General features: G+C 69.3%; 111 protein-coding genes, 5 tRNA genes, 1 pseudogene and 1 riboswitch (2 of these 118 running past the window's edge). Of the genes and pseudogenes, 54 read left to right on the top strand and 63 right to left on the bottom strand.

The window, feature by feature from the left end; genetic code table 11:
• The 3 genes in view from hpnE to hpnC are tightly spaced (at most 12 nt apart) and all read right to left on the bottom strand, a layout consistent with a single transcriptional unit that may run on beyond the window.
• Window positions 1-1,154: the 5' portion of a hydroxysqualene dehydroxylase HpnE gene (gene hpnE, locus ACRWK7_RS12200; RefSeq protein ID WP_431856488.1), read on the bottom strand. Its footprint begins 184 nt before the window's first position; 1,154 of the gene's 1,338 nt are visible here — the first part of the coding sequence; its start codon is at window positions 1,152-1,154; its stop codon lies off the left edge, out of view.
• Window positions 1,103-1,984 carry a presqualene diphosphate synthase HpnD gene (hpnD, locus tag ACRWK7_RS12195; protein WP_431856487.1) on the bottom strand — a complete coding sequence of 294 codons (882 nt, stop codon included), beginning with the start codon at window positions 1,982-1,984 and terminating at the stop codon, window positions 1,103-1,105. The genes hpnE and hpnD overlap by 52 nt, the downstream gene beginning before the upstream one ends.
• Before the next feature lie 12 nt (window positions 1,985-1,996).
• Entirely contained in the window at window positions 1,997-2,866 is an 870-nt protein-coding gene (gene hpnC / locus ACRWK7_RS12190) for a squalene synthase HpnC (protein WP_431856486.1), read from the bottom strand.
• A 125-nt stretch (window positions 2,867-2,991) separates the two neighbouring features.
• Here hpnC and ACRWK7_RS12185 point away from each other — a divergent pair, with 125 nt between their 5' ends.
• The gene (locus tag ACRWK7_RS12185; RefSeq protein ID WP_431856485.1) at window positions 2,992-3,846 is read left to right on the top strand and encodes a phytoene/squalene synthase family protein; all 855 of its coding nucleotides are present in this window, start codon (window positions 2,992-2,994) and stop codon (window positions 3,844-3,846) included.
• Between the two features lie 194 nt (window positions 3,847-4,040).
• Here the strand turns inward: ACRWK7_RS12185 and ACRWK7_RS12180 are convergent, their stop codons facing one another.
• The 5 genes from ACRWK7_RS12180 to uvrA form a co-directional block, all read right to left on the bottom strand.
• Entirely contained in the window at window positions 4,041-6,053 is a 2,013-nt protein-coding gene (locus ACRWK7_RS12180; RefSeq protein WP_431856484.1) for a methyl-accepting chemotaxis protein, read from the bottom strand.
• A 92-nt stretch (window positions 6,054-6,145) separates the two neighbouring features.
• The gene (trmFO, locus tag ACRWK7_RS12175) at window positions 6,146-7,504 is read right to left on the bottom strand and encodes a methylenetetrahydrofolate--tRNA-(uracil(54)-C(5))-methyltransferase (FADH(2)-oxidizing) TrmFO (RefSeq protein ID WP_431856483.1); all 1,359 of its coding nucleotides are present in this window, start codon (window positions 7,502-7,504) and stop codon (window positions 6,146-6,148) included.
• Window positions 7,505-7,639: 135 nt separating this feature from the next.
• Window positions 7,640-7,831, bottom strand: coding sequence for a hypothetical protein (locus ACRWK7_RS12170; protein WP_431856482.1), 192 nt, complete (start codon window positions 7,829-7,831; stop codon window positions 7,640-7,642).
• Window positions 7,832-7,914: 83 nt separating this feature from the next.
• Entirely contained in the window at window positions 7,915-8,136 is a 222-nt protein-coding gene (locus tag ACRWK7_RS12165; RefSeq protein ID WP_431856481.1) for a hypothetical protein, read from the bottom strand.
• Between the two features lie 62 nt (window positions 8,137-8,198).
• Window positions 8,199-11,051: an excinuclease ABC subunit UvrA gene (uvrA, locus tag ACRWK7_RS12160; protein ID WP_431856480.1), complete on the bottom strand. Its 2,853-nt coding sequence runs from the start codon at window positions 11,049-11,051 to the stop codon at window positions 8,199-8,201.
• Between the two features lie 432 nt (window positions 11,052-11,483).
• Between uvrA and ACRWK7_RS12155 the strand changes: the two genes are divergently transcribed.
• Window positions 11,484-11,930, top strand: a complete 447-nt coding sequence (locus ACRWK7_RS12155) for a single-stranded DNA-binding protein (RefSeq protein ID WP_431856479.1) — start codon at window positions 11,484-11,486, stop codon at window positions 11,928-11,930.
• Between the two features lie 47 nt (window positions 11,931-11,977).
• On the opposite strand, the gene ACRWK7_RS12150 is transcribed toward ACRWK7_RS12155, so the two are convergent.
• Genes ACRWK7_RS12150 through ACRWK7_RS12140 form a run of 3 tightly spaced genes read right to left on the bottom strand, consistent with a single transcriptional unit; the run spans window position 11,978 to window position 12,875 of the window.
• Window positions 11,978-12,520, bottom strand: coding sequence for a phosphatase PAP2 family protein (locus tag ACRWK7_RS12150; RefSeq protein ID WP_431856478.1), 543 nt, complete (start codon window positions 12,518-12,520; stop codon window positions 11,978-11,980).
• Between the two features lie 7 nt (window positions 12,521-12,527).
• Window positions 12,528-12,710 (bottom strand): hypothetical protein, encoded by a 183-nt coding sequence (locus ACRWK7_RS12145; protein ID WP_431856476.1) that lies wholly within the window; start codon window positions 12,708-12,710, stop codon window positions 12,528-12,530.
• Between the two features lie 12 nt (window positions 12,711-12,722).
• Window positions 12,723-12,875: an entericidin A/B family lipoprotein gene (locus ACRWK7_RS12140; RefSeq protein ID WP_431856475.1), complete on the bottom strand. Its 153-nt coding sequence runs from the start codon at window positions 12,873-12,875 to the stop codon at window positions 12,723-12,725.
• Window positions 12,876-13,033: 158 nt separating this feature from the next.
• Between ACRWK7_RS12140 and ACRWK7_RS12135 the strand changes: the two genes are divergently transcribed.
• From ACRWK7_RS12135 to ACRWK7_RS12115, 5 genes are all read left to right on the top strand, one after another.
• Entirely contained in the window at window positions 13,034-14,395 is a 1,362-nt protein-coding gene (locus tag ACRWK7_RS12135) for an MATE family efflux transporter (protein ID WP_431856474.1), read from the top strand.
• A 147-nt stretch (window positions 14,396-14,542) separates the two neighbouring features.
• Entirely contained in the window at window positions 14,543-17,305 is a 2,763-nt protein-coding gene (gyrA, locus tag ACRWK7_RS12130) for a DNA gyrase subunit A (protein ID WP_431856473.1), read from the top strand.
• A gap of 36 nt (window positions 17,306-17,341) precedes the next feature.
• Entirely contained in the window at window positions 17,342-17,881 is a 540-nt protein-coding gene (gene coaD, locus ACRWK7_RS12125) for a pantetheine-phosphate adenylyltransferase (protein WP_431856472.1), read from the top strand.
• A 106-nt stretch (window positions 17,882-17,987) separates the two neighbouring features.
• Window positions 17,988-18,063: transfer RNA gene (locus tag ACRWK7_RS12120), tRNA-Lys, on the top strand.
• Between the two features lie 313 nt (window positions 18,064-18,376).
• On the top strand, window positions 18,377-18,724 hold the full coding sequence (locus tag ACRWK7_RS12115) for a glycoside hydrolase family protein (protein WP_431856471.1): 348 nt from the start codon (window positions 18,377-18,379) through the stop codon (window positions 18,722-18,724).
• Between the two features lie 196 nt (window positions 18,725-18,920).
• On the opposite strand, the gene ACRWK7_RS12110 is transcribed toward ACRWK7_RS12115, so the two are convergent.
• Together ACRWK7_RS12110 and ACRWK7_RS12105 are read right to left on the bottom strand one after the other, a co-directional pair.
• The gene (locus ACRWK7_RS12110) at window positions 18,921-19,091 is read right to left on the bottom strand and encodes a hypothetical protein (RefSeq protein ID WP_431856470.1); all 171 of its coding nucleotides are present in this window, start codon (window positions 19,089-19,091) and stop codon (window positions 18,921-18,923) included.
• Between the two features lie 266 nt (window positions 19,092-19,357).
• Window positions 19,358-19,792, bottom strand: a complete 435-nt coding sequence (locus ACRWK7_RS12105; protein ID WP_431856469.1) for a hypothetical protein — start codon at window positions 19,790-19,792, stop codon at window positions 19,358-19,360.
• A gap of 214 nt (window positions 19,793-20,006) precedes the next feature.
• On the opposite strand from ACRWK7_RS12105, the gene ACRWK7_RS12100 reads away from it, so the two are divergent.
• The 5 genes from ACRWK7_RS12100 to ACRWK7_RS12080 all read left to right on the top strand — a co-directional run bounded on the left by ACRWK7_RS12100 (window position 20,007) and on the right by ACRWK7_RS12080 (window position 25,858).
• Complete coding sequence (locus tag ACRWK7_RS12100; protein WP_431856468.1) at window positions 20,007-20,711, top strand: hypothetical protein; 705 nt, start codon at window positions 20,007-20,009, stop codon at window positions 20,709-20,711.
• Complete coding sequence (locus ACRWK7_RS12095; protein WP_431856467.1) at window positions 20,663-21,394, top strand: TylF/MycF/NovP-related O-methyltransferase; 732 nt, start codon at window positions 20,663-20,665, stop codon at window positions 21,392-21,394. The genes ACRWK7_RS12100 and ACRWK7_RS12095 overlap by 49 nt, the downstream gene beginning before the upstream one ends.
• A gap of 110 nt (window positions 21,395-21,504) precedes the next feature.
• Window positions 21,505-22,092, top strand: coding sequence for a hypothetical protein (locus tag ACRWK7_RS12090; protein WP_431856466.1), 588 nt, complete (start codon window positions 21,505-21,507; stop codon window positions 22,090-22,092).
• A gap of 352 nt (window positions 22,093-22,444) precedes the next feature.
• Window positions 22,445-23,266: a calcium-binding protein gene (locus tag ACRWK7_RS12085; RefSeq protein WP_431856465.1), complete on the top strand. Its 822-nt coding sequence runs from the start codon at window positions 22,445-22,447 to the stop codon at window positions 23,264-23,266.
• Between the two features lie 438 nt (window positions 23,267-23,704).
• Complete coding sequence (locus ACRWK7_RS12080) at window positions 23,705-25,858, top strand: putative bifunctional diguanylate cyclase/phosphodiesterase (RefSeq protein WP_431856464.1); 2,154 nt, start codon at window positions 23,705-23,707, stop codon at window positions 25,856-25,858.
• Here ACRWK7_RS12080 and ACRWK7_RS12075 read toward each other — a convergent pair.
• Window positions 25,855-27,684 (bottom strand): potassium/proton antiporter, encoded by a 1,830-nt coding sequence (locus ACRWK7_RS12075; RefSeq protein ID WP_431856463.1) that lies wholly within the window; start codon window positions 27,682-27,684, stop codon window positions 25,855-25,857. The genes ACRWK7_RS12080 and ACRWK7_RS12075 overlap by 4 nt on opposite strands.
• Window positions 27,685-27,726: 42 nt before the next feature.
• Complete coding sequence (locus ACRWK7_RS12070; protein WP_431856462.1) at window positions 27,727-28,209, bottom strand: RT0821/Lpp0805 family surface protein; 483 nt, start codon at window positions 28,207-28,209, stop codon at window positions 27,727-27,729.
• Window positions 28,210-28,380: 171 nt separating this feature from the next.
• Between ACRWK7_RS12070 and ACRWK7_RS12065 the strand changes: the two genes are divergently transcribed.
• Window positions 28,381-28,563 (top strand): hypothetical protein, encoded by a 183-nt coding sequence (locus tag ACRWK7_RS12065; RefSeq protein WP_431856461.1) that lies wholly within the window; start codon window positions 28,381-28,383, stop codon window positions 28,561-28,563.
• Window positions 28,564-28,584: 21 nt separating this feature from the next.
• On the opposite strand, the gene ACRWK7_RS12060 is transcribed toward ACRWK7_RS12065, so the two are convergent.
• Complete coding sequence (locus tag ACRWK7_RS12060) at window positions 28,585-29,556, bottom strand: patatin-like phospholipase family protein (protein ID WP_431856460.1); 972 nt, start codon at window positions 29,554-29,556, stop codon at window positions 28,585-28,587.
• 134 nt (window positions 29,557-29,690) lie between these two features.
• Between ACRWK7_RS12060 and ACRWK7_RS12055 the strand changes: the two genes are divergently transcribed.
• A complete protein-coding gene (locus tag ACRWK7_RS12055) occupies window positions 29,691-31,505 on the top strand; it encodes an ABC transporter ATP-binding protein (protein WP_431856459.1) in 1,815 nt (604 codons plus the stop codon).
• 65 nt (window positions 31,506-31,570) lie between these two features.
• Here the strand turns inward: ACRWK7_RS12055 and ACRWK7_RS12050 are convergent, their stop codons facing one another.
• The 11 genes and pseudogenes from ACRWK7_RS12050 to ACRWK7_RS12000 form a co-directional block, all read right to left on the bottom strand.
• Complete coding sequence (locus ACRWK7_RS12050; RefSeq protein WP_431856458.1) at window positions 31,571-32,293, bottom strand: fused DSP-PTPase phosphatase/NAD kinase-like protein; 723 nt, start codon at window positions 32,291-32,293, stop codon at window positions 31,571-31,573.
• A 74-nt stretch (window positions 32,294-32,367) separates the two neighbouring features.
• Window positions 32,368-33,876 (bottom strand): bifunctional metallophosphatase/5'-nucleotidase, encoded by a 1,509-nt coding sequence (locus tag ACRWK7_RS12045; protein WP_431856457.1) that lies wholly within the window; start codon window positions 33,874-33,876, stop codon window positions 32,368-32,370.
• 86 nt (window positions 33,877-33,962) lie between these two features.
• Complete coding sequence (locus ACRWK7_RS12040) at window positions 33,963-34,292, bottom strand: cupin domain-containing protein (protein ID WP_431856456.1); 330 nt, start codon at window positions 34,290-34,292, stop codon at window positions 33,963-33,965.
• Entirely contained in the window at window positions 34,289-35,908 is a 1,620-nt protein-coding gene (locus ACRWK7_RS12035) for an NTP transferase domain-containing protein (RefSeq protein WP_431856454.1), read from the bottom strand. The genes ACRWK7_RS12040 and ACRWK7_RS12035 overlap by 4 nt, the downstream gene beginning before the upstream one ends.
• A 34-nt stretch (window positions 35,909-35,942) precedes the next feature.
• Complete coding sequence (locus ACRWK7_RS12030) at window positions 35,943-36,662, bottom strand: XdhC family protein (RefSeq protein WP_431856548.1); 720 nt, start codon at window positions 36,660-36,662, stop codon at window positions 35,943-35,945.
• Window positions 36,663-36,677: 15 nt separating this feature from the next.
• A pseudogene (locus ACRWK7_RS12025) lies at window positions 36,678-36,986 on the bottom strand (XdhC family protein); the annotation flags it as partial.
• A 26-nt stretch (window positions 36,987-37,012) separates the two neighbouring features.
• Window positions 37,013-38,236, bottom strand: coding sequence for a vWA domain-containing protein (locus tag ACRWK7_RS12020; protein ID WP_431856453.1), 1,224 nt, complete (start codon window positions 38,234-38,236; stop codon window positions 37,013-37,015).
• Window positions 38,233-39,156 carry an AAA family ATPase gene (locus ACRWK7_RS12015; protein WP_431856452.1) on the bottom strand — a complete coding sequence of 308 codons (924 nt, stop codon included), beginning with the start codon at window positions 39,154-39,156 and terminating at the stop codon, window positions 38,233-38,235. Before ACRWK7_RS12015 ends, ACRWK7_RS12020 begins: the two co-directional genes overlap by 4 nt.
• Before the next feature lie 161 nt (window positions 39,157-39,317).
• Window positions 39,318-40,112, bottom strand: coding sequence for an FAD binding domain-containing protein (locus tag ACRWK7_RS12010; protein WP_431856451.1), 795 nt, complete (start codon window positions 40,110-40,112; stop codon window positions 39,318-39,320).
• Window positions 40,113-40,124: 12 nt separating this feature from the next.
• Window positions 40,125-42,515 carry a xanthine dehydrogenase family protein molybdopterin-binding subunit gene (locus tag ACRWK7_RS12005; protein WP_431856450.1) on the bottom strand — a complete coding sequence of 797 codons (2,391 nt, stop codon included), beginning with the start codon at window positions 42,513-42,515 and terminating at the stop codon, window positions 40,125-40,127.
• A 31-nt stretch (window positions 42,516-42,546) separates the two neighbouring features.
• On the bottom strand, window positions 42,547-43,047 hold the full coding sequence (locus ACRWK7_RS12000; RefSeq protein WP_431856449.1) for a (2Fe-2S)-binding protein: 501 nt from the start codon (window positions 43,045-43,047) through the stop codon (window positions 42,547-42,549).
• A gap of 207 nt (window positions 43,048-43,254) precedes the next feature.
• Between ACRWK7_RS12000 and ACRWK7_RS11995 the strand changes: the two genes are divergently transcribed.
• The 4 genes from ACRWK7_RS11995 (at window position 43,255) to ACRWK7_RS11980 (ending at window position 48,208) form a co-directional block, all read left to right on the top strand.
• Window positions 43,255-44,196 carry a TAXI family TRAP transporter solute-binding subunit gene (locus ACRWK7_RS11995; RefSeq protein ID WP_431856448.1) on the top strand — a complete coding sequence of 314 codons (942 nt, stop codon included), beginning with the start codon at window positions 43,255-43,257 and terminating at the stop codon, window positions 44,194-44,196.
• A 25-nt stretch (window positions 44,197-44,221) separates the two neighbouring features.
• Entirely contained in the window at window positions 44,222-46,321 is a 2,100-nt protein-coding gene (locus tag ACRWK7_RS11990) for a TRAP transporter permease (protein WP_431856447.1), read from the top strand.
• A complete protein-coding gene (locus ACRWK7_RS11985; protein WP_431856446.1) occupies window positions 46,318-46,695 on the top strand; it encodes a DUF1850 domain-containing protein in 378 nt (125 codons plus the stop codon). The genes ACRWK7_RS11990 and ACRWK7_RS11985 overlap by 4 nt, the downstream gene beginning before the upstream one ends.
• A 67-nt stretch (window positions 46,696-46,762) precedes the next feature.
• A complete protein-coding gene (locus tag ACRWK7_RS11980) occupies window positions 46,763-48,208 on the top strand; it encodes a sodium:proton antiporter (protein ID WP_431856445.1) in 1,446 nt (481 codons plus the stop codon).
• Between the two features lie 185 nt (window positions 48,209-48,393).
• Here ACRWK7_RS11980 and ACRWK7_RS11975 read toward each other — a convergent pair whose 3' ends face one another.
• From ACRWK7_RS11975 to ACRWK7_RS11955, 5 genes are all read right to left on the bottom strand, one after another.
• Entirely contained in the window at window positions 48,394-49,212 is an 819-nt protein-coding gene (locus ACRWK7_RS11975) for a universal stress protein (RefSeq protein WP_431856444.1), read from the bottom strand.
• 76 nt (window positions 49,213-49,288) lie between these two features.
• A complete protein-coding gene (locus tag ACRWK7_RS11970) occupies window positions 49,289-50,230 on the bottom strand; it encodes an ABC transporter substrate-binding protein (RefSeq protein WP_431856443.1) in 942 nt (313 codons plus the stop codon).
• Window positions 50,231-50,233: 3 nt separating this feature from the next.
• Window positions 50,234-50,995, bottom strand: coding sequence for an ABC transporter permease (locus tag ACRWK7_RS11965; protein WP_431856442.1), 762 nt, complete (start codon window positions 50,993-50,995; stop codon window positions 50,234-50,236).
• A gap of 184 nt (window positions 50,996-51,179) precedes the next feature.
• Window positions 51,180-51,941, bottom strand: coding sequence for an ABC transporter ATP-binding protein (locus tag ACRWK7_RS11960; protein WP_431856441.1), 762 nt, complete (start codon window positions 51,939-51,941; stop codon window positions 51,180-51,182).
• A riboswitch (TPP riboswitch) is annotated at window positions 51,934-52,041 on the bottom strand. (Overlaps the previous gene by 8 nt.)
• Before the next feature lie 7 nt (window positions 52,042-52,048).
• Window positions 52,049-52,810 (bottom strand): DUF1194 domain-containing protein, encoded by a 762-nt coding sequence (locus ACRWK7_RS11955; protein WP_431856440.1) that lies wholly within the window; start codon window positions 52,808-52,810, stop codon window positions 52,049-52,051.
• Window positions 52,811-52,900: 90 nt separating this feature from the next.
• On the opposite strand from ACRWK7_RS11955, the gene ACRWK7_RS11950 reads away from it, so the two are divergent.
• From ACRWK7_RS11950 to ACRWK7_RS11905, 10 genes are all read left to right on the top strand, one after another.
• Window positions 52,901-54,013, top strand: coding sequence for an acetoin utilization protein AcuC (locus ACRWK7_RS11950; RefSeq protein ID WP_431856439.1), 1,113 nt, complete (start codon window positions 52,901-52,903; stop codon window positions 54,011-54,013).
• A 127-nt stretch (window positions 54,014-54,140) separates the two neighbouring features.
• Window positions 54,141-54,743 carry a hypothetical protein gene (locus ACRWK7_RS11945; RefSeq protein WP_431856438.1) on the top strand — a complete coding sequence of 201 codons (603 nt, stop codon included), beginning with the start codon at window positions 54,141-54,143 and terminating at the stop codon, window positions 54,741-54,743.
• A complete protein-coding gene (locus tag ACRWK7_RS11940) occupies window positions 54,740-55,303 on the top strand; it encodes a hypothetical protein (RefSeq protein ID WP_431856437.1) in 564 nt (187 codons plus the stop codon). The genes ACRWK7_RS11945 and ACRWK7_RS11940 overlap by 4 nt, the downstream gene beginning before the upstream one ends.
• Before the next feature lie 68 nt (window positions 55,304-55,371).
• On the top strand, window positions 55,372-55,848 hold the full coding sequence (locus tag ACRWK7_RS11935; RefSeq protein WP_431856436.1) for a DUF192 domain-containing protein: 477 nt from the start codon (window positions 55,372-55,374) through the stop codon (window positions 55,846-55,848).
• 74 nt (window positions 55,849-55,922) lie between these two features.
• Window positions 55,923-57,548, top strand: a complete 1,626-nt coding sequence (locus ACRWK7_RS11930) for an efflux RND transporter periplasmic adaptor subunit (RefSeq protein WP_431856435.1) — start codon at window positions 55,923-55,925, stop codon at window positions 57,546-57,548.
• Entirely contained in the window at window positions 57,538-58,266 is a 729-nt protein-coding gene (locus ACRWK7_RS11925; RefSeq protein WP_431856434.1) for an ABC transporter ATP-binding protein, read from the top strand. Before ACRWK7_RS11930 ends, ACRWK7_RS11925 begins: the two co-directional genes overlap by 11 nt.
• The gene (locus ACRWK7_RS11920; protein WP_431856433.1) at window positions 58,263-59,495 is read left to right on the top strand and encodes an ABC transporter permease; all 1,233 of its coding nucleotides are present in this window, start codon (window positions 58,263-58,265) and stop codon (window positions 59,493-59,495) included. Before ACRWK7_RS11925 ends, ACRWK7_RS11920 begins: the two co-directional genes overlap by 4 nt.
• Before the next feature lie 64 nt (window positions 59,496-59,559).
• Window positions 59,560-59,636 (top strand) — tRNA-Pro (locus ACRWK7_RS11915).
• A 50-nt stretch (window positions 59,637-59,686) separates the two neighbouring features.
• The gene (locus tag ACRWK7_RS11910) at window positions 59,687-59,983 is read left to right on the top strand and encodes an ETC complex I subunit (RefSeq protein ID WP_109117328.1); all 297 of its coding nucleotides are present in this window, start codon (window positions 59,687-59,689) and stop codon (window positions 59,981-59,983) included.
• Between the two features lie 28 nt (window positions 59,984-60,011).
• Window positions 60,012-60,088 (top strand) — tRNA-Arg (locus tag ACRWK7_RS11905).
• Between the two features lie 324 nt (window positions 60,089-60,412).
• Here the strand turns inward: ACRWK7_RS11905 and ACRWK7_RS11900 are convergent.
• The gene (locus ACRWK7_RS11900) at window positions 60,413-60,619 is read right to left on the bottom strand and encodes a hypothetical protein (RefSeq protein WP_431856432.1); all 207 of its coding nucleotides are present in this window, start codon (window positions 60,617-60,619) and stop codon (window positions 60,413-60,415) included.
• 127 nt (window positions 60,620-60,746) lie between these two features.
• Between ACRWK7_RS11900 and ACRWK7_RS11895 the strand changes: the two genes are divergently transcribed.
• Entirely contained in the window at window positions 60,747-60,989 is a 243-nt protein-coding gene (locus ACRWK7_RS11895; protein ID WP_431856431.1) for a hypothetical protein, read from the top strand.
• 453 nt (window positions 60,990-61,442) lie between these two features.
• On the opposite strand, the gene hisI is transcribed toward ACRWK7_RS11895, so the two are convergent.
• Window positions 61,443-61,853 (bottom strand): phosphoribosyl-AMP cyclohydrolase, encoded by a 411-nt coding sequence (gene hisI / locus ACRWK7_RS11890; protein ID WP_431856430.1) that lies wholly within the window; start codon window positions 61,851-61,853, stop codon window positions 61,443-61,445.
• An 11-nt stretch (window positions 61,854-61,864) separates the two neighbouring features.
• Window positions 61,865-63,049 (bottom strand): cystathionine beta-lyase, encoded by a 1,185-nt coding sequence (metC, locus tag ACRWK7_RS11885; protein ID WP_431856429.1) that lies wholly within the window; start codon window positions 63,047-63,049, stop codon window positions 61,865-61,867.
• A 223-nt stretch (window positions 63,050-63,272) separates the two neighbouring features.
• On the opposite strand from metC, the gene ACRWK7_RS11880 reads away from it, so the two are divergent.
• The 6 genes from ACRWK7_RS11880 (at window position 63,273) to ACRWK7_RS11855 (ending at window position 69,002) form a co-directional block, all read left to right on the top strand.
• Window positions 63,273-64,295: an amino acid ABC transporter substrate-binding protein gene (locus tag ACRWK7_RS11880; RefSeq protein WP_431856428.1), complete on the top strand. Its 1,023-nt coding sequence runs from the start codon at window positions 63,273-63,275 to the stop codon at window positions 64,293-64,295.
• A gap of 90 nt (window positions 64,296-64,385) precedes the next feature.
• Window positions 64,386-65,576 carry an amino acid ABC transporter permease gene (locus ACRWK7_RS11875; protein WP_431856427.1) on the top strand — a complete coding sequence of 397 codons (1,191 nt, stop codon included), beginning with the start codon at window positions 64,386-64,388 and terminating at the stop codon, window positions 65,574-65,576.
• 3 nt (window positions 65,577-65,579) lie between these two features.
• A complete protein-coding gene (locus ACRWK7_RS11870; RefSeq protein WP_431856426.1) occupies window positions 65,580-66,686 on the top strand; it encodes an ABC transporter permease subunit in 1,107 nt (368 codons plus the stop codon).
• Window positions 66,687-66,701: 15 nt separating this feature from the next.
• Complete coding sequence (locus ACRWK7_RS11865) at window positions 66,702-67,475, top strand: amino acid ABC transporter ATP-binding protein (RefSeq protein ID WP_431856425.1); 774 nt, start codon at window positions 66,702-66,704, stop codon at window positions 67,473-67,475.
• 110 nt (window positions 67,476-67,585) lie between these two features.
• Window positions 67,586-68,671: a histidinol-phosphate transaminase gene (gene hisC / locus ACRWK7_RS11860; RefSeq protein ID WP_431856424.1), complete on the top strand. Its 1,086-nt coding sequence runs from the start codon at window positions 67,586-67,588 to the stop codon at window positions 68,669-68,671.
• Between the two features lie 10 nt (window positions 68,672-68,681).
• The gene (locus ACRWK7_RS11855; protein WP_431856423.1) at window positions 68,682-69,002 is read left to right on the top strand and encodes an antibiotic biosynthesis monooxygenase family protein; all 321 of its coding nucleotides are present in this window, start codon (window positions 68,682-68,684) and stop codon (window positions 69,000-69,002) included.
• Window positions 69,003-69,050: 48 nt separating this feature from the next.
• Here the strand turns inward: ACRWK7_RS11855 and ACRWK7_RS11850 are convergent, their stop codons facing one another.
• The 10 genes from ACRWK7_RS11850 to ACRWK7_RS11805 all read right to left on the bottom strand — a co-directional run bounded on the left by ACRWK7_RS11850 (window position 69,051) and on the right by ACRWK7_RS11805 (window position 76,366).
• Window positions 69,051-69,512 carry a DUF2852 domain-containing protein gene (locus tag ACRWK7_RS11850; protein WP_431856422.1) on the bottom strand — a complete coding sequence of 154 codons (462 nt, stop codon included), beginning with the start codon at window positions 69,510-69,512 and terminating at the stop codon, window positions 69,051-69,053.
• 72 nt (window positions 69,513-69,584) lie between these two features.
• Window positions 69,585-70,211, bottom strand: a complete 627-nt coding sequence (locus ACRWK7_RS11845) for a glutathione S-transferase family protein (protein WP_431856421.1) — start codon at window positions 70,209-70,211, stop codon at window positions 69,585-69,587.
• A gap of 49 nt (window positions 70,212-70,260) precedes the next feature.
• Entirely contained in the window at window positions 70,261-70,890 is a 630-nt protein-coding gene (locus tag ACRWK7_RS11840; protein WP_431856420.1) for a TetR/AcrR family transcriptional regulator, read from the bottom strand.
• A gap of 48 nt (window positions 70,891-70,938) precedes the next feature.
• The gene (locus ACRWK7_RS11835) at window positions 70,939-71,559 is read right to left on the bottom strand and encodes a GNAT family N-acetyltransferase (RefSeq protein WP_431856418.1); all 621 of its coding nucleotides are present in this window, start codon (window positions 71,557-71,559) and stop codon (window positions 70,939-70,941) included.
• Window positions 71,538-71,966 carry a GNAT family acetyltransferase gene (locus ACRWK7_RS11830; protein WP_431856417.1) on the bottom strand — a complete coding sequence of 143 codons (429 nt, stop codon included), beginning with the start codon at window positions 71,964-71,966 and terminating at the stop codon, window positions 71,538-71,540. The genes ACRWK7_RS11835 and ACRWK7_RS11830 overlap by 22 nt, the downstream gene beginning before the upstream one ends.
• Complete coding sequence (locus tag ACRWK7_RS11825) at window positions 71,963-72,826, bottom strand: sulfurtransferase (protein ID WP_431856416.1); 864 nt, start codon at window positions 72,824-72,826, stop codon at window positions 71,963-71,965. Before ACRWK7_RS11825 ends, ACRWK7_RS11830 begins: the two co-directional genes overlap by 4 nt.
• 11 nt (window positions 72,827-72,837) lie before the next feature.
• Window positions 72,838-73,545, bottom strand: coding sequence for an alanyl-tRNA editing protein (locus ACRWK7_RS11820; protein ID WP_431856414.1), 708 nt, complete (start codon window positions 73,543-73,545; stop codon window positions 72,838-72,840).
• Window positions 73,546-73,591: 46 nt separating this feature from the next.
• A complete protein-coding gene (locus tag ACRWK7_RS11815) occupies window positions 73,592-74,590 on the bottom strand; it encodes a cysteine synthase A (RefSeq protein WP_431856413.1) in 999 nt (332 codons plus the stop codon).
• Window positions 74,591-74,701: 111 nt separating this feature from the next.
• Window positions 74,702-75,310 (bottom strand): NUDIX domain-containing protein, encoded by a 609-nt coding sequence (locus tag ACRWK7_RS11810; RefSeq protein ID WP_431856412.1) that lies wholly within the window; start codon window positions 75,308-75,310, stop codon window positions 74,702-74,704.
• Window positions 75,311-75,367: 57 nt separating this feature from the next.
• Complete coding sequence (locus ACRWK7_RS11805; RefSeq protein WP_431856411.1) at window positions 75,368-76,366, bottom strand: S1C family serine protease; 999 nt, start codon at window positions 76,364-76,366, stop codon at window positions 75,368-75,370.
• A gap of 121 nt (window positions 76,367-76,487) precedes the next feature.
• Here ACRWK7_RS11805 and ACRWK7_RS11800 point away from each other — a divergent pair, with 121 nt between their 5' ends.
• Together ACRWK7_RS11800 and ACRWK7_RS11795 are read left to right on the top strand one after the other, a co-directional pair.
• On the top strand, window positions 76,488-76,676 hold the full coding sequence (locus ACRWK7_RS11800) for a hypothetical protein (protein ID WP_431856410.1): 189 nt from the start codon (window positions 76,488-76,490) through the stop codon (window positions 76,674-76,676).
• A gap of 70 nt (window positions 76,677-76,746) precedes the next feature.
• On the top strand, window positions 76,747-76,983 hold the full coding sequence (locus ACRWK7_RS11795) for a hypothetical protein (RefSeq protein ID WP_431856409.1): 237 nt from the start codon (window positions 76,747-76,749) through the stop codon (window positions 76,981-76,983).
• Between the two features lie 7 nt (window positions 76,984-76,990).
• Here ACRWK7_RS11795 and ACRWK7_RS11790 read toward each other — a convergent pair whose 3' ends face one another.
• The 3 genes from ACRWK7_RS11790 to ACRWK7_RS11780 all read right to left on the bottom strand — a co-directional run bounded on the left by ACRWK7_RS11790 (window position 76,991) and on the right by ACRWK7_RS11780 (window position 77,618).
• Window positions 76,991-77,185, bottom strand: a complete 195-nt coding sequence (locus ACRWK7_RS11790; RefSeq protein WP_431856408.1) for a hypothetical protein — start codon at window positions 77,183-77,185, stop codon at window positions 76,991-76,993.
• 197 nt (window positions 77,186-77,382) lie between these two features.
• Window positions 77,383-77,457, bottom strand: a tRNA-Asn gene (locus ACRWK7_RS11785).
• 87 nt (window positions 77,458-77,544) lie between these two features.
• A tRNA-Cys gene (locus ACRWK7_RS11780) sits at window positions 77,545-77,618 on the bottom strand.
• A gap of 220 nt (window positions 77,619-77,838) precedes the next feature.
• On the opposite strand from ACRWK7_RS11780, the gene ACRWK7_RS11775 reads away from it, so the two are divergent.
• The 13 genes from ACRWK7_RS11775 (at window position 77,839) to ACRWK7_RS11715 (ending at window position 92,149) form a co-directional block, all read left to right on the top strand.
• Complete coding sequence (locus ACRWK7_RS11775; protein WP_431856407.1) at window positions 77,839-78,495, top strand: protein-L-isoaspartate O-methyltransferase family protein; 657 nt, start codon at window positions 77,839-77,841, stop codon at window positions 78,493-78,495.
• A 122-nt stretch (window positions 78,496-78,617) separates the two neighbouring features.
• The gene (locus tag ACRWK7_RS11770; protein ID WP_431856406.1) at window positions 78,618-80,033 is read left to right on the top strand and encodes a TolC family outer membrane protein; all 1,416 of its coding nucleotides are present in this window, start codon (window positions 78,618-78,620) and stop codon (window positions 80,031-80,033) included.
• A gap of 141 nt (window positions 80,034-80,174) precedes the next feature.
• Window positions 80,175-80,837: a DUF2497 domain-containing protein gene (locus tag ACRWK7_RS11765; protein WP_431856404.1), complete on the top strand. Its 663-nt coding sequence runs from the start codon at window positions 80,175-80,177 to the stop codon at window positions 80,835-80,837.
• 34 nt (window positions 80,838-80,871) lie between these two features.
• Entirely contained in the window at window positions 80,872-83,517 is a 2,646-nt protein-coding gene (locus ACRWK7_RS11760; protein ID WP_431856403.1) for a valine--tRNA ligase, read from the top strand.
• A gap of 96 nt (window positions 83,518-83,613) precedes the next feature.
• Window positions 83,614-84,453, top strand: a complete 840-nt coding sequence (locus ACRWK7_RS11755) for a YdcF family protein (RefSeq protein WP_431856402.1) — start codon at window positions 83,614-83,616, stop codon at window positions 84,451-84,453.
• Between the two features lie 107 nt (window positions 84,454-84,560).
• Complete coding sequence (locus ACRWK7_RS11750; RefSeq protein ID WP_431856401.1) at window positions 84,561-85,502, top strand: septal ring lytic transglycosylase RlpA family protein; 942 nt, start codon at window positions 84,561-84,563, stop codon at window positions 85,500-85,502.
• Between the two features lie 46 nt (window positions 85,503-85,548).
• On the top strand, window positions 85,549-86,703 hold the full coding sequence (locus ACRWK7_RS11745) for a D-alanyl-D-alanine carboxypeptidase family protein (protein ID WP_431856400.1): 1,155 nt from the start codon (window positions 85,549-85,551) through the stop codon (window positions 86,701-86,703).
• On the top strand, window positions 86,700-87,335 hold the full coding sequence (gene tmk / locus ACRWK7_RS11740; protein WP_431856399.1) for a dTMP kinase: 636 nt from the start codon (window positions 86,700-86,702) through the stop codon (window positions 87,333-87,335). Before ACRWK7_RS11745 ends, tmk begins: the two co-directional genes overlap by 4 nt.
• A 30-nt stretch (window positions 87,336-87,365) precedes the next feature.
• Entirely contained in the window at window positions 87,366-87,812 is a 447-nt protein-coding gene (locus ACRWK7_RS11735; protein ID WP_431856398.1) for a DUF2147 domain-containing protein, read from the top strand.
• Between the two features lie 70 nt (window positions 87,813-87,882).
• On the top strand, window positions 87,883-89,001 hold the full coding sequence (locus ACRWK7_RS11730) for a DNA polymerase III subunit delta' (protein ID WP_431856397.1): 1,119 nt from the start codon (window positions 87,883-87,885) through the stop codon (window positions 88,999-89,001).
• Between the two features lie 33 nt (window positions 89,002-89,034).
• A complete protein-coding gene (gene metG, locus ACRWK7_RS11725; RefSeq protein WP_431856396.1) occupies window positions 89,035-90,585 on the top strand; it encodes a methionine--tRNA ligase in 1,551 nt (516 codons plus the stop codon).
• Window positions 90,585-91,382: a TatD family hydrolase gene (locus ACRWK7_RS11720; protein ID WP_431856395.1), complete on the top strand. Its 798-nt coding sequence runs from the start codon at window positions 90,585-90,587 to the stop codon at window positions 91,380-91,382. Before metG ends, ACRWK7_RS11720 begins: the two co-directional genes overlap by 1 nt.
• The gene (locus tag ACRWK7_RS11715) at window positions 91,382-92,149 is read left to right on the top strand and encodes an MBL fold metallo-hydrolase (protein WP_431856394.1); all 768 of its coding nucleotides are present in this window, start codon (window positions 91,382-91,384) and stop codon (window positions 92,147-92,149) included. Before ACRWK7_RS11720 ends, ACRWK7_RS11715 begins: the two co-directional genes overlap by 1 nt.
• A gap of 3 nt (window positions 92,150-92,152) precedes the next feature.
• On the opposite strand, the gene ACRWK7_RS11710 is transcribed toward ACRWK7_RS11715, so the two are convergent.
• Window positions 92,153-93,277, bottom strand: coding sequence for a lysozyme inhibitor LprI family protein (locus ACRWK7_RS11710; protein ID WP_431856393.1), 1,125 nt, complete (start codon window positions 93,275-93,277; stop codon window positions 92,153-92,155).
• A gap of 285 nt (window positions 93,278-93,562) precedes the next feature.
• Here ACRWK7_RS11710 and mazG point away from each other — a divergent pair, with 285 nt between their 5' ends.
• Together mazG and ACRWK7_RS11700 are read left to right on the top strand one after the other, a co-directional pair.
• A complete protein-coding gene (gene mazG, locus ACRWK7_RS11705) occupies window positions 93,563-94,369 on the top strand; it encodes a nucleoside triphosphate pyrophosphohydrolase (protein ID WP_431856392.1) in 807 nt (268 codons plus the stop codon).
• Between the two features lie 12 nt (window positions 94,370-94,381).
• Window positions 94,382-94,711 (top strand): YnfA family protein, encoded by a 330-nt coding sequence (locus ACRWK7_RS11700; protein ID WP_431856391.1) that lies wholly within the window; start codon window positions 94,382-94,384, stop codon window positions 94,709-94,711.
• Window positions 94,712-94,716: 5 nt separating this feature from the next.
• Here ACRWK7_RS11700 and ACRWK7_RS11695 read toward each other — a convergent pair whose 3' ends face one another.
• The 12 genes from ACRWK7_RS11695 to ACRWK7_RS11640 form a co-directional block, all read right to left on the bottom strand.
• Entirely contained in the window at window positions 94,717-95,529 is an 813-nt protein-coding gene (locus ACRWK7_RS11695; RefSeq protein ID WP_431856390.1) for an inositol monophosphatase family protein, read from the bottom strand.
• On the bottom strand, window positions 95,526-96,074 hold the full coding sequence (locus tag ACRWK7_RS11690) for a hypothetical protein (protein WP_431856389.1): 549 nt from the start codon (window positions 96,072-96,074) through the stop codon (window positions 95,526-95,528). Before ACRWK7_RS11690 ends, ACRWK7_RS11695 begins: the two co-directional genes overlap by 4 nt.
• A 138-nt stretch (window positions 96,075-96,212) precedes the next feature.
• A complete protein-coding gene (gene hflX / locus ACRWK7_RS11685; RefSeq protein ID WP_431856547.1) occupies window positions 96,213-97,475 on the bottom strand; it encodes a GTPase HflX in 1,263 nt (420 codons plus the stop codon).
• Window positions 97,476-97,539: 64 nt separating this feature from the next.
• Complete coding sequence (hfq, locus tag ACRWK7_RS11680; protein WP_109117366.1) at window positions 97,540-97,788, bottom strand: RNA chaperone Hfq; 249 nt, start codon at window positions 97,786-97,788, stop codon at window positions 97,540-97,542.
• Between the two features lie 72 nt (window positions 97,789-97,860).
• Window positions 97,861-98,574, bottom strand: a complete 714-nt coding sequence (locus ACRWK7_RS11675) for an HAD family hydrolase (protein ID WP_431856388.1) — start codon at window positions 98,572-98,574, stop codon at window positions 97,861-97,863.
• A complete protein-coding gene (locus ACRWK7_RS11670) occupies window positions 98,571-99,431 on the bottom strand; it encodes a D-amino-acid transaminase (protein WP_431856387.1) in 861 nt (286 codons plus the stop codon). The genes ACRWK7_RS11675 and ACRWK7_RS11670 overlap by 4 nt, the downstream gene beginning before the upstream one ends.
• 129 nt (window positions 99,432-99,560) lie before the next feature.
• Entirely contained in the window at window positions 99,561-100,961 is a 1,401-nt protein-coding gene (locus ACRWK7_RS11665; RefSeq protein WP_431856386.1) for a sigma-54-dependent transcriptional regulator, read from the bottom strand.
• On the bottom strand, window positions 100,951-103,281 hold the full coding sequence (locus tag ACRWK7_RS11660; protein WP_431856385.1) for an ATP-binding protein: 2,331 nt from the start codon (window positions 103,279-103,281) through the stop codon (window positions 100,951-100,953). Before ACRWK7_RS11660 ends, ACRWK7_RS11665 begins: the two co-directional genes overlap by 11 nt.
• Window positions 103,282-103,439: 158 nt before the next feature.
• Window positions 103,440-104,882: a nitrogen regulation protein NR(I) gene (ntrC, locus tag ACRWK7_RS11655; protein WP_431856384.1), complete on the bottom strand. Its 1,443-nt coding sequence runs from the start codon at window positions 104,880-104,882 to the stop codon at window positions 103,440-103,442.
• Window positions 104,882-106,063 carry a two-component system sensor histidine kinase NtrB gene (locus ACRWK7_RS11650; protein WP_431856383.1) on the bottom strand — a complete coding sequence of 394 codons (1,182 nt, stop codon included), beginning with the start codon at window positions 106,061-106,063 and terminating at the stop codon, window positions 104,882-104,884. The genes ntrC and ACRWK7_RS11650 overlap by 1 nt, the downstream gene beginning before the upstream one ends.
• Window positions 106,063-107,049 carry a tRNA dihydrouridine synthase DusB gene (dusB, locus tag ACRWK7_RS11645; RefSeq protein WP_431856382.1) on the bottom strand — a complete coding sequence of 329 codons (987 nt, stop codon included), beginning with the start codon at window positions 107,047-107,049 and terminating at the stop codon, window positions 106,063-106,065. Before dusB ends, ACRWK7_RS11650 begins: the two co-directional genes overlap by 1 nt.
• Before the next feature lie 122 nt (window positions 107,050-107,171).
• Window positions 107,172-107,987, bottom strand: a complete 816-nt coding sequence (locus ACRWK7_RS11640; RefSeq protein WP_431856381.1) for a cytochrome C assembly family protein — start codon at window positions 107,985-107,987, stop codon at window positions 107,172-107,174.
• A gap of 98 nt (window positions 107,988-108,085) precedes the next feature.
• Here ACRWK7_RS11640 and ACRWK7_RS11635 point away from each other — a divergent pair, with 98 nt between their 5' ends.
• Together ACRWK7_RS11635 and ACRWK7_RS11630 are read left to right on the top strand one after the other, a co-directional pair.
• Window positions 108,086-109,234 carry a bifunctional 2-C-methyl-D-erythritol 4-phosphate cytidylyltransferase/2-C-methyl-D-erythritol 2,4-cyclodiphosphate synthase gene (locus ACRWK7_RS11635; protein ID WP_431856380.1) on the top strand — a complete coding sequence of 383 codons (1,149 nt, stop codon included), beginning with the start codon at window positions 108,086-108,088 and terminating at the stop codon, window positions 109,232-109,234.
• Between the two features lie 28 nt (window positions 109,235-109,262).
• Complete coding sequence (locus ACRWK7_RS11630) at window positions 109,263-109,760, top strand: CinA family protein (protein WP_431856379.1); 498 nt, start codon at window positions 109,263-109,265, stop codon at window positions 109,758-109,760.
• 1 nt (window position 109,761) lies between these two features.
• Here the strand turns inward: ACRWK7_RS11630 and ACRWK7_RS11625 are convergent, their stop codons facing one another.
• A complete protein-coding gene (locus ACRWK7_RS11625; protein ID WP_431856378.1) occupies window positions 109,762-110,226 on the bottom strand; it encodes a type II toxin-antitoxin system RatA family toxin in 465 nt (154 codons plus the stop codon).
• 19 nt (window positions 110,227-110,245) lie between these two features.
• On the bottom strand, window positions 110,246-111,021 hold the 3' portion of the coding sequence (gene lipA, locus ACRWK7_RS11620; protein ID WP_431856377.1) for a lipoyl synthase. Its footprint extends 181 nt past the window's final position; only the last 776 of its 957 coding nucleotides appear in the window; the start codon falls outside the window, past its right edge — the gene reads right to left on this strand; the stop codon is at window positions 110,246-110,248.

Genomic DNA, 111,021 nt, shown 5'->3' with positions numbered 1-111,021 from the left:
CGCGCCGGGGGGCGGCCGGCGGCGTGCGCCGGACTCTGATCGACGGTGGCGCGCCGTTCCTTGACGACTCGGTACGGGGGCAGGGCGGCGGCGATGCCCAGCGCCCGTGCCGCCTCCGCCCATAGCCGGGCGGCGATCTCCTCCGCCGGCGATTCGGCGAGCGCATCGGCGGCGCTGACCGTCACCGACAGCACGTCGCCGCGGGCGAACAGCCACTCGGCCGTGCCGCCGACCAGCGCCAGGAAGGGCAGGCCGCCGGGCAGGGTGACGGGACGGTCCAGCCGGAAATGCGCGTTGACGATGGTCGGGCCCGGCGGCGGCGGCGCCACCTCCGGCAGCAGCTTCTCCACGCCCCAGGCCGGCAGCGCCAGGACCAGCGGCTCACCGGCGCCGAGGTCCACCCGCGCACCGGCGGCACGGAAGCCGGCGGGGTCCACCGCCTCGACCCGGGCGTTGAGGTGCAGGGTGGCGCCGAGCGCCCTCAGGCGCGCGACGACGGGCTCGATGAAGGCGTGCGACAGCCCTTCCGGTGCGATCTGCGGGCGGCAGGCCGACTCGCCGCGCAGCAGCGTCTCGCGCAGGATGGCGGCGAACAGCCGTGCCGACGCCCGCTCGTAGGGCATGTTGAGGCCGGAGACCACCAGCGGCGCCCACAGCCGCTCGTGCAGCGGCCCGTCGGGCGGCAGCACGTCGGCGACCGTGGCCGTCCCGCCGGCGCCCAGCAGCGCCAGTGCCGCGAGGTAGTCGCGCGCCCGGCTGCCCGGCACCCGGCGCGCCTCGTCGAACAGCCACAGGCCGCCGGGGCGCAGGGTCCAGGTCCGGCCGTTGCAGAGGTCGTGGAAGGGAAAGGCGGCGGGGCGGACCTCGGTCAGCCGGTCGCGGGCGCCGACGCGCTCCAGCAGGCCGAGCAGCGCCCGGTTGCCGCTCAGCACGAGGTGGCTGCCATTGTCGATCACGCGGTCGAGCGTGGCGTCGTGGAAGGAACGGCAGCGGCCGCCGGCCTGCGGGGCGGCCTCATAGACGACGACGCGGCGGCCGGCCTCGGCAAGGCGCAGGGCGCAGGCGAGCCCGGCGAGCCCGGCGCCGGCGATGTGGGTGGTGGTCACGCGGACGGAGCCCGCCCGACGGCGCAGCGCAGCGTCACCCAGGCGCACTCGCGCTTCCTGATGCGCACGCCGCGTGACAGGTCGCTCCAACCGCGGGCCTTCAGCCGCTCCAGCAGGCGGCGGTACAGCAGCATCATGGCCTCGGCCGCCCACAGTCGGCGGCGGTTGCAGCGGGAAAGCGCCAGCCTCGCCTCGGCGAAGCGCGTCTCGGCGCGCAGGGCGAGCGCCTCGCAGGCGCGCGGCAGGTTGGGGTGGGCGAGCACGTCGGCGGGGTCGATGGAGAAGATGCCGGCACCCATCAGCACCTCGCGTGGCAGGTAGAGCCGGCCGAGCGGCGCATCCTCGGCGAGGTCGCGCAGGATGTTGGTGAGCTGCAACGCTTCGCCCAGGGCGATGGCGAAGGCCTCGGTGTGGGCGTCGGCGCGGTCGAAGACGCGGATCGCCAGCAGCCCCACCGCTCCGGCCACCCGGCGGCAGTAGACGCCCAGCGTGTTCATGTCGGGCGCGCGCATGGCGCCGGAGAGATCCATGGCCATGCCGTCGATCACCGCCTCCAGCTCGGCGCGCGGCAGGCCGTAGCGCTCGATGGCGCCCTTCAGGGCGGCGGCCATCGGGCTGGACGGCGCCCCGCCGGCATAGAGGTTGCGGATCTCCTGCCGCCACGCGTGCAGGGACTGGTGCTTGGCCTTCGGGTCGCCCGGTTCGTCGACGATGTCGTCGATGTGGCGGCAGTAGGCGTAGATGGCGAACATCGCCGCGCGTTTGGAGCGCGGCAGCAGCAGCATCGGCCAGTAGAAGGTGCTGCCCGAGCGCCCTGCCACCGCCGCCGGCGTGTCGCCGGGAGCGTCCGGCGCGATATCCGACAGCGGTGCGGTCATCCGGTCATCCTGCTATTGCGTGATCCCTCGCGCGATGCCGCGGGCCAGGGCGAACACCTTCTGGTGCGCCGCCAGCTCAACGCGCTTCTTCATGGGATCGCGCACCCGGAGCCGGGACGCAAGCGATTCCGCAAGGCTGAGGATCACAGCCGCCTCCATGCGCAGGCCGCGGTGCTTGATCAGGCCGGGCAGCCCCGAGGCGCGTTCGAGCAGACGGTCGGTGTGATCGAGCAGGCGGTCGAAGATGGCGCGCAGCTTGGGATCGGATTCGCTCTCGACCAGACGCTCGACGCTGACGCCGGACTCGTCGAACCACGCCAGCGGCACGTAGCAGCGGCCGAGCGCCGTCCAGTCGTCCCGGACATCCTGGAGGTGGTTGAGCACTTGCAGGGCCGAGCACAGCGCGTCCGCCGCCGGACCGGCTTCCGGCCCCTCGCCGTGCAGTTCCAGCAGGTAGCGGCCGACGGGGTTCGCCGAGAATCGGCAGTACAGCAGCAGGTCGCTCCAGGTGTGGCAGCGCGCCCCCACGGAGTCGCGGCGGAAGGCGCGCAGCACCTGCCGGGCGTGGCGGTCGGACACGCCGGTCGCCTGCAGGCTGGCGCGCAGGTCGAGCGCCGGCTTCAGGTAGGCGTGCTTGGCCTGGCCCGAGGTCAGCGCCCGTTCCAGAGCGTCGAGGTAGGCGAGCTTGCTCTCCGCCTCGAGATCCGGGTCGTCGGCGATGTCGTCGGCCAGCCGCACGAACTTGTAGAACGCCAGCACATGCGGGCGCAGGTGGCGCGGGATCAGCCGCGAGGCCACCGGGAAGTTCTCGCTGCGCGCATCCTTGCGCGCGAAGGGACCAGGCTTGGGGGTGGTGGTCGGGACGACGTTGAAATCGGCCATCGCTCGCCTGCTCCTGCTGCCAATCGGGGCTGGCGCGCCGCCCCCTGGACCTTAATATAATCGCCGTCCGGGCCTTGGCCCGTCCCAACGATGCGTCCACCCCTATTTTTCCGGACCGGCCCCTGATGGCGAATGAAGCAGCCGACCTGTCCTATTGCGGACAGGAGGTTCGGCGATACGACAACGACCGTTTTCTGACCTGCCTATTCGCTCCGGCGGAGCGGCGCGAGGCGCTGTTCGCCCTGTACGCCTTCAACGTCGAGATCGCCAAGACCCGCGAGGTGGTCAGCGAGCCGATGCTCGGCCAGATGCGGCTGCAATGGTGGCGCGACGCGGTGGAGGCCGCCTACGAGGGCGGCGCGGTGCCGGTGCACGCGGTGACGCGGCCACTGGCGGAGGCGATCCAGAAGCACGGGCTGACCCGCGGCCACGTCGACCGCCTGATCGACGCCCGCGAGTCCGACCTGGACGACGAGCCGCCGGCCAGCCTGGACTGTCTGGTCAACTACGCCGAGGTGACGTCGGCGCCGCTGGCGCTGCTGGCGCTGGAGGTGCTCGGCGTGCGCGACGCCGCGGCGGCCGAGGCGGGGCGCCACGCGGCCATCGCCTACGCGCTTGCCGGGCTGCTGCGGGCGGTGCCGCACCTCGCCCGGCAGAACCGCGTGCTGCTGCCGGCGGACCGGCTCGCCGCACACGGGGTGCGGGTGCGGGACGTGATCGAAGGCAAGGCCGGGGACAAGCTGCGGCCCGTGGTGCGCGAGGTGGCGGAGCGGGCGCGCGAGCATCTGGCCAAGGCGCGGGCGGCGCGGCGGGCGGTGCCGCGCCCGGCGGTGCCGGCGCTGCTGGGGGCGACGCTGGCCGACACCACCCTGGGCGTGCTGGCGCGGGAGGACCATGAGGTGCTGGCGGCCCGGGTGCAGATGCCGCACCCGATGCGCCAGCTCAAGCTGGCCTGGGCGGCGATGCGGGGGCGGTATTAGAGAGGTGCCTGCGTTGCGCCCCCCTCCTAACCTCCCCCCACTGCGCGGGGGGAGGAACTCCGTCGCCAGCCTCAAAAGCCCTCCGCCGCTCTCTGCGGATCCAGAGGATCCGCTTGCCGCGTCAGGCGGATCGAAGATCCGCCGAGAGCGAAGTGGGGGAGGGTTGGGTGGGGGCTCAGCGCGGGAACCTCGCCCTACGCTCCGCGCACCTGCCGAATGAACCGCTCCACCTCGCCGGACAGGCGCTCCGACTGCTCCGACAGGGCGCGGGCGGCGTGCAGGACCTCGCCGGCGGCGGAGCCGGTGCCGGTGGCGGCCTGCTGGACCTGCCCGATGGTGGACGAGATGTCCTGCGTGCCGACCGCCGCCTGCTGGACGTTGCGGGCGATCTCGCGGGTCGCGGCGTCCTGCTGCTCGACGGCGGCGGCGATGGTGGTGGCGATCTGGTTGATCTCGGCGATGGTCTGGACGATGTCGACGATGGCCTCCACCGCGCTGCCGGTCGCTCCCTGCATGGCCGCGATCTGCTGGCCGATGTCCTCGGTCGCCCGGGCGGTCTGGGTCGCGAGGTTCTTCACCTCGGACGCGACCACGGCGAACCCCTTGCCCGCCTCGCCGGCCCGCGCCGCCTCGATGGTGGCGTTGAGGGCCAGCAGGTTGGTCTGGCTGGCGATGTCGTTGATCAGGTTCACCACCTCGCCGATGGTGCGGGCCTGATCGGCGAGCGCGCGGACCGTGGTGCTGGTGACCTGGGCGCGGTCCTGGGCGCGCTGCGCGATGGCGGCGGACTGGCCGACCTGCCGGGTGATCTCGCCGATGGAGCTGGTCATCTCCTCGGCCGACGCCGCCACGGTCTGCACGTTGGCGGCGGTCTGCTGCGCCGAGCTGGCGACCACGGCGGCCTGCCCGCGGCTCTGCTCGGCGGTGGCCGACAGGCGTTGCGCGTTGGATTCGAGCTGCGTGGCCGAGGCCGAGACGCCCTCCACCACCGTGCGCACGCTGGCCTCGAAGCTGTCGGCGAGCTGCGCCATGGCGCGGCGCTTCTCCGCCTCGGCGCGGTGCTCCTGCTGCACCTGCTCCTCGCGCATGCGCTCCATGGCCTGGGCGTTGTCCTTGAACACCTGGACCGCCTGCGCCATCTCGCCGATCTCGTCGTGGCGGCCGCGATGCGGCACCTCGGTGCCCAGTTCCCCCTTGGCGAGCCGGTCCATGGCGCCGGTCATGGCGTGGATCGGCTTGGTGATGCCGCGGCCGATCCACCACGCGGCGAGCATGCCGAGCAGGACCGCCAGCACGGTGAGGACGATGGAGCGCCATTCCGTGGCCTGCGCGGCGTCGGTGGCTTCGCGCTCGATCACGCCCTGGTCGGCCTTGACCGAGGTGCGGATGGCGCCGGCCTTCTCGGCGATCTGGGCGCCGATGCGGTCGAGCGTCCCGGTGCGCACGCGCTCGCTCTCGCCGACCACGGCGACCAGAGTCTCCATGGAGGACTCGAAGCGCGGGACGCTGGCCATGGCGCCGGCCAGCAGCTCGCTGTGGTGGACCTCCTTGACCTGCTTGTCCAGTTCGGCGATGGCCGCGGCGAGTTCCTTCAGCTTGGACAGAGCGTAGACCGACTCCGTCTGGGCGTGGGTGTCCAGGTACTTCATGGCGTGGGTCTGCGCCGTCAGCAGCTTCTCCTGCGCCGAGGCGGCGAGGTAGGCGATGCGGTGCTCGCCGTCGGTCGCGGCGGATTCCGCCAGCTCGCCGAGCTTGGTGCGCATGTTGTTGGTGCTGCGGGCGAGCGGGCCGTCCACCACCTCGGTGCGCTTGGCGGTCAGCTCGCCGAGGCGGGCGAGCGCCGCGCGGTAGGCGTCGGCCTGCCCGGCGATGTCCTGGATGAGCGGCGAGCGGGTGGGGTGGTTGACCTCCCGCTGCGCCTCGGCGACGGTGCGGGCGAACGCCTCGAAGGCGCGCTCGGCCTGCTGGAGCGCCTCCGGCGCGCGCGACACCAGGAAGGCGTTGGTGTGGCGCTGCAGGGTGGCGGCGCCCAATTCCAACTCGTCCACCGCGGTGGCGTCGTGCGCCATGTCGGCGAAGGCATCGAACTTTCCGCGCACCGCGTCCAGCCCGAGCACCGCGATGACGTTCAGCACGATCACCAGCGCCTGGACGATGGCGAATCCGGCGAAGATCCGGCCGCCGATCCGGAGTTTGCCCACACTCATCAGCTCAGTCCCTTTCCCGCCGGTCTGCGCCGGTTGGTATGACCATAGCGCCCGTGTGGCGGTAAAGGAAATATGCTTTACGTTTAGGTCAATTATTGGGCAGATGCCGTTTCGGTGGTCATCCAGCCCGTCAGATCCTCCAGCGCGCGCTGTGTGTAGGCGCGCTTGCGCTCCCGGCCGCGGATGCGGTCATCGACCGGCGGGAACAGGCCGAAGTTGACGTTCATCGGTTGGAAGGTCTCGGCTTCGGCCCCGCCGGTGATGTGTCCGAGCAGCGCGCCGAGCGCCGTGGTGACGGGCGGTGCGGGCTGCTCGCGTCCCAGCCGCTCGGCCGCGGTGAACAGGCCGGCGAGCAGGCCGACGGCCGCGCTCTCCACATAGCCCTCGCAGCCGGTGACCTGCCCCGCGAAGCGCAGGCGCGGCTGTCCCTTGAGGCGCAGCGTCCTGTCCAGCAGGCGCGGGCTGTTCAGGAAGGTGTTGCGGTGCATGCCGCCGAGCCGCGCGAACTCCGCCTTCTCAAGACCGGGGATCATGCGGAAGATGCGGACCTGCTCGGCGTGCTTCAGCTTGGTCTGGAAGCCGACGAGGTTGTAGAGCGTGCCCAGCGCGTTGTCCTGGCGCAGCTGCACCACGGCGTAGGGGCGGCGCTCCGGCTTGTGCGGGTTGGTCAGGCCGACCGGCTTCATCGGGCCGTAGCGCAGGGTGTCGACGCCGCGCTCTGCCATCACCTCGATGGGCAGGCAGCCCTCGAAGTAAGGCGTGTTCTTCTCCCAGTCCTTGAAGTCGGCCTTCTCGCCGGCGATGAGGGCGTCGATGAAGGCGCGGTACTCGTCCTTCTCGAAGGCGCAGTTGATGTAGTCCTTGCCGGTGCCGCCGGGACCGGGCTTGTCGTAGCGCGACTGGAACCACGCCTTGGAGAGGTCGATGCTCTCCAGGTAGACGATGGGCGCGATGGCGTCGAAGAAGGCCAGCGACTCCTCGCCGGTGAAGGCGCGCACCGCCTCGGCCAGGGCGGGGGAGGTGAGCGGGCCGGTGGCGACGATGACGCTGTCCCAGTCCTCCGGCGGCAGGCCGGCGACCTCCTCGCGCACGACGGTGACGAGGGGGTGGGAGGTCAGCGCCTCGGTGACGGCGCCGGCGAAGCCGTCGCGGTCCATGGCCAGCGCGCCGCCGGCCGGCACCTTGTGCGCGTCGGCGCAGCGCAGGATCAGCGAGCCGCAGCGGCGCATCTCCTCGTGCAGCAGCCCGACCGCGTTGTACTCCGCGTCGTCCGAGCGGAAGGAGTTGGAGCACACCAGCTCGGCGAACCGGTCGGTGTGGTGGGCCTCGGTGGCGCGGACCGGGCGCATCTCGTGCAGAACGACGGGAACGCCGGCCGAGGCGAGCTGCCACGCGGCTTCCGAACCGGCGAGGCCGCCGCCGATGACGTGGACGGGACGGGGAGTGGTCATGGAACTGGGCTCTACTGCGATTTGAGCCTGTCAGTTAGCGGCTTCGCGCCCGGACGACAAGCCTTTGAGGCCCTGAAACGAAGACGGCCCCTCCCGCTGGGGAGGGGCCGGCGTCGTGGACCGGTGGCGGACCGGTCAGTACGTCTTGGTCGTGGTGTTGCGCTCGATCGTCGTGCCCGGCGCCGGCGTGACGACGGTGGACGAGCCGGCGCTCGGCGTCGTGGTCGTCGTCGTCGTCGACGTCGTCCGGGTCTCGTCGGAGCCGCAGGCGGCAACGAGCAGGGTGGCGCCGAGCGCCAGGGCGATGCCGGTCAGGGTGCGCTTCATCGTGGTTCCTCCTCACGATTGGAAACAATGGCGCCTCAACGCCAGAGACGGGGCGTTTGTTTCCTTCGGGGGTATGCGTCCGGTCAGTAGGTGCGGGTGGTCGTCGTGCTGCGCTCGATGACCTGGCCCGGCGCCGGGCTCACGGTGGTGGTGGAGGAGCCGGCCAGCGGCGCCGTGGTCGTGGTGGTGGTCTGGCTGGTCGTCGGCGCCGGCACGGCCACCGTGGCAGGCTCGCGCTCAACATAGGTGCAGGCGGAGGCCAGCAGGGCGGCACCGGCGGCAAGCGCCAGGGAAACGGTCTTCATGGGAGAACCCCTCGTTTCGTTGCGAATGCCTCGAAAACGCGGGATCCCCCAGGAAGGTTTCATCAGGCCCTCTTTCGGGCCTTCGTCCGCTGCTTGAGGTACGGCGCCAGATATTGGCCCGTGTAGCTGCGCTCGACCCGCGCCACGTCCTCCGGCGTGCCGGCCGCGACGATCTCGCCGCCGCCGGTGCCGCCCTCGGGGCCGAGGTCGATGATCCAGTCGGCGGTCTTGATGACCTCCAGATTGTGCTCGATCACCAGCACGGTGTTGCCCTGGTCGACCAGCGCATGCAGCACCTCCATCAACTTCTCCACGTCGGCGAAGTGCAGCCCCGTGGTCGGCTCGTCGAGGATGTAGAGGGTGCGGCCGGTGGCGCGGCGGCTCAGCTCCTTCGACAGCTTGACGCGCTGCGCCTCGCCGCCGGACAGCGTGGTCGCCGGCTGGCCGATGTGGATGTAGCCCAGGCCGACGCGCTGCAGCGTGTCCATCTTGTCGCGGATCGACGGCACCGCCTTGAAGAACTCCGCGCCCTCCTCGACCGTCATGTCCAGCACGTCGGCGATGGACTTGTCGCGGTACAGGACCTCCAGCGTCTCGCGGTTGTAGCGCTTGCCGTGGCAGACGTCGCAGGTGACGTAGACGTCGGGCAGGAAGTGCATCTCGATCTTGATGACGCCGTCGCCCTGGCAGGCCTCGCAGCGCCCGCCCTTGACGTTGAACGAGAAGCGGCCGGGGCCGTAGCCGCGCGCCTTGGCCTCCGGCAGGCCGGCGAACCAGTCGCGGATCGGCGTGAAGGCGCCGGTGTAGGTCGCCGGGTTGGAGCGCGGCGTGCGGCCGATCGGCGACTGGTCGATGTCGATGACCTTGTCCAGGTGCTCCAGCCCGCGCACGTCGTCGTGCTCGGCCGGGTGCTCGCGCGCGCCCATCAGGCGGCGGGCGACGGCCTTGTACAGCGTCTCGATGACCAGCGTCGACTTGCCGCCGCCGGACACGCCGGTGACGCAGGTGAAGGTGCCCAGCGGGATCTTGGCGGAGACGTTCTGCAGGTTGTTCGCGCGGGCGCCGATCACCTCCAGGAACTGGCCCTTGTGGCCGGGGCGGCGGCGGTCCGGCACCGGGATGGCGCGGGTGCCGTTGAGGTAGGCGGCGGTGATGCTCTCCGGGTTCTTCTGCACTTCGGCCGGCGTGCCGTGGGCGATGACGTTGCCGCCGTGCGACCCGGCGCCCGGCCCCATGTCCACCAGATAGTCGGCGGAGCGGATGGCGTCCTCGTCGTGCTCGACCACGATGACGGTGTTGCCGATGTCGCGGAGCCTCTTCAGCGTCGCCAGCAGCCGGTCGTTGTCGCGCTGGTGCAGGCCGATGGAGGGTTCGTCCAGCACGTACAGCACGCCGGTCAGGCCGGAGCCGATCTGCGAGGCGAGGCGGATGCGCTGGCTTTCGCCGCCGGACAGCGAGCCGGAGCCGCGGCTCAGGGTCAGGTACTCCAGCCCCACCGCGTTGAGGAAGCCCAGGCGCTCGTTGATCTCCTTGAGGATGCGGACGGCGATCTCGCGGTCCTTGGGGCGCAGGTGCTCGTTCAGGCCGGCGAACCAGCGGCCGGCGTCGGCGATGGACAGCTCGGCGGCCTCGGAGACGTGCTTGCCGGCGACCTTCACCGCCAGCGCCTCCGGCTTCAGGCGGGCGCCCTTGCAGGTGTCGCAGGGCTGGGAGCTCTGGTACTTCGACAGCTCCTCGCGCGTCCAGGCGCTGTCCGTTTCCTTGTACCGGCGCTCCAGGTTGTTGACGATGCCCTCGAACGCCTTGTGCGTCTGATAGCTGCGCAGGCCGTCGTCGTAGGTCATGGTGATGGCCTGACCCTTGGAGCCGAACAGGATCAGGTCGCGCACGGCCTCCGGCAGGTCCGCCCACGGCGTCGTCATGCTGACGCCGAAGTGCTGGCAGATGCTGAGCAGGGTCTGGTCGTAGTACTTGGAGGAGGAGCCGGCCCACGGCGCGATGGCGCCCTTGCCGAGGCTGAGACGCTCGTCCGGCACCACCAGCATCGGGTCGAAGTAGATCTTGGAGCCCAGGCCGTCGCACGCCGGGCAGGCGCCGAACGGGTTGTTGAAGGAGAACAGCCGCGGCTCGATCTCCGGGATGGTGAAGCCGGAGACCGGGCAGGCGAACTTCTGCGAGAACACCGTCTGCTCGTGGGTGTCGGCGTTCTCGACGAACACGATGCCGTCGGCGAGGTTCAGCGCCGTCTCCAGCGAATCGGCCAGCCGGCCGCCGAGCCCCTCGCGCACGACGATGCGGTCGACCACCACCTCGATGTCGTGCTTCAGCTTCTTGTTGAGCGCCGGGACCGAGTCGATCTCGTGCATCTCGCCATCGACCCGCACGCGCTGGAAGCCGCGCTTGCGCAGATCCTGGATCTCCTTCTTGTACTCGCCCTTGCGACCGCGCACAAAGGGGGCGAGCAGCAGCAGGCGGGTGCCCTCCGGCATCTCCAGGATGCGGTCGACCATCTGGCTGACCGTCTGGCTCTCGATGGGCAGGCCGGTGGCCGGCGAGTAGGGGATGCCGACGCGCGCCCACAGCAGGCGCATGTAGTCGTAGATCTCCGTCACCGTGCCGACAGTGGAGCGCGGATTCTTCGAGGTGGTCTTCTGCTCGATGGAGATGGCCGGCGACAGCCCCTCGATGGACTCGACGTCCGGCTTCTGCATCAGCTCCAGGAACTGCCGCGCGTAGGCGGACAGGCTTTCGACGTAGCGGCGCTGCCCCTCGGCGTAGATGGTGTCGAACGCCAGCGAGGACTTGCCCGAGCCGGACAGGCCGGTGATCACGACCAGCTGATCGCGCGGCAGATCCACGTCGATGTTCTTCAGGTTGTGCTCGCGGGCGCCGCGGACGCTGATGTATTTGTTCATGGAGTGTTCTTAGCCGAAAGCCGTAGGGAATGCCACCCAGAATGGAGCCGCACAGATATGTGCGGGGGAGGGGGAGATTACCACCCGGAGCGCGGCCGTCGAGTCGCCGCAGGAAGGCATTTCCAAACCCGGCCGGCTCTGCTATATTTGTTCTTGGAACGTTCTCTCCAGCGGCGCGGGTGCGTGGCGCGGCCGGGCAGGTGGGAACGGGCCAAGGCGGCGATTGACCGCGTGGCTCCGCTCGTGCTTGGTTGGCGCGGCGCGGGGCATGCGGACGCAACATATCCGGCCCTGCGAACAGGAACCCTCGACATCTGGACGCCCCGCCGCCGGGCGGCCGATCGGGCCGGTAGAGGTGTCGGGACACGCGCGTCGGAGGATCTGGCAATGAATGTGTGGACGTTTACGGGGCGGCTCGGCGCGGATGCGGAATTGCGCACCACGCAGAGCGGCGAGAAGGTGCTGGGCTTTCGCGTCGCCAACGATGTGGGCTTCGGCGAGCGCAAGACGACGCAGTGGGTGGACTGCTCGATCTGGGGCCGCCGCGCGGAGTCGCTGGCCCCGCACCTGACCAAGGGCAAGGGCGTGGTGGTCTCCGGCGAGGTGACCCTGCGCGAGTACGAGAAGCGCGACGGCACCCGCGGCGCGCAGATGTCGGTGCGCGTCGCCGAGATCGACTTCATGGGCGGCGACCGCGGCGCTGAAGGCGGTGGCGGCGGCTACGGCGGCGGCGGCGGCGGGTACGAGTCGCGCGGCGGCGGCGGCGGCGGTGGCGGTGGAGGCGGCTACGGCGGGGGTGGCGGCGGTGGCCGCGGTCCCGGCGGCGGCGGCGGCGCTCCGCCCCGGCACGACGACCTGGACGACGAGATCCCGTTCTGAGGAACGGCGGTCCGTACGGAATGCGGGGCCTCGCGGCCCCGCATTTTTTATGGCCGCTCCACGGTGAAGGGGGCTGTCAGCTTGGCGCAGGCGTAGCCGAGCAGAAGGCCGGCGATTCCGTCGGACGCCCAGTGCCGGTTCACCACGACGCGACTCGCGGCGGTGACAACGGCCAGCAGCATGCCCGCCGCCAGCACCACGTCGCTGTCCGTCGCCGCGGCGAGCGCGGTGGCCGTCGCCGCAACGTTCGCCGTGTGGCCGGACGGCATGGAGCGGTCGTTGGGCGGCCGGCCGGACCGCGGCGGGCGCCGTCGGCGGGCGATCATCTTGACGGCGGTGGCGGCCACCGCCTCGGCCGCCAGGGCCGCCACCACGGCCCGCCCCGCGGTGGCCACGCGACGGCGGCCGGACACATGGCCCAGCCGCCACGCGGCCAACGCCGCCGGCGCCAGCGTATAGCGCGACGTCAGGACGGCGAGCACCCGCGCCGCGGCGACGGACCGCGGTCCGCACGCCGGCAGCAGCCGGTCGCGCAGGGCTTCGTCGAATCCGACGATCTCCCTGACCGCCGGCAGTTCCGTTGCGTTCACGGGCCGTCTAGGCCGTGAACGGCCGCGGCGTGCCCGGCATCGGGTCGCCTTCGGGCGGGGTGATCTCCGGCGGGATGTCCGGATTCGGCGGCACGCGCGGTTCGGGCGACGGCGCGGGACGATCGGGCGATGGCGGGTTCGGGCCGCCGGGCGGCGGCACCTCGGGAGTCTGCGGGGTCGGATCGGCCATGGCTGGTCTCCCTCACTCGGCGGCGCGTTCGACGGCGCGGCCGCCGGCCTGCACGTCCTGGCCCAGGCCTGCGGCGGTGTTGCAGCCGGTGAGCAGCGCGGCCGACGACAGAAGGATGCCCAGCAGAAGGATCTGCGTGAGCGGCAGGCGGATGCTGCGCGTCATGGTCCCTCACTCTTCCAAGGAGACGGTGGTTTCCTGGAGAACGGGGCGCCAGCACCTTTGGTTCCGCGTTCCGCGCAAGGGTGCCCTGTGTGGCGGCGGTCGCGCTTGACCGGGCCTTCCGCAGCCACAAGATGTGTCCGCCCAACAAATGTGCAGCCATGACCGCCGACGCCATCGACAGACCCGCCACCCTGACCGGACGCCTGCGCGGCCACACCGCGGAACTGGTGCGGCTTGCCGCGCCGGTGATCGTGTCGCGCGCCGGGCTGATGGTGATGATGGCCGTGGACACCGCCATCGTCGGCCGTTACAGCGCCGAGCAACTGGCGTTCTTCGGGCTCGCCCACCTGCCCAGCAACATGATGATCGGCGTCGGCGTCGGCCTGCTGCTGGGCACGGTGGCGCTGGTGGCGCACGCGCTCGGCGCCGACCGGCCGGAGGAGTGCGGCTTGATCTGGCGCCGCTCGGTGCCGTACGCGCTGCTGATGGGCGGATTGATGGCGCTGGCGGCGGCGCTGCTCGGCGGGCCGCTGTTCCGCCTGACCGGCCAGGAGCCGCACGTCGCCGAGGGCGGCGCCCAGGTGCTGGCCGTGCTCGGCCTCGGGATGCCGGGGATGATGCTCTACACCACGACGGGCTTCTTTCTGGAGGGGCTGAAGCGGCCGGTGCCGGTGATGGTCGCCATGGTGGCCGGCAACCTGGTGAACCTCGGGCTGGCGTACGGGCTGGTGTGGGGCGCCTGGGGACTGCCGTCGCTGGGGGCGCTCGGTTCCGCGTGGGCGACGACGCTGATCCGCTGGGCCATGGGCCTGGGCTTGGTCGCGTATGTCTGGTGGTTGCGCGACCGCGACCGCTGGGGCGTGCGCGGCGGCTGGCAGGGCTGGTGGAGCGGCGCGGCCAAGCAGCGCGCCCTGGGCTACGCCGCCGGCCTGAGCATCGGCGTGGAGAGTTCGGCCTTCGCCGCGCTCGGCCTGCTCGCCGGGCTGATTTCGCCGCTGGCGCTCGGCGCCTACACGGTGGCGCTGAACCTGATCGCGCTGCCCTTCATGGCGGCGGTCGGGTTGGCCTCGGCTACCGGCGTGCGCGTCGCCGTGGCGCTCGGGCGCGGCGACCGGCTGGACATGGCGCTGGCGGGCTGGACGGGGCTCGCGGTCACCTCGGTGTTCCTGGCGCTGGTCGGCGTGGTGTACGCGGTTCTCCCGGGGCCGGTGGCGGGCATCTACAGCAACGACCCGGCCCTGCTGGAGCGCGTCGTCCCGCTGATCGCCTTCAGCGCCTGGATCCTGGTGGTGGACGGCGGCCAGACCGTCATGGCCAACGCGCTGCGCGGCCGGCACGACGTGTGGGTGCCGACCATGCTGCACTTCGTGTCCTACGCCGTGGTCATGCTGCCGGTCGCCGCGCTGTCGGCGTTCGCCCTTGGGCGCGAGGAGCAGGGGCTGTTCGACGGCATCCTGATCGCCAGCGTGGTGTCGGTGTCGATCCTGTCGCTGCGCTTCGCGAGTCTCAGCCACCGCTGACCCTTTTTTGGGTGGGGTGCGGTTGTGTGCACGTGCGAAACCTGCTAGGGAATACCATATATATGGTCCGGTTCGCTGGGCGTTTTGCCTAGGCCGTCCGGCGCGTGGTATGCACGCGTTTCCCAGACCCCGAGTCATGAGTTCCGCTTGAGCACGACCCCGCTTCCCCCCGCCTCCGACATCGCGCCGATCAATCTCGAAGACGAGATGCGCCGCTCGTACCTCGATTACGCCATGAGCGTGATCGTGAGCCGCGCGCTGCCCGACGTGCGCGACGGGCTGAAGCCCGTGCACCGCCGCATCCTCTACGCGATGAAGGAAGGCGGCTACGATTCGAGCAAGCCCTACAAGAAGTCGGCGCGCATCGTCGGCGACGTGATGGGTAAGTATCACCCGCACGGCGATTCGGCGATCTACGACGCCATGGTCCGCATGGCGCAGGACTTCTCCATGCGCCTGCCGCTGATCGACGGGCAGGGCAACTTCGGCTCGATGGACGGCGACCCGCCGGCGGCCATGCGCTACACCGAGGCGCGGCTGGCCAAGGCGGCCGAATCGCTGCTCGACGACATCGACAAGGACACGGTCGACTTCGGGCCGAACTACGACGATTCCGGCCGCGAGCCGCTGGTGGTGCCGGCGCGCTTCCCGAACCTGCTGGTGAACGGCGCCGGCGGCATCGCCGTGGGCATGGCGACCAACATCCCGACCCACAACCTGGGCGAGGTGATCGACGCCTGCTGCGCCTACATCGACAACAACGACATCACGCTGGACGAGCTGATGGAGTTCGTCCCCGGTCCGGACTTCCCGACGGGCGGCGTCATCCTCGGCCGTTCGGGCAGCCGTTCGGCGCTGCAGACCGGCCGCGGCTCGATTATCCTGCGCGCCAAGACCGAGATCGAGGAGATCCGCAAGGACCGCCTCGCCATCGTGGCGACGGAGATCCCGTACCAGGTCAACAAGTCCAAGCTGATGGAGCGCATCGGCGAGGTGGTCAACGACAAGACCATCGAGGGCATCTCCGACCTGCGCGACGAATCCGACCGCGACGGCGTGCGCGTGGTGGTCGAGCTGAAGCGCGACGCCGTGCCCGACGTGGTGCTGGCCCAGCTGTTCCGCCACACCCAGCTGCAGACCTCGTTCGGCGTCAACATGCTGGCGCTGAACGGCGGCCGGCCGGAGCTTCTGAACCTCAAGAAGGTCATCGAGGCGTTCGTCGCCTTCCGCGAGCAGGTCATCACCCGGCGCACCGAGTTCCTGCTGGGCAAGGCGCGCGAGCGTGCCCACACCTTGGTGGGCCTGGCGGTCGCGGTGGCGAACCTTGACGAGATGATCGCGCTGATCCGCCGCGCCCCCGATCCCGCGCACGCCCGCGAGGAAATGGTGGCCCGCGAGTGGCCGGCGCTGGACGTCGCGCCGCTGATCGAGCTGATCGACGAGCCGGGCCGCGGCGTGTCGGAGGCCGGCACCTACCGCCTGTCCGAGGATCAGGCCAAGGCCATCCTGGAGCTGCGCCTGCACCGCCTGACCGGCCTGGAGCGCGACAAGATCGGCGGCGAGCTGAAGGAGGTCACCGACCAGATCGCCGACTATCTGGAAACCCTGGCCGACCGCGTGAAGCTGCTGGGCATCCTGCGCGACGAACTGGTCGAGATGAAGGAGCGGTTCGGCACGCCGCGCCGCACCGAGATGCTGGACCTGGAGTTCGAGTCCGACATCGAGGACCTGATCCAGCGCGAGGACATGGTCGTCACCGTCAGCCAGTCCGGCTACGTCAAGCGCACGCCGCTGAGCACCTACCGCGCGCAGAAGCGCGGCGGCAAGGGACGCTCGGGCATGAGCACCAAGGCGGAGGACGCGGTCGCCGACCTGTTCGTGCTCAACACGCACACGCCGCTGCTGCTGTTCTCGACCCGAGGGGTGGTCTACAAGCTGAAGGTCTACCGCCTGCCGCTCGGCAACCCGCAGAGCCGCGGCAAGGCCTTCGTCAACCTGCTGCCGCTGGAGGACGGGGAGACCATCTCCACCGTCATGCCGATGCCGGAGGACGAGGCGACCTGGAGCGAACTGCACGTGATGTTCGCCACCTCCAAGGGCAACGTGCGCCGCAACAAGCTGTCGGACTTCCAGAACATCCGGTCCAACGGCCTGATCGCCATGAAGCTGGAGGAGGAGGGCGAACGGCTGATCGCCGTGCGCACCTGCTCGGAGGACGACGACGTCCTGCTGGCGACGCAGGGCGGCAAGTGCATCCGCTTCGCCATGTCGGACGTGCGCGTCTTTGCCGGCCGGACCTCGACCGGCGTTCGCGGCATCCGTCTGGCCGACGGGGACGAGGTCATCTCGATGTCGATCCTGCGCCACGTCGAGGCCTCGCCCGAGGATCGCGCCGCCTACCTCAAGCGCAAGCGCGAGGAAGGGCTCGACATGGAGGGCGAGGCGGCGCCGGAAGCCGAGGAGGTGCCGGCCGAGGCGGTCACGCTGAGCCAGGAACGCTACGAGGAACTGAAGCGGTTGGAGCAGTACGTGCTCACCGTGTCGGAGCGCGGTTTTGGAAAGCGCACCTCGTCGTACGAGTACCGCATCACCAACCGCGGCGGCCAGGGCATCTGGAACATGGAGATGGCGGAGCGCAACGGCGCCGTCGTCGCCGCGTTCCCGGTGGAGGAGTCGCATCAGGTGATGATGGTCACCAACGGCGGCCAGGTCATCCGCATGCCGATCCACGACGTGCGCGTCGCCGGCCGCAAGACGCTGGGCGTCACGCTGTTCCGCGTCGGCGCGGACGAGCGGGTGGTGTCGGTGGCCTCCATCGCGGAGGAGGAGAACGGAAACGGCGGGGACAACGCCGGAACGGCCAGCGACGAGGCTGGGGAGGACAACGGCCCGGAAGCCACGACGGACTGAGTGTGGCGGACTGACCCAGGCTAGAGGAACCATCCCATGTCCAAGCGGCGCATCGGCGTCTACCCCGGCACTTTCGACCCGATCACCAACGGGCACCTGGACATCATCCAGCGTGCCTCGCGGATGCTCGACACGCTGGTCGTGGGCGTCGCCCGCAACGCCGGCAAGGGTCCGCTGTTCTCCACCGACGAGCGGCTGCAGATGGTCCGCGAGGAGGTGGCGGCGCTGGACAAGAACGGCTGCGTCATCGAAGTGCGGGCGTTCGACACGCTGCTGATGCACTTCGCCATCGAGAACAACGCCTCGGTCATCATCCGCGGCCTGCGGGCGGTGTCCGACTTCGAGTACGAGTTCCAGATGGCGGGCATGAACGCCCGCCTGAACCCGAAGATCGAGACGATGTTCCTGATGGCCTCGGAGCGCCACCAGTTCATCTCCTCGCGCTTCGTGAAGGAGATCGGCCGGCTCGGCGGCGACATCACGCAGTTCGTCAGCCCGCGGGTGAACAAGCATCTGGCCGAGCGTTTCGCGCTGGATGACGACATCTCGAAGCGGATGCAGACGCTGAAACAGTGAGGCCGCGGGACCGGGAATGCGTCGGGGCGGTTGACCAGACCGCCCCGTCCCCCTATGGTGCCGCCCGCCCCGCCGCCCCATCTCTTCGAGAGGCGGCCACAGAGCTGATCCGGTAGCTCAGTCGGTAGAGCACGTGACTTTTAATCATGTGGTCGTGGGTTCGAGTCCCACCCGGATCACCATTTTCTCTTTTGCATTCAGCGGGTTGGATTTGCGGTAGGATGGTAGTGTCATCCACCGCCGGTCCGTGTACGGCTCCCGTACGGAAAATAGGCGTCAGCTAGCTATGATTGGCCGTCAGTTTTGGGTGCGGCTGCCGTCATGCGGATAACTCCTCTCCCTTCCTCCTCGAACTGCACCAGCGCGTCGGGGAAGATGTTCAGCACCGGAAGTGCCCGCTTTCCAGAAGCGTGATGAGAAACGTGACGATCAAAGAGCCAACTGAATGAAGTCGGAGTGGCTCCATGCCGATGCGGCGCTAGCGTCCATGGGCACATGGTCAGGCTCAAGGCTATACGACGCCTGGAAAGCCGCATTCCACGCGATCCCCGACCTGAACGCCGAGCTGGTCGGCATCGACGCGTGGCTTTTCCATCATCCTGGAGACCAGTCTCCACCCTACTGCGTGAGCTGAACGGGGGCGATTGCGACGGCGCCGCCGCGGAGTTCGGGAAGTGGATCTATGCCACCGTGAACGGGCAGAAGACGGTGCTGCAGGGGCTGGTGAAGCGCGGCACCGCCGGGGCGCTGGTGTTCCAGGGCCTGGACTGGAGGGCCGCGCTGGAGGACGGCTGCGCAGCAGCACCCGATGCCGCAGATGTTGCCCGAGCCCGAGGGCGATGAAGACGACCGGGTGCGCCGCATCCAGCGCGGTCGGGCCGAAGTCCGCGGCGAAGATGGGAATCGGCTGTGGACGCCCTGTCAAAGATCCTGCGCAGCGACGGCAGCCTTCCTACTTCCCGATGTTCCCGGCCACCGTCCGGCTGTTGTTGCTCGTCGCTCTGACCAGGTTGGTGGTCAGCTGGACAGCCTGCTGACGCTAGCTCATCAGGCTCTGCAGCTGGATCATGTTCAGCTCGCCAGAGGGCTGTGAGGCGGCAGCTGCCGGAAGGGTCGCACGGCTGCGCGCGGTCATGTTCCCGGCGGCCAGTGCCGGACTGGCGGCGGCACCAATCATGGCAAGCACGAGGACGGTTCGGGCGAGCATCATGGTTCTCCTGACGTGAGAGCGTTTCGTGCGCAGCGACCACGCGTTGAGCCGGCGTTCGAATGCTGTGCCCTTTTCCGGCCCCAATGCTGTGAGATGGGCAACACCGAGGCTGAGCTCCCTGAGTTGCTTGCCGATCTACGGTGCTCCTGCCGATTCGTGCCGGTCCTGCTGACAGGCTGAACCCGTTCTCTCATTCAGCCAACCGCGCGCATCAAGCTTTGTGCGTTTATAGGCAGTCCTCCTTACGGTTTTCCGACCGCAAGGCGTTAAGAGTTCTTTTCGCACTTGAACACGGCTGAGATTTCTCTTCCGGCTCCGGTTGGAAATGCCTCGACAGCGATGAACTTGGTGCTTTCGTCAGGTTTGCAATAATCGTTCAGCCGAATGACCCGGCTGACCTCGTCAATAGCAGGCATCCCCATATCACCTGTGCCGGTTCTGTAGGTTATTATGCTTCCAATAGTGCCATCTGGTAAAAGAAACGCGCGTGGACCATCTATTCCTCCGCACGAAAAAAGTAATAATAACAATAAAAATGCGATTGATTTCATAAAAATCCTCGTGTGTTGGCTTGCTGTTCCATCATAGCGCCATGCTCCGATAAAAGATTGTATCAATATAAGCGATGGCGCGCGAGGTTGTCGCGCCGTCCCCCGGTTTGCGAGTCTGCGCAAGATGACCAGCCAGAACACGATCAGCACCACGTTGACCAAGCCGAACCCGTTGCGACGCAAGGTTTCCGCCTCGTGATGAGGTGAACAGCCCGCCCGGACGCCGACTATCCGCTCAGCACCACCTGCGCCACCTGCCGATCCGTGCAGGTCCTGCCGTTTCGCGCTACTCCATTACCGACCTCCATCAACCCTGCTGCCCGGCCCCGCCGAGGCGGCTTTTTCGTGCCCAAAAGGAAGGACCATGCTCCCAGCCATCATCGCTGCTCTCGCCCCTATGCTGATCGGGGAAGTCGCCAAGCAGGCCATGGGCGATACGTCCGCCTCCGGAATGGTGGCGGACGCCGCCGTGTCCGTCGTCTCTCAAGTGGCGGACATCCCCATCACCGACGAAGGGTCAGCCAAGGCGGAGGCCGACGCCATCACCGCCGATCCCGCCAAGCTGGCCGAGGCGTACCGGCTCCAGGCCGAAAGCGTTATCACTCTGCTGCGGCTGGACAACGATGACCGGGCCGGCGCCCGCGACCAGACGGTTGCGCTCGTCCAGGCTGGCAGCCGCATCGCCTGGGGTGCCCCGGTCGTCTCGCTGGTGGTGCTGCTCACCTTCGGCTTGTTGCCTTGGGCTCGTCCCGACCAAGGGCGTCCCAACGGGGCAGGAGACGGCCGTCAGCCTCATGTTGGGCGCGCTCGCCGCCATGGCGACAGCGGTGGCGTCCTACTGGGTGGGGTCAAGCGCCGGCAGTGCGGCGAAGGGCAAGCTTTTCGCCTACCGCTGACTCCGGGACCTCCATCGCTGCCCGGGGCAGGCGTCGGAGGCGTGGGAGGTCGTTTCGGTATACATGGGGCCACCGCCCACCCTGCTTCAGGGCTGCCTTTCCGAATGACTTCGGAGAGGATATCGTGCCTTCAGATGGCTGGGCATCCCGTCCGTTCGACGGATCCCGATTAATGAAAGGGGCAGGCATGCTTAGCAAGGGGTTTTGCGACGTAGAAATCCATCGCAACCCGCTATGGAATCACACATTGGCCGACTCTCCGGATCTGAGAGGGCGCTTTCAAGCCATTTTGGATGCTAACCTCGTCGCCATGTCCTTCCATGAAGTGGTAAATCTTCATAGAATGGTAGAGCAAACAAGTCGCCTTCCTGGTGATATCGCTGAAGTTGGAGTGTTCCATGGTGGAAGTGCGCTGGTTATGGCGCTTGCAAACACTTCGATGAAGCGCATCCATTTGTTTGATACATTTTCCGGAATACCAGAGACAACAAAAGGGGTCGATCTGGTAAATGTTGGTGATGTGAGAGGTAGTGAGCTAAGTGAAATCAAGGAGATGCTTAAAAATTTCGAAAACATTATTGATTATCATGTTGGATTTTTTCCGGATACTGTATCAGAGTTGCCGGATGGAATCGGTTTTTCTTTAGTGAATCTTGATATGGATGTCTATGCAAGCACCAAGGCCGGCCTTGAGTATTTCTATCCGCGTATGGTGCGCGCAGGGGTTATTATTTGTCATGACTATTTTTCACAAAGTTGCCCCGGTGTCAAAAAGGCGGTGGATGAGTTCTTTCTAGAAAAGCCGGAAACATTGATCGGTCTTTGGCACACGCAGATAGCAATGGTGAAGCTGTAGCCCCTGATGCCGATGGAACGAGAACGCTTCTTCTGACGGCGCTTGGCTGAGTTTATGGGTGATCTGACTCAGGCGTCACCTTTCTCGCGTCGGAAGTCTGGGTCGCCGCTTTGCTGAAGGGTAAAGCGGCGGCTTTTTTGCGTTCAGGGCGCCTGTCGCTTCGCCTTCATGGCTGCGACTGTCTCCAGCAACTCTGGCTCGCCGTCCGGCCGAAGGCGGCGATCGTGGGTGACCTCGAACCCGGGGATCGCGTTCACCAGCAGGTTCGCCCGGCGTCCAACTCCCTCCACGCGTCGCATGCCTCGGGCGGACTGCTGCCCGGCGCGCACAGGTGGGTGCCGGAGTTCATGTGCTGGATGATGAAGGTGAACTGGCTGCTCGAGCCAAGTCTTCTGGCTGATGCGGCGCGAACCAAACGCGGCAACACCTCGCCACGTCAGCTGGATCCGCGCCCATCCGCGCTGCCCGCAGCCCTCGCAGCGCAGCCGGTCCTGCGGGTCGGTCAGCCGGGCGTTCGGCCCGACCGCCCGGGTCCGGCCCAACTCCATAGCGTCGAGTTCGCGCGCGCGGTGGCGGACCTGGCATCGGGCGACGCTCCGGCACGCCGGCTCGATGACGTGCCCCGCCGCCTACCTGACGTGGGGGCGGGTGGCCTACGTCACGGCCGGCTGGTGCGCGTGGTGGCCTGGGCCCGCTGAAAACCCATCGTGGTGGGTCGGGGTGGTGTCCGACCAGGTGGCGCCGCAGTGGAGCGAGGCGAAGGCCGGCCAGCGCCTGCTGGGGAGCCGGCCCACGATCCTCTGCCAGCCCCCCAGCGGCCGGCTTCGACGATCCACCGTACCGGGTGCTCAGGTTCTGTCGGGCGGGAGTGCTGCTGGAGCTGCCGGAGGTGAGCGCCATCGGAACCCATACCTTGCCGCAGTCAGGCGGTACCCAGTTCGTATTGTTCCATGCATGCGTGTTAATCAGCTCCGGTAGACGTACGTCCGCGTCGTTTTCTCCGTAAATTAGCGTCCTATCATGGAATAGATCATTCCATGGGAGGGGCAAATGGCAAGGATCAGGGGGACTCAGCGCAACGATACCCTGTATGGCACCGTCGGCGATGACACTCTGCTGGGGCTTGGAGGCGACGACGTCCTATACGCCTGGGACAAGCAGTTTCAAGGTGGCGGCAACGACGTCCTCGACGGCGGCAACGGAAACGACCGGCTGGAGGGCTGGCAGGGCGACGACCTCCTGCTTGGCGGGAACGGGAACGACTCGTTCGAGGGCGGCGACGGCAACGACACGCTCTGTGGTGGCAACGGCAACGACGTGATGCGCGGCGGCATGGGCGATGATCTGCTCATCGGCGGGGCCGGCTTCGACCTCATGGATGGCCGCCAAGGCAACGACACCCTGTGGGGCGGCGGAGGTGGCGACCGGCTGTTCGGCGATACCGGCGTTGACGTGCTTCATGGCGAGGCGGGCAATGACACGCTGTACGGCGGAGGAGACGGTGACGTGCTTTACGGCGAGTCCGGCAATGACGCGATTTTCGGCGATACCGGCAATGACCTGCTCCAAGGCAACGCTGGCAACGACACCCTCTTCGGCGATCCTGATCGCTACTCCGACCAGGGGGCGGACACGTTGACGGGCGGGGCCGGCGCCGACCTCTTCGGCTTCGGCGGCAACACGGGAGACGACGTCATCACAGATTTCAACTTCGCCGCGGGCGACCGCATCGGGATCACCGCGGGAACAACCTTCACGGTCGGACACAACGCGGTCGGCGAGGCGGTGATCACCGTCTCCAACTCGGGCAGCGTGACGTTGTTGGGGGTTGCGGACGAGCGGGTCACCTCCGCCTTTTTCGTGACACTCTGATCGAGAGGGGCTTGGCGCGCGGAGGTGCTCAGAGCTGCACGCAGCTCAGCACCGCCCGCCGCCCGCCGCCCGTTCGCCTGCCAGCCGAACGGGCGGCGGGCGGTGTCGAGGGCGGCCGTCGGATCGCTTGTCGGCATTGCCTGTCTCCCTGTCGCCTGCATAGGGGACATAGGCCTCCGCGCCCCCGAGGTGCGGCATTTTTGATCGTACGCAATGGAACCGGTTGCCCCGGCGCAGCACCCTCCTTATACCGGAGAGCCTACTCCGTTCGTACGGGCGCCGGCGGTGCACGTGCGGGCGAGCCGGTAGCATTCTTTCGTGTGCGAGCATCGAAGCCAACAGTCGCAACTCCCGAATTGTTGGAAATCGATGCAGGAACCGTCATAATTGCCGCCCGGCTTCCGGCCGGGCTCGCCTTTCAGGGAAGCAGGTACGGTCTTGTCGGTTGGCTCCGCGGCTGAACTCAAGGAACTGGAAGGCCCCGCGGCGGCCGGGCTTCCGCGTGGAAGCGAGTTCCTGGCCTCGCTCGCGGCGAGCCTGCTCGACCATTCGGCGTTCCCCCTGGTCTATGTCGGCGCCGACGGCCGCTGCCATCACGTGGCTTCCGGATTCGCCTCCCTTCTCGACACGACGCCGGAGGCGCTGGTCGGCCGCCGCCTGAGCGAGGTGGACCATCCGGCCGCCCGCAGCGTGGCCGCGGCGCTGGCGGGAGTGGCCGCGACCGGCGCGGCGGCGCCCGTGGATTGCATCGCCACGCGCGGCGACGGGCGGCGCCTCATGCTCACCGGCTGCGTCATCCCGCACCAGGGACCGGACGGCGAGGTGCCGGGCTTCCTCGGCGTGCTGCACGACATCGCCGACGAGGAGCGCATCGCCGACTTCGTGATGCGCCGCGACCCGTTCGTGGCGACCCTGCTCGACGCGGCGGTGGACGGCATCGTCATCACCGACCGGCGCGGCGTCATCCGCTCGATCAACCGCGCCTGTTGCCAGCAGTTCGGCTACGACGAGGCGGAGTTGCTGGGGCAGAACGTGACGGCCCTGATGCCGCCGCCGTTCTCGCGCGACCACGACCGCTTCATCCAGACCTATCTGCAGACCGACCGCGCCAAGATCATCGGCATCGGCCGCGAGTCGCTGGGCCGGCGCAAGGACGGCACCGTCTTCCCCATCCATCTCAGCGTCGGTCAGGCGCGGTTGGGCGAGGAGATCACCTTCGTCGCCATGATCCGCGACATCTCCGACCGCTTGGCGGCGGAGCAGCGCGCCTCCTACCTGGCGCGGCACGACGCGCTGACCGGGGTGCTGACCCGCACCGCCTTCCTGGATGAATGCGAGGCGGTGCTGGCGCGCGGCAGCGTGGACGGCGGCGGCGATGCCACGCCGTGCTTCGCGCTCTACTCGCTCGACGTCGACCAGTTCAGCGACATCAACGAGGCGTTCGGCTTCCACGTCGGCGACGCGGCGCTGAAGGCGCTGGTCAGCCGCGTCATCGAGGTGCTGCCGAAGGAGACCTACATCTGCCGAATCGCCGCCGACGAGTTCGCGGCGCTGTCGCGGGTGGAGGACCTGGACCAGGCGCGCACGCTGGCCGACGTGCTGCACGACCGGCTCACCGCCTCCATCTACGCCGACCGCCACTGGGTGCGGCTGCGCGTCTCCATCGGCGCCGCGGTGTTCGACCCGTCGGTGCAGCGCATGGAGGAGCTGAACGCCAAGGCGAAGCTGGCGCTGCAATCGGTGCAGCACAACGGCGGCAACGCGGTGTGCTTCTACACGCCGGAGATGGCGGCCGCGGCGACCCGGCGCATGCTGCTGACCATGCACCTCGCCCACGCCATCGAGCGGAACGAGCTGCACCTCGTCTACCAGCCGATCGTCGAGGCGAAGTCCGGCGAGGTGACCAGCACCGAGGCGCTGCTGCGCTGGACGCATCACACGCTGGGCGCCATCTCGCCGGGCGAGTTCATTCCGGTGGCCGAGGAGAGCGGGCTGATCGTCCCGATCACCGACTGGGTGCTGGCCACCGTGGTGCGGCAGATGGCCGAGTGGGACGGCCGGGGCGTGCTGCCGAAGCGGGTGTTCCTGAACATCTCCGGCCAGCAGTTCCTGCGCGGCAACCTGACCCACCGTCTGGTCGAGCTGCTGGAGGACCAGCCGCACCTGCGCGGCCATCTCGGCCTGGAGATCACGGAGCAGGCGGCGGTGCGCGACCTCAAGGTCGCGGTGCGGACGCTGAGCGATCTGGCCGACATCGGCGTGCAGGTGGCGATCGACGACTTCGGCTCGGGTTATTCCTCGCTCAGCTACGTGCAGCAGCTGCCGGTGGCGAAGCTGAAGATCGACCGCGCGTTCATCGTCGACGTGCCGGAGAACAGCCGCAACGCCGCGCTGGTGCGCGCCGCCGTCGGCATGGCGCACGGCCTGGGCCTCGTCACCGTCGCCGAGGGCGTGGAGACGGTGGAGCAGCAGGAGTTCCTGGCCTCCACCGGCTGCGACCAGCTCCAGGGCTACCTGTTCGGCCGGCCGATGATGCCCGACGCGCTGGCGGAGATGGTGCGCGAGCAGCGCGCGGCCAAGGCCGTCCGCTAACCCCGGCCGCGCCGCTGCCGTCCCTGCCACCGGCGGAACGCCGTGCGGCCCCACCACGTCTCGATGCGCTCGCGGATCTCGCCGGGGCGCAGCAGCAGCGGCAACCGGGTCTGGTTCGGCGTCGGCGGCTCCAGGTCGAGGCCGACCGAGGTGATCTCGCCCTCCTCGTCCAGGTCACGCACGATCAGTTCCACGCCGCCCATGCGGACGCGGTCGCCCAGCTCGAAGCCCTTCGGGAACTCGTGGTGGAACAGCGCGCGCAGCGTGCGGCTGGCGTTCTGCAGGGCCAGCGGCAGCCCGTACATCTCGGCGATCTGCTCCACGGTGGCGTCGGGGCTGAGCACGAGGTCGCCGTAGAACTCGCGGTCGCTCTGGTCGAGCGGACGGGTGCCGCCCATCAGCTTGTCGAGAAGTGGCAGGCGGTTCGGCGCCATGAACATGTAGACGCGGTCCCCGGCGCGGATCGGCCGCGCCTTGTGCAGCGGCACCACCCGCTCGTCGCGCACCACCAGCGACGGCCGGGCCCAGCGTGGCAGCGGCTGGCCGCGCGCAACGGCGCTCTTGGGATGGACGGTGTAGGCGACCAGCTCATGGCCGATGTCGCCGGGCAGTTCCAGTTCGACGCGCTCGACCGGGCCGGTGCGCGGCGGCACGATCAGGCGCAGCCAGCGCGCCATCGGCCCGATGGTCCAGCCCTGCACCAGCAGTGAGACGATCACCACGATGAACGCGGTGTTGAAGATGATCTGCCCGTTCGGCAGCTCGCCCAGGATCGGCACCAGGGCCAGCAGCATCGACACGGCGCCGCGCAGGCCCACCCAGCCGACGAAGGTCGTCTCGTTGGCGGTGAAGCGGAAGGGCAGCAGGCACAGCCACACCGCCAGCGGACGCGCCACCAGGATCAGCAGGAAGGCCAGCGCCACCGCGGGGACGGCGATGGCCTTGAAGCCGCTGGGCGTGGCGAGCAGGCCGAGCATCACGAACATGACGATCTGGCTGAGCCACGTGAGGCCGCTGTGGAAGCGCCGCAGGTTCTGCGAGCCCTGGAGGTGGACATTGCCGGCGACCAGGCCGGCGACGTAGACGGCCAGGAAGCCGCTGCCGCCAAGCGCCGCGGTGCCCGCGAAGACGAACAGCGCGATGGCCAGCGAGACCACGAGGTTTAGGCCGGATTCGAGCTTGGCGCCGTTGATCAGCGTCACCAGCAGCACGCCGCCGACCACCCCGCCGAGGACGCCGCCGCCCATCTCCCAGACGAACTCCAGCGCCGCGCGCGCGAGTTCGAAGTGGCCGATCTGCGCGGCCTCGACCAGCAGGATGGTCAGCAGGATCGCCATCGGGTCGTTGCTGCCCGATTCGATCTCCAGCGTCGAGCGGACCCGGTCGCGGATGGTGATGCCGCCGACGCGCAGAAGCAGGAACACCGCCGCGGCGTCGGTCGAGCTGACCACCGCGCCGATCAGCAGCGACTCGATCCACGGCAGCGCCAGCAGGACATGAGCCGCCACGCCGATCACGCCCGTGGTGATCGCCACGCCGAACGTCGCCAGCGTGAACGCCGGCCACGCGGCGGTGCGGTAGCTCTGGACTCGGGTGTCGAATCCGCTTTCGAACAGGATGACGGCCAGCGCCACCGAACCGATCAGGAAGGTGCCCGGCGCGTCGTTGAACCAGATGCCGCCGATGCCGTCCTGTCCCGCCGCCAGCCCGACGCCGAGGAAGATCAACAACAGCGGCGTGCCGAACCGCAGCGCCACCACGCTGGTCAGGATGCTGGCGATCAGCAGGGACGAACCGATCAGGATGATGGTGCTGGTTTCTTCCATGGCGCCGATCCTGCCGGTTCGGCGCCATGGGCGCAACCGGCGTCAGCTCACCAGTTTCCAGGTTCCGTCCGCTTGGCGGCAGGCGGTGCCCTGCGCCTGTTCCGCCTTGCCGCCGACGTAGATGGTGTGGGTGTATTCGCGGCAGGTCTGGCCGGTCGAACTCTGGTAGGTGCGCTGCGGCACGATCTCGCCGCGGTTGCCGGTCTCCGGGTTGTTCCAGGTGATCGGCGCGTTGCTGGCCACCGCGCGCTCCTCCGCGTCGGCGGCGCGGCGGCTGTCGTTGCCGGTGATGTAGCGGGCCGCCTCGCGGCCGGCCAGCGCGCCCAGGACCGTGCCGATGCCGATGGTCGCCACCTTGCCGGCCCCGCCGCCGAAACGCGAGCCGAGCAGCGCGCCGCCCAGGGCGCCGCCGACGGTGCCGACGGTCTCGCCGGTGTTCATGTTCTCGAACCCACCGCCCGGCGGCTGGCAGGCCGCCAGCGACAGCGCCAGCGCGGCGCAGGTCAGAGTCTTGCGGATGGTCATGCTGCCTCTCCCTTGTGCTGCCCGGAAAACCCTGGGGTCCGGGGTTGGTTCCCGGTGCCTCCCGCCAAGTCCTGATGCCGCCGCGGGGCCCTCGCCGAAAGGGGTGTGGAAGCAATTTGCCGCTTCGCGCGTTTATCCGCCATGACGTTGTTTGACGGGAGGGTTTTTGCGATGAAACGGATGCGCCTGATTGCGGCGGCGCTTGCCATGACGACGCTGCTGGCGGCCTGCAACACGGGCACTGTGCTTGGCGGAGGCGCCGGGGCGGCGGGTGGTTACGCGCTCGGCGGCAAGCGCGGGGCCATCATCGGCGGCTTGGGCGGCGCGGCCATCGGCACGGCGCTCGACAACTGACCGGGGACGGGCGGCGCGGCGTCAGACCCGCGCCGCCTCCCGCGCGCTGGCGCTGAACACGGCCAGCGCGTCGTGCAGTTCGGGCAGCGCGCGCTCGACCGCCAGTTCGCCCTCGCGGATGCAGTCGTCGGCGCGGTCGAACTCCAGCAGGCCGATCTGGCCGAGGCGCGGCGCCACGTGCACGTCCGGCGGCTCGCCGGCGAGGCGTGAGCGCGTGATGCGGTCGGTGATGATGCCGAGCGAGGACACCATCACGCCGAACACGCTGGGACCGTCGTAGTCGCGGCGGAAGATGCGGCGCGCCAGCGCGCCGATGGAGGACAGGCGCGGCGTTTCCGGCGCGTTCTCCCCGATCAGTCCCAGCAGGTCGAAGCCGGCCGCGGTGGGGATCGTGGCGCCCGGCTTGCGCGCCTTGCCCAGGATGTCGGCCGACAGGTTGACGGCGATGATCATCTGCGCGCCGAGCGCCCGGCAGCACGACACCGGCACCGGGTTGACCAGGGCTCCGTCCACCAGCCAGCGCCCGTCCAGCGGCACCGGCGGGAAGACGCCGGGCAGCGAGAAGGACGCGCGCAGGGCGTCCACCAGTTCGCCCTTCTGCAGCCACACCTCGTGTCCGGTGACCAGGTCGGTCGCGGTCGCCGTGAAGGGGACGGGCAGGTCCTCGATGCGGGTGGAACCGAGGTGCCGGCGCATCTCGGCCACCAGCTTGTCGCCGCCGATCAGGCCGCCGCCCTGGCGCAGCCGCAGGTCCAGATAGCCGGCGATCTTCAGCCGGTTGAGGCCGCGCGCCCACTCCTCCAGCGCGTCCAGCTTGCCGGCCAGCGCCACGCCGCCGACCAGCGCGCCCACCGACGAGCCGCAGACCACGTCCGGCTCGATTCCGTAGCGCTTCAGCGCGCGCAGCACGCCGATGTGAGCCCAGCCCCGCGCCACGCCGCCACCCAGGGCCAAGCCGATGCGGGGTTTCGTCCGTGCCGCGCCGCCGTCCATGGGACACCTCCGAAGGGGTACTCCTAATGGAGCGTGACATGCCCGACTCTAATGAGTGGTTAAGGCGCGCCGGTGGACAGGGCGGGCGGTTGTCCGCTATGGCTTCCCGCCATGTGTGAGCGAGGGCAGCGGCTGTGAGCGGCAAGAACACCATCGGCCTCAAAGGCGGCCCCAAAGGCGGCCCCAAAGGCGGCCTCGACGGCGGGACGCGCGCGCTGATGTGGCGCGTCTGGCGGGAGTGGGTGCGGCCGTACCGCGGGCGCCTGATGGTCGCCTTCGCGCTGATGGCGGTGCTGGCGGCGGCGACCGGCGCGTACCCGCTGCTGATCGACCGCTCCTACGCCATGTTCGAGGCGCAGGACCGCACGCAGATGGTGCTGGTGCCGCTGGCGATCATCGTGGTGTCGCTGGTCAAGGCGCTGTCCATGTACGCGCAGACCGTGGTGACGACGGACATCGTGCAGCGCATCCTCACCGACGTGCGCATGGCGATGTTCGGCCACCTGCTGGCCGCCGACATGGCCAGCCTGCACGCGGCGCCGACCGGCTCGCTGACCTCGCGCTTCATCAACGACGTGGACGTGGTGCGCAACGCGCTGTCGCGCACGGTGACCAACCTGGTGCGCGACATCCTGACGGTGATCGCGCTGGTCGGCTCCATGTTCTACCTGGACTGGGTGCTGTCGCTGATCACCTTCCTGGTCTACCCGCTGGCCGCCATGCCGATCGTCAACATCGGCAAGCGGCTGCGCCGCCTGTCCCGCCAGACGCAGGCGCAGATGGGCGACATGACCGCGCTGCTGACCGAGAGCCTGTCCGGCGCCCGCATGGTCAAGACCTACAACCTCGAAGACTACGAGCGCGGTCGCGCCGGCGCGGCGTTCGAGGACAACTACCGCCTGACCATGAAGGCGACGCGCCAGCGCTCCGCCGTCGATCCGATGATGGAGGTGTTGGGCGGCGTCGCGGTGGCCGGGGTGATCGGCTTCGCCGGCTGGCGCATCGCCGGCGGCAGCGGCACGGTGGGCGAGTTCACCGGCTTCATCGGCGCGCTGCTGATCGCGGCGCCGTCGGTGCGGGCGCTCGGCACGCTGAACACCGCGGTGCAGGAGGGCCTCGCCGCCGCGCAGCGCATCTTCGAGCTGATCGACCAGCGCCCGACCATCGTCGAGAAGCCCGGCGCCACGCCACTGGCCGTGGGCCGGGGCGCGGTGCGGCTCGATGGCGTGCGCTTCGCCTACGAGGCGGAGGGCAGCACGCTGAAGGACCTGGGCATCGACGTGGCGCCGGGCACCACGGTGGCGCTGGTCGGGCGCAGCGGGGCCGGCAAGTCCACGGTGTTCAACCTGATCCCGCGGCTCTACGACGTCACCGGCGGCCGGGTGCTGATCGACGGGCAGGACGTGCGCGACGTGACGCTGGCCAGCCTGCGCCGCGCGGTGGCGCTGGTCAGCCAGGACGCCGTGCTGTTCAACGACACGGTGCGCGCCAACATCGCCTTCGGCCGGCCGGGCGCCCCGCTGGACGACATCGTCGCGGCGGCGAAGGCGGCGGCGGCGCATGCCTTCATCGAGAAGCTGCCGGACGGCTACGACACGGTGATCGGCGATCGCGGCACCAAGCTGTCCGGCGGCGAGCGCCAGCGCGTGGCCCTGGCCCGCGCCTTCCTGAAGGACGCCCCGATCCTGCTGCTCGACGAGGCGACCAGCGCGCTCGATTCCGAATCCGAACGGCTGGTGCAGGAGGCGCTGGAGCGCCTGACCCGGGGCCGCACCACGCTGGTCATCGCCCACCGTCTGGCGACGGTGCGCACCGCGCACCAGATCTGCGTGATGGAGGACGGCCGCGTGGTCGAGCGCGGCACGCACGAGGAGCTTCTGGCCGCCGGCGGCACCTACGCGCGGCTGTGCGCGCTGCAGTTCGGCGAGGACGCGCCGGCGTCGGCGTAGCCGCTGTGTGCCCCCTCCACCGCGAAGCGGGGGAGGGATGGGGAGGGGGCAAATGCGTGGCGCGGTTACTCCCGCGCCAGCAGCTTATCGACCACCGTGTTCGCCCATTCCTTGGTGCGGAAGCTCTCCTTGGCGGCGGCCGGGTCGTACACCCGGTCCACCCATTCCCAGAAGTCGATGGGGTGGCGCTCGTTGTAGGCGCGGTACAGCTCGAAGAAATAGTCGAGGATGCCGGTCTTCGCCTGCTTGAAGTGGCCGTACTTCCAGTGCAGCTGCTTCACCGCCTCGTCCAGCGGCGCCTTCTCGTGCACGAACATGTAGAAGGCGGACATGAAGCCGGCGCGGTCGGCGCCCGACTTGCAGTGCATCAGCGCCGGGTACTCGATGCTCTCGAACATGCGCCGGGCGGCGTGCAGCCGGTCCTTGCGCGGCATGTCGCGGGAGTTGATCGGGAAGTCCACCAGGGCGATGCCGGCCTCGCGGCAGGCCTCGGCCTCCAGGATGTAGGAGGCGCAGTCGCGCGAGCCGCGCAGGTTGACGATGGTCTTCACGCCCTCCGCCGCCCAGCGCCGGATGTGCGAGGGCGAGGGCTGCGCCGCGCGCTGCATGTTGCGCGACATCTGGTAGCGGTTCGCGTAGATCAGGCGGAAGCAGGCGTGGTCGATGAACACGCTCTCGACATGGCCGAGCGTGCGCTGCCACGGAGTCTGCATCGTCGCTCGACTGCGCTTGATCTGGTCGGCCAGACCGGCGGCGTACCGGCGCAACAGCCACTTCTTCGCCAACACACACCTCATACCTGCAAGGCCGCCAACATAGGGGGCCCGCGGCCCGCGTCAAGACTTCCGACGCCGCAGGGCGGTCACGGCTTCGCGACGATGCGGCCCTCGACCTTGGGAGACACCGTCCCCAGGGCGGCGACGTACTCCATGGTGATGGTGGCGATCAGCACGGCGCCGGAGGGGTCGATGACCACCTTCGCCCGGGTGAAGGCCTGATAGCCGTCGCCGCCGCGCAGCAGGTAGTCGTTGGTGGCGACCTTGTACGTCGCCCTGGGATCGAGCGGCCTGCCGCCCACCTGCGCCTCGACGACGCGGGTGCCCGACGGCAGCTTCGGGTCGTAGGTGAAGCGGACGCCGGAGACCTGCGGGAAGCGCCCCGCCTTGTCCTCGACCTTGGAGACGCCGTTCTCCAGCACCGACAGCAGGTCGGCGCCGCTCATCTCCACCAGCACGCCGACGTTGCCGAAGGGGTTCTCGGCGAAGAAGTCGCGGCGGCGCAGGTCCGAGCCGGCGGGATACAGCGCGTCGCCGCGCAGCCCGCCGCCGTTGGTGATCGCCGCGTCGGCCTTCAGCGTCTCGCGGAGCGCGTCGGTGATGAGGTTGCCCATGGTCGCCTCGCGGGTGCGCACGGCCTCCTTGCGGCTGTCGAGGTCGGTCAGCGTCTTGCCGATGATGACGTTGAGGTCGTTGTCGAGGCGGTCGGTGTAGCCCTTCACCCGCGCCGCGACCTCCGCGTCCGGCGCCACGCCCGCGGTGGTGACGAGGCGCCACTCCGTCGGCTCGACGGTGGTGCCCGGGCCCTTGTCGGTGGCCTTGGTGGAGACCTTCAGGTCGATCACGCCCAGGAAATGCGCGTCGTAGCCGGCCTTGAGGATCAGCGTGCTGCCTTCGTAGAAGCTGATCGGGTCGTGGTCGTGGCCGCCGAGGATCAGGTCGATGCCCTTCACGTCGTAGGCCAGTTGCCGGTCTTCGGCGATGTCGAGGTGGGTGAGGGCGACGATGACGTGCGCCCCCTCCGCCTTCAGCTGCTTGATGGCCGCCTCGGCGGCGGGCTTCACGTCGGTGAAGGCGACGCCGTCGCCGGGGCTGGACAGCTTGGCGGTCAGCGGCGTCAGCACGCCGAAGAAGCCCACCTTCAGCTCGCCCGCCTGCTTGGTCCAGGTGGCGATCGAGCCGCCGAACGGCTTCCCGTCCTTCCCCAGCACGTTGGTGCCGAGCCAGACGAAACGGGACTCGCCGATGCGCTCGCGCGCCACGTCGGCGCCGAAGTCGAACTCGTGGTTGCCGAACACCGCCGCGTCGGTGCCGATGGCGTTGAACATGTCCACCATCTGCGCGCCCTTGGTCGTGCCCGACATCAGCGACGGCGACAGGAAATCGCCGCCCAGCGTGGTGATGGCCGCCGGGTTGCGCTCGCGCTCGCGCTTCAGCAGGGTCATCAGCTCGGCCATGCCGCCGCGGCCCTTCACCGGGGCGATCTCGTACACGTCGTTGACGTGCAGGAACGTCAGCGTGCCGCTCTGCGCCCACGCCAGGGCGGGCAACAGAGTGGCGACGACGGCGAGGGCGTGGACGAGGGGGCGGAGCATGCGGGCGGTGTCCTCGGTTGGCGGTCGCGCCGGACGGTGGCCGGCGGGTCATCATGCTCAACCCAGCTCCGCCGCACAACCTTCGGTCAGGCTTCCGCTTTCGGCGCTGGGTTGAGGTTGACTTCGACCAGCACGGTGTCGGTCTCGAACACCGCGCTGTGCCACGCGTCGGGGGCGAAGTGGAGCACCATGCCCGGCCGCAGCTCCACGGTGCCCAGCGCGCAGTCGAGCTTTCCGGTGCCCGACAGCACCTGCAGGAACTGCTCGTGCGTATGGCTGTGGCGGGCGGCGACGGTGCCGGCCGCCACGGTGATCATCTTCAGCGAGGCGCCGGCGCCGGCGATCTCCCGCCGCGCGGCGCCGTTGCCGGACTCGGCGGGGACGGCGTCCCAGGTGTAGACGGTGGCCGTGGTCATCGGGTGCCCTCCATGAGACGCGCCAGCCCGTCCGGCGTGTCGACGTCCTCCAGTACGCCGTTGCCGTCCACCTGGATTTCACAGACCTGATCCGCGTTCTCGCCGATCAGGTGCTTGGCGCCCGTGTCGCCGCTGACGCGGGCCATGTCGGCGAAGAAGCGGCGGTCCCACAGCACCGGGTTGCCGCGCCGGCCGTGCGCGACCGGCACGCAGATCGCGCGCCCCTCGGTCGGGTTGTAGGCGGCGATCAGGCGGTCGAGCACGCCGGGCGCCACCGCCGGCATGTCGCCCAGGCAGACCAGCGCGCCGTCCACGTCGGCGGGCAGCGCCGCCAGCCCGACGCGCAGCGAGGTGCTGAGTCCTTCCGCGAAGTCCGGGTTGTGCGCGACCGTCACCGGCCGATCGCCGAGCGCGGCGCGCACCGCGTCGGCCTGATGCCCGGTGACCACCACCACCGGCCGCGCCGAGGAGGCCAGCACCGCGTCGACCGTGCGGGCCAGCAGCGGCGTGCCGTGCACGTCGGCCAGCAATTTGTTGGGCCCGCCCATGCGGCTGGAGCGCCCGGCCGCCAGCACCAGCGCGGCGATGCGGGGTGCGCGCGGCGCCTCCGGCACGCCGGCGCGGGGCAGGCCGCGGGTGGGGATTTCCGCCAGCAGGCCACCGACACCCATGCGCATCACGTCCTCCCGCGAGACCGGCACGCCGGCCGCCATCCGCTGCAGCACCCAGTCGAAGCCGTTCAGCTTCGGCGACCGCGCGCAGCCCGGCAGGCCGAGCACCGGAGTGCTGTCCAGCGCCGCCAGCAGCAGCAGGTTGCCCGGGTCCACCGGCATGCCGAAGTGCTCCACCACGCCGCCGGCCCGCCCGATGGCGGCGGGCAGCACGTCGCGGCGGTCGGTGATGGCGGAGGCGCCGGCGATCAGCAGCAGGTCGAGGCCGAGCGGGCGCGCCGCCTCGATCAGCGCGGCCAGGGCGGCTTCCTCGTGCCGGCAGCGCGCCTCGTGCACCAGCGCGCCGCCCAGAGCCTCCAGCCGCTCGCGGGTGACCGCCACCGTCTTGTCGAGCATCGGCCCTTTGGTGCCGGCCAGCTCGGTCTGCAGCAGGCCGACGCGCATGGGACGGTAGGGAGCGACGCGCAGCGCGGCGCCACCGTCGGCCAGGGCGGCCTCGACCCGCTCGACCACGGCGCGCGGGGCGGCGAAGGGGATGATCTTGACGGTCGCCACCATCTGGCCCGGGGCCACTTGGGCGAAGGCGGGCAGGGTGGCGATGGTGACGGATTCGTCGGCGAGGTTCACCGCCTCCAGCCGCTCGCGGTCCAGCACCACGAGGCCGGCCGCCCCGGCGAACAGGTTGACGCGGCCGGTGAAGGCGGCGGCGGCGCTCAGGTTCTCGCCGCGCAGCGCGGCGGCGACGCGGGTGGCCGCCTCGTCCTCGCCGACGTCGGAAGGCTCCAGGCGGGCGACGGTGACCGTGGCGAAGCCGGCGGCGTCCAGCGCCACGACGTCCTCGGCGCTCAGCACCCGGCCCTTCTTCAGGATCAGGCAGCTCTTGCGCACCGAGTGCACGAGGATCGTACCGGCCGCCTCGGCGACCGGAACCGGGCCGAAATACATGCGCTCCCTCCCGAAACGGCGCTTCCCCTTTGATCTAGAGCGCGTTGCGGCGGGCCGCCACCACCTGGGCGATGATGGACACCGCGATCTCGGCCGGGGTCTCGGCGCCGATGTCGAGGCCGACCGGGGCGTGGATGCGCTTCAGCTCCGCCTCGGTCACTCCCTGTTCGGACAGGCGGTCGAGGCGCTTGGCGTGGGTGCGGTTGCTGCCCAGCGAGCCGACGTAGAACGCCGGCGAGCGCAGCGCCACCATCAGCGCCGGGTCGTCCAGCTTCGCGTCGTGGGTCAGCGTCACCACCGCGGTGCGCGCGTCGATGGCGAGCGCGGCCAGCGCCTCGTCGGGCCAGGAATGGACCAGCTCCACGCCGGGGAAGCGCGCCTCGGTGGCGAAGGCGGCGCGCGGGTCGACCACCGTCACCGCGTAGCCGGCGAGGGCGGCCATGCGCGTCACCAGCTGCGCGATGTGCACGGCGCCGACGACGATCAGGCGCAGCGGCGGGTTGTGGGCGTGCACGAACAGGCGCGGCCCCTCGCCCTCGTAGCCCTCGACGTCGGGAAACTCGACCAGCCCGCTGTGGTCCTGGCGCAGGCGGGCGCGGATCTCGGCGAGGTGGTGCTCCTCCAGGCCGAAGCCGCCGTGCACCGCGTCGTGGAACACCAGGCTCTGCATGCCGGAGGACAGGTCGGTGACCACCGCCACCGGCACCTTGTCCGCCCGCGCCTTCAGCAGGCGGTCCAGGGTGTCGCGCTTCATTCCCCCGTCTTGGGCCACCGCCTCGACGTAGACCTGCACCTTGCCGCCGCAGGCCAGCCCGACTTCCCACGCCATCTCGTCCGTGACGCCGAAGGAGAGCAGGCGCGGCTCGCCGTCCTCCATGGTCTTCTGCGCCTCGTGGACGACGGCGCCCTCGATGCAGCCGCCGGACACCGAGCCGGCCATGGCGCCCGCCTCGTCCACCGCCATGGTGCTTCCCACCGGCCGTGGCGAGGAGCCCCAGGTGGCCACCACCGTGGCCAGCGCCACCCGGCGCCCCTCGGCGCGCCAGCGCGCCGCCTGTTCGAGGATGTCGTCGCTCATGCCCGTTTCCTCAGCCCATTCTATTCTCAGGCCATTCCCTTCAACCACGCCCGCATGCCCCCGTGCCGGCGCGGGCCGGTGCGCTCCAGCGCCCCGGCGAGGTCCGCCAGACTGTTCAGGTTGTGCACCGGCCGGAAGTCATCGACGTGCGGCAACAGTGCCCGCACGCCGGACGATTTCGGCGCGAAGCCCTCCCAGCGCAGCAGCGGGTTCAGCCAGATCAGGCGGCGGCAGCTCTTGTGCAGCCGCTCCGCCTCCCGGCCGAGACCCTCGCCGGCGTCGCGGTCGAGCCCGTCGGTGATCAGCAGCACCACCGCCCCCTGGCCGAGCACGCGGCGCGCCCAGACGCGGTTGAACTCGTGCAGCGTGGCGCCGATCCGGGTTCCGCCGGACCAATCCTGGACGGCTCCCGCCACGGCGTCCAATGCCACGTCCACATCCCTGTGCCGCAGGTGGCGCGTGACGTGGGTGAGGCGCGTGCCGAAGACGAAGCTGTAGACCCGGTCGCGGTCGTTCGACAGCGCGTGCAGGAAGTGCAGCAGCATGCGTGAATACCGGCTCATGGAGCCCGAGATGTCGCACAGCACCACCAGCGGCGGCGGCCGGGTGCGGCGGCGCGAGCGCACCAGCTCCGCCACGTCGCCACCCTGGCGCAGCATGCGGCGCAGCGTGGCGCGTGGGTCGATGCGCGGGCCGGTGGGGTCGAGGCGGTGCCGGCGGGTGGCGGCCTCGGCGACCGGCAGCGCGATGCGGGCCATCAGGCGCTTGGCCTCCGCCAGCTCGTCGGCCGACATCTTCTCGAAGTCCTTGGCCTGCAACAGCTCCCGGTCGGAGACGGTGAAGGCGGCATCGACCTGGATCTCGGTCTTCTCCTGCTCCTCCCCGGCGGCGCCGGGGCCGCGCAGGGCGTCGGCGACGCGGCGCGACAGCTCCTTCTGGTCGGGGGAGGGCGGGACCCGCATGCCCGGCAGCATCATGCCGATCATGCGTTTCAGCAGGTCCGGGTTGCGCCAGAAGACGTGGAACGCCTGATCGAACACCGGCCGCTGGTCGCGTCGGTTGACGAACACAGAATGCAGCGCCCAGTAGAAGTCCCGCCGGTTGCCGAGGCCCACCGCCTCGACCGCCTCCAAGGCCTGCAACACCTTGCCCGGTCCGACCGGCAGGCCGGCGGCGCGCAGCGCGCGGGCGAAGTGCATGAGGTTGGCGGCGAGCCGCGCCTCGCCGATCGGGGAGGCGGGGGAGGTCATGGTGCGCGGGTGGCGGCCAGCTCGGTCTTGACCTGGGCGAGCAGCCGGGCCGCCTCGCTGCCCTGGATGCGGGCGATGTCGTCCTGGTACTTCAGCAGCGTGCCGAGCGTGTCGTTGATGACCGAGGGCTCCAGCTCCAGCTGGTTCAGCTCCACCAGCGCCTGCGCCCAGTCCAGCGTCTCGGCCACGCCCGGCGCCTTGTAGAGGTCCATGGCGCGCAGCCTCTGCACGAAACCCACGACCTGCGCCGCCAGCCGCGCGTCGGCGTTCGGCGCCTTGACGCGCAGGATCTCGCGCTCGCGCTCGGCCGAGGGGTAGTCGACCCAGTGGTAGAAGCAGCGCCGCTTCAGCGCGTCGTGGATCTCGCGCGTGCGGTTGGAGGTGAGGATAACGATGGGCGGCTCCGGCGCCCTGATGGTGCCGAACTCCGGGATCGTCACCTGGAAGTCGGAGAGCACCTCCAGCAGGTACGCCTCGAACGGCTCGTCGGTGCGGTCCAGCTCGTCGATCAGCAGGACGGGAGGGCCGGCGAGATCGGGCTCCAGCGCCTGGAGCAGCGGGCGCTTGATGAGGAACGCGTCGGAGAACAGGTCGGAGGCAAGCGCGTCGCGGTCCCGGTCGCCGGTGGCCTCGGCCAGCCGGATCTCCATCATCTGGCGGGCGTAGTTCCACTCGTAGACGGCGGACGCCACGTCCAGCCCCTCGTAGCATTGCAGGCGCAGCAGACGGCGGCCGAGCGTGCGGGAGAGCACCTTGGCGATCTCGGTCTTGCCGGTGCCGGCCTCGCCCTCCAGGAACAGCGGGCGCCGGAGCTTGAGCGCGAGGTACAGCGCCGTGGACAGCGCGCGGTCGGCGACGTAGTCGCCCCGGCTCAGCAGGTCGAGGGTGGCGTCGACGGAGGTGGGGAGGGGAATCGACATACGGTGATTATAGTGCGGTTGGCGTAAATGTCCCTCCCCTGCCTCCGGCGGGGGAGGGAGGGGACCCGCGAAGCGGGGAGGGTGGGGGCTACCGTCTTTCCAAGGCGCCGCTGCCCCCTCCTAACCTCCCCCGCCGGAGGCGGGGGAGGGACTGGCTTCCTTTACCCGCACGCCTCCACCGCGCGCTTCGCCATGACGGTGACGAGGTGTGCGCGGTACTCCGGGCTGGCGTGGATGTCGCCGTTGAGGCCGTTGGCGCTCACCGCCACGCCGGACAGCGCGTCGGCGCGGAAGTCCTTGGCCAACGCCGCTTCCATGTCCGTTGCGCGGAAGACGCTCGGCCCGGCGCCGGTCACCGCGACGCGGACCTCGCTCCCGAACCGCGCCACGAAGACGCCGACGATGGCGTAGCGGCTGGCCGGGTTGCGGAACTTGGCGTAGGCCGCCTTGTCCGGCGCCTGGAAGCGTACGCCGGCGATGACCTCGCCGGGGTTCAGCGCGGTCTCGAACATGCCGGTGAAGAAGTCGTCGCCGGCGATCTCGCGCTGGTCGGTCTTCACCGTGCCCTTGAGCGCCACCACGGCCGCGGGGTAGTCGGCCGCCGGGTCGGCGTTGGCGATCGAGCCGCCGAGCGTGCCCAGCGCCCGCACCTGCCGGTCGCCGATGTGCACGGCGAGGTCGGCGAGCGCCGGGATGCGGCGCTTCACCAGATCGCTGGCCGCCACCTCGGCGTGGCGGGCGAAGGCGCCGATGAACAGGGCGCTGCCGTCCTCGCTGATGCCCTTCAGCTCCGGCACCTTGGACAGGTCGATCAGCTCGGTCGGGCGGGCGAGCCGCTGCTTGAGCGTGGGCAGCAGCGTCTGGCCGCCGGCGAGGATCTTGCCCTCCTCGGCCTTGCCCAACAGGGACACCGCTTCCGCCAGCGAGGCCGGGCGGCGGTATTCGAAGGCGTACATGGTCTTTCCTCCTTATTCCGCCGCCATGGCCGGGCGGGACTGGTTGATGGCGCGCCAGACCTTCTCGGGCGTGGCGGGCATGTCCATGTGGGTGACGCCGTGCTCGGCCAGCGCGTCGACGACGGCGTTCATCACCGCCGCCGCGGCGCCGATGGTGCCGGCCTCGCCGCAGCCCTTCACGCCCAGCGGGTTGTGCGTGCAGGGCTGGTCCTCGTGCCAGCTCACCTGGAACGACGGCACGTCGTGGGCGCGCGGCATGCAGTAGTCCATGTAGGAGCCGGTGATCAGCTGTCCGGTGTCCTCGTCGTAGACGCAGTTCTCGAACAAGGCCTGCCCGATGCCCTGGACGATGCCGCCGTGCACCTGCCCCTCGACGATCAGCGGATTGATGACGCGGCCGAAATCGTCCACCGCGCTGAAGCTCTCCACCGACACCACGCCGGTGTCCGGGTCGATCTCCACCTCGCAGACGTGGCAGCCGTTGGGGTAGGTGAAGTTCTTCGGGTCGTAGAACGCCTGCTCGTCCAGCCCCGGCTCCAGCTCGTCGAGCGGGAAGTTGTGCGGGACGTAGGCGGCCAGCGCGATGTCGCCGATGCCGACGCTCTTGTCGGTGCCGGCGACGGTGAAGCGGCCGTCCTTCACCTCGATGTCGGCCTCGGCGGCCTCCATCAGGTGCGCGGCGATCTTGCGGGCCTTGCGCTCGACCTTGTCCATCGCCTTGACCAGCGCCGAGCCGCCGACCGCCAGCGAGCGCGAGCCGTAGGTGCCCATGCCGAACGGCACCTTGGCGGTGTCGCCGTGCACGATCTCGACGTTCTCGATGGGGATGCCGAAGCGCTCGGCGACGATCTGCGCGAAGGTCGTCTCGTGCCCCTGGCCGTGGCTGTGCGAGCCGGTGAACACCGTCACCGAGCCGGTGGGGTGGAAGCGCACCTCCGCGGACTCGTAGAGGCCGGCGCGGGCCCCCAGGGCGCCCGCCACGTTGGACGGGGCGATGCCGCAGGCCTCGATGTAGGTGGCGAAGCCGATGCCGCGCAGCTTGCCGCGCGTGGCGGCCTCGGCCTTGCGCCGGGCGAAGCCGGCGTAGTCCACCGCCGGCAGCGCCATGTCGAGGTTCTTGGCGAAGTCGCCGGTGTCGTACTGCAGCGCCACCGGCGTCTGGTAGGGCATGGCGTCGGCCGGCACGAAGTTGCGGCGGCGGATCTCCGTCTTGTCGATGCCCATCTCGCGCGCCGCGGTCTCGACCAGACGCTCGATCAGGTAGCACGCCTCGGGGCGGCCGGCGCCACGGTAGGCGTCGACCGGCGCGGTGTTGGTGAACAGCGCCTTCACCTCGGCGTAGATCGCCGGCGTCCTGTACTGGCCGGCCAGCAGCGTGGCGTACAGGTAGGTCGGGATCGAGGTCGAGAAGGTGGACAGGTACGCGCCCATGTTCGCCAGGGTCGACACCTTCAGCGCCAGGAAATTGCCGTCCTTGTCCAGCGCCAGCTCGGCGTGGGTGAGGTGGTCGCGGCCGTGCGCGTCGGACAGGAAGCTCTCCGAGCGCTCGGCGGTCCACTTCACCGGGCGGCCGACCTTCTTCGCCGCCCAGGTGACGATGGCCTCCTCGCCGTAGTGGAAGATCTTCGAGCCGAAGCCGCCGCCGACGTCCGGCGCCACCACGCGCAGCTTGTGTTCGGGGATGCCCAGCACGAAGGCGCCCATCAGCAGGCGGATCACGTGCGGGTTCTGCGAGGTGGTGGTCAGCGTGTAATCGCCGTTCGCCGCGTCGTACTCGCCGAGTGCCGCGCGCGGCTCCATGGCGTTGGGGACGAGGCGGTTGTTGACGAGGTCGAGCTTGGTGACGTGCGCGGCCTGCGCGAACGCGGCGTCCACCGCCGCGGCGTCGCCCAGGTGCCAGTCGTAGCACACGTTGTCCGGCACATCGTCGTGCACCGGTGCGGCGCTTCCGCCGGTGGCCTGCCGCAGCGAGACGACCGCCGGCAGGTCCTCGTAATCGACGTCGATCAGCTCGGCCGCGTCCTTGGCCTGCTCGCGGGTTTCGGCGATGACCACCGCGACGATGTCGCCGACGTAGCGCGCCTTGTCGCGGGCGATGGGGAAGTGCGGCGGCTCCTTCATCGGTGAGCCGTCCTTGGAGTGGATCAGCCAGCCGCAGGGCAGGGAGTTCACGTTGTCGGCGGCCATGTCGGCGCCGCTGAACACCGCCACCACGCCCGGCGCCTTCAGCGCTTCCGCCGCGTCGATGCCGCGGATGCGCGCGTGCGCGTAGGGCGAGCGCAGCATGTGGACGTGGGTCTGGTTCGGCCGCTTGATGTCCTCGGTGTAGGTGCCGCGCCCGGTCAGGAAGCGCTGGTCCTCGCGGCGGCGCACGGACGCGCCGATCCCGGTGGGGTTCGCCATCGCACAAGTCCTCCCATGAAGCCGTTTGTCGTTACTCGGCCGCGGCTGCGGCGGGCTCGCCGGAGCGCATCGCCTCCGCTCCCGCCAGCACCGCCTTGACGATGTTGTGGTAGCCGGTGCAGCGGCAGATGTTGCCCTCCAGCCCCTCGCGGACCTCCGACTCGGACGGGCTCGGGTTGTCCTTCACCAGATCCACCGCGCTCATCACCATGCCGGGCGTGCAGAAGCCGCATTGCAGGCCGTGATGCTCGCGGAAGGCCGCCTGCATCGGGTGCAGCGTGCCGTCGGCCGCCGCCAGCCCTTCGATGGTGGTGACGCTGGCGCCCTCGGCCTGGACGGCCAGCATGGTGCAGGACTTGACCGAGCGGCCGTCCACGTGGACGACGCAGGCGCCGCACTGGCTGGTGTCGCAGCCGACGTGCGTGCCGGTGAGGGCGAGGTGTTCGCGCAGGAAGTGGACGAGCAGGGTGCGCTCCTCGACCTCGCGCGTGACCGCCTTGCCGTTGACGGTCATGGTGACGGTGCAGGACATGCGTGGACTCCCTCCCTTGTGCCTTCGGGCCTTTGTGCAAGGATAGGGTGCCGGCCCCGACCAAGGTCAAGCCACCGTACGGAATATACCGTCCCCCCAACTTGTGGTCTTCCACACTGGCGGAGCGCGTCCGGGCGGGGTACATTCGGGTCCGAACAATCCTTATCGCGAAGAACGCGTACAAAAAATACGGAGGGAGGTACCGCGATGAAGCGTTTCGCTGCAGCGCTCGGAGTCTGTCTGGCCGTCGCCGCCCCGGCGCACGCCAATGAGTTCATCACCGTCCTGACCGGGGGCACCAGCGGCGTCTACTACCCGCTGGGCGTGGCGCTGAACGGCATCTACTCCAAGGCGATCTCGAGCGCCAAGATCACCGTGCAGGCGACCAAGGCGTCGGTGGAGAACCTGAACCTGCTGCAGGCCGGCCGCGGCGAGATCGCCTTCACCCTCGGTGATTCGCTGTCCGACGCGTGGAAGGGCCGCGAGGAGGCGGGCTTCAAGGCCAAGCTGGACAAGCTGCGCAGCGTCGCCGGCATCTACCCCAACTACATCCAGATCGTCGCCGCCAAGGATTCCGGCATCAAGACGCTGGCCGACCTGAAGGGCAAGCGCGTGTCGGTCGGCGCCCCGAAGTCGGGCACCGAGCTGAACGCCCGCGCCATCTTCAGCGCCGCCGGCATGAGCTACAACGACTTCGCCAAGACCGAGTACCTGCCCTTCGCCGAATCCGTCGACCTGATGAAGAACCGGCAGCTCGACGCGACGCTGATCTCCGCCGGGCTGGGCGTGGCGGCGGTGCGCGACCTCGCCACATCGCAGGAGATCACCGTGGTCGCGGTGCCGCCCGACGTCATCCAGAAGGTCGGCGACCCCGCCTACATCTCCGAGACCGTGCCGGCCGGCACCTACAACGGCCAGACCGAAGCGGTGCCGACGGCGGCCGTGCGCAACTTCCTGGTCACGCACGCCGGCGTGCCGGAGGCGTCGGTCTACGCCATGACCAAGGCGATGTACGAGAACCTCGACAACCTGACCGCCGCGCACGCCGCGGCCAAGCAGATCAAGCTGGAGGCGGACGCCGCCAAGGCGCCCATCCCGCTGCATCCGGGGGCCGAGAAGTTCTACAAGGAAAAGGGGCTGCTGAAGTAAGCCGCGCCCCGACAGGAACGGCCCCATGACCGCCGCACCCGCTTCGTCCGCGCAGAACGAAGACGTCAAGATCCGTCAGGCCATCGACCGCGAGAACCCCGCCACCGTGGTGGCGTTCGAGGGGGTGGCGGGCAAGGTCGTCTTCATCATCGCCGTGCTGTTTTCCGTGTTCCAGGTGTGGACGGCGGCGTTCAACCCGCTGTCCAGCCTGGTGGTGCGGTCGATCCACGTCGGCTTCCTGCTGCTGATGACCTACACGCTGTTCGGGTTCCGCCAGACCGAACGGCGGACCATTCCCTGGTACGACTGGGCGCTGGGCATCCTCGCCTTCGTGCTCAGCCTGTACCACTGGTGGTTCGAGGCGGACCTCATCCAGCGCTCGGGCGACCCGAGCACCACCGACCTCGTGGTCGGCGTGCTGGTGATCGCCCTGGTGTTCGAGGGGGCGCGGCGCATCATGGGGTGGGTGCTGCCGATCATGTGCGGCGTGTTCATCCCGTACGCGCTGTTCGGCCGCCATCTGCCCTTCGGCCTCGGGCACCGCGGCTACGACATCGACCAGGTGATCGACAACCTGTACCTGTCCACCGAGGGCATCTACGGCACGCCCACCTTCGTGTCGGCGACCTACATCTTCCTGTTCATCCTGTTCGGCGCCTTCCTGGAGCGCGCCGGCATGATCAAGCTGTTCAACGACGTCTCGCTCGGCCTCGTCGGCCACGCCAAGGGCGGGCCGGCCAAGGTGGCCGTGATCTCGTCCGGCCTGATGGGCACCATCAACGGCTCGGGCGTCGCCAACGTGCTGACGACCGGGCAGTTCACCATCCCGCTGATGATGCGCTTCGGATACCGCCCCGCCTTCGCCGGCGCGGTGGAGGCGACGGCCAGCATGGGCGGGCAGCTGATGCCGCCGGTGATGGGCGCCGCCGCCTTCATCATGGCGGAGACCATCGGCGTTCCCTACAGCGAGGTGGCGCTGGCCGCCGCGATCCCGGCGATCCTGTACTTCGGCAGCGCCTTCTGGATGGTCCATCTGGAGGCCGGGCGGCGCAACCTCGTCGGCCTGCCGAGCTCCGAGTGCCCGAGCGCCATGAAGGCGGTGATCGAGGGCTGGTACCTGATGCTGCCGCTGGCGGCACTGGTGTACCTGCTGTTCTCCGGCTTCACGCCGCTGTTCGCCGGCGTGATGGGGCTGGCGGCGACGGCGGCGCTGATCCTCGGGTCGCGTCTGGCCATGCGGTTCGGGACGATGGTGTTGCGGGTGGCGTTCTGGGTGCTGCTCGGCGTCGCCGCCGCGGCCCTGTGGCGGGTGGGCCTGCGCACCGAGCACGTGGCGTTCGCCCTGGTGGCTCTGCTCGCCCTGGTCTGCCTGGCCTTCCGCGACGGGCGGGAGAGCGTCGCCCTGCTCATCCAGAGCCTCGCCGACGGCGCCAAGAACGCGGTGGGCGTCGGCGTCGCCTGCGCGCTGGTCGGCGTGCTGATCGGCATCATGCAGCTGACCGGGCTGTCCTCGGGCTTTGCGGCCATGGTCGTGGATTTCTCCGGTGGAAACCTGCTGCTGGCGCTGCTGCTGACCATGGTGGCCTCCATCGTGCTGGGCACCGGCCTGCCGACCACGGCCAACTACATCGTCATGGCGGCGATCACGGCCCCGGCGCTGAAGCTGATGGGCGTGGATCTGATCGTCTCGCACATGTTCGTCTTCTACTTCGGCATCATGGCCGACCTGACGCCGCCGGTGGCGCTGGCGGCGCTCGCCGCGTCGTCGATCTGCCGGGCCGACCACATGGAGATCGGCTGGATCGCCACCCGCGTCGCCATGGCCGGCTACGTGGTGCCGTTCATGGCGGTGTACGACCCGGCGCTGATGCTGCAGACCGACAACTGGTTCAACGTCGCCTACATGGTCGTCAAGGCGTGCATCGCCATCGCGCTGTGGGGAGCCGCCACCATCGGCTACTTCTGGACGCCGCTGAACTGGGCCGAGCGCATCATCGCCGCCGGCGCCGCGTTCCTCTTCGTCCTGGCGGTGCCGTGGACCGACGAGGCGGGCTTCGCCGCGACCGCGGCCTTCATGGCGTGGCAATGGTGGCGGGAGCGTCAGCTGGTCGTTCCCGCGCGATGAGCAGCCTTTGCTTGGCGCTGGCCGGGGCCGCGACGGTCCTGGCCAGCGTTCCGGCCGACCGCTTCACTCTGTCCTGGACCCATTCGATCGAGCGGACGGAGTGGCGCGAGGAGTGGCGGATCACCGACGGCGGGCTGGTCCTGGAAACGGCGCGCGTGAAAGGGGGAGGGGCCGGGGTCGAGCCGCCGCCGGACGCACGCGTCGAGGACGGCTGGATCGTCTGGCATCCGACGGTGCCGCCGCAGCCGCGGGTGGTGCTCGCGGCGTCCGCGCACACCGCCGACCACCAGCTGTGCGCCGCCGGGCAGTGCCGAGCCCTGCACGACTGGACCGGCGTCAGCGGCAGTCCGATCGAAATGCGGCCGTGCCCGTAGTTTCCGGCTTGGCTCACGCTGCCGCGGACTCCATACTTCCAACCCAACGGATTACCCCGATTTCCCGATGACCGACGCCATCCGACGCCGCGCTGTTCGCCCCCGCCTGCTGCCGGGGCTCGCCTTCCTCGCAACGCTCGCCCTACCGGCGCTGGCGATGGCTGCCGAAGTCCCGCACCTCGACGGCCGCGAACTGGGGCCGCTCTGGGTGGTGCCGTTCGTCGGCGTGCTGCTGTCCATTGCCGTCCTGCCGCTGGCGGCGCCGATGATCTGGCACCACCATTTCGGCAAGATCACCGCCGGCTGGACTCTCGCCTTCCTGATCCCGTTCGCGATGCGCTACGGCCTCGACCTGACGGCGACCGAGGTGCTGCACACGGTGCTGCTGGAGTACATCCCGTTCATCGTTCTGCTGACGGCGCTGTTCACCGTGGCCGGCGGCGTGCGGCTGAAAGGCGCGCTGGTCGGCACGCCGCTCGCCAACACGGTGGGGCTGGCGCTGGGCACGGCGCTGGCGAGCCTCATGGGCACCACCGGCGCGTCCATGCTGCTGATCCGGCCGCTGCTGCGCGCCAACGACCAGCGGCGCTACAAGGTGCACACCGTCGTCTTCTTCATCTTCCTGGTCGCCAACATCGGCGGCTCGCTGACTCCGCTCGGCGACCCACCGCTGTTCCTGGGGTTCCTGAAGGGCGTCAGCTTCTTCTGGCCGACCACGCACCTGATCGCACCGGCGGCCTTCGCCGCGGCGATTCTGCTGGTGGTGTACTTCATCACCGACTGGGTCCTCTACGCCCGCGAGGGCGGCACGGAGCCGCTGACCGAGGAGTTCAAGGAACCGCTGGCCATCGAGGGCAAGGTGAACTTCCTGCTGCTCGGCGCCATCGTCGGCGCGGTGCTGCTGAGCGGCGTCTGGCACCCCGGTGGCGGGCTCGACGTGATGGGCGTCGTGCTGCCGTGGGAGAGCATCGCCAGCCAGGCGCTGCTGCTGCTCATCACCGGCCTGTCGCTGCACCTCACCGAGTCCGAGAGCCGGCGGATGAACGCCTTCTCCTGGGGGCCGATGGTGGAGGTGGCGAAGCTGTTCGCCGGCATCTTCCTGACCATGATCCCGGCGCTGGCCATCCTGCGCGCCGGCACCGAGGGCTCGCTGGGCGCCATCATCGCCGCGGTCAACCACGACGGCCAGCCCGTGCCGGCGGCGTACTTCTGGGCGTCGGGCATCCTGTCGAGCTTCCTCGACAACGCGCCGACGTATCTCGTGTTCTTCAACACCGCGGGCGGCGACGCCGTGCACCTGATGGGCGAATGGGCGCCGACGCTGACCGCCATCTCGGCCGGGTCGGTGTTCATGGGCGCCAACAGCTACATCGGCAACGCGCCCAACTTCATGGTCAAGGCCATTGCCGAGGAGCGCGGCGTGAAGATGCCCAGCTTCTTCGGCTACATGGCGTGGTCGTGCGGCATCCTGGTGCCGCTGTTCGGGCTGATCACCCTGGTGTTCTTCCGGTAGTGCCCGCGGTGGATTCGGCGCGCCCGCAAGGGGGGCTGCAAGCCCCCTTTACAGGCACGCCCGAACGGGCTAGGATTTAGATCCGCTATCTGGGATCTATGTCCGTGTCGCTAAGGAACGAACTGAACAGCCCCTGCACACTGTTCCACGGTGTTCCAAAACGTTCCACTCGCCCGGCGGCGCGATCAGTGGGCCATCAGCGCCGGCACGTGCATGTGCTGGAGCACGGTGCGCGTGGCGCCGCCCAGCACCATCTCGCGGAAGCGGGAGTGCCCATAGGCGCCCATCACCAGCAGGTCGGCTCCGACGTCCTGCACGCAGGTCAGGATCACCTCGCCGACGTCCCCGCTGGCGATGTTGGACTGGTGCCACGTGCGCACGCCGTGCCGCTCCAGATAGACCATCACGTCGCGCGCGGTGTCGGTGGTGTGGTGCGGCGGGTCGACGGTCAGCACCGTCACCTTCTCCGCGGCCTGCAGGAACGGCATGGCTTCGCGCACGGCGCGCACCGCCTCGCGGGTGTTCTTCCAGGCCAGCATGACGTGGCGGCCGAAGGTCTCCGGCATGCCGTCGTAGGGCAGCACCAGGGTGGGGCAGGCGGCCTCCAGCGGCAGGCGGTCGGGGACGTGCAGCAGCACGCGGTCCTCGATGTGCGCCGGGTGCGACTGGGTGACGATGGCGAGGTCGGCGTAGGCGGCGCGCCTGGCCAGCAGCTCGACGTGGTCGCCCTCGTCCACCGTCCAGGAATAGGAGCAGTCCTTGAGCGCCTGCCGCACCTCGTGCTCGACCTCGCCGGCCTTCTCGCGGGCGATCACCGTCGATTCGGCGATGTAGCCGTAGGAGGCGGCGCGCCCGGTGGCCGCCGCGGGCATCGCCACCGGGGTGGCGATGTACAGCACCTCCACGAAGGCGTCGAAGCGCTTGGTCAGCGAGACGGCCACCTCCAGGCGGGTGGTGTGGCGGTCGTCGTTCGCCATGTGCAGCAGGATGGTCTTGATCGGCATGGTCTCGCTCGCGTTTGCCGGCCCCGGCGGGCCCACCACACGGTAACGCCCGCCGGAGCACATTGGCAACCGGCCCCTACTTCAGCGTGACGGCGTAGGCGTCCACCGGCAGCGCCTCCTTGATCAGGCCGCGGGCCTTCAGGAAGGTCGCGAAGCGCGCGTAGCGGCCGGCGTCCAGCGCCGCCGGGCTGTGCGAGAAGCGCGGCAGCGTGTCGGCCCAGGCGCGGCGGTTCAGCTCGTCGTTCAGCTCCGGCCGGCCCTTGGTGAAGGCGGCGTGCGCCTCCTCGGGGTGGTTGAGGATGTAGAGGACGGCGCGCTCGACCGCCGCCAGGAACTTCGGCAGACGCGGGTCGCCGGCCTGCGCCTTGTTGGCGACCAGGATCAGCTCGTCGTAGGCCGGGACGCCCTCCTCCTCGGGGTAGAAGGCGCGGCCCGGGTGCTTCTCGATGGCCATCTGGTTGAGCTCGAAGTTGCGGAAGGCGCCGATCACCGCGTCCACCTGCCCCGAGAGGATCGACGGCGACAGCGAGAAGTTCACGTTCACCAGCGTCACGTCCTTCAGGCTCAGGCCCGCCTTCTCCAGCATGGCGCCGAGCAGCGCGTCCTCGAACCCGCCGACCGAGAAGCCGACCTTGCGGCCCTTCAGGTCCTTCACCGACTTCACCGGCCCGTCGGCCAGCACCACCAGCGAGTTGAGCGGCGTCGACACCAGCGTGCCGACGCGCACCAGCGGCAGCCCCTCGCCGACCTGCACCTGGAGCTGCGGCTGGTAGGACACCGCCAGCTCCGCCTTTCCGGCGGCGACCAGCTTCGGCGGGTCGTTGGGATCGGCGGGGGCGACCAGCTCGACGTCCAGGCCGGCGTCCTTGAAGAAGCCCAGCTCCTTCGCCACCACCAGCGGGGCGTGGTCGGGGTTGACGAACCAGTCGAGCAGCACGGTCATCTTGTCCTGCGCCAGCGCGGGCAGGGCGGTCAGCAGCCCGGCGGCGAACGCCGCGGCGGCGAACGGGAACTTCATCGGTCAGTCCTTCTCATCGAACGCATGGGAATCGGGAAGCCACGGCAGCGCGCGCCGCAGCAGCGCGTCCGTGACGGCGTAGAGCGCCACCGCGAACGCGCCGAGCACGAACAGGGCGGCGAAGAGCAGGTCCACCTGCATGCGCGCGTTGGCGTGCAGCATCAGGTAGCCGAGGCCGGAGGAGGAGCCCACCCACTCGCCGATCACCGCGCCGATCGGCGCCACCGCGGCGGCGACGCGGATGCCGGAGGCCAGGGCGGGCAGGGCGGCGGGCAGGCGAATGTGCCACAGCGTGGAGACGCCGGACGCCCCCATGGTGCGGGCGAGGTCGAGCCAGCCCGGCTCGGTGCGGCGCAGGCCGTCGAACAGCGCGGTGGTGACCGGGAAGTAGATGACCAGCGTCGCCATGGCGATCTTCGACACCATGCCGTAGCCAAGCCACAGCACCAGCAACGGCGCCAGCGCGAACACCGGAATCGCCTGGCTGACCACCAGCAGCGGCATCAGCCAGCGCCGCGCGCCGCGGACGCTGGCGAGGACGACGGCGCTCGCCGTGCCGAGCACGACACCAAGGACGAGGCCGATCAGGATCTCGGCCAGCGTGGTGGCGGCGTGCTGTGCCAGCAGGCCGGCGTTGCGCTGCAAAGCGTCGGCGACCGCCAGCGGGCCGGGCAGGATGAAGCGGGGCAGGCCGGTGGCCCAGACCAGCGCCTGCCAGGCGGCGAGGAGGACGGCGAGGGTGACGAGGGCGCGGATCACGCGCATGGCGTTTCCCCCACCCTAACCCTCCCCCGCTCTCGGCGGATCGGAGATCCGCCTGCCGCGTCAGCGCAAACCATAGGTTTGCGCGAGAGCTTCGCAGGGGAGGGAACTCCGCCATCAGCCCTGAAAGCCCTCCCCTGCGAAGCGGGGGAGGGTTGGGTGGGGGCAAGTGTTGCAAGGCTGAAGCTCATCCCGCCAGCCTCCGCAGCAACTCGCCCTGCATCGCCAACACCGCCGCGTCGTCCGGCGCGCGCGGCGGCGTCCCCGGCGGCTCCAGCGCCGGCCCGACGGTCGCCGGCATGCCGCTCATCACGTGCACGAAGTGGCCGATCCGCAGCGCCTCCAGGGGATCGTGGGTGACCAGAAGCACCGTCCGCCCGGCCAGCAGCTCCGCCGCCAGCTCCTGCAGGCGCAGGCGGGTGATCGCGTCGAGCGCCGAGAACGGCTCGTCCATCAGCACCACCGGCCGCCGCTCCATCAGCGTGCGGGCGAGCGCGACGCGCTGGCGCTGCCCGCCGGACAGCGCCGCCGGACGGTCGCCGGCGCGGCCGGGCAGCCCGACGCGCTCCAGCAGGCCGTGCGCCTCATCGACCAGCGGCGGCGAGCGCCGTTCGCCGCGCAGCTTGGCGCCGAGCAGCACGTTGTCCAGCACGCTCAGCCAGGGCAGCAGCAGATCCTGCTGCGCCATGTAGGCAACGCGTCCGGCCAGCGGCAGCCCGTCGCCCGCGGTCACCGTGGTCGGCGGTTCCGGCTCGGCGAGCCCGGCGATCAGGCGCAGCAGGGTGGTCTTGCCCACGCCGCTCGGACCGAGCAGGCAGGTGACCGCCGCCGGCTCCAGGCGCAGGTTGAGATCCTCGAACAGCGGCGCGCCGCCGTAGGTCAGGCGGGCGGAGGCGATGGTGACGGAAACCGGAGCCGGCACCCCGGCCGGTGGAACGCGCGCGTGCATGGCTCACTGGTCCCTACGCCGGTACGAACCGGATCAGGTTCCAGGGGTCGTCCCGCTCATGGGACCTCTCAGCCGACCGCCGGCTCCCCCCAGTGACAGGGGAGGGACTATGGCAACTCGGAACAGCGCGGGCAAGCGGCGTGGTCGCTGGACGGCGGCAGTCCGGAGATTTCCAGCAGCAGCTTGGTCAGGATCGCCTGCGCGAAGGCGTCGAAGCCGTCGGCCACCACCAGGAACGCGCCGGGCCCGCCGATCACGTTGGTGCGGTAATAGCCGTCGAGGTCGCGCGGCGGCTCGCCGCCCCAGGGGTTGGGGCGGTCGTTGACGATGGGCAGGCCGTTGATGGTGATGCCCTTCTCCACCACCGCGTCGCGGATGAAGGTCACCGGCGGGCCGCTGTTGTTGGGGCCGTCGCCGGACACGTCGATGACCTTCCGCGTGCCCTCGAAGCCGTTGTTCTCGAACAGCGCGGAGGCGTAGGCGAGGGCGGCGCTGATAGAGGTCCAGCGCTCGCGCCCGATGCCGCTCTCCCCCAGCCGGTCGGCGAAGGCGGTGATGGCCTCGCGGCGGTCGAGCAGGGTCCAGCCGATAACCGTCTGCTGGTAGTGGTCGCCCGCCCATTCCACGTAGGTCACCGCGATGCGTCCGTAGGGGCCGGAGCTGATGGCGTTGATGACCTTGGGGTTGAGGAAGGCCTGGATGTAGCCGCGGCGCTGCAGTTCCGCCTCGTCCGGGTCGATGCTGCCGGACACGTCGATGGCCAGCACCAGTTCGAGGTCCACCGGCACCCGGCCGCCGGCTGCGCGGCCCGGTCCGGTCAGGACCAGCAGGATCGTCAGCGCGGCGATGAGGCGAAGCGGCGTCGGCATCCCTCATCAAGAAAGGGCGCGGTGGCGTCACGGCAAGGCCCCCGGTGCGTCGTTGACGGAACCCCGGCGCCAGCCCACCTTGTCGGGGCCATGGCACGCCGTCCGCTCTTCCTGGGCAGCGAAGTGTACCGCGGGTCGAGTTACGGCCCGAAGCACCCGCTCGCCATCCCCCGCGTCTCCACCACCATCGACCTCTGCCGGGCGATGGGTTGGCTGGACGATGGCGTCTACATCGACACCCCGGTGGCGACGGTGGACGAGATCGCGCGCTTCCACCACCGCGACTACATCCTGGCGCTCGCCCGCGCCGAGGCCGAGCAGCGCGTCGATGCGGAGACGGCGGCGCGCTACAACCTCGGCAAGCTGGAGAACCCGGTGTTTCCGGAGATGTACCGGCGCCCGGCGATCAGCACCGGGGCGGGCATCCAGGCGGCGCGCCTGCTGCTGGAGGAGCCCGGCATCGTCTACAGCCCGGCCAGCGGCACCCACCACGCCCGCCCCGGCCGGGCCAGCGGCTTCTGCTATCTCAACGCGCCGGTGCTGGCGATCCTGGAGCTGCTCGACGCCGGGGTGGAGCGCGTCTACTACGTCGACCTTGACGCCCACCACGGCGACGGCGTGGAGGAGGCGTTCGCCGACGACGACCGGGTGCTGACGCTGTCGGTGCACGAGGACGGCCGCTGGCCCTTCACCGGCATGGCGGAAGAGCGCGCCGGCCGCATGGTGCGCAACCTGCCGGTCCCGCCGGGCTTCAACGACAGCGAGATGGATCACCTCGTGGAGGTGGCGATCCGGCCGCTCGGCCGCTGGTTCGCGCCGGAGGTCGTGGTGGTGCAGACCGGCGCCGACGCGCTGGCCGAGGACCCCCTGAGCAAGCTGGAGCTGTCCAACGGCGCGCTGTGGCGGGCGGTGGCGGCGCTGATGGATTTGGCACCGCGGATGCTGGTGGTCGGCGGCGGCGGCTACAACCCGTGGTCCGTCGGGCGCTGCTGGGCCGGCATCTGGGCGACGCTGAACGGGTTTGACCCCGCCGAAGGGCCGACACACGCCGCAGAGTCGGTGCTGCGCAGTCTGACCTGGAACCGCGGCGCCGGGCGCAACCCGCCGGAACACTGGTTCGCCACGCTGGCCGACGCGCCACGCCCAGGGCCCGTGCGCGACCCGGTGCGGCGGGTGACGGCGCTGGCCCTGGAGGGCACGTAGACGGATATTGCTGTATCCGATCCGCAACAGCCGCTGATGTCACGGCGCAACGCGTTGACGCGCAATAAAAAATCGGCGACTGTCCACGGGGTGCGCGTGCGCGCGGAAGGAACGCGAAGTCCGGGACATGTCGAACACGACCCTGCTTCTGATCGCCATCGGCGCGATCATGCTGGCGGCGCTCCCGGTGGCCGCGCTGATGAAGGATTTTCTGCCCGGGTTCCTGGAGCGGTCGGCCGGCCTGGACCAGCTCGAGAACCGCATCTACGTGCTGCACTCGGAAGCGCAGGACCTGCAGGACCGCGTTAGCGGAGCGGTGTCGCGCCGCAACCAGCAGAGCTCCGAAAAGCATCGGCTGGAAGGCGACATCCGTCGGATGGAAAAGGCCATCGCCGATCTTGCCGAACAGCCGCCGCTGTTCGTGCACGAGGTCGGCGAACCCTCGGCGAGCACCAGCAAGTACACGGTGAACGTCAGCCGCGAGGCGGCCGCCGCGGCGGCGCGCGCCAACGGCGAGCGCGCGCAGGCCAACCCGATCTGGCGCTACACCAACATCGCCGAGGTGTGGGCGGGCAGTTTCGAGGAGGCCAAGCAGCAGGTCGAAACGGCGTTCCCGTTCAAGCTGGGCTACCAGAAGAGCTTCCAGAAGGCCGGCGGCACGGCGGCCGAGAAGATGGTCGCCGAGGCGCAGGCGCGCGCGCTGGCGGAAGCCAAGGCGGCCATGCAATGACGCTCAACTTCCTCATCATCCTGGTGATCATCGCGCTGGCGGCGTGGCTCGGCAACGTGCTGCTGTCGCTGGAGGCGATCGTCGGCCAGTCGCGCACCCGGGTGAAGGCGGCGCGGGAGTCCATCGCGAAGCTGGAGGCGAGCATGAAGCGCTTCCAGCGCGACGAGGAGAGCGCCAACAAGGAAACCGACGACCTGCTGAACGAGATGATCGCGCTGCGCAAGAAGCAGGCCGAGGTGCAGCAGAAGCTGGCCGAGGAGCAGGCGAAGCGCAAGCCGCGCCTGCTGATCCTCAGCGACCGCCGCAACCCGTCCGACAAGGAGTGGCTGGTCGTCGTCGCCAACACGCAGATCGGCGAGGTGGACGCCAGCCACCCGTTGGCCCAGGAATGGGCGCGCGGGCGCGAATACCTGGTGTGGGCGGAGACCGACCGCGACGCGGCGGAACGCGCGGTGCGGCGCTTCAGCGCCCGGCCGGGCTACGCGGTGCGCAGCGTCCAGCCGGTGAAGGAGGATCTGTATCCGAGCGGCCGGCCCGCGGCGGCCCTCAAGACGTCCTGAGGCTGGACAGCGGGGCGGCGCGCGGGCAAGGTCCGCGGACGACCACTTCCCGCGGATGGTTTTCAACGATGATCGGACGCATTTTGAGCCGCTTCGTCCTGTGCTTCTCGGTGTTCCTGGCCGCCGCCCCGGGCGCGGCGTCGGCGCTGGAGCAGTTCCAGCGCTCGACGGTGACGGTCGAGACGGCGGCCGGCCAGCGCTTCCGCTTCAACATCGAGGTGGCGCTGTCCCCGGCGCAGCAGGCGCAGGGCCTGATGTTTCGCGAAAAGATGGAAGCCGACGCCGGCATGCTGTTCGTCTACGACCAGGTGCAGCCGGCGGCGTTCTGGATGAAGAACACGCTGATCCCCCTGGACATGCTGTTCATCGCCGCGGATGGCCGCATCGTCAACATCCACGAACGCGCGGTGCCGCACTCCACCGATGCCATTCGTTCGGCGGCTCCGGTGAAGGCGATCCTGGAGATCAACGGCGGCATGAGCGCGCGCTTGGGCATCCGCGCCGGCGACCGGGTGGTGCACCCGCTGATCGCCGGGGCGAAGTAGCAGCGGGTTGCCGCCGCCGGTTTGCCGCAATGTCGGACTAAACCGTTGCGGTGGCTGGATATGTGTGGGTGCTGATGAGACGGCGGTTCGTCACGGTTCTGGCGCTTCTCGTTCTGGTGCCGGCGGGAACGGCGGCCTACGCATGGTTCGGCGCGACCGAACCGCCGCCGGCCTACCGCTTCGCCAAGGTGGAGCGCGGGCCGCTGGTCAGCGCCATCACAGCCACCGGCAAGATGACCGCGGTGGTGACCGTGGAGGTCAGCTCGCAGCTGTCCGGCCAGATCGCCGAACTGAACGCCGACTTCAACAGCAAGGTGGTCACCGGCCAGCTCCTCGCCCAACTGAACACCGCGCAGCTGGTGGCGCGCCTGAAATCGGCGCAAGCCGACCTGGACGCCGCGGCGGCGGCGCTGAGCGTCAGCCGCGCCCAGCGCGACAAGGCGCAGGCCGACACCGCCAACGCCCGCGCCGCTCTTGCCAGCGCGGTGGCGCAGATCGCGCGCGCCGAGCTGGCGGTGCTGGACGCCGACCGCGACCTCGTCCGCCGGGAGGAGCTGCGCAGCCGCGGCGTCGCCACCACCGCCGATTTCGAGAAGGCGCAGACCGCCGCCCGCTCCGCCCGCGCCGCGCTGACGTCCGCGGTGGCGCAGCGCCAGCAGGCCGAGGCCGGCGTGCAGTCGGCCGAGGCGTCGCACGCCGTCGCCGTCGCCCAGGTGCAGGTGGCCGAGGCCAACGTGGCGCAGCGGCAGGCGGCCCTGCAGCTGGTGCAGGTGGACATCGACCGCTCGGAGATCCGCTCGCCCATCGACGGCGTGGTGGTCGATCGCAAGGTGAACGTCGGGCAGACCGTGGCGGCCAGCCTCTCCGCGCCGACGCTGTTCACCATCGCCCAGGACCTACGGCACATGCAGGTGCTCGCCAACATCGACGAGGCCGACATCGGGCGGGTGCGCGAGGGGCTGCCGGTCACCTTCACGCTGAACACGTTCCCGGGCGAGAGCTTCCACGGCACGGTCAGCCAGGTGCGTCTGGCGCCGGCCGAGGAGCAGAACGTCGTCAGCTACATCGTCGCCATCACCGTGCAGAACCAGGACATGCGGCTGCTGCCCGGCCTGACCGCCAACCTGCGCATCGTCGTGGAGGAGCGCCGCAACACGGTGAAGGTGCCCAACGCCGCGCTGCGCTTCCGCCCGGCCGACGCCGCCCGCGGCGACGCGGCGCCGACTCCGACGACCGGCGGCCCCTCCGGCGGACGGGGCGCGGCGGCGCTGGAGGATCTTGCGCGCCGGCTGGCCGCCGACCTCGGCCTCGACGCCAAGCAGCGCGCCGCGCTCGACGCGGTGGTCGTGGAGGCGCGCGACCGCTTCGCCGCCCTCGGCGGACCGGGCGATCCCGAACGGCAGCGCGCCGAGGCGCGCGCCATCCGCCAGCGCGCCAACGAGCAGATCGTCGCCCTGCTGGCGCCGGAGCAGCGCGAGGCGTTCGAGGAGCTGCGCGCCGGCCAGGGGCGCCAGGGAGCGGCGCGCAACGTGTGGGTGGCGGGCGCAACGGGCGCGCCGGTGGCGGTGGCGGTGCGCGTCGGCATCACCGACGGCAGCTTCACCGAAGTGACCGGTGGCCTGGAGGCCGGGCAGGAGGTCATCACCGGCGTCCTGCCGCCGGAGCAGAACGCCAAGAGAGGTCTCCGACTTGCCTTCTGACGCTGGGCCTCCCGACCCGCCGCTCATCGAAGTGCGCGACCTGCGGCGGACCTACGTCATGGGGGCCGAGCGGGTGGCGGCGCTGGCCGGCGTCAGCGTGTCGGTGTTGCGGGGCGAGTTCGTCGCGGTGATGGGGCCGTCCGGCTCCGGCAAGTCCACCTTCATGAACGTGCTGGGCTGCCTGGACCTGCCCGATTCCGGCAGCTACCGCCTGGAGGGGGAGGAGGTCAGCCGGCTCGGCTCGGACGAACTGGCGGCGATCCGCAACCGGCGCATCGGCTTCGTCTTCCAGTCCTTCAACCTGCTGCCGCGCCTTGACGCCGCGGCCAACGTGGCGTTGCCCATGGTCTACGCCGGCGTCGACCGCGCCACGCGCCTGAGTCGCGCCGCCGAGGCGCTGGCGCAGGTCGGGCTGGCCGGGCGGACGCACCATCGCCCGTCGCAGCTGTCGGGCGGCCAGCAGCAGCGCGTCGCCATCGCCCGCGCGCTGGTCAACCGGCCGTCGCTGCTGCTCGCCGACGAGCCGACCGGCGCGCTCGACAGTCGCACGACCGCCGAGATCATGGGGCTGTTCCAGCAGCTCAACCGCCAGGGCATCACCGTGGTGCTGGTGACGCACGAGCCGGACGTCGCCGCCTACGCCGGGCGGGTGCTGACCTTCCGCGACGGGCACCTGACCGACGACCGCCGGCAACAGCCGCTGGAGGCGGTGGCGTGAACGCCTTCGACGCCATCCGCTCGGCGCTGGAGACGCTGCGCGCCAACCCGTTGCGCAGCGCGCTGACCATGCTGGGCATCGTCATCGGCGTGGCGGCGGTGATCGCCATGGTGGCGGTGGGCTCCGGCGCCCGTGACCAGGTGCTGCGGCAGATCGCCAGCCTGGGCACCAACCTGGTGCTGGTCGGGCAGGGCAGCATCCAGCGCGGCGGCGTGCGCCTCGGCGCCGGCACCGCCGCGTCGATGACCGAGGACGACGCTGTGGCCATCGTCCGCGAGATCGAGGGCGCGCGCATCGCCGCGCCGTCGGTCCGCTGGGGCCTCCAGGTGGTGGCCGGGAACCAGAACTGGCAGACGACGCTGTTCGGCGTCACGCCCGACTATCTGGAGGCGCGCGACTGGGTCGTCCCCGGCGGGCGGGCGCTGTCGGACGAGGACGTGGCGCAAGCCAACAAGGTGATCCTGCTCGGCCAGACGGTGGTGAACAGCCTGTTCGGCGGCGGCGATGCGCTGGGCGAGACGGTGCGCATCGGCAGCACGCCCTTCACCGTCATCGGCGTGCTGGGCGCCAAGGGGCAGAACACATACGGGCAGGACCAGGATGACGTGGTCTTCGTGCCGTTGAGCACGGCCAAGCGCAACATCCCGAAGATGGCGAAGTCCAACCCGCGCTTCGTGCACTCCATCACCATCAAGATGGCGGACGGCGCCGACATGGACGCGGCGCAGGCCCAGCTGAAGGAACTGCTGCGTCAGCGCCACCGGCTGGCCGACGGGCAGGAGGACGATTTCTGGATGCGCAACCTGTCGGAGGTGGCGGCGACCCGCGACGCCTCGGCCCGCGCGCTGTCCTTCCTGCTGGCGGCGGTGGCGGCGGTGTCGCTGCTGGTGGGCGGCATCGGCATCATGAACATCATGCTGGTCTCGGTGACCGAGCGGACTCGGGAGATCGGCCTGCGGCTGGCGGTGGGGGCGCGGCGGCGCGACATCCTGATGCAATTCCTCATCGAGTCCACGACGCTGTCGGTGATCGGCGCGGCGGTCGGGGTGCTGGTCGGCGTGGCGGCGGCGATCCTGGTGGCGCGGCTGGCCGGCTGGCCGACGCTGATCGAGCCGGATTCCATCGTTCTGGCGGTGGGCGTGAGCGGGGTGGTGGGGGTGTTCTTCGGGTTGTACCCGGCGCGGCGCGCCTCCACCCTCAACCCCATCGAGGCGTTGCGGCACGAGTGATGCCGAAGCCTGTCCGGCGTCCTTGCCGTGGGCGTCGCGTTCGTGTATTCCACACGGCGGCGAACGGGGCGTAGCGCAGTCTGGTAGCGCGCCAGTTTTGGGTACTGGAGGCCCCCGGTTCGAATCCGGGCGCCCCGACCACCGCCGTCCGCCGTGTGGAACACACGAAGCAAGAAGAAGGAGCGTCGTCCATGAAGGTCCGGATTTCCCAGCCGAGCAAGGCGGCCACGCAGTCCGGGCGGGCGAAGACGCATTTCTGGCTGCTGGAGTACGAGATCGAGACGCCCCGCCGGCCGGAGCCGCTGATGGGCTGGATCAGCTCGGGCGACACGCTGAACCAGGTGAAGCTGCGCTTCGAGACCAAGGAAGACGCCATCGCCTTCGCGGAGCGCAAGGGCTGGGAGTACACCGTGCAGGACGCCGCCGTGCGCCGCGTGCGCCCGCGCAACTACGCCGACAACTTCCGCATGGACCGCCCGCGCTTCTGACGCCGCGGGTCCCGCCGTTCCGGACAACGGCCCCATAGCTCAGCTGGATAGAGCAGCCGCCTTCTAAGCGGCAGGTCGCAGGTTCGAGCCCTGCTGGGGTCGCCATCCCTTTGGGGGTTGGCGCTCTTTCGTCGTGTGCGAAAGGAAGTTATCCCCCGCCTGGATGGGTAGGTCGTGTGTTGCGGGTGTGTGACAAAACCTGACACCGTGCCTGAAGATGCGCGCGGACCCCTTATTAAAAAAGGAATTTCGCGCCTGCCTATCTTTTAGGCAACCGCCCGTGGGCACTGCGGCCACGGGTTCCCCTCATCCTCCTCCACAGAGTTATCCACCGATTCTGGGGATAAGGGGGTAGGGAGCGCCTCCTCCGGGCATGCATCTTCGATCATCGTCTGAACGAAGGCGTGCAAGCGCCTGATAGATCGCGGGTCAGTCGGCTTCGGCGCGCGGAGCATGCCTGGGCGCGGCGCGCCGGCCATGCAGCGCGCCGGCCACGTCGTTCCAGATGGCGTGCGCGTCACCGTCGCCGTCACGTTCCGCTTGGCGAGCGTAGGCCTCAGCCTGGGCCGGCGCGGCATGCCCGTAGCGGCCGACCAGCAGGCCAGCGACCGCCCAGAGATGATGGCGCTTCCTCATGCCGGCCCCCTGGTTGCTGCTTCTTCGCGTCGACCGAGGGCGTTGTGCAACGGAACCGTGCCCGTGGCCGCGGCGTTTACCGCGGACGGACGGCGTCGTCCCCCGGCGACGCAAGGGAGGTGGACCGTTGGGCTGGATCGTCAAGATCATCGTGCTGTGTTTCGTCGTCGGCTTCGCCCTGTCGGTCTTCGACATCGACCCGGCCGCTATCCTTACCAACACCTGGGCGACAATCCGCGACGTCTTCGATCTGGCGGTGGGAGTGGCGCGGTGGGCCGTGCCCTACATCCTGGTCGGGGCCGTGGTCGTGCTGCCGATCGCCGCCGTCAGCATCCTTCTGCGCTGGACGCGCGCCCGCCGCGGCCCGTGACGCCCGTCCGGAAATCCAGAGCAAAAAAGAAGGCTCCGACTCTCGCCGGGGCCTCCGAGGAGCAAATACAGGGAGGGTTAGAGACCTTTCCGTTCTATGCGCCGCAGACCACCGGCTCATTGATTCACATCAAGATCGGACGGCAAAACGAACGAAAAAAACCGGAGCGTCACGAGGATGCTCCGGTCGAAGTCGATATAGGGAGGGTTAGAGACGAACGTTATATAGCCGTTCGGCCTAAGCTCTTCCATTGATCTGGATCAAATTTTTTCAAAGAGATGAATTTTGCGGCAGAACCCACACCGCGCGCGCAAAAAATGGCCGGAGGTTCCGTTGGGAACCCCCGGCAAAGGCGATTACAGGGAGGGTTAGAGACAACCAAGGTTCTAGCCCTTTGGTCGATTCGGCTCGTTGACATAGATCAATTTGCCCGTGCAGTGCAGCAAAGGCGTGCTAATCCGACGTTTTGTTGCCGCCGTACAACACGGACGGATCGGTTTCGACATCCATCACGGTGACCAGCGCTCCGTCGCGCAGCGCGCGGAAAAAGCAGGCACGCCTGCCCGTATGGCAAGCAACGCCATCCTGATGGACCAGCAGAAGCAGGGTATCGCCATCGCAGTCCACGCGAAATTCCTTGAGATGCTGCGCTTGGCCGGACGTCTCGCCCTTGCGCCACAGCCCCTTGCGCGAGCGCGACCAGTAGCACACGCGGCCGGTGGTCAGCGTCTCCACCACCGCCTCGCGGTTCATCCAGGCCATCATCAGCACCTCGCCGCTGCCGACCTGCTGGGCGATGGCGGGCACCAAGCCGTCCTCGTTGAACCGGATGGCGGCAAGCACCTCGGAAAAGGCTTCGGTCATGGGGCGGTCCTTCAGAGAGCGGCGTTGAGGCGGGCGAAACCGCGGTCGAGGTCGCGGATCAGGTCGTCCACGTCCTCAAGACCGGCGTGGAGGCGGATCAGCGGCCCCTCGGCCTTCCACGTGGTGGCGGTGCGGATGGCGCCCGGATGCACCGGCAGGATTAGGCTTTCGAAGCCGCCCCAGGAATAGCCCATGCCGAACAGCTCCATGCCGTCGAGCATGGCGGCCAGGGCCGCCTTCGGTACCGCCTTGAACTCGGCGGCGAACAGGCCGCTGGCGCCGGTGAAGTCACGCTTCCACAGCGCGTGGCCGGCGTCGCCCGGGCGGGCGGGGTGGAGGACGCGCGTGACCTCCGGCCGCGCGGCCAGCCAGTCGGCCAGCGCGAGCGAGGTCTCCTGGTGCCGCTTCAGGCGCACGCCCATGGTGCGCAGACCGCGCAGACCAAGGTACATGTCGTCCGGACCGGCGCAGGTGCCGAAGCGGACGGCGGTCTTCTTGACGGCCGGCCAAGCCTCCTCGCTGCACACCATCAGGCCGAGCATCGCGTCGGCGTGGCCGACGATGTACTTGGTGGCGGCGTGGATGGAGACGTCCACGCCATGCTCGAACGGCTTGAAGTACAGCGGCGTCGCCCAGGTGTTGTCGAGCAGCACGGTGGCGCCGGCGGCCTTCGCGGCCTTGGCGATGGCCGGCACGTCCTGCACCTCGAAGGTCAGCGAGCCCGGCGATTCGAGGTAGACGACCGACGTGTTGGGACGGATCAGAGCGGTGATGCCGGATCCCACCAGCGGGTCGTAGTACTCGATCTCCACACCGTAGCGCGTCAGCACGTCGTTGCAGAAGCGCCGGGTCGGCCCGTAGGCGCTGTCGGTCATCAGGACGTGATCTCCGGCCTTGGTGAAGGCGCTGAGCGCGGTGGCGATTGCGGCGAGGCCGGAAGCCGCGGTCACCGCGCGGTAGCCGCCCTCCACCGCCGCCACCGCCTCCTCGAAGGCGTGGCTGGTGGGCGTGCCGACGCGGCCGTAGTTGATGATCTCGAACGGGTTGCGGTCGCTGGCCTCCAGCGCCTCGAGCGTCGGGAACAGCACGGTCGAGGCGTGGTACACGGGCGGGTTGATGATCCCGAAGTTGGCCTGCGGGTTCCGGCCGGCGTGGGAGAGCAGGGTGTCGGGCTTGGCGTCCCTGGCGTTCTTCATCGGGCGACCTTGGTTCGGCGAAACGGAAAGGGCGGGCATCTTGGCACCGCGGACACGCGCGGGCCACTGGGATTCTTGCGGTTTTCCCGCGACGGAAGATTCGACAACGCCCGCGGTCTTGCTACACTCCTACACAAGCGCCGGCCGTCTCCCGCCTGGGCAGCGGATCGGCGCAGATAGAGACCGAATGAAAAGCTTTAAGGACAGGGTGGAGCAATCAATCATGAAAGCGGGAATTCTCGCCGCGGCTGCGGCCGCCTTCACGTTCGCCGTCGCCGGCGGTGCCCAGGCCGGCGCCACGCTCGACGCGGTCAAGGCCAAGGGTTTCGTGCAGTGCGGCGTCAACGCCGGCCTGCCCGGATTCGCCAGCCCCGATAGCGCGGGCAACTGGACTGGCCTGGACGTCGATTACTGCCGCGCGGTCGCCGTGGCGCTGTTCAACGATCCGCAGAAGGTCAAGTTCACGCCGCTGTCCGCGCAGCAACGCTTCCCGGCCATCCAGTCGGGCGAGGTGGACCTGCTGTCGCGCAACACCACCTGGACGCTGACCCGCGACACCTCGGTGGGCCTGAACTTCGCCCCGGTCACCTACTACGACGGCCAGGGTTTCATGGTCGCCAAGAAGCTCGGCGTGAAGAGCGCCAAGGAGCTGAACGGCGCGACCGTCTGCGTGCAGTCCGGCACCACGACCGAGCTGAACCTGGCGGACTACTTCCGCTCCAACAACATGAGCTACAACCCCGTCGTCATCGAGAACAACGACGAGGTGAACGCGGCCTTCTTCGCCGGCCGCTGCGACGTGCTGACCACCGACGCCTCGCAGCTGGCGTCCACCCGCGCCTCGGTGGCGCCGAAGCCCGACGACTACGTCATCCTGCCGGAGATCATCTCCAAGGAGCCGCTGGCCCCCGCCGTCCGTCACGGCGACGACGCCTGGTACGACATCGTCAAGTGGGTGGTGTACGCCACCATCCAGGCTGAAGAATCGGGCATCACCTCGAAGAACGTCGACGAGCACCTGAACTCCAAGAACCCCGAGATCCAGCGCCTGCTGGGCGTCTCGGCGGGCATGGGCAAGGCGCTCGGCGTCGATGAGAAGTGGGCCTACAACATCATCAAGAAGGTCGGCAACTACAGCGAGATCTTCGAGCGCAACGTCGGCATGAGCACGCCGCTGAAGCTCGAGCGTGGTCTCAACGGGTTGTGGACCAAGGGCGGCCTGCAGTACGCCATGCCGATCCGGTAACGCGCGACGGCCGGCCCGCCGTCGTTCCCCAGGGAGCGCGGCGGGCCGGCGGTTCCGCACCCGGTTCGTGCCCTCAGCGCAACGGAGCGTATGTTGGCCACCCACACGCAGGACAGCGGGCGGGCGCCCTCGCGCCTGTCCTTGAACGACCCGACCGTACGCGCGATCTTCTTCCAGGTCCTGGTGATCGGCGGGGTGCTGGCGCTTGCCTTCTTCCTCGTCTCGAACACGTTGGACAACCTGGAACGCCGCGCCATCGCCACGGGCTTCCATTTCCTCGAGCGCGAAGCCTCCTTCGGCATCGGCGAGAGCATCATCGACTATTCGCCGAAGGACACCTACGGCAAGGCGTTCGTCGTCGGCGTGCTGAACACCCTGAAGGTGTCGGTGATCGGCATCGTGCTGGCGACCATCATCGGCACGCTGATCGGTGTCGCACGCCTGTCCACCAACTGGCTGCTGGCGCGGCTGGCGACGGCGTACGTGGAGGTCATCCGCAACATCCCGCCGCTGCTCCAGCTGTTCGTCTGGTACCAGGTGATCACCGAGAGCATGCCGCCGGTGCGGCAGGCGCTCAATCCGCTGCCCGGCGTGTTCCTCAGCCAGCGCGGCATCACGGTTCCGGTTCCCGCCTCCGACCCGGTGTGGACCTGGGTGTTCGTCGCGTTCCTGCTGGGCTTCATCGCCTCGGTCATCATGGGCAAGTGGGCGAGGATCCGGCAGGCGGCCACCGGCCAGCCGTTCCCGGTGCTCGGCATGTCGCTGGTGCTGATCCTCGGCCTGCCGCTGATCGCCTACGTCGCCGGCGGCGCGCCGTCGGTGATGGACGTGCCGCAACTGCAGGGCTTCAACTTCCGCGGCGGCCTCGTGCTGTCGCCGGAGTTCGCGGCGATCCTGTTCGGCCTGTCGATCTACACCGCGGCCTTCATCGCCGAGATCGTGCGCGGCGGCATCCTCGCCGTCAGCCACGGGCAAAGCGAGGCGGCGGCGGCGCTGGGGCTGAAGCGGGGGCTGGCGCTGCGTCTGGTGATCCTGCCGCAGGCGCTGCGCGTCATCGTGCCGCCGACGACCAGCCAATTCCTGAACCTGACCAAGAACAGCTCGCTGGCGCTCGCCATCGGCTACCCGGACCTGGTGTCGATCCTCAACACCACGATCAACCAGACCGGGCAGGCGATCGAGGGCGTGGCGATGATCATGGGCAGCTATCTGGCGATCAGCCTGAGCATCTCGCTGTTCATGAACTGGTACAACAAGCGCATTGCGCTGGTGGAGCGCTGAGCCATGGCCGGACACGTGGATACTGCGTCCAGCACCGCCGTCGAACGGCCGCCGGCACTGTCGCTCGGCCCGATCGGCTGGGCGCGCGCGAACCTGTTCAACACCTGGTACAACGCCATCCTAACGGTGCTGATCGGCTGGGCGATCATCAGCGTCGTGCCGCCCCTGTTCCGCTGGGCGATCGTCAACGCCGCGGGCTTCGACGCCACCTCGCCGCAGTGCCGACAGGCGGCCGGCGCCTGCTGGGCTTTCGTCAACGAGAAGATGCGCTTCATCCTGTTCGGCACCTTCCCCTATGCCGAACAGTGGCGCCCGCTGCTCGCCACCGCGATCATCGTCGCCACCCTGGCCGCCGCCGCCAACCGCCGCTTCTGGAAGCCGTGGTTCGTCGCGGTGTCGCTGGGCGCGCTGGCGCTGTTCGGCGTGCTGATGTGGGGCGGGGTGCTCGGCTTGACCTACGTCGAGAACTCGCTGTGGGGCGGCCTGCCGCTGACGCTGATCCTCAGCGTGATCGGCCTTTCCGTGGCGTTCCCCTTCTCGATCCTGCTGGCGCTCGGCCGGCGGTCGAACATGCCGGCGATCAAGGCGATCTGCGTCGCCTACATCGAGCTGATCCGCGGCGTGCCGCTGGTCAGCCTGCTGTTCATGGCGTCGGTCATGCTGCCGCTGTTCCTGCCCACGGGCGTGAACATCGACAAGCTGCTGCGCGCCCTGGTCGCCTTCATCCTGTTCGAGGCGGCCTACATGGCCGAGGCCATCCGCGGCGGCCTGCAGGCCATGCCGAAGGGGCAGTACGAGGCGGCCGACGCGCTCGGCCTGACCTACTGGCAGGCGATGCGCAAGATCATCCTGCCGCAGGCGCTGGCGATCTCCATCCCGCCGCTGGTCAACACCTTCATCAGCACCTTCAAGGACACGTCGCTGGTGATCATCATCGGCCTCTACGACCTGCTCGGCACCGCCAAGGCGGCGCTGTCCGACCCGGCGTGGCGCGGCTTCTACCGCGAGGCGTACCTGTTCATCGGCGTCATCTACTGGTGCTTCTGCTACTCCATGTCGCGGTACAGCCGCTGGCTGGAGCAGGACCTCAACCGCGGCCACAAGCGCTAAGGGAGTTTTCAGGCCATGGCCACCACCATTCCGCAGGCGCGCACCGCCGCGGGCGAGGAGATCATCCAGTGCCTGGGCGTGCACAAGTGGTACGGCGAGTTCCACGTGCTGCGCGACATCAACCTGTCCGTCACCAAGGGCGAACGCATCGTGATCTGCGGCCCGTCGGGTTCGGGCAAGTCGACGCTGATCCGCTGCCTCAACCGGCTTGAGGAGCACCAGAAGGGCTCCATCGTCATCGACGGCATCGAGCTGACCGGCAACCTGAAGAACATCGAGCTGGTCCGCCGCGAGGTCGGCATGGTGTTCCAGCACTTCAACCTGTTCCCGCACCTGACGGTGCTGGAGAACTGCACGCTGGCCCCGATCTGGGTGCGCAAGAAGCCGCGCGCCGAGGCCGAGGCCTCCGCCATGAAGTACCTGGAGCGCGTGCGCATCGCCGACCAAGCGCGCAAGTACCCGGGGCAGCTGTCCGGCGGCCAGCAGCAGCGCGTGGCGATCGCCCGTTCGCTGTGCATGAACCCGAAGATCATGCTGTTCGACGAGCCGACCTCGGCCCTCGACCCGGAGATGGTCAAGGAGGTGCTGGACGTCATGGTGACGCTGGCCGAGAGCGGCATGACCATGCTGTGCGTCACCCACGAGATGGGCTTCGCCAAGTCGGTGGCCGACCGCGTCATCTTCATGGACCGCGGCGAGATCGTCGAGCAGGCGCCGCCCGAGGAGTTCTTCGCAAATCCGAAGTCGGACCGCACGAAGCTGTTCCTGAGCCAAATTCTCAACCACTAACCGATAATCGTCGCCTTTTGCCGCACCGCGTCAGGACTCTGGCGCGGTGCGGCGGATTGCGGTTGAATGGCGCGCGGCACCGCACTTCAGACCGTCTTCGGAGTGGTTTCATGGAGCTTCTGCTGCCCCGGCCCGGCCTCGGCCAGATCAAACCGTACCGGCCCGCCCAACCGCTCGGCGAGGAGCGCCCCTGGATCGACCTGTCGCTGACGGTCAACCCGCTGGGACCGAGCCCGAAGGCGCTGGCCGCCTACCGCAACGCCGCCGGCCAGATCCACCGCTACCCCGATTCCCGCCAGGAGAGCCTGCGCCGCGCCATCGCCCGACGCTACGACCTGGACGCGGCGCGCATCGTCTGCGCCGACGGTTCGGACGCGATGATCCAGCTGTTCTGTCAGGCGTACGCCGGCCCGGGCGACGAGGTGCTGTGTCACGAGCACGGTTACCAGGGCTTCCTCAAGGCGATCCGCGTCAGCGGCGCCACGCCGGTCGTCGCCAAGGAGCGCGACATGGTGGTGGATGTCGATGCGATGATCGAACGGGCCGGGGAGAGGACCAAGATCTGCTTCCTCGCCAACCCGAACAACCCCACCGGCACCTACATTCCCCTGGAGGCGGTGCAGCGCCTGCGTGCCGGGCTGCCGCCGCACGTGCTGCTGGTGCTGGACGCTGCCTATGCCGAGTTCGTCCGCCGCAACAATTACGACTGCGGCGTGGAGCTGGTGGAAAACACCGACAACACGGCGATGGTCCGCACCTTCTCGAAGATCTATGGGCTGGCCGGCCTGCGGGTGGGCTGGGCGTACGCGCCTCCCGCGGTGGTCGATGCGCTCAACCACGTGCGCGGCGCCTTCAACGTCAGCGTCCCGGCGCAGGCCGCCGCCGCCGCCGCGGTGACCGACCTCGCGCACGAAGAGGCGACCTACGCCCACAACAGCCAGTGGCTGCCCTGGCTGACGCACGAGCTGGAGCAGCTGGGCGTGCGGGTCTACCCGTCGGTGTGCAACTTCATCCTGGCGCGCATTCCCGCGGATCCGTCGCTGGGCGTGCAGCAAGTGATGGACCATCTGGCTCAGTGCAACATCCTGGTCCGCCCGTCGCAGGACTACGGCTTGCCGGATTGCCTGCGCATCACCGTCGGCAGCGAGGAGGAGAACCGCGCCCTCGTCCGTGCCCTGGCGGAGATCCTGGCATGAGGATTGGGGCATGAGCGTTGCCGACACCCCCGAGCCGCCCTACTACGCGGTGATCTTCACCTCGCTGCGCACCGAGGGCGACGACGGCTACGGCGCCATGGCTGCGGCGATGGTCGAGCTGGCCAAGCGGCAGCCCGGCTACCTCGGCATGGAGTCGGCGCGCGACGGGCTGGGCATCACCGTGTCCTATTGGAAGGACCTGGAGTCGATCGCTGCCTGGAAGGCCGACGCCAAACACTTGGCGGCCCAGCAGGCCGGCCGCGAGCGCTGGTACTCCAGCTTCAAGACCCGCATCGCGCGGGTCGAGCGGGACTACGGGTTCGAGCGCTGACGGCGGAACGGAAAAGGGGCTCCCGGACGGGAGCCCCCTGGTTCGCCGTCACCCCGCCGGCTGCGCCGGCTCGGGCTCGGGGCCGGACGGACGGTTCCGGCGCTCGCTCATGAACTGGTCGAACTCGGCCTTGTCCTTGGCGGCGCGCAGCCGTTCCAGGAAGCCCTGGAAGTCGCGCTGCTCGTCCTCGAGACGGCGGAGCGTCTCCTGACGATACTCGTCGAAGGCGCTGTTGCCGCTCGACGCGTGGTGGGCGCGGCCGGCGAAGTGACGGTCCATCGCCTCCTCCATCCGCCGCATCTTGCGCGCCCAGCGCCCGTGTCCCCAGCATCCCATCTTTCTGCTCCCTATGGTGAAGACCAGGACCGCCAGCCCGAGCGGCCACCAGACCATGAATCCGAGCACCATCAACGCGATCGATCCGGCCCGCATCAGCGCGTGGGGCGGGCCATGCCACGCGTGATACCGGTCGTCGTGTCGGAAACCTTCGTAGCGGGCAGCGCAGGACATCGGTGGCCTCGCATGTGAATGTTAATAACATTAACATAGCGAGCCCGGCCCTGGCGGTCAAGAGGGGCGTGGTCAAGAAGGGTGGGGCACCAGCGCGTCGTCGATTTCCCGCGCCCGCACGGCGGCCGGACGGCCGGCGATCCGCTCCCAATACCGCATGAAGGTGGGGCGGCGTTCGATCAGCCCGAACTGCATGGCCCAGCCCAGCGATGAGCCGAAATAGACGTCGGCGGCAGTGAAGCGGTCGCCGGTCACGTACGGGCCGGCCGCCACCGCGACCTCCAACGCGCTCAGCACGTCCTCGAAACAGCCGTAGCCGGTCATGCGCCGCCGATCCTCCGGCACCTCGACGCCGAGCGCCTTGTTGGTCACCGCCGCCTCGACCGGGCCGGCGGCGAAGAACATCCAGCGGTAATAGGGGCCGCGCCTCCGATCGCCGGGCGGCGGCGCCAGTTCCGCCTCCGGAAAGGCGTCGGCGAGATAGGCGCATATGGCGGCGGCCTCGGTGACCACGGTGTCGCCATGGCGCAGTGCCGGCACCTTTCCCATGGGGTTGACGGCGCGGTACTCGGGCGCCTTCATGCTGGTGGCGTAGTCGAGCAGCTCGGTCCGGTACGGCCGGCCGACCTCCTCCAGCATCCAGCGCACGATGCGGCCGCGGGACATCGGGTTGGTGTAGAAGACGAGGTCATCGGTCATGGTGTGCTCCTCCCCTGCGGCACGGTAGCACACCCGCCGACCGGGCGCCTCAGCCGGTGCCGCCCAGGCCGTCCAGATAGACCAGGACGCCCGCCTCCAGCAGATCCTCCGGTTCCATCGGCAGCGTGCGGCGGCCACGGTCGCCGCGTCCGAACAGCGATGCGATGCCGTGCGCCAGCGACCACACGTGCAGGGCCACCATCAGCGCCGGCGGCCGGCCCTTCGCCGGCAGGTCGGCGACCAGCCGCTCCGCCGCCTCGCGGATGACGGCGAAGGCGCGCTCGCCAGCCTGCGACAGCTCCGGGTCGGCGCCGTGCGGGATGCTCGCCTCGAACATCGCCGCGTAATAGGCGGGCTCGGTGCGGGCGAAGTGCAGGTAGGCCTTGCCCAGCCGATCCAGCCCGGCCCGCGCGGTCGGCCGGCCCTCGTCCCAGGCGGCCCGCAGCGCGGCCTCGAAGCGCTCGAAGCCGCGGCGGGCGACGTCGACCAGCAGGTCATCGCGGTCACGGAAATGCCGGTACGGCGCCGCCGCGCTGACGCCGGCGGTGCGGGCCGCCTCGGCGAAGGTGAAGCCGGACGGCCCCTTGTCGGCGATCAGCTCGAGCGCGGCGGCGACCAGGGCCTCCTTCAGGTTTCCGTGATGGTAGCCGCGCGGGCCGCCGTGCTTGGACCAGCTCATGTGAATGGTTCTTACATTAATGAAACCGGGGCGTCGAGCCTGAGGGACTCAACGCACCATCGGCACGTGTGGCGCCGCCGTGCGGGGCAGCACGCCGTCGGCGCGCGGGTCGCGCACCACGCGGGTGACGTGGCGGTTCGGCACGAAGCCCATGGACTGGTAGAGCGGCAGCGCCTTCGGGTGGTCGAAGCTGCAGGTGTTGACCACCAGCTTGCGTGTGCCGCCCTCCCACGCCATGCGGATGCCGCGGTCGAGCAGCCAGGGGCCCAGCTTCAGGCCGATGAAGTCCGGGATCAGCCCGAAATAGGCGATGTCCGTGGCGTGCGCCTCGCGCCGGTCGATCTCGACGTAGCCGGCGGGCGTGCCGGAGACGTACAGCACCTGCACCTCGACGCGCGGGTCGGTCACCGCCTCGGCCAGATCGGCATCGGCCAGGCGGCGGCGCTCGTGCCACAGCCAGGGCTCGCCCACCGTGTCATAGAGGTAGCGGTAGAACGACACCGTCGGCGGCGTCGCACGCACCAGCGCCAGCTCGCCGGCCGGCTGGGGCAGGGGAGCGTGGGTGGGTGGGCTCGTCATCTCCAGGTAGGTGATGATGACCTGAAGCTCGCCGGGGCGCGGGCCGGCGGGCACGCCGGTCCACCGGTTCAGACTGAATTTTGGAGCCATTTCTGCATCATGGTGACGGGGGAGCGGGCGTAGCCGAGCCGTTCGTAGAAGCCCTGCACGGCGGTGTTCGTCTCGCGCACCAGCAGGTGTACCTTGGGCATGCCCTGCGCGACCAGCCAGCTTTCGGCGGCGGCCACCATGGCGCGTCCGAAGCCCCGGCCGCGGCAGCCCGGATCGGTGGCGAGGTAGTAGAGCCAGCCGCGGTGGCCGTCCTGCCCGACCATCACGCTGGCCACCACCCGGCCCTGCAGTTCTCCGACCAGCAAGGCGGCCGTCGCCGGCTTGGAGCGGCACAGCGCGATGTCGGTCTCCGGGTCGTTCCACGGCACCACGAGGTTGCTGGCGCGCCACAGGGCGACGACCGAGTTGCGGTCGCCGTCCTCGTATTGCCGGATCGTCAGATTCACGGCGTGGCCGGCCCGGTCTCGATGGGAAGGTCGGGACGCAGGCCCCACTCGGCCCAGGAGCCGTCGTAGACCGCCACGTCCTCCTTGCCGGCCAGCGCAAGGCCCAGCGCCACCACGCAAGCGGTGACGCCGCTGCCGCACGACGCCACCACCGGCCGCGACAGGTCGATGCCCGCCGCCTTCGCCCGTTCGGCGATCACCGACGGGGGCAGCATCGCCTTGGTATCGGGATCGATCAGGTCGGAGAAGGGCAGGTTGCGGCTGCCGGGGATGTGGCCGGCGCGCCCGTTCGCCCAGGGCTCCGGTGCGGTCGCCTCGAAGCGCCCCGCGGCGCGGGCGTCCACCACCTGCTCGGCGAGGCTGTCCAGATTGGCCCGGACATCGTCCAGGCGGCGCAGCAGGTGCGGGCGCCGCGCCGCGGTGAAGGGCGCGGGCGCGGGGGCGGGCGGCGTGCCGGATTCGGTGGGACGGCCCTCGGCCAGCCACTTGGGCAGGCCGCCGTCCAGCACCGCCACCTTATCGTGGCCGAACAGGCGGAACAGCCACCAGACCCGCACCGCGGCCCCGGCCACGCCGTTGGCGTCGTAGGCGACCACCATCGTATCGTTGCCGATGCCCAGCGCGCCCACTTTCTCGGCAAAGCGCGCCGCGTCCGGCACCATGTGCGGCAGCGGCGCGGTGTCCGGCTGGGCGACGTCGTCGATGTCGAAGAACAGGGCGCCGGGAATGTGCCGGGCCGCGTATTCGGCGCGCTGGTCCTTGTTCTGAATCGGCATGTACCACGTGGCGTCCACCACGCGCACCGCCGGGTCGTTCAGGCGCTCGGCCAGCCAGGCGCCGGTGACGATGTGCTCCGCCATGTCGATTCCCCTCAGTCCTTCAGCGCCACGACGACGCGCCGGTTCTGCTTGCCCTTGTTCTCGATCTTCACCACTTCGACCGGGCCGATCTCGCCGGTGTGGGTGACGTGGGTGCCGCCGCAGGGTTGCAGGTCCACCCCGTCGATGTCGAGCAGCCGCACGCGCCCATAGCCCACCGGCGGTTTCACCGTCATGGTGCGCACCAGTTCGGGCTGGGCCTCCAGCTCGGCGTCGGTGATCCAGCGCGGGGCGACCGCGTGGTCCGCCTCGATCAGCCGGTTGATGGCGGCGGAGATCGCTTCCTTGTCCAGGCTCTCGGTGGGGACGTTGAAGTCGACGCGGCTGCGGTCGAAGCCGATCTGCGCCCCGGTGATCGAGCCGGGAACCACCGCGCACACCAGATGCAGCAGCGTGTGCATGCGCATGAACCGGTGGCGGCGTTCCCAGTCGATCTCGGCCTCGACCGGAGCGCCCTCGACCGGCAGCCGCGCGCCCTCGGCCGGGACGTGGATGATGTCGTCCGGGCCGTTGTCGCCCTTGACGGTGTCGACGATGGTCACCGCCCCGCCGGGGTAACGCAGCACGCCGGTGTCGCCCGGCTGGCCGCCACTGTTGGCGTAGAACACCGTGCGGTCCAGGCGGATGCCGCGCTCGTCCACCGAGGTGACGGTCGCCGTGCAGGACCGCGCGTAGGCGTCGTCGCGGAAGATCAGTTCCAAGGTGCCCCTCCCGTCTTTCGTTGGGAGAGGCTAGCACACCGCGCGGCTACATCCAGTCCGGAACCGGCAGGTTCTTCTCGCGCAGGAACTCCGGGTTGAACAGCTTGGACTGGTAGCGCTGGCCGCCGTCGCAGAGGATGGTGACGACGGTGTGGCCCGGCCCAAGATTGCGCGCGATGCGGATCGCCGCCGCGACGTTGATGCCGGACGAGCCGCCCAGCACCAGCCCCTGCGTCTTGATCAGGTCGAAGAGGACGGGCAGCGCCTCGTCGTCGGTGATCTGCAGCGCGTCGTCCACCGGCGCGCCCTCCAGGTTGGCGGTGATCCGGCCCTGGCCGATTCCTTCGGTGATGGACGAGCCCTCGGCCTTCAGTTCGCCGTGCTTGTAATGGCTGAACAGCGCGGCGCCCATCGGGTCGGCCAGCACGATGCGGACGTTCGGGTCGCGCTCCTTCAGCGCCATGCCGACGCCGGCCAGCGTGCCGCCGGAACCGACGGCGCAGGTGAACGCGTCGATGCGGCCGCCGGTCTGCTCCCAGATCTCCGGGCCGGTGGTCTCGTAATGGCCCTGGCGGTTGGCGACGTTGTCGAACTGGTTGGCCCAGATCGCGCCGTTCGGCTCGGTCCTCGCCAGATCCTCGGCGAGGCGGCCGGAATAGCGGACGTAGTTGTTCGGGTCCTTGTACGGCACCGCCGGAACGAGCCGGAGGTCGGCGCCGCACAGGCGCAGCATGTCCTTCTTCTCCTGACTCTGGGTCTCCGGCATGACGATGACGGTGCGGTAGCCCAGCGCGTTGCCGACCAGCGCCAACCCGATGCCGGTGTTGCCCGCTGTGCCCTCGACGATGGTGCCGCCAGGGCGCAGCAGGCCGCGCCGCTCCGCGTCGCGCACGATGGCGATGGCGGCGCGGTCCTTCACCGAGCCGCCGGGATTCAGGAACTCGGCCTTGCCGAGGATCTCGCAGCCGGTCGCCTTCGACGGCCCCTCCAGGCGGATGAGCGGCGTGTTGCCGATGGTCCCGATGAAGCCGTCGCGCACGTCCACGGCGCCTCTCCTTGATACGGTTTCGCGTTAGCCACAAAGAAGTATCGGGATTGCGGCGCGCGGATCAAGGTCGCGTTGTGAAATGCAGCGTTTCACGTTTTTATGTCGTGATTACCGCGTCCGCCAACGCTCCCGCAGGGAATCGCGGTGCCGCGCCAGCCAGCCCAGTGCGATGATGGCGACGGAGTTGGTCAGGCGGTTCCCGTCGAGCAGCTTGATCGCCTCGTCGGTCGGCACGACGGAGACGCGGATGTCCTCATGCTCCTCGGCGAGGCCGCCGCTGGTCCCGACGTTGGAGGCATCGACGCGGCCGACGTAGAGCGTCACGAACTCCGACAGGATGCCGGGGCTGGGGTAGAAGTCGTAGATCTTCTCCAGGTCCCGCACGGTGCAGCCGGCCTCCTCCTCGGATTCGCGGCGGGCAACGTCCTCGGGAGTCTCGTCGCCATCCAGCATGCCGGCCACTACCTCGGTCAACCAGGCCGGACCGCGGGCCGCCGCCGCTGCGACGCGGAATTGCTCGATCAGTACCACCGCATCGCGGTCGGGGTCGTACAGCAGGACGCCGACGGCGTGGCCGCGCACGCAGACCTCGCGCGAGGGCAGCTCGTCGGTCCAGGTTCCGTCGAACTTCTTGTGCTTCAGCCGGTAAACGTCGACCTGCAGGTAGCCCTGGTAGCCGGTCTTTCGTTCGATCACCTCGATGTCCGGGTGGTCCATGCGCCTGCTCCTCCGCGTGTGGTGCGGATTGGGATGTAGCGCATCCGGCGCCGCTGGTCAGTAGGTCGGGTTCAGCCGCAGGTGCCTCAGGCGATCGGCCGAGGTGACAGTGACCGGTTGCACCTGGGCGCCGCGCATCACCTCCAGCGGCACGGCGACGCCGGCCGGCCCGAGCGCCCAGAGCTTGCGGTAGAAGTCGGCCAGCGTGCTGAAACGCTGTCCGCCGACACCGACGATCTGGTCGCCGGGCCGGACGCCGGCCGATTCGGCGGGGCTGCGTGGGGTGACCCGCTCCACCAGCAGGCGGCCCTGCTCCTCGCGCACGTTGACGCCCAGCCAGGGGCGCGGTGTGTCCTGGCGGCGGCCGTAGGCCAGCAGGTCACCGAAGATCGGCTCGAGCGCCGACACCGGGACGAACATGTTGCCGGCCATCCGCTGCCCGGGCACCGCGTCGCCGACGATCAGCGAGCCGATACCGACCAGCCGTCCCGTCCCGTCCACCAGCGCCGCGCCGCCGAACGCCGGGTGCGGCGGACTGGTGAAGATCGCCTCGTCCAGCAGGTATTCCCAATAGCCGGCGAACTCGCGCCGATCGACGACGCGAACGGGCAGGGCGGTGCTGCCGCCGGCGCGGCTGAGCACCACCGCCGCGTCGCCCGTCTTCAGCCCGCCGGCATTGCCGAGTCGCAGCGGCGGCGCCTTGAAGCCGAACCCGGCGCGCACCATTCCGAAGCCGCTGACCTGGTCGTAGGCGACGAACTCCGCCGGGTAGCTGCGCCCCTCGGAGTCGGTGACCTTCAGCTGCGCGCCCTCCATGATCAGGTAGCCGATGGTCAGGATCAGGCCGTTGCCGTCGATCACCGCGCCGGTGCCGGCGCGCTCGGTGCCCAGCGTGCGGGCGCTCTGCGAATCCGGCGGCGTGGTGACGTCGATGCGGACGATGGCGCGCATCAGCGCCGCGGCGTCGGGCTTCACATCCCCGTCGGCGGCGCTGGTGGGAAGAGAGGCGAGGATCAGCAGGAGGAACGCTCCGACAATCCGCTGCACGTCGCGCATGTCGCCCTCCATGGCGGTCCGCGTTGCCCCATCAGGAAAGATGATGATGACACGGCGCGCATCAAGCGGCGGAAACCTTCGGCACTGCCGATGTGTTCACGAAGGCGACAAGGAGGGACCGATGCCGATCACCAACGACCGTGAGCTGGAACGCGCCGTCGCCGAGTTCCAGCGCCTCAACGAGACCCCGGCCGATTCGCCGGAGGCGCGTCGCCGGCGCGAGCTGGACGCCGACATCAAGGACTATTACCAGCGCTGCTCCAACGAGATGCGGCCCGGGCGCCCGGTCTCGGATCCCGAAGGAGACTGATGCGCGAATAGGGATCGACGCGTCGGGCCGCGTGTCCGATGATGGGCGCCACAACGAGCGGTGCCCGACAATGAAACGACCCGATTCCTGCTACACCTGCCGCTACTGGGAGGGGCACGGCGTGCGCCAGCGCGGCCCGAAGGGCACCTGCCGGCGCTTTCCCCCGGTGGTGACCCCGCGCGATCCCGAAGGCAAGTTCCCGATCACGCTGTCCACGGACTGGTGCGGCGAGTGGAAGCGAGACGGCGGCCAGCCGATCGGCGCCGAATCCGAACCGCGCACCATCTACGACGATTTCGAGGCTTGAGCGCCGCTCACTTCAGATGCAGCGGCAGGATTACCAACGGACGCGTGTTGGAGGCACCGAGCGCCAGCGCGTCGCTCTCGGTTGTGCGGTGCCAGTCCATGCTCAGCAGCAGCGCCGCCGCCATCAGCCCCACGGCGAACACGAGCGCCGCCGTGAACCAACCCCCGTGCTGGTCTAATCCGGAGTCGTCACGCACCGACATGGCGCCCTCCATGGCCGTGGGCCAAGCCGTTGACGCGCCTGCATCAACGTGGTTTCCGTGTCGTTAAGGATAATCCCGCCAGTGCGAAAGTGCATTCACCCAGTGGGCAGGGGGGCAGCGTTCTTTCGCCACACTCACCATCGACCGAGGAGATAACGAAAAAGGCCAGCTCCCAGGGGAACTGGCCTTTTCGCAATTGGCTCCGGCGGTAGGATTCGAACCTACGACCAACGGATTAACAGTCCGCTGCGCTACCGCTGCGCCACGCCGGATCAGTGTGTGGGCGGCTATATAGCGGAAGGTGCCCTGGCTGCCAAGGCTTTCCGCAAGATTTTTTAAGCCGGAAATCTTCAAAAGGATGGAGGCACGGGCGGGAATCGAACCCACGTACACGGATTTGCAGTCCGCTGCATCACCACTCTGCCACCGCGCCATCCGGTGCCCGTTCGGACGGTGCCGTCCGCGTCGGGAGCCACCGTATAGTCTCCTTCGACGGCGCGGTCAAGCCGGGCAAAACCGTTTTCCGCTTCGGTGCTGCGCCGGCCTCCCCTCGGCGTTGTGTTCGGTGCTGGTTGCGGATATATAGCGGCAGGCAGCAAGCCGGCCGCCCGGTTTGGCGCTGTCCCGTTTCAACCGCTGCGATTGCGACCGCCATGTCCGACTTTGCCGCCGCCCGTTTCCACATGGTCGAGTGCCAGATTCGTCCGAACAAGGTGACCGACCATCGTCTGGTCGATGCCCTGATGGACGTCCCGCGCGAGGTCTTCGTGCCGCAGGCGCTGCGCGGCGTGGCCTATGTGGACGGCGATCTCGCCGTTGCCCGCGGTCGTTATCTGCTGGAGCCGATGCTCTTCGCCCGCATGCTGCAGGAAGCCGGCGTGGACGAGACCGCCAAGGTCCTGGATATCGGCTGCGCCACCGGCTACTCCACCGCCGTGCTGGCCCGCATGGCCGACAGCGTCGTCGGCGTCGAATCCGACGCCGGACTGGCGGCGGCGGCCAAGGACGCGCTGCTCCAGGCCGGCGCCAACAACGCCACGGTGATCAACGCGCCGCTGGGCGAGGGGTACGCCGCGGGCGCGCCATACGACGTCATCATCTTCGAGGGCGCGGTGGCGGAGGTTCCGCAGGCGGTGTGCGAACAGCTGGTCGAAGGAGGCCGCCTGATCGCCACGGTGCTGGGCGACCGGGGCCTGGGCGAGGTCCGCCTCTACCAGCGGTACGGCCGAGCGCTGTCGAGCCGCGTGCTGTTCGAGGCTCAGCCGCACCTACTGCCGGGTTTCGAGCCGAAGCCCAAGTTCGAGTTCTGATCACCACGTGCCGGACGGGGGCGTTCGGTGTAGTGTGAAATCTGCGCTTCGGCCGGGGCGGGCTGGCCGTGTACGTTCGATGCTGGGGAGCGTTGGACCCAAAAGAAAGAAGGTCTAGAGACATGACCGATCTCAGCCGTATGGCTCCGCGGCGGCTGGCGACCCTGGTCGCCGGCGGCGTGTTCGCCCTCAGCGTTGGGGCTCTCGGCGGCGGGGGCGCCGCGGCGCAGACGCTGCAAGAGGCTCTGGCGCAGGCCTATTCGACCAACCCGACTCTCGCGTCGCAGCGCGCTGCGCTGCGCGCCGCCGACGAACGCGTGGCGCAGGCGCTGTCCGGCTACCGGCCGACGGTGCAGGGGTCGCTGAGCGTGAGCGGCACGCGCACCAACTCGGCCATCGAGAGCGCCGGCGGCAACCGCTCGACCACCTCCACCACGCCGAAGACGGCCGGCATCTCGGTGACCCAGCCGATCTATGACGCAACCGTCACCCCGAACGTCCGCCGCAGCGAGCGTTTGGTCGAGGCGCAGCGCGCCACCGTGGTGAACACCGAGCAGCAGGTCCTGCTGAACGCCGCCACGGCCTATCTGGACGTGGTGCAGAACCAGGCGGTGCTGACGCTCAACACCAACAACGAGCAGGTGCTGCGCCGCCAGTTGGAAGCCGCCCGCGACCGCTTCCGCGTCGGCGAGTACACGCGCACCGACGTCAGCCAATCCGAGTCGCGCCTCGCCTCCTCGATCGCCAACCGCATCTCGTCGGAAGGCACGCTGGCCGCCTCGCGCGCGGTGTACGAGCGCTTCATCGGCACCATGCCGGGCAAGAACCTGAAGGCGCCGAAGCCCACCTTCAAGCTGCCGTCGACGCTGGACGAGGTGGTGGAGATGGCACGCGCCAACCATCCGTCCGTGCTGGCCGCCGCCTTTACCGAAGCGGCTCAGCGCGACGCGGTGGACCAGCAGTTCGGCCGGCTGCTGCCCTCGGCCCGGCTGACCGCGCAGGGTTCGCGCTCCTATGACGTCGGAACCAGCAGCGGCCTGACGGTCAACCGCCAGGACACCGGTTCGATCCAGGCGCAGGTGGTCATCCCGCTGTACTCCGCCGGCCAGCCGGAAGCGCTGGTGCGCGAGGCCAAGGAGACGGCGAATCAGGCGCGCATCCAGATCGACGAGACGCGGCGCCAGATCGCCTCGGCGGCGATCAGCTCCTGGCAGGGACTGATGACGGCGCGCGCCAGCATCGATTCCTTCCAGACGCAGATCAAGGCGGCGCAGATCGCCCTGGAAGGCGTGCGGCAGGAAGCGCAGGTCGGCTCGCGCACCGTCCTCGACGTGCTGAACCAGGAGCAGGAGCTGCTGAACGGTCGCGTCAATCTGGTGCGGGCGCAGCGCGACGAAATGGTGCAAGCCTTCACGGTACTGAGCGCGATCGGCCAGTTGACGGCGCAGCAGCTTCGCCTGCCGGTTCAGTATTACGATCTGGAAGCGCACTACCGGGCCACCCGCGACAAGTGGATCGGCACCGGCGTCGCCGACTGATCGCGGTGATCCACGCAAGCGGCCCGCCACGGCGGGCCGTTTTTGTCTTGTGGCTTTTTACCCAATCCTGCCCTAGGGTTGGGCGAGCTTGACGTCCCGGGTTTTGCCACGATGAGCGATAAAGGCCAGCAAGAACCGTCGATGGAGGAAATCCTCGCCTCCATTCGTCGAATCATTTCCGAGGACGGCGAACCCGCAGGCAAGACCGAACAACCAGCCCCGCCCCCCGCCGCCGCGGCTCCGCCGCCGCCGCCGCCGCCGCCGCCGCCGCCGCCACCCCCTCCACCGATGGAGGAGGAGCCGGAGGACGACGTCCTCGAGCTGACGGAAGTGGCCGATCCGCATCCGATGCCGATGGAGGAGGAGGAAGACGACCCGTGGGGCGCTGAGGAACCGGTGTTCCCCGAGCCGCCGGCGGAGATGGACGAACCCCCGCCGCCTCCACCGCCGCCGCGCCGTCCGCCGCCCCCGCCGCCGATGCCCGACTTCGACGACGTGACGGAGATGCCGCCGCCGCGTCCGCGTCCGGCGCCGCCGCGCATGCCGGCGTTCGACCAGGACGGCCTGATCTCACGCCGCACCGCGGAGGACGCGTCGCAGCACTTCACGCATCTAGCGCGCGAGCTGGGCGACGATCTGTCCATCGGGCCGATGCCGGTCGGCATCCGCACCGTGGAGGAGGTCGTGCGCGAGCTGTTGAAGCCGCTGCTGAAGGAGTGGCTGGACGAGAACCTGCCCACCGTCGTCGAGCGGCTGGTTCAGCAGGAAATCGACCGTATGATCCGGCGATCCCAGAAGTTTTGATTTCAAGTCAACGCGTTAGCGGAAGTTTTCAGTGATGCTCGAGAAGACGTACAGCCCGGCCGAGGTCGAGGAGAAGCACTACCGTCAATGGGAGGAGTCCGGCGCCTTCGCCGCGAACACCCAGTCGAACGGCACGCCCTACACCATCATGATGCCGCCGCCGAACGTCACCGGCAGCCTGCACATGGGCCACGCGCTGACCTTCACCCTGCAGGACGTGCTGACCCGCTACCACCGCATGCGCGGCAGGGACGCGCTGTGGCAGCCGGGCACCGACCACGCGGGCATCGCCACCCAGATGGTGGTGGAGCGCAACCTCGCCGCCGAGGGCAAGACGCGCCACGACTTCGGCCGCGACAAGTTCATCGACAAGGTCTGGGAGTGGAAGGCCGAGTCGGGCGGCACCATCACCCGCCAGCTCCGCCGCCTGGGCGCCTCGCCGGACTGGGCGAAGGAGCGCTTCACCATGGACGAGGGCCTAAGCGCCGCCGTCCGCAAGGTGTTCGTCGAGCTGTACCGGCAGGGCCTGCTCTACAAGGACAAGCGCCTCGTCAACTGGGACCCGAAGCTGCACACCGCGATCTCCGACCTGGAGGTCGAGCAGCGCGAGATCAAGGGCAACCTCTGGCACTTCCGCTATCCGATCGAGGGCGAGCCGGGCCGCTTCATCGTGGTCGCCACCACGCGTCCGGAGACGATGCTGGGCGACACCGCGGTCGCCGTGCACCCGGAGGACGAGCGCTACAAGGACCTGATCGGCAAGAACGTCGTCCTGCCGCTGGTCGGCCGCCTGATCCCCATCGTCGGCGACGAGTATGCCGATCCGGAGACCGGCTCGGGCGCGGTGAAGATCACCCCGGCGCACGACTTCAACGACTTCGCGGTCGGCAAGCGGCACGGGCTGGAAGCCATCAACATCATGGACCGCGACGCGCGTCTCACCGACGCCGTGCCGGAGCCGTACCGCGGCCTCGACCGCTACGAGGCGCGCAAGAAGGTCGTCGCCGACCTGGAAGCGCTGGAGCTGCTGGAGAAGATCGAGCCGCACACCCACAAGGTGCCGCACGGTGATCGCTCCGGCGTCGCCATCGAGCCCTGGCTGACCGACCAGTGGTATGTCGACGCCGCGACGCTGGCTAAGCCGGCCATCGAGGCGGTGGAGACCGGCAAGACCGTGTTCGTGCCCAAGCAGTGGGAGAACACCTACTTCGAGTGGATGCGCAACATCCAGCCCTGGTGCGTCAGCCGCCAGATCTGGTGGGGCCACCAGATCCCGGCGTGGTACGGGCCGGACGGTGCGGTGTTCGTCGAGGAGAGCGAGGCCGCCGCCAGGGCCGCCGCCGAGACGCACTATGGCAAGCCGGTCGAGCTGACCCGCGACCCGGACGTGCTCGACACGTGGTTCTCCTCTGCGCTCTGGCCGTTCTCGACGCTCGGCTGGCCGGAGAAGACGCCGGAACTGGCGCGCTACTACCCCACCGACGTGCTGGTGACCGGCTTCGACATCATCTTCTTCTGGGTCGCCCGGATGATGATGATGGGCCTGCACTTCATGGGCGACGTGCCGTTCCGCACCGTCTACATCCATGCCCTGGTCCGCGACGAGAAGGGCCAGAAGATGTCGAAGTCCAAGGGGAACGTCATCGATCCCCTGGAGCTGATCGGCGAGTACGGCACCGACGCGCTGCGCTTCACGCTGTCGGCGATGGCGGCGCAGGGCCGCGACATCAAGCTGGCGGTGAACCGGGTCGAAGGCTACCGCAACTTCGCCACCAAGCTGTGGAACGCCGCGCGTTACTGCCAGATGAACGGCGCCGTGCCGGTGGCGGGCTACACGCCCACCGGCCTGACGCAGACGGTGAACCGCTGGATCGTCGGCGAGCTGGCGGAGACGTCGAACCGCGTTGCCGGCGCCATCGAGGCGTACAAGTTCAACGAAGCGGCGAACGCGCTCTACCAGTTCATCTGGGGCACCTTCTGCGACTGGTACCTGGAGTTCACCAAGCCGATCCTCAACGGTTCGGATGAGGCGGCCAAGGCCGAGACCCGCGCCACCACCGCCTGGGTGCTGGACGAGGTGCTGCACCTGCTGCACCCGATCATGCCCTACATCACCGAGGAGCTGTGGCAGCAACTCGGCGAGGGCCGCGCCAACCGCCTGATCTCCGCCGCATGGCCGGAGTATGGGCCGGAGATCGTCGATCCCGCGGCCCGCGCCGAAATGGACTGGGTGGTGCGGCTGATCTCCTCGGTGCGCTCCATGCGCTCGGAGATGAACGTGCCTCCGGCCGCGCAGATCGAGCTGAAACTGAAGGACGCCGGGGCGGTGAGCCTCAAGCGGCTCGCCACCCACCGCGACCTGATCCTGCGCATGGCGCGTCTGGCCTCCATCGAGCCGCTGGACGGCGCTGCGCCGAAGCAGTCGGTGCAGGCGGTGCTCGACGAGGCGACGCTGATCCTGCCGCTGGAGGGCATCGTCGACCTGGACAAGGAGCGCGCGCGCCTGTCCAAGGAGATCGAGAAGCTGGCCGGCGAGATCAAGAAGATCGACGCCAAACTTGGCAACGAGCAGTTCGTCGCCAAGGCGCCGGAAGAGGTCATCGAGGAACAGCGCGACCGCCGCGAGGCTGCCGACCAAGCCCGCGGCAAGCTGCAGAAGGCGCTGGAGATGCTGGGGTAACACCCTTGAAGCCCTCCCCCGGCGACGCTGGGGGAGGGACTGTTATTTCCTGTCGACGTCCTTATTTTGAAGCGGCGTCTCGGCAGGGGAGCCCCCGTGACCTTCATCCTCTCCAAAGTCCTCTGGGGCATCGTGCAGCCCGGCAACGCGCTGGCGCTGTTGCTGGCGTTCGGCGCGGCGCTGCTGTTCAGCCGGCGCGACTCCCGCCGCCGCGCCGGGCGGCGGATCGTGGCCGCCGCCGCGCTTGGTTTTTTCATCCTCACCACGCTGCCGGTCGGCACCTGGGTGATCCGGCCGCTGGAGGATCGATTCGCCAAGCCCGCGCTACCAAACCGCGTGGATGGTATCATTATCTTGGGTGGCGCGCTCAACCCGCCGCTGTCGGCCGAACGCAACGAGCCCTCGGTGAACGACGCGGCTGAGCGGGTGCTGGCCACGGCCGAGTTGGGGCTGCGCTATCCCGATGCGCGGATGGTCTTCACCGGCGGGTCCGGCTCGCTGTTCGGCGGCCGGTACCGGGAAGGGGAGGTGATGCGCGCGGCGCTCGACCAAGTCGGCTTCGACAGCGGGCGGGTGCTGTTCGAGAACGAGTCGCGCAACACCTGGGAAAACGCGCTGTTCAGCCGCGATCTGGTGGAGCCCAAGCCCGGCGAAACCTGGATCCTCGTCACGTCGGCGTGGCACATGCCGCGGTCGGTGGGAATCTTCCGACGCGTCGGCTGGGACGTGCTGCCCTATCCCGTCGACTACCGCAGCCGGCCGGGGATGAAGCCCTATGTGATTCTCGACCTCGACAGCAATCTGGACAAGCTGAGCTGGGCCGTGCGCGAGTGGATTGGACTCGTCGCCTACCGGCTGATGGACCGAACCGACGCGCTGTTCCCGGCGCCGGCACCACCTGCGCCAACGGGCGTGGCCGCGGTGCGACTTCCGTGAGGCATCGCCGCCCCGCCGCTTGGCGGCGCGTGGTAACTCGATTAGAGTGCGGCCACCAGATCTAGAGGGGTCGCGCGATGCGCCGTGGGCACATGCTGAGAGGAACGATGGCGCTCGCCGTGGCGCTGTCGCTCGCGGCGTGCGTGGCGCCCGAGCCCCCGGCCTCCGGGCTGCCGACGAGCGGCGTCTACCGGGTCGGCAAGCCCTACCAGGTCGCCGGCGTCTGGTACTATCCCTCCGAGGACTTCAAGTACGACGAGACCGGCATCGGCTCGGTGTACGGGGCGGACGCGCCGGGCAAGCCGACCGCCAACGGCGAGATCTACGACCCGAACGAGATGACGGCGGCGCACCCCACGCTGCCGCTGCCGAGTCTCGCGCGGGTGACCAACCTGGACACCGGCCGCTCGGTCGTCGTGCGCGTCAACGAACGCGGGCCGGCGACCAACAACCGCATCATCATGCTGTCGCGCCGCGCCGCCGGGCTGCTGGGCTTCGAACCGGCGGGCACCGCCAAGCTGCGCGTGCAGATCCTCGCCGAGGAGAGCCGGCAGATCGCCGCCGCGGCACGGGCCGGCACGCCGCCGCCCGTCCTCGCCGAAACCGACGGCACGGCGCCCAAGGCGGCGCCGCGCTCCAAGATCGAGGTGGCGAGCCTGCCCGGCGCCGGGCCGCTGGCGCCGCTGCCGCCCGGCCCGAAGGGGGAGGGACAGGTCGGCGCCGCCGAGATTCCGCCACCGACTACGGTGGCGGGGACGGTGGTCGAGCGCCGCTTCCTGCCGGCGCCGGCCTCGGTCGACCTGCCGGTCCGCGGCAGCAGCCGGATCTACGTCCAGGTCGGGTCCTACGGCAACGCGCAGAACCTTGCCCGCGCCCGCGCGCAGGTGAGCGCGCTCGGCCAGCCGGCTCAGGTCAGCGGGGCGATGCTGGGCAAGCAGTCGATGCAGCGCCTGCGCATCGGTCCGCTGGACAGCGTGGAGAGGGCGGACGCCGTGCTGGCCCAGGTGCTCCAGGCCGGCCTCACGGACGCCAAAATCATTGTGGATTGATCATCCCGTTCCGGGAAAATCTCAGAAGGTTGAGAGGGGAGTGCCTATGACCGCTGTCCGCATCCGCTTCGCCGCCATGCTGGCGGCCGCGCTGGTCGCGGCCGGCCTCGCGCCGACGGCGCGCGCCGCTACGATCGAGACGATCGGCAAGCAGGCCATCCTGGTCGACCTGTCGACCAACACGGTGCTGTTCGAGAAGAACGCGGACGAGCGCATGCCGCCCTCGTCCATGAGCAAGCTGATGACCCTCTACATGGTCTTCGAGGCGCTCAAGGAAGGCCGCCTGTCGTTCGACCACACGCTGCCGGTCAGCGAACGCGCGTGGCGCATGCAGGGCTCCAAGATGTTCGTGGAGCTGAACAACACCATCAAGGTGCTCGACCTCATCAAGGGCGTGATCATCCAGTCCGGCAACGACGCCTGCATCGTGCTGGCCGAAGGGCTGGCCGGCTCCGAGCAGGCCTTCGCCGAGAAGATGAACAAGCGTCTGAAGGAAATCGGGCTGAAGAGCACCAACCTGATCAACGCCACCGGCTGGCCCGATCCGAACCACTACATGACCGCCCGCGATCTCTCGATCCTGGCGGAGCATCTGATCCGCGACTTCCCCGAGTACTACTACCTGTTCTCGGAGAAGGAGTTCACCTACCACGGCATCAAGCAGGGCAACCGCAACCCGCTGCTGTACCGCAACAGCGCCGGCGTCGATGGCCTGAAGACCGGGCATACGGAGATCGCGGGCTACGGCCTCACCGCGTCGGGTGAGCGCGAGGGGCGGCGCCTGGTGCTGGTGATCAACGGCCTGCCGTCCATGCAGGCGCGCGCCGACGAAACCACCCGCCTGCTGGAATGGGGCTTCCGCGAGTTCAACGCGTACGCCCTGTTCAAGGCCGGCGACGCCATCGAGGAAGTGCCGGTCTGGCTGGGCGAGCAGAAGACGGTGCCGGTGACCGTGCCGAAGGACCTCAAGGTCACCATGGCGCGCGCCGATCGCGCGAACATGAAGGTGACGCTGGTCGCCAACCAGCCCGTCGCCGCTCCCGTCAAGAAGGGCGACACGGTCGGCAAGCTGGTGATCTCCGCCCCCGGCGCGCCCAGCAAGGAGGTGCCGGTGGTCGCCGCCAACGACGTGGAGAAGCTGGGCTTCGTCGGCCGTGCGTTCGCGGCGGCCAAGTACCTCGTGTTCGGCGCCGGCTCGTGACGCGCGGCCGGTTCGTCACGCTGGAAGGCGGGGAGGGGGCGGGCAAGTCCACCCAGCTCCGCCTGCTGGCGGATTCGCTGGCGTCCTGCGGCATCGACGTGGTGCTGACCCGCGAGCCCGGAGGCTCGCCGGGCGCCGAGGAGATCCGCCGCCTGCTGGTCTCCGGCGAGACCGGCCGCTGGGGCGGCATGACCGAGGCGCTGCTGCACACCGCCGCCCGCCGCGACCATCTTGAGCGCACGGTGTGGCCGGCGCTGGACTCCGGGCGCTGGGTGCTGTGCGACCGCTTCTTCGACAGCACCATGGCGTACCAGGGCTACGGCCTCGGGCTTGGGCGCGAGCCCATCGAGGCGCTGCAGCGCGTGGCGCTCGGCGATTTCCGTCCGGACCTGACTCTGATCCTGGACCTGCCCGTGGAGGCCGGTCTGGCGCGTGCCAATGCCCGGCGCGGCGGCGAGGACCGTTACGAGCGCATGGACCTGAGCTTCCACGCGCGCCTGCGCGGCGGCTTCCTCGACATCGCGGCGCGCGAGCCCGAGCGCTGCGCGGTGATCGACGCCGCCCACCCGGTGGAGACGGTGCAGGCCGCCATCCTGGACGTGGTGACGCGGCGGCTGACTCTGGGCACCTGAGTACCCACCTGTGGGCTCGGAGGTGAGCCCATGCGTGCAGCGATCCCGCTCGTCCTTGCCGTTCTTATCGCGAACCCGGCGTCCGCCGCGCCGCAGGACGCCTTCGGCGTCTGGCTGACCGCCAACCGCGAGGCTGCCATCGAGGTGCAGCCCTGCGGGGCCAAGGCCTGCGGCCGGTTGGTCTGGTACCTGGAGAAACGCTCCGGCCCCGACGCCGGACTCGACAGCAAGAACCCGTCGCCCGAGCAGCGCAGCCGCCGCCTGTGCGGCATCACCATGCTCGGGGGCTTCGCGCCGACGGCGACGGGCTGGGAGGGGGGCTGGGTCTACGATCCGGAGTCCGGCAACACCTACAGCGGCGCCATGGAGCCGGACAGTCCGGAGCAACTGCGCCTGCGCGGCTATGTCGGCATTCCCCTGTTCGGCCGCACCGAGGTGTGGACCCGCGCTCCGGCCAGCCAGCAGCGGTGCAAGTAGGGCGGGAGAGGGACTTGCGTCGCGCACCGCGATTACGCCACTGTGCCGACATGCTTGAAGGACCCGCCCCGTGAGCCGCGCCGCCAAAGCCGCCGAGCCCGTCGAGGTCGACGCGCTCGCCCCGCGCCGCAACCCGCACCTGACCGGTCACGCGGAGGCGGAGCGCACGCTGCTGGCCGCCTGGAACTCGGGGCGGCTGCCGCACGCCTGGCTGATCGGCGGGCCGCCAGGAATCGGCAAGGCGACTCTAGCCTTCCGCTTCGCGCGCTTCGTCCTGGCGCAGGGCGGGCAGGGTGGCGACGCCGGCCTGCTCGGCGCGCCCGCGCAGCCGGACTCGCTGCACCTCGACCCACAGCACCCGGTGTTCCGCCGCGTCTCCAGCGCCGGTCACGCCGACCTGCTGACGGTCGAGCGGCAGATGGACGAGAAGCGCGACCGTATGAAGCGTGACATCGCCGTGGACGACGTGCGCAAGATCGCGCCGTTCTTGCGCAAGACCTCGGCCGAGGAGGGGTGGCGCGTCGCCGTCATCGACGGCGCCGACCGCATGAACACGGCCGGCCTCAACGCCATCCTGAAGATCCTGGAGGAACCGCCGCCCGGCGCCCTGCTGCTGCTGGTTTCGGACAACCCCGGCGGGATGCTGCCGACCATCCGCTCGCGCTGCCGCAAGCTGGCGCTGAATCCGCTGGCCGAGGACGCAGTGGTCGGCCTGCTGGCGCAGCACCGGCCGGAGGTGGCGGAGGACGACCGATCCGCGCTGGCGCGCTTGGCCGAGGGGTCCATCGGGCGCGCCATCGCGCTGGCGGACGCCGGCGGGCTCGGTCTGTACCGCGAGCTGATTGGGCTGCTCGGCTCGCTGCCGAAGCTCGACATCCCCGCTGCGCACGCCTTCGGCGACAAGCTGACCCGCAAGCAGGATGACGGCCTGTACGAAACAGCCACCGACTTGCTGGTGTGGTGGCTGGCCCGCTTCGCCCGTGCCCTGGCACGCGGCGCTTGGCCGGCGGAGGTGGTGCCGGGCGAAGCCGCGTTGATGACCCGCTTGGCCCACGCCCGCAGCCTTGATCGCTGGGTGGAGGTGTGGGAAAAGATCGGGCGCCTTTTCGCGCGCGCGGAATCCGCAAATCTGGATCGCAAGCAGGTGGTGCTGAACGCCTTGTCCACCCTCGAGGCGGCGGCCACCTAACCAGTGCTGAGCACATTCGGGAGTGCACCGACCATGGCCGGGTCGAAGACCTATTACCTGACGACGCCGATCTACTATGTGAACGACGTGCCGCACATCGGGCACGCGTACACGACGCTGGCCTGCGACGTGCTCGCCCGCTTCAAGCGGCTGGACGGCTTCGACGTCAAGTTCCTCACCGGCACCGACGAGCACGGCCAGAAGGTCGAGAAGTCGGCGCAGGCCGCCGGCATCGCGCCGCAGGCCTTCACCGACCGGGTGTCGCAGAACTTCCGCGACCTTGTCGGGGTGATGAACTACTCCAACGACGACTTCATCCGCACGACCGAGCCGCGCCACGTCGCGTCGGTGCAGGCGCTGTGGAAGACGCTGCTGGACGCCGGCGAGATCTACCTCGGCAGCTACGCCGGCTGGTACTCGGTGCGCGACGAGGCGTTCTATGGCGAGGACGAGCTGACCACCACGCCCACCGGCAAGAAGATCGCCCCGACGGGCGCCGAGTGCGAGTGGGTGGAGGAGCCCAGCTACTTCTTCCGCCTGTCCGCGTGGCAGGACCGCCTGCTGGAGTTCTACGAAAAGAACCCCAACTTCATCCTGCCGCCCGGCAAGCGCAACGAGGTCGTCTCCTTCGTCAAGTCCGGCCTGAAGGACCTGTCGGTCAGCCGCACCACGTTCAAGTGGGGCATCCCGGTGCCCGGTGATGACGCGCACATCATGTACGTCTGGCTGGACGCGCTGACCAACTACATCACCGCCGTCGGCTATCCCGACACGGCCGGCGAATACGCCAAGTACTGGCCGGCCGACCTTCACATGGTCGGCAAGGACATCCTGCGCTTCCACGCCGTGTACTGGCCGGCCTTCCTCATGGCCGCCGGGCTGCAGCCGCCGAAGCGCGTCTTCGCGCACGGCTGGTGGACGATCGAGGGGCAGAAGATGTCCAAGTCGCTCGGCAACGTCATCGCGCCCGAGCAGTTGGTGACGACCTACGGCCTCGACCAGACGCGCTACTTCCTGCTGCGCGAGGTGCCGTTCGGCAACGACGGCGACTTCAGCCACGCCGCCATGGTGCAGCGGATCAACGGCAACCTCGCCAACGATTACGGCAACCTGGTCCAGCGCGTGCTGTCGATGATCAACAAGAACTGCGGCGCCCAGGTGCCACAGCCGGGCCCGTTCACCGAGGCCGACAACCGCCTTCTGGGTGCCGCGCACGCGCTGCTGCCGGTGGTGCGGACGGAGATCGACGTGCAGGCCTTCCATAAGGCCCTGGACGCCATCTGGGCCGTCATCGGCGACGCCAACCGCTACGTGGACGAGCAGGCGCCCTGGGCGCTGAAGAAGACCGACCCGCCGCGCATGGGCACGGTATTGTATGTGCTGGCCGAGACGATCCGCCACCTTGCCATCCTGACGCAGCCGGTGATGCCGGCGGCCTCGGCGAAGATCCTGGAGCAACTGGGGCAGGGGGAGGACGAGCGCGGCTTCGGCAACCTGGGCTCGGCCGGCGCGCTGAAGGGCGGCACGCCGCTGCCCGCGCCGCAGGGCGTGTTCCCGCGCTTCGTCGAGGAGCCGAAGGCCTGATGCTGGTCGATAGCCACTGTCACCTGGACTTCCCGGATTTCGCCGAGGAGCTGGACGCCGTCGTCGAGCGGGCGAGGGCGGCCGGGGTGGGGCGGATGGTCACCATCTGCACCTACCTGACCCGGTTCGAGCGCGTGCTGGCCGTCGCCGAACGCTTCCCGGACGTCTACTGCTCGCTCGGCGTCCATCCGCACCAGGCGCAGGAGGAGATGGCCGGCGTCTCGGTCGCGCGGCTGGTCGAGCTGGCCAAGCACCCCAAGGTGATCGGCATCGGCGAGACGGGCCTCGACTACTACTACGACATGAGCCCGCGCGACGTGCAGCAGGCGTGCTTCCGCCTGCACATCCGCGCGGCCATGAACACGGGACTGCCGTTGATCATCCACACCCGCGACGCCGACGACGACATCATGCGCATCGTCCGCGAGGAGGCTGCGGGGCAGCCGGTGAAGGGCTTGCTGCATTGCTTCAGCTCTGGCCGGCAAGTAGCTGAAGACGCTCTCGATTTCGGATTTTCCTTGTCGCTGTCCGGGATCGTCACGTTCAAGAAGTCCGACGATCTGCGCGCCATCGTCAAGGACGTGCCGCTCGACCGTATCCTGGTCGAGACCGACGCGCCCTACCTCGCCCCCATGCCCTACCGCGGCAAGCGGAACGAGCCGGCCTACGTTGCGCACACCGCCGCTGCGGTCGCCGCGGTCAAGGGCGTGGCGGCCGAGGAGATGGCGCGGATCACCACCGACAACTTCTTCCAGCTGTTCGATCGCGTTCCCCGGCCCGGTCCGGGGGGCGCCTGATGCGCGTCACCGTCCTCGGCTGCGGCGGCTCGTCGGGGGTGCCGGTCATCGGCAACCAGTGGGGGGACTGCGACCCGACCAACCCGAAGAACCGCCGGACACGCGCGTCGATCCTGGTGGAGCAGGGTGGGGCGGGCCTCCTGGTCGACACCTCGCCGGACCTCCGCCAGCAGCTCCTCGACGCCGAGGTGAAGCGCCTGGACGCTGTGCTGTGGACGCACAACCACGCCGACCACGCGCACGGCCTGGACGAGTTGCGCGAAATCTGCCGCCTCATGCAGGCGCCGTTGCCGGTCTTCGGCATGGCCAAGCATCTGGAGGACATCGCCCGGCGCTTCGACTACGCCTTCGTGCCGCTGAATCCGGGCGATCCGATCTACCGGCCGGTCCTGGTGCCGCACGCCATCGACGGGCCGTTCGAGGTGGCCGGGGTGCCGGTGGTGCCCTTCGTGCAGGATCACGGCTGGATGCCGACGCTGGGCTTCCGGTTCGGCCGCTTCGCTTATTCCACCGACGTGGTGCGGTTGGACGACGCGGCCTTCGCGGCGCTGGAGGGCGCCGAGGTCTGGATCGTGGACTGTGTACGGGTCGAGCCTCCGCACCCCGTGCACTCGCACCTCGCGCAGACGCTGGAATGGATCGAGCGCGTGAAGCCGAAGCGGGCCTACCTCACGCACATGAACCAGACCATGGACTATGAAGCCGTGCGGCGGATCCTGCCGCCGGGCGTCGAACCGGCGTACGACGGCTTGGTCATCGATCTCTGACGCTTATTCGTCGTCCATCACGTCTTCCGGCACCAGCACGGCCATGCGGCCGGCGATGAAGCGGTCTGCGGCGGCGCGGGCGGCCTGCTCGGCGGTCTTCGTGGGTAACTTGAAGTTTTCCTGATAAAGCTTTGATGTGGCGGCGATCGCGGAGGGCAGGGCAGCGGCGGCGGCCTTCTGCTGCGCCTCCGGCCAAACCTGATGGTCCTTCCAGCCGCGGAAGGCGGCGACCGCCTTGTCGCGCGCCTCGGCCGCCTTCTTCGCCTCGGGCGAGCGCGGCGCCTCCAGCAGCGTTCCCGGCGCCATCGAGGCTTGCAGGGTGTCGATGGCGAACTGCCGGTCGTAAGCGCTCCGGATGGTGAATTCCGGCCCCGGCCCGGTGGTCGGCTCCATCAGCGCAGCCAGCTTCTTCCATTCCGGCAGGTCGTAGATGGAGGGCACGTCGTGGCACAGCTCCGGCGTGTCGTCGCGGCTGCCGCCCCAGAACGGTCCGAACGCCTCGAAGGCGGACAGACCGTGCTTGGTGAACAGGAAGCATGGCGCATCCAGCTCGGTGGTGGACAGCGCGTGGCGCAGGAACAGCAGCACGCCCGTGGTGTCCGCCTTTGCGACGTCGCCGATTGTTCTCATTTCTTCAAGGAGTTCGCGGTCGTTCGTGAGATCGCGCTCGAGGATCTCGCGCGTCAGCCGGCCGATCTCCGCGTCCTTGTCGGGCACCGCCACCGTGCCGGTGTGGTACAGGTAGACCAGCCATGCCTTGGCCGCCGCACCGTCGTAGCGCTGCAGCGTGCCCGCGGCGGCCTTCGGATCCTTGGGGATGCCGGCAGCCACCGAGGCCAAGCGCTTCTGCGCCGCCTGGGACTGCGTCGCCACATCCTCGCTGCGCTTCTCGTAGAGCGCCGTGCAAGCCTTCGCCTTGGCCTTGTCGTCGCAGGTGCGGTCGCGCTCGGCCAGCCACGCCGACTGCGTCCGCTTGAGCGCGTCGTGGTCCGTGCGCGGCGTGTAGGCGACGAGCGTGCCGAACGCCTCGGCCAGCTGCTCGTCACGCGCCCGAAGGTCGGCGTTGCCGCACACCGTGCGCGCCACGGCGCTCGATGGCTTGCGGCAGTCGAGTCCCTGGGCGTGCACGGGCGCCGCCACGGCGCAGAGCGCGAGAACGAGGCCTGGGAACCAGGGGAGCGGTGAACGTGTCATGGAAGGAGGACCGCGCTTGCGGAGAGGGACGGCGGAGCTTAACCAACACCGGCCGCCACGGGAAGCGCGCACCGCCCTACTCACCCTTCACATTTATTTCCATAATATATCTTATACGATTTTTATTCGCATGTCGGGCGACGAGCTTTCACGCGACACGCCGGTCGGATAAGGTCGGTTCCCCGCCCGTTCCCCAGACCTGAAACCTCAGAGCTGACCATGGCCCGCAACATTGACCGCCTGCTCCACATCATGGCCCGCTTGCGCGACCCGCAGGGCGGCTGCCCCTGGGATCTCGAGCAGACCTACCGGACCATCGCGCCGCACACGATCGAGGAGGCCTACGAGGTCGCCGACGCCATCGAGAAAGGCGACATGACGGCGTTGCGCGAGGAACTGGGCGACCTGCTGTTCCAGGTCGTCTACTACAGCCAGTTCGCGCGCGAGGAAGGCCTGTTCGACTTCGAGGAAGTCGCCGGGGTGATCGCCGACAAGATGATCAGCCGCCACCCGCACGTCTTCGGCTCCGAGGAGATCCGCACGGCCGAACACCAGACCTCCCGCTGGGAAGAGCACAAGGCGGCCGAGCGCGCCGCCAAGGCCGCGGCGCAGGGGCAGGCCCCGCCCTCGGCGTTGGACGGGGTGATCGCCGGCCTCCCTGCCCTCACCCGCGCGCTGAAGCTGCAGAAGCGCGCGGCGCGCGTCGGCTTCGACTGGACCGACGCCCGCGACATCCTCGACAAGATCGAGGAGGAAGTCGGCGAACTGCGCGCGGAGATCGACGGCGGTGCCGCCCAGGAGCGCGTCGCCGACGAGCTGGGGGACCTGCTGTTCGCCCTGGTCAACCTCGCCCGCCGGCTGGAGGTCGATCCGGAAAGTGCGCTGCGCGGCACCAACGCCAAGTTCGAGCGCCGCTTCCATCGGATCGAGGACCTGCTCGGCCAGCAGGGCCGGAAGCCCGCCGACGCCACGCTCGACGAGATGGAGGCGTTTTGGCAGCAGGCCAAACGCGAGGAAGCGAAGTAGCGGTTCGCTATCATGGCCACCGCCCTTCTGATCTACGCGGGCGCCGCACTGGCGGAGATCGCCGGGTGCTTCGCGTTCTGGGCGTGGCTGCGGCTGGGTAAATCCGCGCTGTGGCTGCTGCCCGGCTTGGTCAGCCTGACGCTGTTCGCGTGGCTGCTCACGCGGGTGGACGCCGCCTTCGCCGGGCGCGCCTACGCGGCCTATGGCGGCGTCTACATCACCGCCTCGCTGGCGTGGCTGTGGGCGGTCGAAGGCAGCCGGCCCGACCGCTGGGATCTGGCCGGCGCGGCCGCCTGCCTGCTCGGCGCCGCGGTGATCCTGTTCGCCCCGCGCAGCACCTGACGCGCTCAGCCGTAGAGCGTGCCGTGCAACGCGGTCCAGCTGTCGCGGTCTGGGGCGATCATCACGCTGCCCTCCAGAACCGTGGGAGCGTAGGGACGGCCGTCCACCAGCGCTGCGTAACCGCCGGCCTCCGCGTGCAGCAGCATGCCGGCGGCGTGATCCCACGGCATCAGCTTGTGGTACACCGAGAAGTGGGCCACGCCGTCCAGCAGGCGCAGGTATTCGTGCGCGGCACAGGCGAGGCAGACGACCTCCTTCACGGCCGGCTTGCGCGCGTTCAGGCGAGCGGTGGTCACCTCGTCGGCGTAGCGGACGGACAGCGCGCCGACCATCTCCGCCACCGGCACCGGAGCCGCCACACGGAGCCGGCGGCCGTCCAGCCAAGCGCCCTGCCCCTTCGCGCCGACCGCGGTGCGGCCCGTGCACGGGTCGTGGATCCAGCCGGCCAGCGTCTTCCCACCCCGCACGTAGGCCACCATCACCGCGAAGGTCGGGTTGCCGCCGGCAAAGTTGATGGTGCCGTCGATGGGGTCGATGATCCACACCGGCTCATCGCCGAAGACCCGCTTCAGCACCGCCGGGTCGGCCGCCACCGCCTCCTCGCCCACCACGGTGCTGCCGGCCACGAGGTCGCGCAGGCGCGGGGAGAGCGCGCGTTCGGCGGCCTCGTCGGCAACGGTCACCAAGTCGGTCGGGCCGGTCTTCTGGCGGATGTCCTCCGTCGAGAGCTGGCGGAAATACGGAAGGATCTCGCTCTCCGCGACCTCCCGGATCAGGGCTGTGACGCGGTCGAGGTCGGGCAGCGGAGTGCGGGTCACGGTTTGGCCGGGGTCTTCTGTTTGGGATCGGATTTGCCGGTGGGCGGTTTCGGGGCAACAGGCTTTGGAGGAGCCAGTTCCATGGTGGCGCTGCCGTCCTGCGGCGGGCCGGGGAGCGTCACCTTGCCGTCCAGCCCCGCCTCCTTCATCGCCTTGACGAGCGCGTCGTAGGTGGCCTGATCGGCCGCGGGATTCGGCTCCGGCGGCGGGCCGACCAGCGGGCCGCCCACGGCGGGTTCGCGCGGCGCGTTGGGATCGGGCGGTGCAGGCGGTTCGGCCGCCTTGGCTTCCTTCTTCTCGGGCTCCGGCGGCGGCGCGGGAGGCGGCGGCGGGCGCCACTTCTTGAAGCACTCGACGAAGTCCTCGTCCTTGCACTGCTCGACCAGCAGCTCGCGTGGGTCAGGTCCGAGGACAATCGGAGCCGCAGACGCCAGCGGCATTTCCGGTGGCGCCTTGGGCAGCGGCGGTTCCGGCGAATCGTCCGCATCCTGGGCGAACGCCGGCACCGTGGTGAGCAGCAGGAGCAGGGCGAGGAGCACGCGCACGGGAGGAGTCACAAGCAAGAAGCGTCGGCGGCCATTATGGAACCGGCACGCCGCCGCCGCCACGGACAAATCCATGCCCCCTGCCCTTCTTCATCAACCGTCATGCCCGGGACAAGCGCCGGCCACGACGAAGGGAAATTACGCTTCCGCCGAGAAGCGCTTTTCGAAGCGCGCCAGATCGGCCGGGTCGAGCGCCACGTGAAGATGCGCGTGCGCCTCGTCGTCGCGGCGCTCCAGCACTTCGCCACGGTCGTACAGCCACGCCAGCGCAGCGCCGTTGCCGAGGTCGATGGACAGGTCCACCACGTGCCGGCCGCGGTTCATACGCTGGTCGAGCAGCGCGTCCAGCGCCTCGATCCCCTGCCCCGTCAGCGCCGACACGCACACCTGCCGCGGGTCGCGCCGGACCTGGGCGGCGAGAGCGTCGCGCTCCTCCGCATCCAGGCAGTCGATCTTGTTCAGCACCTCGACGACGCGGTCGTCGGTCTCCGGGTCGATGCCAATGTCGCGCAGCACCGAGGAGACGTCGTCGCGTTGCGCCTCGGTGTCCGGATGCGAGATGTCCCGGACGTGCAGGATGATGTCGGCTCCGTCGACCTCCTCCAGCGTGGCGCGGAACGCCTCGACCAGATGGTGCGGCAGGTCGGAGATGAAGCCCACCGTGTCCGACAGGATCACCTTGCGCCCGGACGGCAGAGTCACCTGCCGCATGGTGGGGTCCAGCGTGGCGAACAGCAGGTCCTTGGCAAACACGTCGGCGTTGGCCAGCCGGTTGAACAGCGTGGACTTGCCGGCGTTGGTGTAGCCGACCAGCGCCACCACCGGGTACGGCACCTTGGCGCGCGCCTTGCGGTGCAGGCCGCGGGTGCGCCGGACGTCCTCGAGTTCCTTCTTGATCTTGATGATGCGGTCGCCGATCAGGCGGCGGTCCATTTCCAGCTGCGATTCGCCGGGGCCGCCGAGGAAGCCGAAACCGCCGCGCTGGCGTTCCAGGTGGGTCCACGACCGCACGAGGCGCGACTTCTGGTAGGTCAGCGACGCCAGCTCGACCTGCAACTGGCCTTCGCGGGTGCGGGCGCGGGCGCCGAAGATTTCCAGGATCAGGCCGGTGCGGTCGATGACCTTGGCCTTGACGCCCTTCTCCAGGTTGCGCTGCTGCACCGGGCTGAGCGCGTGATCGATGACGACCAGCGTCGCTTCGCTCTCCTCCACCACTTGGGCGAGGTGCTCCACGGTGCCGGAACCGAGCAGCGTGGAGGGATGCGGCCGGCTGACGCGCGCGCACTCGGCGTACACGACCTCCAGCTCGATGGCCTTGGCGAGGCCGACGGCCTCTTCCAGGCAAGCCTCCGGCGCGCGCGGCGCCTCGTGGGCGTCGCGGAGCACCGGGTGAACGACGATGGCGCGGCCGGAGCCGTGCGATTCGCGGGAGTCGCCGCCGGGCGGCGTACCGTTCGAGAAGCCGTTAATTGCCTTCACCTTCCTTGGGCGGTTCGAAGAGCTGGATCGGATGCGCCGGCATCACGGTGGAGATCGCGTGCTTGTAGACCAGCTGCGAATGCGCGTCCCGCCGCAGCAGGACAGAGAAGTTGTCGAACCAGGTGATGATGCCCTGAAGCTTGACGCCATTCACCAGGAAGACCGTCACGGGAGTCTTGTTCTTTCGGACGTGGTTGAGAAAGACGTCCTGCACATTCTGGCTTTTTTCAGACATGTCGGTGTGCCCCCTTCTTCAATGTTTATTGGGGCTCCTCAAGAGCCCACTCCCCGCACCAGGCTTTATCGTTCAGTCTGCCGAACCCGTCCCATCCGGAGCTTGCACGGATATGGTATCACCGATACGCCGCACCAAGCCACTCAGCGTGTCACAGGTGTCATATCGATGCGCCGGCGGGAAACGGCCGAAGCCCTCCCCCTCCGCGACGCCCACCAGAACCGGTACCAGTCCGGCGGCGTGGGCGCATTCCATGTCGATGTCGGCGTCCCCGATGAACCACACCTCGCGCGACGGCGCAATCCCCGATGGTGCAAGGGCCATGTGCACGGGCGCGCAGTGCGGCTTGTCCGCCTCGGCGTCCTGGGCGCCGACCAGACGGCCGAAGAAGCGTGTCCAGCCCAGCTTGTCCGCCTCGGCGCGCAGGAAGCGTCCCGTCTTGTTCGACACCACCGCTTGGTAGACGCCGCGCGCGGCGAAGCTCTCCAGCAGGGCCTCGGCGCCGGGAATCGGCCGCAGGTGGTCCAGGTGGTGGGCCTCGAAATAGGTGTAGAACTGGTCGCGCGCCTCGGTCCAGCGCTCGCCGAAGATGCGCGGAAAGCTGTCGCGCAGCGACTGCTTGATCCGCTCGCGCGACTCTTCTTCGGTCCATGGCCGCAGGCCGTGCTGTTCCAGGGCGTGGTTCAGCGCGGCGCGAATCGTGCCCCAGTTGTCGACCAGGGTGTTGTCCCAGTCGTACAGCACCGCACGCGGCAGCGCCGGCGACTCGGTCGAGGTGTGGTTCACAGGCGCCCCCGCAGAACGTCGTCGATGTAGGCCCGCCGCAGGCCGAGCGCAACCGGACCGGGCTTGCCGGTGCCGATGGCCTGCCCGTCGATGCGCGTGACCGGCAGCGCGAAGGTGCCGGCGGACGACACGAACGCCTCACGGGCTGCCAGGGCCTCGGCCACAGTGAACGGCCGCTCCTCGACCGTCAGCTCGGCCGCACGCGCGAGCCGCAGCAGCGCCAGACGGGTGACGCCGTTGAGAATCTTGTGGCTCGGCTCGCGGGTGACCAGCGTGCCCTCGGCCATGACGATCCAGGCGTTGGAGGAACAGCCTTCGGTCACGGTGCCGTCCGGATCGACCATCCATGCCTCGAACGCGCCGGCCTCCGCCGCCTGCTGCTTGCCGAGCACCTGGGCCAGCAGGCCGGTGGTCTTGATGTCGCGGCGGCCCCAGCGGATGTCGGGGATGGTGATGACCGGAACGCCCTCTTCCAGCTGTCCCGGCTGCGTCCAGCGCTGCACGCGGCGCGTGGTGACCACCAGCGACGAGGGACGCGGCGATGGGAAGCGGAAGTCGCGCGGCGCCACGCCGCGGCTGACCTGCATGTAGACGGCGCCGTCGTGGATGCCGTTGCGGCGTGCCAGCTCGCGCATGACGCGCTCCAGCACCGGACGGTTGACCGGCCAGGGAATGCGCAGCGCGTTCAGGCTGCGGTCCAGCCGGTCGAGGTGGCCGTCCATGTCGGCGAAGCGTCCGCCGAGGATGGTGACGACCTCGTACACCCCGTCGGCGAGCTGGAAGCCGCGGTCCTCGATGTGGACCGCCGCACGGTCGTGCGGCAGATAGCGGCCGTTGACGTATGCCCATCGAGCCATCGGTTTCTTCGTTCTTCTTCGTTCTCTGACCCGGGGAGATAACAGCGTGTCTCAACCATCCGCACCCCCAACGGGCACGGATGGCTGACGTTAACATCAAGCCGCTGACGCACCAAGCGCCGAGGGGCATCAGTCGATGAAGGCCTTCCCCTTTTCGTTGCCGTGCACGCCCAGGCTCTTCAGCTTGCGGTGCAGGGCGGAGCGCTCCATGCCGACGAAGGCGGCGGTGCGCGAGATGTTGCCGCCGAATCGGGTGACCTGGGCCAGCAGGTATTCGCGCTCGAACACCTCGCGCGCCTCGCGCAGCGGCAGTCCCATGATCTCGCCGCCCTTGTCCCACTTCAGCACGGTGGGGGTGATGGCGCCGATCTCCGGCGGCAGCATGTCGGCGCGGATCGGCTCCTTGTGGTCGCCCTGCGCCATGATCAGCAGCCAGTCCACCACGTTGCGCAACTGGCGCACGTTGCCCGGCCAGTCATAGGCCTGCAGCGCCGCCATGGCGTCCTCGCCGAACTCGCGCGCCGGCAGGCCGGCGGCCTCGGCGGAGCGCAGCATGAAGTGCTTGGCCAGCAGCGGGATGTCCTCGCGCCGTTCGGCCAGCGCCGGCACCCGGATCGGCACGACCGCGAGGCGGTAGAAGAGGTCCTGGCGGAACCGTCCGTTCTCGATCTCCGCCTGGAGGTCGCGGTTGGAGGTGGCGATGACGCGCACGTCCACCTCGACCCGGTGGCCGCCGCCGACGCGCTCGAAGGTCTGCTCCTGGAGCGCGCGGACGATCTTGCCCTGGGTCTCCAGCGGCATGTCGGCCACCTCGTCCAGCAGCAGCGTGCCGCCGTGCGCCTGCTCGAAGGTGCCGATCTTGCGACCGCCGCCATCCACGCCGCCCTCGGTGCCGAACAGCTCGATCTCCAGCCGGTCGGGGCGCATGGTGGCGCAGTTCAGGCCGACGAAGGGGCCGGTGTTGCGGCGCGAGCGCTGATGGATCTGGCGGGCCACCACCTCCTTGCCGGAGCCGGCGGGGCCGGTGATCAGCACGCGGCTGCCGGTGGGGGCGACCTTCTCGATGCTCTGGCGGACGTGCGTGATGGAGGTCGAGCGGCCGATCAGGTCCACGTCGCCGCCGGCGCGCAGGCGCAGTTCCTCGTTCTCGCGCCGCAGCCGGGCGGCCTCGATGGCGCGCTCGACCATCAGCAGCAGGCGGTCGGCCTTGAACGGCTTCTCGATGAAGTCGTAGGCGCCGATCTTGATGGCGCTGACCGCGGTCTCGATGGTCCCGTGGCCGGAAATCATGATGACCGGCAGGTTCGGGTGATCCCGCATCAACTGCTCGAGGATCTGCAAGCCGTCGAGCCGGCTGCCCTGCAGCCAGATGTCGAGGACGACGAGGTTCGGCCGCCGCGCGGCGACCTGGGTGAACGCCTCGTCGGCGTTGGCCGCCTCGCGCGTCTTGATTCCTTCGTCGTTCAGGATGCCCGCGATGAGCATCCGGATGTCCGACTCGTCATCGACGATCAGAATGTCATGAGCCATTGGCTGCCCGCCTCTGTTCACCGCCGGTCTGCGCCGGCCTCTCGTCCGCGGCCCCGGACACCCCGAGGGGCTCCGCCGCCGCGGTGTTGCGTGGGATGACCAGGGCGACGCGTGCGCCGCCCTCCGGACGGTCGTCGAGCGTCAGCTCGCCGCCGTGGTCCTCCATGATCTTCTTGACGATCGCCAGTCCCAGCCCGGTGCCCTTGGCACGGGTGGTGACGTACGGCTCGGTCAGCCGGTGGCGCTCATCCTGGGGAAGCCCCTTGCCGTTGTCTTCGACGACCAGCGCCACGCGCTCGGCGTCCGCGTCGATGCGCACGCCGACGTGGCCCGGCGGCAGGTCCGCTCCGCCCTCCGGCGCCGGACGGCCCTCGATGGCGTCCACCGCGTTCTGCAACAGGTTGGTCAGCGCCTGGCTGATCTGCCGGGAGTCGCAGGCGACCGTCAGCGGCCCCGGCGGCAGCTGCACGTCGAACTTCACCTTGCCGGCGTGCGCGCTGGTTTGCAGGAACACCGCCTGCCGGACGAGGTCGTTGACGTTGACCGGCTTCATCACCGGCTGCGGCATGCGCGCGAAGGCCGAGAACTCGTCCACCATGCGGCGGATGTCGTCCACCTGCCGGACGATGGTGTCCGTGCACATGGTGAACACCTCGGTGTCGTCCGGGGTGATCTGCTTCAGGTACTTGCGGCGCAGCCGCTCGGCCGACAGCTGGATGGGGGTGAGCGGGTTCTTGATCTCGTGGGCGATGCGGCGCGCCACGTCGGCCCAGGCCGCCTTGCGCTGCGCCGACACCAGCTCGGTGATGTCGTCGAAAGTGACGACGTAGCCGCGGATCTCCCCTCCCCCGGCCTCGGCGCTGATGCGCACCAGCAACGTGAGCGGCGCGGCGCCCGGACGGCGGATCTGCACCTGCTCCTGCACGGGGCGGCCGGGACGGCGCGGCGCGTTGTCGAGCAGTTCCCCCATCTCCGGCGACAGCTCGACGAGGCGGCGGCCGATCAGGGTCTCCGGATCCTCGACACCCAGCAGGCGGGCTGCCGAAAGATTGGGCAGATTGATGATTCCGTCGGCATCCAGGCCGATGACGCCGGCGGTGACGCCGCCCAGCACCGTCTCGGTGAAGCGGCGGCGCTGGTCGAGCTGGCTGTTGGCCTGGAGAAGCTCGCGCCGCTGGCTCTCGATCTCGGTGGTCATGCGGTTGAAGGCACGCGACAGCAGCGCCAGCTCGTCCTCGTCGCGCGGCTCGGAGACGCGGACCTGGAGGTCGCCGGCGCGCACCCGCTCGGCCGCGCCGATCAGCGCGGAGATCGGGCGGGCCAGCCGGGTGGCGAAGTTCAGCCCGGCCCACACCGCCGCCATCAGCAGCAGCAGCGCGACGATGACGAAGATCGCCGTGAAGGTGATCTGCAGCGAGCCGCGCTGACCCTCCAACTCGGTGTAGGAGGTGACCGCGCCCTTGGCGGCGGCGTAGTGCTGCAGCACCTTCGCCTCCACCACACGGCCGACGTACAGATAGGTGTCGACGAAGCGGTCCAGGCGGATCAGCGCGCGCACCCGGTCGTCGTTCTCGTGCACGATCAGCACGACTTCGCCGTTGCGCGCCTGCTCCAGGTTGGTGTCGGGAATGGGGTCGAACTCCAGCGCGAAGCTGAAGCCGGAGCGGGCCAGGATGCGCCCGGTGGTGCCGTGGAAAACGATGGCCTCGGACAGCGCGCGCAACGCCGCCTGGGTGGAGACGACCTGATCGAAGCGCTCCGGATCGATGGACAGCCGCACCGCCTCCTGGTTCAGGTCGTTGGCCATGGCCAGCGCGTCGGCGCGGATGTTCTGCTGGTGCTCGTGCAGATAGGCGCTCGCCACCTGCAGGGACTCATGCACCGCCGTACGCACCTTGTCGCTGAACCAGGACTGGACGCCGACGTAGAAAAAGATCGCCGAGAACGCCGCCACCACGATGGCCGGAGCCACCGCCAGCAGGCTGAACACCGCGACCAGCCGCACATGCAAGCGCGAGCCCGCCATGCCGCGCCGGTGCCCCATCCAGATCTGCACGATGCGGCGCGCCACCAGCGCGGCCAGCAGCAGCAGCAGGACCATGTCGAGGATAAGCAGCAGCGTGACCGTACGCGGGTTCGAGCCGCCGAACGCCGCCGTCTCGGTCAGCGCGCCGTAGGTGGCGAAGCCGGCGGCGATCGCCGCCAGGCTGAGCGCCACCGCCAGCCGCTTGGCGAGGCCGACCCGACTGGCCCACCGCGAGAGCTGGGTCCAGAAGGTCGACGGTCGGTCCGCCGTCTTGTCGTGCGTCTGAAGCGCCATGGATACCGGCCAAGGATGTTGCCGGAAAGGTACACACCTGTGGCGGACCTGCCAAGCGCGTTCAAGGTCATACCGCGAACGGCTCCATTGCAAGGTGCAAAGGAGCCGTTCGGATGCGTCCGCCTTTCGGCGGTGTCACATGATTATCACGGGCGATGCTACTTGAGGCCGCGGACCACCTGGATGTCCAGCTCGCGGATCTTCTTGCGCAGCGTGTTCCGGTTCAGCCCCAACAGCTCCGCAGCCTTGATCTGGTTGCCGCGGGTCGCCGACAGGCTGAGCGAGATCAGCGGCCTCTCCACCTCCCGCAGGACACGGTCGTACAGACCGGCGGCCGGCACCCCATCCTTATGGGCGGCGAAATAATCCTTAAGATGGCGCTCGACGGCGGAGCCCAGGCCTTCGCTCTGCGTCTCCTCGACGACCGGCGCGGCCGGGGTGGCGTCGGCCAGCTCCGCCTCGATGACGTCGACGCCGATCACCTCCTGGGAGTACAGGGCGGCGAGGCGGCGTACGAGGTTCTCCAGCTCGCGTACGTTGCCCGGCCAGCGGTAGCGCTTCAGGCGCTCCATGGCGCCCTGGTCGATGCTCTTGTTGGGCAGCCCCTGCGCGACCGCCTGGTTCAGGAAGTGGCGGATCAGCAGCGGCACGTCCTCCGTACGCTCGCGCAGCGGCGGCAGGCGGATCGGCACGACGTTCAGGCGGTAGAACAGATCCTCGCGGAACAGGCCCTGGCGGGCCAGCGTCCGCAGGTCGCGGTGGGTGGCGGCGATGATGCGTACGTCCGTCTTGATGGGCGTACGCCCGCCGACGGTGGTGTACTCCCCCTCCTGCAGGACGCGCAGCAGGCGCGTCTGCGCCTCCAGCGGCATGTCGCCGATCTCGTCGAGGAACAGGGTGCCGCCCTGCGCCTGCTCGAACCGGCCGGTGGAGCGGTTGGTGGCGCCGGTGAAGGCGCCCTTCTCATGACCGAACAGCTCGGACTCGATCAGCTCGCGCGGGATCGCCGCCATGTTGATGGCGACGAACGGGCCGTTGCGGCGCTTGCCGTAGTCGTGCAGCGCGCGCGCCACCAGCTCCTTGCCGGTGCCCGACTCGCCGGTGATCATCACCGTCAGGTCGGTGCCCATCAAACGGGCAAGCACACGGTAGATCTCCTGCATCGCCGGCGAGCGGCCGATGACGGGGAGCTGCTCCTCCTCCAGGCTGTCGTTGGCCGGCTCGGCCTTGGTCTGGTGCGCGTTCAGCGCGCGCTCGACCACCGAGACCAGCTCCTTCAGGTCGAAGGGTTTGGGCAGGTACTCGAAGGCGCCGCGCTCGGCCGCCTTCACCGCGGTGATCAGGGTGTTCTGCGCGCTCATCACGATGACGCGCAGGTCGGGACGCAGCTTCTTGATGCGCGGGATGAGGTCCAGCCCGTTCTCGTCGGGCATGACCACGTCGGTGATGACCAGGTCACCCTGGCCGTCGGACACCCAGCGCCACAGGGTGGAGGCGTTGCCGGTGGTGCGGACCTCATGACCGAGACGCGCCAGCGCCTGCGTCAGGACGGTGCGGATCGCGCGGTCGTCGTCCGCGACAAGGATCGTCGCCTGACTCATCAGCGCGGCCCCCGCTCGGCTCGACCCGCGACACCCTCCCCAGGACCTTGCGATTCATCGTACATGGGCAGCGACACCTTGAAGACGGTACGGCGCGGCTGGCTGTCGAATTCGATGACGCCGCCGTGATCGCCGATGATCTTCGCCACCAATGCAAGACCAAGGCCAGTTCCGTTGACCTTTGTGGTCACGAACGCATCGAACAGGTTGGTGCGCAGGTCTTCGGGGATTCCATCGCCGTTGTCCTGCACGGAAACCAGCAACGGCAAGGGAAGCCGCGTATCGCCGCCCGGCAGCGCCATGCGCACGCCGTGCTGGTAGGCGGTGGACAGCACGATCTCGCCGCCCTGCTCCGGGCAGGCCTCTGCCGCATTTTTAATCAGGTTGAGGAAGACTTGGATGAGTTGGTCGCGGTTGCCCAGCACCGGCGGCAGCGATGGGTCGTAGCGCTCGACGAAGCGGATGTTCCGGCCGAAGCCGTTCTGCGCGATCTTGCGGACGTGCTCCAGCACCGTGTGGATGTTCACCGGCCCGCGCTCCAGCGGGCGGTCGGAGAACACCTCCATGCGGTTGACCAGCGCGACGATGCGGTCGGCTTCGTCGCAGATCAGCCGGGTCAGCACGCGGTCCTGCTCGCTGGCGTTGTCCTCCAGCAGCTGGGCGGCCCCGCGGATGCCGGACAGCGGGTTCTTCACCTCGTGCGCCAGCATGGCGGCCATCGCCGTCACCGAGCGCGCCGCGTTGCGGTGGGTCAGCGAGTTGTCGATCTTGCGGGCCAGAGAGCGCTCGTGCAGCGTCACGATCATGTGGTCGGAGCCGTCGCCCATCGCCGCCACCTGGGCCGTCACCGTGTGCGGGCCGATGCGCGGGGTATCGATGGTGATGCCCTCCTGCGAGGCGCGCAGGCTGCCGCGTTGCGCCTGGGCCAACAGCAGCAGGACCGGGCTGTCGGGGTTCAGTAGGTCGGCCAGCCGCATGCCTTCGATCATGCTGGCGCTGACGTCGAAGAACTCCTGCGCCTCGATGTTGACGAAGCGGATCTCTCCGCCCCCGTCCACCACCAGCACCGGGTCGGGCAGCGCGTTGAGCACCGCGTGCGGATCCACCGCGCCGGAGCCGGCGGAGCGGAGCGGAAGGCGCGGCGCACGCCGCGTTGCCGACGTGGCCATGCGCGACGACATCAGGCGGCCATCCTCTCGATCACGGGGGTGTAGAAGCGCCGGATCCGCTCGCGGACCGCGTCGGCGCCGTCGATCTGGTTGATCTCCTGGCGGAACTCGGCCGAGCCCTGCAGGCCCTTGGAGTACCAGGAAATGTGCTTGCGCGCGACGCGCACGCCCGGTTCAGTGCCGTAATGGCTGAGCATGGCGTCGAAGTGCTCCAGGAGGGTGGCCAGTTGCTCGTGCAGCGGCGGATCGGGCAGGCGCTCGCCGGTGCGCAGGTAGCGCATGACCTGCGCGGGAAACCACGGCCGGCCGTAGCAGCCGCGGCCGATCATTACGCCGTCGGCGCCGGATTCGGCCAGCGCGTGGTCGACGTCCTCGAAGGTTTCGATATCGCCGTTGACCACCACGGGGATCGATACGGCCTCCTTGACCCTGCGGACGAAGGCCCAGTCGGCGGTGCCGTTGTACATCATCTGCCGCGTGCGGCCGTGGATGGTGATCATCTTGATCCCGGCCTCCTCGGCGATCTTCGCAAGGCGCGGCGCGTTGAGGCTGGCGTGGTCCCAGCCCATGCGGGTCTTCAGCGTGACCGGGACGTTCACCGCCTTGACCGTCGCCTCCAGAATGCGGCCGGCCAGCGGCTCGTCGCGCATCAGCGCCGAGCCGGCGTAGCCGTTGACCACCTTCTTCACCGGGCAGCCGAAGTTGATGTCAATCACGGCAGCGCCGCGATCCTCGTTCAGCTTGGCCGCCTCGGCCATCACCAGCGGCTCGCAGCCGGCGAGCTGCACCGCCATCGGGAACTCCTCCGGCACCGTTTCGACCATGCGCAGGGTCTGGCGGTTCTCGCGGATCATCGCTTGGCTGGCGACCATCTCGGACACGACAAGGCCGCACCCGGTGCGCTTGACCAGACGGCGGAACGGCAGGTCGGTGACGCCCGACATGGGGGCAAGGATCACCGGATCCGACAAGGTGAGGGAACCGATCTGAATGGCCATTTCATTTGCCCAATTCGTGGGCGCATTGATGGTTTGCTGGGATTTTGGGCACGATACACGTGGTCTGACCAGTATGCAAGCGCGTGCGGCGCAGCACATCTGCAGACTTTGACAACTGTCGGTCAACCCAACAGCACGTCTGCCACGAACTTGACGCCCAAATAGGCAAGCGTGAGTAAAAGATAGGCAATCAGCACCAGCCTCGCGGCGGTGCGTCCTCTCATGCCCGTTCGTATATGCACGAACAGCAGGCCGCCAATGACGAGGAAAGTGGCAAGCGAGAACAGCGTTTTGTGGTCGAGGCGCAGCGCGACGCCCTGCTCGTAGTGCAGGACCGCCATGCCGGTGGCGAGGCCGGCGCCGAGCACCGCCTCCGACGCACCCAGCAGGCGGACCTGCAGGCGCTCGCTTTCCGCCATAGGCGGCAGGAAGCGGGTCAGGGCGGTCGGCCGCTTGGCCTTCAACGCGCGCTCCTGGAGGAAGGCGGCGAGCGATGCGACGGCCGCCAGCGTCAGCAGGGCGTAGGTGACCACCGAGACGGCGATGTGCGCGTCGATCCAGATTCCCGGCGCGCCGCCGCGCAACACCGGCGCCCGCGTTCCCTCAGCCAGCGTCGCCACCGTGGCGACGGCGACGAGGTACGGCAGCAGCAGCGGCGACAGGCGCCACGCCGAGCGGGTCAGGACGCACAGCACGGCGAACAGCACCATGCAGGCGGCGATGGTCACCCACAGCGCGGTCGGCAGCCCGGTCGTCCAGACGCCTCCCACACGCACCGCGGCCCACGCCACCGGGCCGAACACCGCCAGCGCCAGTGCCCCCCAGAACATGGCCGAGCGCCCCTGCTCCCCGGCCCCGCCGACGGCGCGGTAGGGGTAGAGCGAGGCAGGCAGCAGCGCCAGCAGCGCCGTCAGGCTGAAGACGAGGTTCTGAGACATCACCCTTTCCTGCCCCAGCCCTTGGCGGAGCACCCGGGACAGGCTAGGCTCCGCCGCGTCGCCGTCAAGTCGCAAATCACCAGCGGATCCTTCCCGTCATGCCCACCTGCATTGCGCTGATCGTCGCCGGCGGTTCCGGCCAGCGCTTCGGCGCCGAACGCCCGAAACAGTACCACGATCTCGCCGGCCGGCCGGTGCTCCGCCGCACGGTGGAGGCGTTCCTGCGCCATCCCGCGGTCAACGGCGTGCAGGTGGTGATCCAGCCGGCGCACCGCGACCTCTACGACGCCGCGGTCGCCGGCCTGGACCTGCCGGAGCCGGTGGCCGGCGGCGCCACACGGCAGGACTCGGTGCGCAACGGACTGGAGGCCCTTCCCTCCCCCGACCTCGTGCTGATCCACGACGCCGCCCGGCCGCTGATCGACGCCGACACCATTCAGGCGGTGATCGACGCGCTTGCAGAGGCGCCCGGCGCGCTGGCCGCGGTGCCGGTGGCCGACACGCTCAAGCGCGGCGACGGCGGGCACGTCGTGGGAACCGTCGACCGCACCGCCCTGTGGCGGGCGCAGACGCCGCAGGGCTTCCGCTATCCCGAGATCCTGGCGGCGCACCGCGACGCCAGCGGGCTCGATCTCACCGACGATGCCGCGGTGGCCGAGCGGGCCGGGCTGCAGGTTCGGCTGGTGCACGGCAACGAGGAGAACTTCAAGGTGACCACCCAGGACGACCTGATCCGCGCCGAGCGCCTCGTCCTGCAGTCCCTTTGGGACGTGCGCACCGGCACCGGCTTCGACGTGCACCGCTTCACGGAAGGCGACGCGGTCGTGCTGTGCGGCATTCGGGTGCCGCACACGCATCGACTGGAGGGGCACTCCGACGCCGACGTCGGGCTGCACGCGCTGACCGACGCGATCCTGGGCGCCATCGGCGACGGCGACATTGGCAGCCACTTCCCGCCCAGCGACCCGCGCTGGCGCGGCGCCGACAGCGGCCGGTTCCTCCAGCACGCCGCGGAGCTTGTCCGTGAACGGGGCGGCGTCATCGCGCACGCCGACGTCACGCTGATCTGCGAACGCCCGAAGGTCGGCCCCCACCGCGCGGCCATGGTGGCGCGGGTGGCGGAACTGCTGGGCATCGCCGCCAATCGGGTCAGCGTCAAGGCGACGACCACCGAGCGCTTGGGCTTCACCGGCCGCGGCGAGGGCATCGCCGCGCAAGCGGTGGCGACGGTGCGGCTTCCGGGATAGGATGAGCCTTCCACAGCCGGGGAGTCCCATGTTCCCTGACCACATCCGCGAGCTGGCGGCCAAGCTGCTGGCCGAGTACGGCCTGTCGGGGCGCATGGTCGCCGCCGCCGAGTCCTGCACCGGCGGCCTGATCGCAGGCGCGATCACCGACATTCCCGGCTCCTCGAAGGTCTTCGACCGCGGCTTCGTCACCTACACCAACGTCGCCAAGTCGGAGATGCTGGGCGTGCCGCCGAGCCTCATCATGGCGCACGGCGCGGTCAGCGCCGAGGTGGCGGTGGCCATGGCGGTGGGCGCCCTGGCGAAGTCCAAGGCCGACGTGACGGTGGCGGTCACCGGCGTCGCCGGGCCGGACGGCGGCACCGATGCGAAACCGGTCGGGCGCGTCTACATCGCCACGGCGGTGCGCCGCGGCCCGGCGAAGGCGCGCGAGTACACCTTCTCCGGCGACCGCCAGGAGGTGCGGACGCAGACCGTGGAATGCGCGCTGGAGCGCCTGCGCGCGGCGCGGCCGGTGCTGACCTGATCTAGGCCGCGGTCGTGGCGCGCGCCGCAGTGTCGGCGCCATAGAGCTGGGCGGCCCGCGTCTCGAACGCCTGCACCATGCGCTTGACCGCCTCGTTGAACAGCACGCCCATGATCTTTTGCAGGATCGCCGAGCGGAACTCGAAATCCACGAAGAAGTCGACGCACACGCCGCGCTCGTGCGGCGTGAAGATCCAGTGGTTGTTCAGGTACTGAAACGGCCCGTCGGTGTACTGCACGTCGATGCGCTTCGCCGCCTCGTTCAGCTCGACGCGCGAGGTGAAGCGCTCGCGCACCATCTTGAAGCCGATGACCAGGTCCGCGTACATCACGTTGCCCTCGCGCTTGCGGATGCGCGAGGCCATGCACCAGGGCAGGAACTCCGGGTACTTGTCCACGTCGGCGACCAGACGGTACATCTGGTCGGGGGTGTAGGGCAGGACCTTCTTTTCCGCGTGCGTCGGCATTCCGTCGTTCCCCGTCTCCTCAGCCGGCCGCCGCGGCGAGTTTCGCCTCGCGGGCGGCGCGCAGGCGCTCGAAGTCGGCGCCCGCGTGATAGGACGAGCGCGTCAGCGGGCTCGCCGCCACCATCAGGAAGCCCTTGGCGCGGCCGAGGCGCGTGTAGCCCTCGAACTCCTCCGGCGTCACGAAGCGGTCGACCGCCGCGTGCTTCGGCGTCGGCTGGAGGTACTGGCCGATGGTCATGAAGTCAACGTCCGCAGCGCGCAGATCGTCCATCACCTGCCCCACCTCCTCCTTCGTCTCGCCGAGGCCGACCATGATCCCCGACTTGGTGAAGACCGAGGGGTCCAGCTCCTTCACGCGGGACAACAGCTGCAGCGAGGTGAAGTAACGCGCCCCCGGGCGGATCGTCGGATACAGCCGCGGCGCGGTCTCAAGGTTGTGGTTGAAGACGTCCGGCCGGGCCTCGACCACCACCTCGACAGCGCCCTTCTTCTTCTGGAAGTCGGGGGTGAGGATCTCGATGGTCGTGCTCGGCGACGCGGCGCGGATGGCGCGGATGGTGCGGGCGAAGTGCTCGGCCCCGCCGTCCTCCAGGTCGTCGCGGTCCACCGAGGTGACCACCACGTGGTGCAGCTTCAGCTGGGCAACCGCCTCGGCGACGTTCTCCGGCTCGTGTGGATCGAGCAGGTTGGGCTTACCGGTCTCGACGTTGCAGAAGGCGCAGCCGCGCGTGCAGATCGAACCGAGAATCATGAAGGTGGCGTGCTTGTGCTTCCAGCACTCGCCGATGTTCGGGC

This window comes from Azospirillum sp., from assembly GCF_050789165.1.
This window is presented reverse-complemented; position numbering and strand designations above follow the sequence as displayed.

Bases quoted from the DNA above. Each gene is read 5' to 3' on its own strand.
- hpnD (WP_431856487.1), bottom strand. From the start codon at position 1,984: ATGACCGCACCGCTGTCGGATATCGCGCCGGACGCTCCCGGCGACACG.
- hpnC (WP_431856486.1), bottom strand. From the start codon at position 2,866: ATGGCCGATTTCAACGTCGTCCCGACCACCACCCCCAAGCCTGGTCCC.
- ACRWK7_RS12185 (WP_431856485.1), top strand. From the start codon at position 2,992: ATGGCGAATGAAGCAGCCGACCTGTCCTATTGCGGACAGGAGGTTCGG.
- ACRWK7_RS12180 (WP_431856484.1), bottom strand. From the start codon at position 6,053: ATGAGTGTGGGCAAACTCCGGATCGGCGGCCGGATCTTCGCCGGATTC.
- trmFO (WP_431856483.1), bottom strand. From the start codon at position 7,504: ATGACCACTCCCCGTCCCGTCCACGTCATCGGCGGCGGCCTCGCCGGT.
- ACRWK7_RS12170 (WP_431856482.1), bottom strand. From the start codon at position 7,831: ATGAAGCGCACCCTGACCGGCATCGCCCTGGCGCTCGGCGCCACCCTG.
- ACRWK7_RS12165 (WP_431856481.1), bottom strand. From the start codon at position 8,136: ATGAAGACCGTTTCCCTGGCGCTTGCCGCCGGTGCCGCCCTGCTGGCC.
- uvrA (WP_431856480.1), bottom strand. From the start codon at position 11,051: ATGAACAAATACATCAGCGTCCGCGGCGCCCGCGAGCACAACCTGAAG.
- ACRWK7_RS12145 (WP_431856476.1), bottom strand. From the start codon at position 12,710: ATGGCCGATCCGACCCCGCAGACTCCCGAGGTGCCGCCGCCCGGCGGC.
- ACRWK7_RS12140 (WP_431856475.1), bottom strand. From the start codon at position 12,875: ATGACGCGCAGCATCCGCCTGCCGCTCACGCAGATCCTTCTGCTGGGC.
- ACRWK7_RS12135 (WP_431856474.1), top strand. From the start codon at position 13,034: ATGACCGCCGACGCCATCGACAGACCCGCCACCCTGACCGGACGCCTG.
- coaD (WP_431856472.1), top strand. From the start codon at position 17,342: ATGTCCAAGCGGCGCATCGGCGTCTACCCCGGCACTTTCGACCCGATC.
- ACRWK7_RS12115 (WP_431856471.1), top strand. From the start codon at position 18,377: ATGGTCAGGCTCAAGGCTATACGACGCCTGGAAAGCCGCATTCCACGC.
- ACRWK7_RS12110 (WP_431856470.1), bottom strand. From the start codon at position 19,091: ATGATGCTCGCCCGAACCGTCCTCGTGCTTGCCATGATTGGTGCCGCC.
- ACRWK7_RS12100 (WP_431856468.1), top strand. From the start codon at position 20,007: ATGCTCCCAGCCATCATCGCTGCTCTCGCCCCTATGCTGATCGGGGAA.
- ACRWK7_RS12085 (WP_431856465.1), top strand. From the start codon at position 22,445: ATGGCAAGGATCAGGGGGACTCAGCGCAACGATACCCTGTATGGCACC.
- ACRWK7_RS12075 (WP_431856463.1), bottom strand. From the start codon at position 27,684: ATGGAAGAAACCAGCACCATCATCCTGATCGGTTCGTCCCTGCTGATC.
- ACRWK7_RS12070 (WP_431856462.1), bottom strand. From the start codon at position 28,209: ATGACCATCCGCAAGACTCTGACCTGCGCCGCGCTGGCGCTGTCGCTG.
- ACRWK7_RS12065 (WP_431856461.1), top strand. From the start codon at position 28,381: ATGAAACGGATGCGCCTGATTGCGGCGGCGCTTGCCATGACGACGCTG.
- ACRWK7_RS12060 (WP_431856460.1), bottom strand. From the start codon at position 29,556: ATGGACGGCGGCGCGGCACGGACGAAACCCCGCATCGGCTTGGCCCTG.
- ACRWK7_RS12045 (WP_431856457.1), bottom strand. From the start codon at position 33,876: ATGCTCCGCCCCCTCGTCCACGCCCTCGCCGTCGTCGCCACTCTGTTG.
- ACRWK7_RS12040 (WP_431856456.1), bottom strand. From the start codon at position 34,292: ATGACCACGGCCACCGTCTACACCTGGGACGCCGTCCCCGCCGAGTCC.
- ACRWK7_RS12035 (WP_431856454.1), bottom strand. From the start codon at position 35,908: ATGTATTTCGGCCCGGTTCCGGTCGCCGAGGCGGCCGGTACGATCCTC.
- ACRWK7_RS12030 (WP_431856548.1), bottom strand. From the start codon at position 36,662: ATGAAGCGCGACACCCTGGACCGCCTGCTGAAGGCGCGGGCGGACAAG.
- ACRWK7_RS12020 (WP_431856453.1), bottom strand. From the start codon at position 38,236: ATGACCTCCCCCGCCTCCCCGATCGGCGAGGCGCGGCTCGCCGCCAAC.
- ACRWK7_RS12015 (WP_431856452.1), bottom strand. From the start codon at position 39,156: ATGTCGATTCCCCTCCCCACCTCCGTCGACGCCACCCTCGACCTGCTG.
- ACRWK7_RS12010 (WP_431856451.1), bottom strand. From the start codon at position 40,112: ATGTACGCCTTCGAATACCGCCGCCCGGCCTCGCTGGCGGAAGCGGTG.
- ACRWK7_RS12005 (WP_431856450.1), bottom strand. From the start codon at position 42,515: ATGGCGAACCCCACCGGGATCGGCGCGTCCGTGCGCCGCCGCGAGGAC.
- ACRWK7_RS12000 (WP_431856449.1), bottom strand. From the start codon at position 43,047: ATGTCCTGCACCGTCACCATGACCGTCAACGGCAAGGCGGTCACGCGC.
- ACRWK7_RS11995 (WP_431856448.1), top strand. From the start codon at position 43,255: ATGAAGCGTTTCGCTGCAGCGCTCGGAGTCTGTCTGGCCGTCGCCGCC.
- ACRWK7_RS11990 (WP_431856447.1), top strand. From the start codon at position 44,222: ATGACCGCCGCACCCGCTTCGTCCGCGCAGAACGAAGACGTCAAGATC.
- ACRWK7_RS11985 (WP_431856446.1), top strand. From the start codon at position 46,318: ATGAGCAGCCTTTGCTTGGCGCTGGCCGGGGCCGCGACGGTCCTGGCC.
- ACRWK7_RS11980 (WP_431856445.1), top strand. From the start codon at position 46,763: ATGACCGACGCCATCCGACGCCGCGCTGTTCGCCCCCGCCTGCTGCCG.
- ACRWK7_RS11975 (WP_431856444.1), bottom strand. From the start codon at position 49,212: ATGCCGATCAAGACCATCCTGCTGCACATGGCGAACGACGACCGCCAC.
- ACRWK7_RS11970 (WP_431856443.1), bottom strand. From the start codon at position 50,230: ATGAAGTTCCCGTTCGCCGCCGCGGCGTTCGCCGCCGGGCTGCTGACC.
- ACRWK7_RS11965 (WP_431856442.1), bottom strand. From the start codon at position 50,995: ATGCGCGTGATCCGCGCCCTCGTCACCCTCGCCGTCCTCCTCGCCGCC.
- ACRWK7_RS11960 (WP_431856441.1), bottom strand. From the start codon at position 51,941: ATGCACGCGCGCGTTCCACCGGCCGGGGTGCCGGCTCCGGTTTCCGTC.
- ACRWK7_RS11955 (WP_431856440.1), bottom strand. From the start codon at position 52,810: ATGCCGACGCCGCTTCGCCTCATCGCCGCGCTGACGATCCTGCTGGTC.
- ACRWK7_RS11950 (WP_431856439.1), top strand. From the start codon at position 52,901: ATGGCACGCCGTCCGCTCTTCCTGGGCAGCGAAGTGTACCGCGGGTCG.
- ACRWK7_RS11945 (WP_431856438.1), top strand. From the start codon at position 54,141: ATGTCGAACACGACCCTGCTTCTGATCGCCATCGGCGCGATCATGCTG.
- ACRWK7_RS11940 (WP_431856437.1), top strand. From the start codon at position 54,740: ATGACGCTCAACTTCCTCATCATCCTGGTGATCATCGCGCTGGCGGCG.
- ACRWK7_RS11935 (WP_431856436.1), top strand. From the start codon at position 55,372: ATGATCGGACGCATTTTGAGCCGCTTCGTCCTGTGCTTCTCGGTGTTC.
- ACRWK7_RS11930 (WP_431856435.1), top strand. From the start codon at position 55,923: ATGAGACGGCGGTTCGTCACGGTTCTGGCGCTTCTCGTTCTGGTGCCG.
- ACRWK7_RS11910 (WP_109117328.1), top strand. From the start codon at position 59,687: ATGAAGGTCCGGATTTCCCAGCCGAGCAAGGCGGCCACGCAGTCCGGG.
- ACRWK7_RS11900 (WP_431856432.1), bottom strand. From the start codon at position 60,619: ATGAGGAAGCGCCATCATCTCTGGGCGGTCGCTGGCCTGCTGGTCGGC.
- hisI (WP_431856430.1), bottom strand. From the start codon at position 61,853: ATGACCGAAGCCTTTTCCGAGGTGCTTGCCGCCATCCGGTTCAACGAG.
- metC (WP_431856429.1), bottom strand. From the start codon at position 63,049: ATGAAGAACGCCAGGGACGCCAAGCCCGACACCCTGCTCTCCCACGCC.
- ACRWK7_RS11880 (WP_431856428.1), top strand. From the start codon at position 63,273: ATGAAAGCGGGAATTCTCGCCGCGGCTGCGGCCGCCTTCACGTTCGCC.
- ACRWK7_RS11875 (WP_431856427.1), top strand. From the start codon at position 64,386: ATGTTGGCCACCCACACGCAGGACAGCGGGCGGGCGCCCTCGCGCCTG.
- ACRWK7_RS11870 (WP_431856426.1), top strand. From the start codon at position 65,580: ATGGCCGGACACGTGGATACTGCGTCCAGCACCGCCGTCGAACGGCCG.
- ACRWK7_RS11865 (WP_431856425.1), top strand. From the start codon at position 66,702: ATGGCCACCACCATTCCGCAGGCGCGCACCGCCGCGGGCGAGGAGATC.
- hisC (WP_431856424.1), top strand. From the start codon at position 67,586: ATGGAGCTTCTGCTGCCCCGGCCCGGCCTCGGCCAGATCAAACCGTAC.
- ACRWK7_RS11855 (WP_431856423.1), top strand. From the start codon at position 68,682: ATGAGCGTTGCCGACACCCCCGAGCCGCCCTACTACGCGGTGATCTTC.
- ACRWK7_RS11850 (WP_431856422.1), bottom strand. From the start codon at position 69,512: ATGTCCTGCGCTGCCCGCTACGAAGGTTTCCGACACGACGACCGGTAT.
- ACRWK7_RS11845 (WP_431856421.1), bottom strand. From the start codon at position 70,211: ATGACCGATGACCTCGTCTTCTACACCAACCCGATGTCCCGCGGCCGC.
- ACRWK7_RS11840 (WP_431856420.1), bottom strand. From the start codon at position 70,890: ATGAGCTGGTCCAAGCACGGCGGCCCGCGCGGCTACCATCACGGAAAC.
- ACRWK7_RS11835 (WP_431856418.1), bottom strand. From the start codon at position 71,559: ATGGCTCCAAAATTCAGTCTGAACCGGTGGACCGGCGTGCCCGCCGGC.
- ACRWK7_RS11825 (WP_431856416.1), bottom strand. From the start codon at position 72,826: ATGGCGGAGCACATCGTCACCGGCGCCTGGCTGGCCGAGCGCCTGAAC.
- ACRWK7_RS11810 (WP_431856412.1), bottom strand. From the start codon at position 75,310: ATGGACCACCCGGACATCGAGGTGATCGAACGAAAGACCGGCTACCAG.
- ACRWK7_RS11805 (WP_431856411.1), bottom strand. From the start codon at position 76,366: ATGCGCGACGTGCAGCGGATTGTCGGAGCGTTCCTCCTGCTGATCCTC.
- ACRWK7_RS11800 (WP_431856410.1), top strand. From the start codon at position 76,488: ATGCCGATCACCAACGACCGTGAGCTGGAACGCGCCGTCGCCGAGTTC.
- ACRWK7_RS11795 (WP_431856409.1), top strand. From the start codon at position 76,747: ATGAAACGACCCGATTCCTGCTACACCTGCCGCTACTGGGAGGGGCAC.
- ACRWK7_RS11790 (WP_431856408.1), bottom strand. From the start codon at position 77,185: ATGTCGGTGCGTGACGACTCCGGATTAGACCAGCACGGGGGTTGGTTC.
- ACRWK7_RS11775 (WP_431856407.1), top strand. From the start codon at position 77,839: ATGTCCGACTTTGCCGCCGCCCGTTTCCACATGGTCGAGTGCCAGATT.
- ACRWK7_RS11770 (WP_431856406.1), top strand. From the start codon at position 78,618: ATGACCGATCTCAGCCGTATGGCTCCGCGGCGGCTGGCGACCCTGGTC.
- ACRWK7_RS11765 (WP_431856404.1), top strand. From the start codon at position 80,175: ATGGAGGAAATCCTCGCCTCCATTCGTCGAATCATTTCCGAGGACGGC.
- ACRWK7_RS11760 (WP_431856403.1), top strand. From the start codon at position 80,872: ATGCTCGAGAAGACGTACAGCCCGGCCGAGGTCGAGGAGAAGCACTAC.
- ACRWK7_RS11750 (WP_431856401.1), top strand. From the start codon at position 84,561: ATGGCGCTCGCCGTGGCGCTGTCGCTCGCGGCGTGCGTGGCGCCCGAG.
- ACRWK7_RS11745 (WP_431856400.1), top strand. From the start codon at position 85,549: ATGACCGCTGTCCGCATCCGCTTCGCCGCCATGCTGGCGGCCGCGCTG.
- ACRWK7_RS11735 (WP_431856398.1), top strand. From the start codon at position 87,366: ATGCGTGCAGCGATCCCGCTCGTCCTTGCCGTTCTTATCGCGAACCCG.
- metG (WP_431856396.1), top strand. From the start codon at position 89,035: ATGGCCGGGTCGAAGACCTATTACCTGACGACGCCGATCTACTATGTG.
- ACRWK7_RS11720 (WP_431856395.1), top strand. From the start codon at position 90,585: ATGCTGGTCGATAGCCACTGTCACCTGGACTTCCCGGATTTCGCCGAG.
- ACRWK7_RS11715 (WP_431856394.1), top strand. From the start codon at position 91,382: ATGCGCGTCACCGTCCTCGGCTGCGGCGGCTCGTCGGGGGTGCCGGTC.
- mazG (WP_431856392.1), top strand. From the start codon at position 93,563: ATGGCCCGCAACATTGACCGCCTGCTCCACATCATGGCCCGCTTGCGC.
- ACRWK7_RS11700 (WP_431856391.1), top strand. From the start codon at position 94,382: ATGGCCACCGCCCTTCTGATCTACGCGGGCGCCGCACTGGCGGAGATC.
- hfq (WP_109117366.1), bottom strand. From the start codon at position 97,788: ATGTCTGAAAAAAGCCAGAATGTGCAGGACGTCTTTCTCAACCACGTC.
- ACRWK7_RS11670 (WP_431856387.1), bottom strand. From the start codon at position 99,431: ATGGCTCGATGGGCATACGTCAACGGCCGCTATCTGCCGCACGACCGT.
- ACRWK7_RS11665 (WP_431856386.1), bottom strand. From the start codon at position 100,961: ATGGCTCATGACATTCTGATCGTCGATGACGAGTCGGACATCCGGATG.
- ACRWK7_RS11660 (WP_431856385.1), bottom strand. From the start codon at position 103,281: ATGGCGCTTCAGACGCACGACAAGACGGCGGACCGACCGTCGACCTTC.
- ntrC (WP_431856384.1), bottom strand. From the start codon at position 104,882: ATGAGTCAGGCGACGATCCTTGTCGCGGACGACGACCGCGCGATCCGC.
- ACRWK7_RS11650 (WP_431856383.1), bottom strand. From the start codon at position 106,063: ATGTCGTCGCGCATGGCCACGTCGGCAACGCGGCGTGCGCCGCGCCTT.
- dusB (WP_431856382.1), bottom strand. From the start codon at position 107,049: ATGGCCATTCAGATCGGTTCCCTCACCTTGTCGGATCCGGTGATCCTT.
- ACRWK7_RS11640 (WP_431856381.1), bottom strand. From the start codon at position 107,987: ATGTCTCAGAACCTCGTCTTCAGCCTGACGGCGCTGCTGGCGCTGCTG.
- ACRWK7_RS11635 (WP_431856380.1), top strand. From the start codon at position 108,086: ATGCCCACCTGCATTGCGCTGATCGTCGCCGGCGGTTCCGGCCAGCGC.
- ACRWK7_RS11630 (WP_431856379.1), top strand. From the start codon at position 109,263: ATGTTCCCTGACCACATCCGCGAGCTGGCGGCCAAGCTGCTGGCCGAG.
- ACRWK7_RS11625 (WP_431856378.1), bottom strand. From the start codon at position 110,226: ATGCCGACGCACGCGGAAAAGAAGGTCCTGCCCTACACCCCCGACCAG.